Origin of the sequence: Streptomyces sp. NPDC050121, assembly GCF_044460385.1 — a bacterium.
GTDB lineage: Bacteria > Actinomycetota > Actinomycetes > Streptomycetales > Streptomycetaceae > Streptomyces > Streptomyces soliscabiei.
The window spans coordinates 57,672-171,260 of the sequence record NZ_JBITJV010000019.1; the positions used below are offsets into that span (position 1 = coordinate 57,672).

98 protein-coding genes, 4 pseudogenes and 1 riboswitch (2 of these 103 running past the window's edge) are annotated in these 113,589 nt (G+C 70.5%); of the genes and pseudogenes, 50 read left to right on the forward strand and 52 right to left on the reverse strand.

Annotated elements, in window-relative coordinates; genetic code table 11:
- Positions 1-692, reverse strand: partial view of an RNA-guided endonuclease InsQ/TnpB family protein gene (locus ACIBTS_RS26925; RefSeq protein WP_399322742.1) — the 5' portion only. It extends 541 nt beyond the left edge of the window; the window shows 692 of its 1,233 coding nt (coding positions 1-692); its start codon is at positions 690-692; its stop codon lies beyond the left edge, outside the window.
- Between the two features lie 322 nt (positions 693-1,014).
- Between ACIBTS_RS26925 and ACIBTS_RS26930 the strand changes: the two genes are divergently transcribed.
- Positions 1,015-1,596, forward strand: coding sequence for a Uma2 family endonuclease (locus ACIBTS_RS26930; RefSeq protein ID WP_399322744.1), 582 nt, complete (start codon positions 1,015-1,017; stop codon positions 1,594-1,596).
- A 25-nt stretch (positions 1,597-1,621) separates the two neighbouring features.
- On the opposite strand, the gene ACIBTS_RS26935 is transcribed toward ACIBTS_RS26930, so the two are convergent.
- The gene (locus ACIBTS_RS26935; RefSeq protein ID WP_399322746.1) at positions 1,622-2,578 is read right to left on the reverse strand and encodes a nuclear transport factor 2 family protein; all 957 of its coding nucleotides are present in this window, start codon (positions 2,576-2,578) and stop codon (positions 1,622-1,624) included.
- 131 nt (positions 2,579-2,709) lie between these two features.
- On the opposite strand from ACIBTS_RS26935, the gene ACIBTS_RS26940 reads away from it, so the two are divergent.
- Complete coding sequence (locus ACIBTS_RS26940) at positions 2,710-3,699, forward strand: aldo/keto reductase (RefSeq protein WP_319674738.1); 990 nt, start codon at positions 2,710-2,712, stop codon at positions 3,697-3,699.
- Between the two features lie 230 nt (positions 3,700-3,929).
- Here the strand turns inward: ACIBTS_RS26940 and thpR are convergent, their stop codons facing one another.
- The gene (thpR, locus tag ACIBTS_RS26945; RefSeq protein ID WP_399322748.1) at positions 3,930-4,502 is read right to left on the reverse strand and encodes an RNA 2',3'-cyclic phosphodiesterase; all 573 of its coding nucleotides are present in this window, start codon (positions 4,500-4,502) and stop codon (positions 3,930-3,932) included.
- Between the two features lie 99 nt (positions 4,503-4,601).
- Here thpR and ACIBTS_RS26950 point away from each other — a divergent pair, with 99 nt between their 5' ends.
- On the forward strand, positions 4,602-5,189 hold the full coding sequence (locus tag ACIBTS_RS26950; protein ID WP_399322749.1) for a Uma2 family endonuclease: 588 nt from the start codon (positions 4,602-4,604) through the stop codon (positions 5,187-5,189).
- Positions 5,190-5,203: 14 nt separating this feature from the next.
- On the opposite strand, the gene ACIBTS_RS26955 is transcribed toward ACIBTS_RS26950, so the two are convergent.
- Positions 5,204-6,475: an MFS transporter gene (locus tag ACIBTS_RS26955; protein ID WP_399322750.1), complete on the reverse strand. Its 1,272-nt coding sequence runs from the start codon at positions 6,473-6,475 to the stop codon at positions 5,204-5,206.
- Positions 6,476-6,656: 181 nt separating this feature from the next.
- Complete coding sequence (locus ACIBTS_RS26960; protein ID WP_399322752.1) at positions 6,657-7,094, reverse strand: MarR family winged helix-turn-helix transcriptional regulator; 438 nt, start codon at positions 7,092-7,094, stop codon at positions 6,657-6,659.
- Positions 7,095-7,246: 152 nt separating this feature from the next.
- Between ACIBTS_RS26960 and ACIBTS_RS26965 the strand changes: the two genes are divergently transcribed.
- The gene (locus ACIBTS_RS26965) at positions 7,247-7,429 is read left to right on the forward strand and encodes a ribbon-helix-helix protein, CopG family (RefSeq protein ID WP_079661526.1); all 183 of its coding nucleotides are present in this window, start codon (positions 7,247-7,249) and stop codon (positions 7,427-7,429) included.
- Between the two features lie 59 nt (positions 7,430-7,488).
- Here the strand turns inward: ACIBTS_RS26965 and ACIBTS_RS26970 are convergent, their stop codons facing one another.
- The gene (locus ACIBTS_RS26970) at positions 7,489-8,895 is read right to left on the reverse strand and encodes an NCS2 family permease (protein ID WP_399322754.1); all 1,407 of its coding nucleotides are present in this window, start codon (positions 8,893-8,895) and stop codon (positions 7,489-7,491) included.
- A 116-nt stretch (positions 8,896-9,011) separates the two neighbouring features.
- Between ACIBTS_RS26970 and ACIBTS_RS26975 the strand changes: the two genes are divergently transcribed.
- Positions 9,012-9,347: a DUF2530 domain-containing protein gene (locus ACIBTS_RS26975; protein ID WP_399322755.1), complete on the forward strand. Its 336-nt coding sequence runs from the start codon at positions 9,012-9,014 to the stop codon at positions 9,345-9,347.
- 107 nt (positions 9,348-9,454) lie between these two features.
- Complete coding sequence (locus ACIBTS_RS26980; protein WP_399322757.1) at positions 9,455-11,863, forward strand: HAD-IC family P-type ATPase; 2,409 nt, start codon at positions 9,455-9,457, stop codon at positions 11,861-11,863.
- On the opposite strand, the gene ACIBTS_RS26985 is transcribed toward ACIBTS_RS26980, so the two are convergent.
- From ACIBTS_RS26985 to ACIBTS_RS26995, 3 genes are all read right to left on the reverse strand, one after another.
- On the reverse strand, positions 11,829-12,641 hold the full coding sequence (locus ACIBTS_RS26985) for a hypothetical protein (protein WP_399322759.1): 813 nt from the start codon (positions 12,639-12,641) through the stop codon (positions 11,829-11,831). The two genes, ACIBTS_RS26980 and ACIBTS_RS26985, sit on opposite strands and share 35 nt — an antisense overlap.
- Positions 12,642-12,746: 105 nt before the next feature.
- The gene (locus ACIBTS_RS26990; protein ID WP_399322761.1) at positions 12,747-13,670 is read right to left on the reverse strand and encodes a hypothetical protein; all 924 of its coding nucleotides are present in this window, start codon (positions 13,668-13,670) and stop codon (positions 12,747-12,749) included.
- A gap of 175 nt (positions 13,671-13,845) precedes the next feature.
- Positions 13,846-17,028: a sacsin N-terminal ATP-binding-like domain-containing protein gene (locus ACIBTS_RS26995; RefSeq protein WP_399322763.1), complete on the reverse strand. Its 3,183-nt coding sequence runs from the start codon at positions 17,026-17,028 to the stop codon at positions 13,846-13,848.
- Between the two features lie 168 nt (positions 17,029-17,196).
- Between ACIBTS_RS26995 and ACIBTS_RS27000 the strand changes: the two are divergent.
- Together ACIBTS_RS27000 and ACIBTS_RS27005 are read left to right on the forward strand one after the other, a co-directional pair.
- Positions 17,197-17,751: pseudogene (locus ACIBTS_RS27000) on the forward strand (helix-turn-helix domain-containing protein); the annotation flags it as partial.
- A 159-nt stretch (positions 17,752-17,910) separates the two neighbouring features.
- Positions 17,911-18,162 (forward strand): hypothetical protein, encoded by a 252-nt coding sequence (locus ACIBTS_RS27005; protein ID WP_399322764.1) that lies wholly within the window; start codon positions 17,911-17,913, stop codon positions 18,160-18,162.
- 42 nt (positions 18,163-18,204) lie between these two features.
- On the opposite strand, the gene ACIBTS_RS27010 is transcribed toward ACIBTS_RS27005, so the two are convergent.
- Positions 18,205-19,131: a DUF3027 domain-containing protein gene (locus ACIBTS_RS27010; RefSeq protein ID WP_399322765.1), complete on the reverse strand. Its 927-nt coding sequence runs from the start codon at positions 19,129-19,131 to the stop codon at positions 18,205-18,207.
- A gap of 322 nt (positions 19,132-19,453) precedes the next feature.
- Between ACIBTS_RS27010 and ACIBTS_RS27015 the strand changes: the two genes are divergently transcribed.
- From ACIBTS_RS27015 to ACIBTS_RS27030, 4 genes are all read left to right on the forward strand, one after another.
- A complete protein-coding gene (locus tag ACIBTS_RS27015) occupies positions 19,454-20,887 on the forward strand; it encodes an MFS transporter (RefSeq protein ID WP_399322767.1) in 1,434 nt (477 codons plus the stop codon).
- 74 nt (positions 20,888-20,961) lie between these two features.
- Positions 20,962-21,474, forward strand: coding sequence for a DUF2771 domain-containing protein (locus ACIBTS_RS27020; RefSeq protein WP_319676584.1), 513 nt, complete (start codon positions 20,962-20,964; stop codon positions 21,472-21,474).
- A 17-nt stretch (positions 21,475-21,491) separates the two neighbouring features.
- On the forward strand, positions 21,492-22,208 hold the full coding sequence (locus ACIBTS_RS27025) for a futalosine hydrolase (RefSeq protein ID WP_399322886.1): 717 nt from the start codon (positions 21,492-21,494) through the stop codon (positions 22,206-22,208).
- A complete protein-coding gene (locus ACIBTS_RS27030; protein ID WP_319676586.1) occupies positions 22,198-23,073 on the forward strand; it encodes a 1,4-dihydroxy-6-naphthoate synthase in 876 nt (291 codons plus the stop codon). Before ACIBTS_RS27025 ends, ACIBTS_RS27030 begins: the two co-directional genes overlap by 11 nt.
- Positions 23,074-23,441: 368 nt before the next feature.
- Here the strand turns inward: ACIBTS_RS27030 and ACIBTS_RS27035 are convergent, their stop codons facing one another.
- The gene (locus ACIBTS_RS27035) at positions 23,442-23,825 is read right to left on the reverse strand and encodes a cold-shock protein (protein WP_057579095.1); all 384 of its coding nucleotides are present in this window, start codon (positions 23,823-23,825) and stop codon (positions 23,442-23,444) included.
- A 287-nt stretch (positions 23,826-24,112) separates the two neighbouring features.
- Between ACIBTS_RS27035 and ACIBTS_RS27040 the strand changes: the two genes are divergently transcribed.
- From ACIBTS_RS27040 to ACIBTS_RS27050, 3 genes are all read left to right on the forward strand, one after another.
- Positions 24,113-25,114: a hypothetical protein gene (locus ACIBTS_RS27040; protein WP_399322769.1), complete on the forward strand. Its 1,002-nt coding sequence runs from the start codon at positions 24,113-24,115 to the stop codon at positions 25,112-25,114.
- A 133-nt stretch (positions 25,115-25,247) separates the two neighbouring features.
- Positions 25,248-27,257, forward strand: a complete 2,010-nt coding sequence (locus ACIBTS_RS27045) for a zinc ribbon domain-containing protein (RefSeq protein WP_399322770.1) — start codon at positions 25,248-25,250, stop codon at positions 27,255-27,257.
- Positions 27,250-27,501 (forward strand): hypothetical protein, encoded by a 252-nt coding sequence (locus ACIBTS_RS27050; RefSeq protein ID WP_399322772.1) that lies wholly within the window; start codon positions 27,250-27,252, stop codon positions 27,499-27,501. The genes ACIBTS_RS27045 and ACIBTS_RS27050 overlap by 8 nt, the downstream gene beginning before the upstream one ends.
- On the opposite strand, the gene ACIBTS_RS27055 is transcribed toward ACIBTS_RS27050, so the two are convergent.
- A complete protein-coding gene (locus tag ACIBTS_RS27055; protein WP_399322774.1) occupies positions 27,498-28,115 on the reverse strand; it encodes an HAD family hydrolase in 618 nt (205 codons plus the stop codon). The genes ACIBTS_RS27050 and ACIBTS_RS27055 overlap by 4 nt on opposite strands.
- A gap of 63 nt (positions 28,116-28,178) precedes the next feature.
- Entirely contained in the window at positions 28,179-29,195 is a 1,017-nt protein-coding gene (locus ACIBTS_RS27060) for a hypothetical protein (protein ID WP_399322776.1), read from the reverse strand.
- A 96-nt stretch (positions 29,196-29,291) separates the two neighbouring features.
- Between ACIBTS_RS27060 and ACIBTS_RS27065 the strand changes: the two genes are divergently transcribed.
- Positions 29,292-32,009, forward strand: coding sequence for a helicase-associated domain-containing protein (locus ACIBTS_RS27065; RefSeq protein ID WP_399322777.1), 2,718 nt, complete (start codon positions 29,292-29,294; stop codon positions 32,007-32,009).
- Positions 32,010-32,036: 27 nt separating this feature from the next.
- On the opposite strand, the gene ACIBTS_RS27070 is transcribed toward ACIBTS_RS27065, so the two are convergent.
- From ACIBTS_RS27070 to ACIBTS_RS27100, 7 genes and pseudogenes are all read right to left on the reverse strand, one after another.
- Positions 32,037-32,615, reverse strand: a complete 579-nt coding sequence (locus tag ACIBTS_RS27070; RefSeq protein WP_399322778.1) for a hypothetical protein — start codon at positions 32,613-32,615, stop codon at positions 32,037-32,039.
- 281 nt (positions 32,616-32,896) lie between these two features.
- Positions 32,897-34,519, reverse strand: a complete 1,623-nt coding sequence (locus ACIBTS_RS27075) for a serine/threonine-protein kinase (protein ID WP_399322780.1) — start codon at positions 34,517-34,519, stop codon at positions 32,897-32,899.
- A gap of 289 nt (positions 34,520-34,808) precedes the next feature.
- On the reverse strand, positions 34,809-35,060 hold the full coding sequence (locus ACIBTS_RS27080; protein ID WP_399322783.1) for a hypothetical protein: 252 nt from the start codon (positions 35,058-35,060) through the stop codon (positions 34,809-34,811).
- Positions 35,057-35,407, reverse strand: coding sequence for a hypothetical protein (locus tag ACIBTS_RS27085; RefSeq protein ID WP_374985869.1), 351 nt, complete (start codon positions 35,405-35,407; stop codon positions 35,057-35,059). The genes ACIBTS_RS27080 and ACIBTS_RS27085 overlap by 4 nt, the downstream gene beginning before the upstream one ends.
- 37 nt (positions 35,408-35,444) lie before the next feature.
- Positions 35,445-35,651 (reverse strand): annotated as a pseudogene (locus ACIBTS_RS27090) (hypothetical protein); the annotation flags it as partial.
- 40 nt (positions 35,652-35,691) lie between these two features.
- Positions 35,692-35,955 carry a hypothetical protein gene (locus ACIBTS_RS27095; RefSeq protein WP_399322785.1) on the reverse strand — a complete coding sequence of 88 codons (264 nt, stop codon included), beginning with the start codon at positions 35,953-35,955 and terminating at the stop codon, positions 35,692-35,694.
- The gene (locus ACIBTS_RS27100) at positions 35,952-36,146 is read right to left on the reverse strand and encodes a hypothetical protein (RefSeq protein WP_399322787.1); all 195 of its coding nucleotides are present in this window, start codon (positions 36,144-36,146) and stop codon (positions 35,952-35,954) included. The genes ACIBTS_RS27095 and ACIBTS_RS27100 overlap by 4 nt, the downstream gene beginning before the upstream one ends.
- Before the next feature lie 277 nt (positions 36,147-36,423).
- On the opposite strand from ACIBTS_RS27100, the gene ACIBTS_RS27105 reads away from it, so the two are divergent.
- Positions 36,424-36,705 carry a GntR family transcriptional regulator gene (locus tag ACIBTS_RS27105; RefSeq protein WP_399322788.1) on the forward strand — a complete coding sequence of 94 codons (282 nt, stop codon included), beginning with the start codon at positions 36,424-36,426 and terminating at the stop codon, positions 36,703-36,705.
- A gap of 182 nt (positions 36,706-36,887) precedes the next feature.
- Here the strand turns inward: ACIBTS_RS27105 and ACIBTS_RS27110 are convergent, their stop codons facing one another.
- On the reverse strand, positions 36,888-38,198 hold the full coding sequence (locus tag ACIBTS_RS27110) for a helix-turn-helix transcriptional regulator (protein ID WP_399322789.1): 1,311 nt from the start codon (positions 38,196-38,198) through the stop codon (positions 36,888-36,890).
- A 107-nt stretch (positions 38,199-38,305) separates the two neighbouring features.
- On the opposite strand from ACIBTS_RS27110, the gene ACIBTS_RS27115 reads away from it, so the two are divergent.
- The 5 genes from ACIBTS_RS27115 (at position 38,306) to ACIBTS_RS27135 (ending at position 41,331) form a co-directional block, all read left to right on the forward strand.
- Positions 38,306-38,545: a hypothetical protein gene (locus ACIBTS_RS27115; RefSeq protein ID WP_399322791.1), complete on the forward strand. Its 240-nt coding sequence runs from the start codon at positions 38,306-38,308 to the stop codon at positions 38,543-38,545.
- Between the two features lie 154 nt (positions 38,546-38,699).
- Complete coding sequence (locus ACIBTS_RS27120) at positions 38,700-39,320, forward strand: GNAT family N-acetyltransferase (protein ID WP_399322888.1); 621 nt, start codon at positions 38,700-38,702, stop codon at positions 39,318-39,320.
- A 43-nt stretch (positions 39,321-39,363) separates the two neighbouring features.
- A complete protein-coding gene (locus ACIBTS_RS27125) occupies positions 39,364-39,492 on the forward strand; it encodes a hypothetical protein (protein WP_268893758.1) in 129 nt (42 codons plus the stop codon).
- A 63-nt stretch (positions 39,493-39,555) separates the two neighbouring features.
- Entirely contained in the window at positions 39,556-41,130 is a 1,575-nt protein-coding gene (locus ACIBTS_RS27130; protein WP_399322793.1) for a hypothetical protein, read from the forward strand.
- Between the two features lie 15 nt (positions 41,131-41,145).
- The gene (locus ACIBTS_RS27135) at positions 41,146-41,331 is read left to right on the forward strand and encodes a DUF397 domain-containing protein (RefSeq protein ID WP_399322794.1); all 186 of its coding nucleotides are present in this window, start codon (positions 41,146-41,148) and stop codon (positions 41,329-41,331) included.
- Between the two features lie 173 nt (positions 41,332-41,504).
- Here the strand turns inward: ACIBTS_RS27135 and ACIBTS_RS27140 are convergent, their stop codons facing one another.
- The 5 genes from ACIBTS_RS27140 to ACIBTS_RS27160 all read right to left on the reverse strand — a co-directional run bounded on the left by ACIBTS_RS27140 (position 41,505) and on the right by ACIBTS_RS27160 (position 51,898).
- Complete coding sequence (locus ACIBTS_RS27140; RefSeq protein WP_399322796.1) at positions 41,505-42,821, reverse strand: hypothetical protein; 1,317 nt, start codon at positions 42,819-42,821, stop codon at positions 41,505-41,507.
- A gap of 205 nt (positions 42,822-43,026) precedes the next feature.
- Entirely contained in the window at positions 43,027-46,224 is a 3,198-nt protein-coding gene (locus tag ACIBTS_RS27145; RefSeq protein WP_399322798.1) for a type I restriction endonuclease subunit R, read from the reverse strand.
- 2 nt (positions 46,225-46,226) lie between these two features.
- Positions 46,227-47,534, reverse strand: coding sequence for a restriction endonuclease subunit S (locus tag ACIBTS_RS27150; protein ID WP_399322799.1), 1,308 nt, complete (start codon positions 47,532-47,534; stop codon positions 46,227-46,229).
- Entirely contained in the window at positions 47,531-49,540 is a 2,010-nt protein-coding gene (locus tag ACIBTS_RS27155) for an N-6 DNA methylase (protein WP_399322801.1), read from the reverse strand. Before ACIBTS_RS27155 ends, ACIBTS_RS27150 begins: the two co-directional genes overlap by 4 nt.
- Positions 49,541-49,630: 90 nt before the next feature.
- Complete coding sequence (locus tag ACIBTS_RS27160; RefSeq protein ID WP_399322802.1) at positions 49,631-51,898, reverse strand: N-6 DNA methylase; 2,268 nt, start codon at positions 51,896-51,898, stop codon at positions 49,631-49,633.
- Positions 51,899-52,232: 334 nt separating this feature from the next.
- Between ACIBTS_RS27160 and ACIBTS_RS27165 the strand changes: the two genes are divergently transcribed.
- From ACIBTS_RS27165 to ACIBTS_RS27175, 3 genes are all read left to right on the forward strand, one after another.
- Complete coding sequence (locus tag ACIBTS_RS27165) at positions 52,233-52,802, forward strand: hypothetical protein (protein ID WP_399322804.1); 570 nt, start codon at positions 52,233-52,235, stop codon at positions 52,800-52,802.
- A 486-nt stretch (positions 52,803-53,288) separates the two neighbouring features.
- Positions 53,289-56,771, forward strand: a complete 3,483-nt coding sequence (locus tag ACIBTS_RS27170; RefSeq protein ID WP_399322805.1) for a HelD family protein — start codon at positions 53,289-53,291, stop codon at positions 56,769-56,771.
- 354 nt (positions 56,772-57,125) lie between these two features.
- Complete coding sequence (locus tag ACIBTS_RS27175; protein ID WP_079664977.1) at positions 57,126-58,769, forward strand: DNA repair helicase XPB; 1,644 nt, start codon at positions 57,126-57,128, stop codon at positions 58,767-58,769.
- Between the two features lie 24 nt (positions 58,770-58,793).
- On the opposite strand, the gene ACIBTS_RS27180 is transcribed toward ACIBTS_RS27175, so the two are convergent.
- Complete coding sequence (locus ACIBTS_RS27180; protein ID WP_399322807.1) at positions 58,794-58,979, reverse strand: hypothetical protein; 186 nt, start codon at positions 58,977-58,979, stop codon at positions 58,794-58,796.
- A gap of 298 nt (positions 58,980-59,277) precedes the next feature.
- On the opposite strand from ACIBTS_RS27180, the gene ACIBTS_RS27185 reads away from it, so the two are divergent.
- On the forward strand, positions 59,278-61,359 hold the full coding sequence (locus ACIBTS_RS27185) for a HelD family protein (protein ID WP_399322808.1): 2,082 nt from the start codon (positions 59,278-59,280) through the stop codon (positions 61,357-61,359).
- Positions 61,360-62,011: 652 nt separating this feature from the next.
- On the opposite strand, the pseudogene ACIBTS_RS27190 reads toward ACIBTS_RS27185, so the two are convergent.
- Positions 62,012-62,704 (reverse strand): annotated as a pseudogene (locus ACIBTS_RS27190) (copper homeostasis protein CutC); the annotation flags it as partial.
- 156 nt (positions 62,705-62,860) lie between these two features.
- On the opposite strand from ACIBTS_RS27190, the gene ACIBTS_RS27195 reads away from it, so the two are divergent.
- Complete coding sequence (locus tag ACIBTS_RS27195; RefSeq protein WP_399322809.1) at positions 62,861-63,511, forward strand: hypothetical protein; 651 nt, start codon at positions 62,861-62,863, stop codon at positions 63,509-63,511.
- Positions 63,512-63,531: 20 nt separating this feature from the next.
- A pseudogene (locus ACIBTS_RS27200) lies at positions 63,532-64,047 on the forward strand (GNAT family N-acetyltransferase); the annotation flags it as partial.
- On the opposite strand, the gene ACIBTS_RS27205 reads toward ACIBTS_RS27200, so the two are convergent.
- Both ACIBTS_RS27205 and ACIBTS_RS27210 read right to left on the reverse strand, forming a co-directional pair.
- Positions 64,037-64,315 carry a DUF4031 domain-containing protein gene (locus ACIBTS_RS27205; RefSeq protein ID WP_079661507.1) on the reverse strand — a complete coding sequence of 93 codons (279 nt, stop codon included), beginning with the start codon at positions 64,313-64,315 and terminating at the stop codon, positions 64,037-64,039. The pseudogene ACIBTS_RS27200 and the gene ACIBTS_RS27205 sit on opposite strands and share 11 nt — an antisense overlap.
- Before the next feature lie 7 nt (positions 64,316-64,322).
- Positions 64,323-64,718: a hypothetical protein gene (locus tag ACIBTS_RS27210; protein ID WP_399322811.1), complete on the reverse strand. Its 396-nt coding sequence runs from the start codon at positions 64,716-64,718 to the stop codon at positions 64,323-64,325.
- A gap of 111 nt (positions 64,719-64,829) precedes the next feature.
- Here ACIBTS_RS27210 and murQ point away from each other — a divergent pair, with 111 nt between their 5' ends.
- The 3 genes from murQ (at position 64,830) to ACIBTS_RS27225 (ending at position 67,905) form a co-directional block, all read left to right on the forward strand.
- On the forward strand, positions 64,830-65,753 hold the full coding sequence (gene murQ / locus ACIBTS_RS27215; RefSeq protein ID WP_399322813.1) for an N-acetylmuramic acid 6-phosphate etherase: 924 nt from the start codon (positions 64,830-64,832) through the stop codon (positions 65,751-65,753).
- A gap of 16 nt (positions 65,754-65,769) precedes the next feature.
- Positions 65,770-67,245, forward strand: a complete 1,476-nt coding sequence (locus ACIBTS_RS27220) for a PTS transporter subunit EIIC (protein WP_399322814.1) — start codon at positions 65,770-65,772, stop codon at positions 67,243-67,245.
- Between the two features lie 87 nt (positions 67,246-67,332).
- The gene (locus tag ACIBTS_RS27225; protein WP_399322816.1) at positions 67,333-67,905 is read left to right on the forward strand and encodes a hypothetical protein; all 573 of its coding nucleotides are present in this window, start codon (positions 67,333-67,335) and stop codon (positions 67,903-67,905) included.
- 116 nt (positions 67,906-68,021) lie between these two features.
- On the opposite strand, the gene ACIBTS_RS27230 is transcribed toward ACIBTS_RS27225, so the two are convergent.
- Positions 68,022-69,149 (reverse strand): NADH:flavin oxidoreductase, encoded by a 1,128-nt coding sequence (locus ACIBTS_RS27230; protein ID WP_399322818.1) that lies wholly within the window; start codon positions 69,147-69,149, stop codon positions 68,022-68,024.
- A gap of 173 nt (positions 69,150-69,322) precedes the next feature.
- Between ACIBTS_RS27230 and ACIBTS_RS27235 the strand changes: the two genes are divergently transcribed.
- The 5 genes from ACIBTS_RS27235 (at position 69,323) to ACIBTS_RS27255 (ending at position 73,269) form a co-directional block, all read left to right on the forward strand.
- On the forward strand, positions 69,323-69,976 hold the full coding sequence (locus ACIBTS_RS27235) for a class I SAM-dependent methyltransferase (RefSeq protein WP_399322820.1): 654 nt from the start codon (positions 69,323-69,325) through the stop codon (positions 69,974-69,976).
- 420 nt (positions 69,977-70,396) lie between these two features.
- Positions 70,397-71,236 carry a Scr1 family TA system antitoxin-like transcriptional regulator gene (locus tag ACIBTS_RS27240; RefSeq protein WP_399322821.1) on the forward strand — a complete coding sequence of 280 codons (840 nt, stop codon included), beginning with the start codon at positions 70,397-70,399 and terminating at the stop codon, positions 71,234-71,236.
- Positions 71,220-71,426: a DUF397 domain-containing protein gene (locus tag ACIBTS_RS27245; RefSeq protein WP_399322823.1), complete on the forward strand. Its 207-nt coding sequence runs from the start codon at positions 71,220-71,222 to the stop codon at positions 71,424-71,426. Before ACIBTS_RS27240 ends, ACIBTS_RS27245 begins: the two co-directional genes overlap by 17 nt.
- Before the next feature lie 278 nt (positions 71,427-71,704).
- Positions 71,705-72,538, forward strand: a complete 834-nt coding sequence (locus tag ACIBTS_RS27250) for a hypothetical protein (protein ID WP_399322890.1) — start codon at positions 71,705-71,707, stop codon at positions 72,536-72,538.
- Positions 72,539-72,597: 59 nt separating this feature from the next.
- Complete coding sequence (locus ACIBTS_RS27255; RefSeq protein WP_399322825.1) at positions 72,598-73,269, forward strand: Uma2 family endonuclease; 672 nt, start codon at positions 72,598-72,600, stop codon at positions 73,267-73,269.
- Between the two features lie 83 nt (positions 73,270-73,352).
- Here the strand turns inward: ACIBTS_RS27255 and groL are convergent, their stop codons facing one another.
- The 4 genes from groL to thrC form a co-directional block, all read right to left on the reverse strand.
- Positions 73,353-74,975, reverse strand: a complete 1,623-nt coding sequence (gene groL / locus ACIBTS_RS27260) for a chaperonin GroEL (RefSeq protein ID WP_079661499.1) — start codon at positions 74,973-74,975, stop codon at positions 73,353-73,355.
- A 300-nt stretch (positions 74,976-75,275) separates the two neighbouring features.
- Entirely contained in the window at positions 75,276-75,482 is a 207-nt protein-coding gene (locus ACIBTS_RS27265) for a cold-shock protein (RefSeq protein WP_007493268.1), read from the reverse strand.
- 464 nt (positions 75,483-75,946) lie between these two features.
- On the reverse strand, positions 75,947-76,222 hold the full coding sequence (locus ACIBTS_RS27270) for a MoaD/ThiS family protein (protein WP_079661498.1): 276 nt from the start codon (positions 76,220-76,222) through the stop codon (positions 75,947-75,949).
- Between the two features lie 69 nt (positions 76,223-76,291).
- A complete protein-coding gene (thrC, locus tag ACIBTS_RS27275) occupies positions 76,292-77,590 on the reverse strand; it encodes a threonine synthase (protein ID WP_399322827.1) in 1,299 nt (432 codons plus the stop codon).
- 18 nt (positions 77,591-77,608) lie between these two features.
- Positions 77,609-77,747, reverse strand: a riboswitch (SAM riboswitch).
- Positions 77,748-77,889: 142 nt separating this feature from the next.
- Between thrC and ACIBTS_RS27280 the strand changes: the two genes are divergently transcribed.
- Both ACIBTS_RS27280 and ACIBTS_RS27285 read left to right on the forward strand, forming a co-directional pair.
- Positions 77,890-78,834 (forward strand): glucosyl-3-phosphoglycerate synthase, encoded by a 945-nt coding sequence (locus ACIBTS_RS27280; protein ID WP_079661496.1) that lies wholly within the window; start codon positions 77,890-77,892, stop codon positions 78,832-78,834.
- Between the two features lie 121 nt (positions 78,835-78,955).
- The gene (locus ACIBTS_RS27285) at positions 78,956-80,368 is read left to right on the forward strand and encodes a trehalose-6-phosphate synthase (RefSeq protein WP_399322828.1); all 1,413 of its coding nucleotides are present in this window, start codon (positions 78,956-78,958) and stop codon (positions 80,366-80,368) included.
- Positions 80,369-80,401: 33 nt separating this feature from the next.
- On the opposite strand, the gene otsB is transcribed toward ACIBTS_RS27285, so the two are convergent.
- From otsB to ACIBTS_RS27300, 3 genes are read right to left on the reverse strand one after another with little or no spacing between them, the layout of a single operon-like run.
- Positions 80,402-81,316 (reverse strand): trehalose-phosphatase, encoded by a 915-nt coding sequence (gene otsB / locus ACIBTS_RS27290; protein WP_399322830.1) that lies wholly within the window; start codon positions 81,314-81,316, stop codon positions 80,402-80,404.
- Positions 81,317-81,325: 9 nt separating this feature from the next.
- Complete coding sequence (locus ACIBTS_RS27295) at positions 81,326-81,595, reverse strand: DUF3263 domain-containing protein (protein WP_399322831.1); 270 nt, start codon at positions 81,593-81,595, stop codon at positions 81,326-81,328.
- A gap of 52 nt (positions 81,596-81,647) precedes the next feature.
- Positions 81,648-82,871, reverse strand: a complete 1,224-nt coding sequence (locus tag ACIBTS_RS27300) for an ABC transporter substrate-binding protein (RefSeq protein ID WP_399322892.1) — start codon at positions 82,869-82,871, stop codon at positions 81,648-81,650.
- A 169-nt stretch (positions 82,872-83,040) separates the two neighbouring features.
- On the opposite strand from ACIBTS_RS27300, the gene ACIBTS_RS27305 reads away from it, so the two are divergent.
- The 3 genes from ACIBTS_RS27305 to ACIBTS_RS27315 all read left to right on the forward strand — a co-directional run bounded on the left by ACIBTS_RS27305 (position 83,041) and on the right by ACIBTS_RS27315 (position 86,219).
- On the forward strand, positions 83,041-83,982 hold the full coding sequence (locus ACIBTS_RS27305; protein ID WP_399322833.1) for an ROK family protein: 942 nt from the start codon (positions 83,041-83,043) through the stop codon (positions 83,980-83,982).
- A gap of 35 nt (positions 83,983-84,017) precedes the next feature.
- A complete protein-coding gene (gene nagA, locus ACIBTS_RS27310) occupies positions 84,018-85,187 on the forward strand; it encodes an N-acetylglucosamine-6-phosphate deacetylase (RefSeq protein ID WP_399322893.1) in 1,170 nt (389 codons plus the stop codon).
- 102 nt (positions 85,188-85,289) lie between these two features.
- Positions 85,290-86,219 (forward strand): 1-phosphofructokinase family hexose kinase, encoded by a 930-nt coding sequence (locus ACIBTS_RS27315; protein ID WP_399322834.1) that lies wholly within the window; start codon positions 85,290-85,292, stop codon positions 86,217-86,219.
- A 10-nt stretch (positions 86,220-86,229) separates the two neighbouring features.
- On the opposite strand, the gene ACIBTS_RS27320 is transcribed toward ACIBTS_RS27315, so the two are convergent.
- Both ACIBTS_RS27320 and cdgB read right to left on the reverse strand, forming a co-directional pair.
- Positions 86,230-87,204, reverse strand: coding sequence for a CBM35 domain-containing protein (locus tag ACIBTS_RS27320; RefSeq protein WP_399322836.1), 975 nt, complete (start codon positions 87,202-87,204; stop codon positions 86,230-86,232).
- A 118-nt stretch (positions 87,205-87,322) separates the two neighbouring features.
- A complete protein-coding gene (gene cdgB / locus ACIBTS_RS27325; RefSeq protein WP_319674160.1) occupies positions 87,323-88,990 on the reverse strand; it encodes a diguanylate cyclase CdgB in 1,668 nt (555 codons plus the stop codon).
- Positions 88,991-89,402: 412 nt separating this feature from the next.
- On the opposite strand from cdgB, the gene ACIBTS_RS27330 reads away from it, so the two are divergent.
- Positions 89,403-89,972, forward strand: a complete 570-nt coding sequence (locus ACIBTS_RS27330; protein ID WP_319674170.1) for a flavin reductase family protein — start codon at positions 89,403-89,405, stop codon at positions 89,970-89,972.
- 6 nt (positions 89,973-89,978) lie between these two features.
- On the opposite strand, the gene ACIBTS_RS27335 is transcribed toward ACIBTS_RS27330, so the two are convergent.
- The gene (locus tag ACIBTS_RS27335; RefSeq protein ID WP_399322838.1) at positions 89,979-90,908 is read right to left on the reverse strand and encodes a sigma-70 family RNA polymerase sigma factor; all 930 of its coding nucleotides are present in this window, start codon (positions 90,906-90,908) and stop codon (positions 89,979-89,981) included.
- 108 nt (positions 90,909-91,016) lie between these two features.
- Positions 91,017-91,454: an alternative ribosome rescue aminoacyl-tRNA hydrolase ArfB gene (gene arfB / locus ACIBTS_RS27340; protein ID WP_399322840.1), complete on the reverse strand. Its 438-nt coding sequence runs from the start codon at positions 91,452-91,454 to the stop codon at positions 91,017-91,019.
- 220 nt (positions 91,455-91,674) lie between these two features.
- Between arfB and ACIBTS_RS27345 the strand changes: the two genes are divergently transcribed.
- The gene (locus ACIBTS_RS27345; protein ID WP_256910999.1) at positions 91,675-92,250 is read left to right on the forward strand and encodes a TerD family protein; all 576 of its coding nucleotides are present in this window, start codon (positions 91,675-91,677) and stop codon (positions 92,248-92,250) included.
- 241 nt (positions 92,251-92,491) lie between these two features.
- The gene (locus tag ACIBTS_RS27350; RefSeq protein ID WP_399322841.1) at positions 92,492-94,174 is read left to right on the forward strand and encodes a N,N-dimethylformamidase beta subunit family domain-containing protein; all 1,683 of its coding nucleotides are present in this window, start codon (positions 92,492-92,494) and stop codon (positions 94,172-94,174) included.
- 192 nt (positions 94,175-94,366) lie between these two features.
- Here ACIBTS_RS27350 and ACIBTS_RS27355 read toward each other — a convergent pair whose 3' ends face one another.
- A complete protein-coding gene (locus ACIBTS_RS27355; protein WP_399322842.1) occupies positions 94,367-94,825 on the reverse strand; it encodes a MarR family winged helix-turn-helix transcriptional regulator in 459 nt (152 codons plus the stop codon).
- Between the two features lie 385 nt (positions 94,826-95,210).
- Entirely contained in the window at positions 95,211-95,555 is a 345-nt protein-coding gene (locus ACIBTS_RS27360; RefSeq protein WP_319340687.1) for a helix-turn-helix domain-containing protein, read from the reverse strand.
- A gap of 96 nt (positions 95,556-95,651) precedes the next feature.
- On the opposite strand from ACIBTS_RS27360, the gene ACIBTS_RS27365 reads away from it, so the two are divergent.
- Both ACIBTS_RS27365 and ACIBTS_RS27370 read left to right on the forward strand, forming a co-directional pair.
- Positions 95,652-96,551, forward strand: coding sequence for an NAD(P)-dependent oxidoreductase (locus ACIBTS_RS27365; protein WP_399322844.1), 900 nt, complete (start codon positions 95,652-95,654; stop codon positions 96,549-96,551).
- Between the two features lie 41 nt (positions 96,552-96,592).
- Positions 96,593-97,552, forward strand: coding sequence for a GNAT family N-acetyltransferase (locus ACIBTS_RS27370; protein WP_399322845.1), 960 nt, complete (start codon positions 96,593-96,595; stop codon positions 97,550-97,552).
- Positions 97,553-97,684: 132 nt separating this feature from the next.
- Here the strand turns inward: ACIBTS_RS27370 and ACIBTS_RS27375 are convergent, their stop codons facing one another.
- Positions 97,685-99,127, reverse strand: coding sequence for a M1 family metallopeptidase (locus ACIBTS_RS27375; RefSeq protein ID WP_399322846.1), 1,443 nt, complete (start codon positions 99,125-99,127; stop codon positions 97,685-97,687).
- Between the two features lie 184 nt (positions 99,128-99,311).
- On the opposite strand from ACIBTS_RS27375, the gene ACIBTS_RS27380 reads away from it, so the two are divergent.
- A complete protein-coding gene (locus ACIBTS_RS27380) occupies positions 99,312-99,812 on the forward strand; it encodes a hypothetical protein (protein WP_334581276.1) in 501 nt (166 codons plus the stop codon).
- Between the two features lie 224 nt (positions 99,813-100,036).
- Here ACIBTS_RS27380 and ACIBTS_RS27385 read toward each other — a convergent pair whose 3' ends face one another.
- On the reverse strand, positions 100,037-100,744 hold the full coding sequence (locus ACIBTS_RS27385) for a pentapeptide repeat-containing protein (RefSeq protein ID WP_399322848.1): 708 nt from the start codon (positions 100,742-100,744) through the stop codon (positions 100,037-100,039).
- A gap of 205 nt (positions 100,745-100,949) precedes the next feature.
- On the opposite strand from ACIBTS_RS27385, the gene ACIBTS_RS27390 reads away from it, so the two are divergent.
- Complete coding sequence (locus ACIBTS_RS27390) at positions 100,950-101,933, forward strand: zinc-binding dehydrogenase (protein ID WP_399322850.1); 984 nt, start codon at positions 100,950-100,952, stop codon at positions 101,931-101,933.
- 44 nt (positions 101,934-101,977) lie between these two features.
- Positions 101,978-103,513, forward strand: a complete 1,536-nt coding sequence (locus ACIBTS_RS27395) for an MFS transporter (RefSeq protein WP_399322852.1) — start codon at positions 101,978-101,980, stop codon at positions 103,511-103,513.
- Positions 103,514-103,605: 92 nt separating this feature from the next.
- Here ACIBTS_RS27395 and ACIBTS_RS27400 read toward each other — a convergent pair whose 3' ends face one another.
- The 3 genes from ACIBTS_RS27400 to ACIBTS_RS27410 all read right to left on the reverse strand — a co-directional run bounded on the left by ACIBTS_RS27400 (position 103,606) and on the right by ACIBTS_RS27410 (position 109,088).
- The gene (locus ACIBTS_RS27400) at positions 103,606-106,854 is read right to left on the reverse strand and encodes a Tat pathway signal protein (RefSeq protein WP_399322854.1); all 3,249 of its coding nucleotides are present in this window, start codon (positions 106,852-106,854) and stop codon (positions 103,606-103,608) included.
- Between the two features lie 116 nt (positions 106,855-106,970).
- Positions 106,971-108,380 carry an NAD(P)/FAD-dependent oxidoreductase gene (locus ACIBTS_RS27405; protein ID WP_399322855.1) on the reverse strand — a complete coding sequence of 470 codons (1,410 nt, stop codon included), beginning with the start codon at positions 108,378-108,380 and terminating at the stop codon, positions 106,971-106,973.
- Between the two features lie 9 nt (positions 108,381-108,389).
- Positions 108,390-109,088, reverse strand: a complete 699-nt coding sequence (locus tag ACIBTS_RS27410; protein ID WP_399322857.1) for a rhomboid-like protein — start codon at positions 109,086-109,088, stop codon at positions 108,390-108,392.
- Here ACIBTS_RS27410 and ACIBTS_RS27415 point away from each other — a divergent pair.
- Positions 109,078-110,007, forward strand: coding sequence for an aminoglycoside phosphotransferase family protein (locus ACIBTS_RS27415; protein WP_399322859.1), 930 nt, complete (start codon positions 109,078-109,080; stop codon positions 110,005-110,007). The two genes, ACIBTS_RS27410 and ACIBTS_RS27415, sit on opposite strands and share 11 nt — an antisense overlap.
- Before the next feature lie 41 nt (positions 110,008-110,048).
- On the opposite strand, the gene ACIBTS_RS27420 is transcribed toward ACIBTS_RS27415, so the two are convergent.
- The 3 genes in view from ACIBTS_RS27420 to ACIBTS_RS27430 are tightly spaced (each overlapping or abutting the next) and all read right to left on the reverse strand, a layout consistent with a single transcriptional unit that may run on beyond the window.
- Positions 110,049-110,408 carry an antibiotic biosynthesis monooxygenase family protein gene (locus ACIBTS_RS27420; protein WP_319673961.1) on the reverse strand — a complete coding sequence of 120 codons (360 nt, stop codon included), beginning with the start codon at positions 110,406-110,408 and terminating at the stop codon, positions 110,049-110,051.
- Positions 110,405-111,592: a ferritin-like protein gene (locus ACIBTS_RS27425; RefSeq protein ID WP_399322861.1), complete on the reverse strand. Its 1,188-nt coding sequence runs from the start codon at positions 111,590-111,592 to the stop codon at positions 110,405-110,407. Before ACIBTS_RS27425 ends, ACIBTS_RS27420 begins: the two co-directional genes overlap by 4 nt.
- Positions 111,589-113,589 carry the 3' portion of a GMC family oxidoreductase gene (locus ACIBTS_RS27430; protein WP_399322862.1) on the reverse strand. The gene runs 45 nt beyond the window's last position, so 2,001 of the gene's 2,046 nt are visible here — the last part of the coding sequence; its start codon lies beyond the right edge, outside the window; its stop codon occupies positions 111,589-111,591. The genes ACIBTS_RS27425 and ACIBTS_RS27430 overlap by 4 nt, the downstream gene beginning before the upstream one ends.

Below are 113,589 nucleotides of genomic sequence, written 5' to 3' on the forward strand. Positions count from 1 at the left end.
TTCTTCCCGTGCTGCGGATGCGGGAGATCGTGGGCGTCGGACGTGGTGGTCGCGATCTCGCGCACGCCCCAGTCGATGCCGAGCACCCGGCCGGTCTCCGGCAGCGGCCGCACCTCGGCGGGGACCACGAAGCTCGCATACCAGTGCCCCAGACTGTCCTGGTACACACGCACCGAGGAAGGCTCGGCAGGCAACTCACGGGACCACACCGGGGTCAGGACGATGCCCCCGGCCAGATGCAGACGGCCCTCCTTCAGCCGGAACCCGCGCCGGGTGTAGTTCAGGCTCGCCAGCGCCTCACGCTTCTTCTTCCAGCCCGGCATCCCGGCCCGCTGCCGCTGCGCAAGCCGCTCACGGACGTCCTTCAGCGCCTTCGCCCGGGACTTCCCGAAGTCGCGGATGATCTGCTGCTGCGGCACCGAACTGCCCGCCCGCAGCCACGCAGTGCGGGCGCGGGCCTCGGTCAGCATCCTGTCGAGCTGCGCCGGACCGCACGTCTCCTTGTCAGCGCTGTCGGACCGGGTCTGGTTTTGGGCGTGGACCTGCTTGGACTTGGCCACGCTCTCATTCCAGATCCACCGGCACCGGTTCCACTCGTCCGTCAGCGCGGCGAGCGCGGTGGACGACACCCGCAGCCGGAACGTCCACCGGGCATGCCCGGCCTCCTCCGCGACCGCCCCCACTCCGGCCACGCCCTCACCCCCTCCACCACGCCCGGACCAAACGTCCGCAGACTGCCGACACCTTGAGAGGAGACCGTACGTGCGACAGCCGCACACCCGTACCCCGATCGCGCGATCACCACCCCAACCGGTGATCACAGGTACGTGCGTTCGCAATCCCCCGGCTCCGCCGGCGGCCATACGGGCGCTCCGCGCCGCAACACCGGGATGCGATTCCACCCCGGCGTGAACGCCGGGGCATCCTCGCAAGAACGAGGTGACTTCGTCACCGTGCGTATCGTTTCACTGCGCGGCGACAGCGGTCCATGGGGTCGCCGGGGAGGAGCGCCAGATGACCGTCCTGGAAGACAGGATCACGATGGCCGACGCCAACACGCAGCGCTTGGACGAATGGTTCGAGCGACTTGCGCGGATGCCCGTCCCCGAAGGCTTCAGGGTCGAGATCGTCGGGGGCAACGTCTTCATGACACGGCAGCGGGACACCCACTGGGGAATCATTCGCCGGATCGCACGCGCCTTCGAGGACAGGTTCGGGATGGACGTCAAGGTCTTCTCTGACGTCCGCATCGACTTCCCGGGACACGAGAACGGCTTCTGCCCTGACATCGCCAAGCTCGGCGATTCGGCGAAGAAGGACGACGAAGGCCGCTGGCAGTACCAGGACGTCGAGTTCGTCGCCGAAGTCATCTCCGAGGGGACGGCCGCCAACGACTACGGCCCGAAGAAGACCGCCTACGCCGAGGTCCCTGTCTACGTCATCGCCGATCCCTACCAGGGGCGGTGCTACGTCTACACGGACCCCAAGGAGGGCGACTACTGCACCAGGAAGCCAGTGGACTTCGGCGTCGACATCGACCTCACCGGCACCGTCATCGACCTCACCCTCAAGACCGACGAGTTCCCCCGCGACTGACCGCCCGTCCGCCGTCGGCCGTCGGTCAGAACATCGTGTTGTCGTTCGCCGACGTGGCCGGGACGTCCTGGAGTACGTCCCAGTGTTCGACGATCTTGCCGTTGCGCACGCGGAAGAGGTCCACGACCGCCTGCCCCCGTTCGCCCGGGGCGTTCACGTAGTGGCTGTGGACGGCGACCAGATCCCCCTCGGCGACGATCCGCTTCGGTGAGACGGACAGCTGGGGGAACGCCTTGAAGTACGCGCCCAGTCCCGCCTTCGCGCCGGCGACGCCGTCCGCGATGTTCGGGTTGTGCTGGTGGTACTCGGGCCCCCAGTACGTGTCGAGCGCCGACAGGTCCTTGCGCACGAGCAGTCGCTCTACGGCCGCGGTCACCAGTTTCCTGTTGTACGCCGTCAGCCATCGCGGGCCCGGGGACTCCGTCCGCGGCCGACTCACCGTCGAGAACATGTCGTTGCCGTTGGCCGTGGTCTCGGGCACGTTCTGCCCGGCGTCCCAGTGCTCGGCGATCTTTCCGCCCTGGAAGCGGAAGATGTCGAAGACGGCCGAGCCCCGGGTGCCCGGCGCCAGGACGACGTTGGAGTGCACGAGGACGAGGTCACCCTCGGAGATGACCCGCCTGATGTCGTACTTGGCGTCCGGGAACTGCTGGTGCACCGAGACGGCCAGGTTCTTCAGCGTCTGCGCCCCGTCCGGCGCCAGCGGGTTGTGCTGGATGTAGTCCGGTCGTACGAAGCGGTCCACCACCTCGGTGTCGCCGCGCTCGAACACCCCCTTGAGGACACCGGCGGCAACGGCCTTCTGATAGCCCAGACGGGCGGAATCGCCGTACCCGGCGTATCCGGCGTGACTGTCGTGATTGCCGTGTCCGGTGGAGGCGGTGTGCGGTGCCGCGACGGCCGGGACGGCGGCGGCGCCCAGCACGGCGGCGGAGGCGACGAAGGCGACAAGCGCCCTGCGGACTGAGGCGGTGGGGGGCATGCGACGCTCCAGAAATGGATATTGAAAGTTCAAGCTTACGCTTCCCACAGGAAAGCACTAACCATCAGATAGCGTCAAGATCTCCGATCTCCCTTGCCTAGAGCGCACTCCACGACGTTGGCTTGATGCCCATGAAGTACACGCAGCTCGGACGCACCGGACTCAAGGTCGGCCGCCTCGTCCTCGGCACCATGAACTTCGGCCCGCAGACCGACGAAGCCGACAGTCACGCGATCATGGACGCGGCGCTGGACGCCGGCATCAACCTCTTCGACACCGCGAACGTGTACGGCTGGGGTGAGAACAAGGGCCGTACCGAGGAGATCATCGGGAACTGGTTCGCGAAGGGCGGCGAGCGGCGCGACAAGGTCGTCCTCGCCACCAAGGTGTACGGCAACATGGCCGCCGAGGGCGACGCCTGGCCGAACCACGACAAACTCTCCGCCGTCAACATCCGACGCGCCGTCGACGCCAGCCTCAAGCGGCTGCGGACGGACCACATCGATCTCTACCAGTTCCACCACATCGACCGCGCCACTCCCTTCGAGGAGATCTGGCAGGCCATCGACGTGCTGGTGCAGCAGGGGAAGATCCTCTACGCCGGGTCGTCCAACTTCCCGGGCTACAAGATCGCCCAGGCCAACGAGGTCGCGGCCAGGCGCGGGTCGTTCGGGCTCGTCAGCGAGCAGTGCCTCTACAACCTCTTCGAGCGCCGCGCCGAGATGGAGGTCATCCCGGCCGCGCGGGAGTACGGCCTCGGGGTCATCCCCTGGTCGCCGCTGCAGGGCGGTCTGCTCGGCGGCGTCATCAAGAAGGAGGTCGAGGGCGGGCGCCGGGCGAGCGGCCGGACCGCCGACACCCTCGCCGACCCCACCGTACGCACCCGGATCCAGGCGTACGAGGACCTTCTCGAGAAGCACGGCGTCGAGCCCGGCGAGGCCGCACTGGCCTGGCTGCTCACCCGGCCCGGCGTGACCGGCCCGATCGTCGGCCCGCGCACCGCCGAGCAGCTCGACTCCGCCGTGCGCGCGGTCGAGCTGGAGCTGAGCGAGGAGCTGCTGTCCGGCCTGAACGAGATCTTCCCGGGGCCGGGTCCGTCCCCGGAGGCCTTCGCCTGGTAGATCCCCTGGCAGATTCCCTGGCAGATCCCGTCGTAGGCCACCCGCCCCTCAGGGCATCGCGGGGCAGGGCGTCGTTGGGCAGGGCGGCATGCGGTCGGGGCGGGGCGGCGTGCGGTGGCGGTCGGCGGCGGTCATCTGCCGACCGCCGCCGCCACCGCCACCACCACGAACATCAGCACAAGCGCACCGGCCATGATCCGGTTCCGGGTCTTCGGGTCCACGCGTCGAGACTAACCGGCCCCGCCCAGAGCCCAGCGGCCGACCGGCTCGTAACGCGGCTGCTCCCCCGGGACCCCGGACTTCGGCAGGCTGCTGCGCACCAGCACCAGCTCCCCCACCGTCCAGGTCCGGCCCTCGAAGGCGCCCAGCGCCTCGACATAGGGCCGCGCGTCCACCGCGTCCCGGCTGCGGGCCAGCGTCAGGTGGGCCTTGTAGCGGCGGTGTTCGCCCATCTCCACGCCCGCCTTGCGCGCCGCCGCCTCCGCCCGGCCGGCGAGCAGACGAAGGGCCAGCACGTCTCCGGTCGCCCCCGTCCACAGCGCCCGCCCGTGCCCGAACTGTCCCCCGCCGCGCAGCGCCAACGGGAACGGCGCGCTGCGGTGCGCGGCCCGCTCCAGCCGCGCCGACAGCTCCGGTACGACGTCGTCGTCGACCTCGCCGTAGAAGGCGAGGGTGAAGTGCCAGCCGGGGCGGCCCGTCCAGCGCAGCCCCTCCGCGCCGGGCAGCCTGCGCAACTCGGCTACTTCGGCGGCGAGTTCATGGGCGACGTCCTCCGGGGGCAGCACGGCGGCGAAGAGTCTCATGGGCCCAGTCTGCCGGGCGTGTCCCGGACACCGTGCGTATCGTTGTACTGCGCGGCGGCACCCGTCCATCCGTGGGGGTCGCCGGGGAGGAGCGCCACCATGACCGTCCTGGAAGACAGGATTGCGATGGCCGAGAGCGACGAAGAGCTCACACTCGACACCCTGTTCGAGTGGCTGGAGAAGATGCCCGTCCCCGAGGGCTACAAAACGGAGATCGTCGGGGGGAGCATCTGCATGGCGCCGCAACGGGACACTCACTGGGAGATCATCGCCGGCATCTACGACCAACTGCGCGCCAAGTACCCGCGTCGGCGCCTGAAGTCCGATGTCCGCATCGACTACCCCGGGCACCTCAACGGTTTCGCGACCGACCTCACGCTGCTGGCCGAGGACGCGGAACCGGACGCCAAGCGCCGCTGGCGCTTTCAGGACGTCGAACTCGTCGCCGAAGTCATCTCCAAGGACACCGCTCACAACGACTACGGGCCGAAGAAGGACGCCTACGCCGCCGCCGAGGTGCCGGTGTACCTGATCGTCGACCCCTACAAGGGCAAGTGGCACCTGTACACCCTGCCGAAGGACGGCGAGTACCACGGCGAGGTGAGCCTCGGTTTCGGCGACGAGATCGACCTGACCGGGACCGTCGTCGGGCTCGTCCTCAAGACCGACGAGTTCCCCCGCGACTGACCCGGCTGGTCGCGTCACCCCACGGTGACCAGCTCCCCGCTCTCGCGCGGCACGAACCGGACCCGCGGGTGTCCGTGGTGCCAGCCCATCGACAGGCGCAGGTTGCCGACGCGGGCCAGGACCAGGCCGATGGTGACGGCTGCGGCGGCCGAGATCACGCCGCCGGCCGCGAGACCCGCCCGGACGCCGTACGCGTCCGTGACCCAGCCGGCGATCGGTGCGCCCACCGGCGAGCCGCCCAGGAACACCATCATGTAGAGGGCCATGACCCGGCCCCGCATGGCAGGGTCGGTGCCCATCTGGATGCTGGTGTTCGCGGTGACGTTGATCGTCATGCCGAACATCCCGATCGGGGCCATGAGCAGCGCGAACAGCCACAGCGAGGGCGCGAGCGAGGCCACGATCTCCATCGTGCCGAGGGCCACCGCGGCGGCGATCATCACCCGCATGCGGGCCGTGCCGCGCCGGGCCGCCAGCAGGGCGCCCGCCAGCGAGCCGACCGCCATCAGCGTGTTGAAGAGGCTGTAGCTGCCGGCGCCCGCGTGGAAGACGTCGTCGGCGAAGGCGGAGAGGTAGACGGGGAAGTTGAAGCCGAAGGTCCCTATGAAGCCGACGAGGACGATGGTCCAGATCAGGTCAGGCCGGCCGGCGACGTAGTGGAGTCCCTCCCGCAGCTGGCCCTTGGCGCGCGGCGCGCGCTCGACGACGTGCAGTTCGCGGGCCCGCATCAGCAGCAGGCCGGCGATGGGCGCGACGAAGGACAGGCCGTTGGCGAGGAACGCCCAGCCGGTGCCCACACTGGTGATCATCAGACCGGCGACGGCGGGGCCGACGAGGCGGGCGGACTGGAAGTTGGCGGAGTTGAGACTGACCGCGTTCTGCAGCTGGTCCGGGCCGACCATCTCGGAGACGAAGGACTGGCGGGCCGGGTTGTCGACGACGGTCGCGAGGCCGACGGCGAAGGCGACCACGTACACGTGCCAGACCTCGACCTGCCCGGAGAGGGTCAGGGCGGCCAGCGCGATGCCGGTGAGGGCCATCGCGGACTGGGTGAACAACAGGGCGCGGCGCTTGGGGAGGCGGTCGACGAGGACGCCGCCGTAGAGGCCGAAGAGGAGCATCGGCAGGAACTGCAGGGCCGTCGTTATGCCGACGGCGGTCGCGGAGCCGGTGAGGCTGAGGACCAGCCAGTCCTGGGCGATGCGCTGCATCCAGGTGCCGATGTTGGAGACGACCTGGCCGAGGAAGAACAACCGGTAGTTCCTGATGCTCAGGGAGCTGAACATCGAGGACGTGCGGGGGGACGTGCGGGGGGACTTGCAGGGGGACTTGCGGGTGCCCCCCGGGGTGCCGGGGGGAGAGTCGTGGGTGGTCGGTGCGGGGGCGGAATCTGCTCCGGATCCCGTACTCAAAAGGGTTCGCCTCCTCGAAGACTGCCTACTCGAAGACTGCTTACTCGAAGACTGCTTACAGGTGTGCGAGTTTCTCCAGCACGGGGGCGGCGGCGCGCAGTTTCGCCCACTCGTCCTCGTCGAGGCCGTCGACCAGGGTGGCCAGGAAGGCGTTCCGCTTGGCGCGGCTCTCCGCGAGCATGGTCTCGGCCTGCTCGGTCTTGGTGACGACCTTCTGGCGCCGGTCCTCGGGGTGCGGCTCCAGCCGGACCAGGCCCTTGGCCTCCAGCAACGCCACGATGCGGGTCATCGAGGGCGGCTGCACATGCTCCTTGCGGGCGAGCTCGCCCGGGGTGGCACTGCCGCAGAGGGAGAGGGTGCCGAGCACCGACATCTCGGTGGGGCTCAGCGACTCGTCGACCCGCTGGTGCTTGAGCCGACGGGACAGCCGCATCACGGCCGATCGCAGGGAGTTCACGGCGGCAGCATCGTCGCCATGGCTTAGGTCAGACATCTCTTTAGGATAACTCATTACTCTCGCTAAACAAGCTGGGGCGCGCCGGGATTCCCGTGACTCCGGCCACGGAGGACGCCACGCTCACTCGAACGAGTGAGTAGACAGCGGAAAGTGACCGGACTTCGGTGCGCGACCGCGACCCTGGTCTCATGGGGACCACTGTGCTCAGTCTGCGGATCGACGGGGAGCTGCTCGAACGACTCCGGCAGCATGCGGCGAAAAGGGGAATGAGCGTCCAGGACTATGTCGTCCAGACGCTCATTCGCGATGACTTCGACGAGCGGTTCCAGACCGCCGTCGAGGAGACGGAGAAGTTCTACGGGCTCACCTGAACCCGGCTTTCCGGCCGCCCGGCTTCCCGGCCGCCGGCGGTCCGGTCACGGGGTCCAGGTCAGGTCAGGTCCAGGGCCGGCATCAGGTAGTAGAAGGTGAAGACGGCGGAGACCACGTACATCGGCACCGGGACGTCCCTGCCTCGCCCGGCCGCCAGGCGCAGCACGACGAAGGTGATGAAGCCCATGCCGATGCCGTTGGTGATCGAGTAGGTGAACGGCATCATCACCATGGTGATGAAGGCCGGGATGGCGATGGTGTGATCGGCCCAGTCGATCTCCTTGACCGAGCCGGCCAGGATCAGGAAGCCCACCGCGAGCAGTGCCGGGGTGGCGGCCTGGGACGGGACCATCGTGGCGACGGGGGTCAGGAACAGCGCCACGGCGAACAGCCCGCCGGTGACGAGGTTCGCGAAGCCGGTGCGGGCGCCCTCGCCGACGCCGGCCGTGGACTCCACGAAGGCGGTGGTGGCGGAGGAGGAGCTGGCGCCGCCCGCGGCGACCGCGAGGCCGTCGACGAAGAGGACCTTGTTGATGCCGGGCATCTCGCCCTTGGCGTTGGTCAGCTTGGCCTCGTCGGAGACGCCCATGATGGTGCCCATCGCGTCGAAGAAGCACGACAGCAGCACGGTGAAGACGAAGAGGATGCCGGTCAGCACGCCGACCTTGTCGAACCCGCCGAAGAGGCTGACGTCGCCGATGAGACCGAAGTCGGGGCTGGCGACGGGGTTGCCGGGCCACTTGGGGGTGGTGAGACCCCAGGAGGGGATCGTGGCGACGGCGTCGATGACCAGCGCGAGGACGGTCATCGCGACGATAGAGATCAGGATCGCGCCGGGCACCTTGCGGGTGATCAGCGCCAGGGTGAGCAGGGCGCCCAGGATGAAGACGAGGACCGGCCAGCCGTTGAGGTGACCGTCGCCGCCGAGCTGGAGCGGGACGGTGGTGTGGGCGGCGTCCGGGATGCGGCTGACGAAGCCGGAGTCGACGAGCCCGATCAGCATGATGAACAGGCCGATACCGATCGAGATCGCCTTGCGCAGACCGAACGGCACGGCGTTCATCACGCGCTCGCGCAGACCGGTGGCGACCAGGAGCATCACCACGAAACCCGCGAGCACGACCATGCCCATGGCGTCCGGCCAGGACATCCGGGGTGCGAGCTGGAGGGCGACCACCGAGTTCACGCCGAGGCCGGCGGCCAGCGCGATGGGGACGTTGCCGACCACGCCCATGAGGAGCGTGGTGAAGGCGGCCGTCACGCAGGTGGCGGTGACCAGCTGACCGTTGTCGAGCTGATGCCCGTACATGTCCTTCGCGCTGCCGAGGATGATCGGGTTCAGCACGATGATGTACGCCATGGCGAAGAAGGTGGCGAAACCGCCCCGGATCTCACGCGGCAGCGTGCTGCCCCGCTCGGAGATGCGGAAGTAGCGGTCGAGGGCGCCGAGGGCGGGGCTGGACATGTTTTGGCGGTTCCTACGAAGAGAAGTGGTCAGACACAAACCGTTTCAGTATGAACGTATAACGTTCGAATCAGCCATCTCCGCGCGTAGATGTGACCTCCTCGTAAGCTGTGCCCATGGCCGCGTTTTTCTCGGGACCCACCAAGCACGAGGCGCCGGAGCCCCTGGAGGGCCCGGTCGTCGCCACCATCACCGGCGGCACGATCCTCTGGTTCGTCCTCTTCATCGTCCAGCTCCCCTTCTACGGCTGGTTCGACGACCACGGCCATCTGTGGTGGCTGTGGACCTGCCTGGCCGGGGCCGGACTGGGGCTGCTCGGCATCCGGATCGTGCGCAGCCGGGACGCGGCGATCAAGCGCGCGGCGGCGGCCGCGGACACCGCAGCGGCAGCGGCAGCCGAGGGCACGCCGGGCACCGGGACGTCGGGCACCGGGACGTCGGCCGCCGAGTAGAAACAGGTCCCGGCTGTACAACCGGCGTACTATCCGTCTCCTCCCCAGGTCGGATCTTCCGCCCCTCCGACGGGTGAACGCTCATATCCACACGTACCGTCGATTCCATGGCCCACACCGACGCACCCGCCTCCGTGCCGACGACGGCGACCGGTCTCACGGCCGCCGAGGTGGCGGACCGCGTCGCGCGCGGTCAGGTGAACGACGTACCCGTGCGCAGCAGCCGCACCGTCGGCGAGATCGTCCGGGCGAACGTCTTCACCCGGTTCAACGCGATCATCGGCGTCCTGTGGGTGATCACGCTCGCCGTCGCGCCCATCCAGGACGGCCTGTTCGGGTTCGTGATCCTCGCCAACACCGGCATCGGCATCATCCAGGAGCGGCGGGCCAAGCAGACCCTGGACTCCCTCGCGGTCGTCGGCGAGGCCCGCCCCACCGTCCGCCGCGACGGCACGGCGATGGAGGTCTCCACCTCCGAGCTCGTCCTGGACGACCTCATCGAGACCGGCCCCGGTGACAAGGTCGCCGTGGACGGGGTGTGCGTCGAGGCCGACGGGCTGGAGATCGACGAGTCGCTGCTCACCGGCGAGGCCGACCCCGTGGTGAAACGCCCCGGCGACCAGGTCATGTCGGGCAGCTTCGTGGTGGCCGGCGGCGGTGCCTTCCGCGCCACGAAGGTCGGCCGCGAGGCCTACGCCGCCCAGCTCGCCGAGGAGGCCTCCCGCTTCACGCTCGTCCACTCCGAGCTGCGCTCCGGCATCTCCACCATCCTCAAGTACGTGACGTGGATGATGATCCCGGCCGCGCTCGGCCTGGTCGTCACGCAGCTGTTCGTGAAGAACAACGACCTCAGGGACTCGATCGCCCGCACCGTCGGCGGCATCGTCCCGATGGTCCCGGAGGGGCTGGTACTGCTCACCTCCGTCGCCTTCGCGATCGGCGTCATCCGGCTCGGCCGGAAACAGTGCCTCGTGCAGGAACTCCCCGCCATCGAGGGCCTCGCCCGCGTCGACACCGTCTGCCTCGACAAGACCGGCACCCTCACCGAGGGCGGCATGGACGTCACCGAGCTCAGGACCCTCGACGGCTTCGACGAGCTGTACGTACGGCAGGTGCTCGGCGCCCTCGGGGAGTCCGACCCGCGGCCCAACGCCTCCCTGCAGGCCGTCATCGCCGCCTACCCGGACGCCGAGGACTGGCGCTGCACCGAGTCCCTGCCGTTTTCCTCCGCCCGCAAGTACAGCGGCGCCAGCTTCAGCGAGGGCAACGGGGAGAACAACACCTGGCTGCTGGGGGCGCCGGACGTGCTGCTGGCCGAGGACGCCCCCGCCCTCGCCGACACCGAGCGGCTCAACGAGCAGGGCCTGCGTGTGCTGCTGCTGGCCCGCGCCGCCCGCGACCTCGACGACCCCGACCCGGCCCACGGCGCCAAGCCCGCGGCCCTCGTCGTCCTCGAACAGCGGCTACGGCCCGACGCCGCCGACACCCTGCGCTACTTCGCCCAGCAGAACGTCCACGCCAAGGTCATCTCCGGCGACAACGCGGTGTCGGTGGGGGCGGTCGCCGCGAAGCTGGGGCTCGACGGCGGCACGGTGGACGCCCGCCGCCTGCCCGCCGACCGGGCCGGCATGGGGCAGGCCCTGGACGAGGGCACCGTGTTCGGGCGGGTCACCCCGCAGCAGAAGCGGGACATCGTCGGCGCGCTCCAGTCCCGCGGCCACACGGTCGCGATGACCGGGGACGGCGTCAACGACGTCCTCGCGCTGAAGGACGCCGACATCGGCGTGGCGATGGGGTCGGGCTCCGAGGCCACCCGGGCGGTCGCGCAGATCGTGCTGCTGAACAACAGCTTCGCGACCCTGCCGTCGGTGGTCGCGGAGGGCCGGCGGGTCATCGGCAACATCACCCGCGTGGCGACCCTGTTCCTGGTGAAGACGGTCTACTCGGTGCTGCTGGCACTGCTGGTGGTGTGCTGGCAGGTCGAATACCCGTTCCTGCCCCGCCATCTGACGCTGCTGTCCACCCTCACCATCGGCATCCCGGCGTTCTTCCTCGCCCTCGCCCCCAACACGGAACGGGCCCGCCCGCACTTCGTACGGCGGGTGATGCGGTACTCGATCCCGGGCGGGGTGATCGCGGGCGTCGCGACCTTCGTGACGTATCTGATCGCCCGTCACTACTACGTCGGCGAGGGCTCGTTGGACGCCGAGACCAGCGCGGCGACCCTCACGCTGTTCCTGATCTCGATGTGGGTGCTGGCGATCATCGCCCGCCCTTACACCTGGTGGCGGGTACTGCTGGTGGCCTCGATGGGCGTGGCGTTCCTGCTCGTCCTGGTGATCCCGTGGCTCCAGCACTTCTTCGCGCTGAAGCTGGTCGGGGTGACGATGCCGTGGATCGCGGTGGGTGTGGCGGCGGTGGCGGCGGTCGCCCTGGAGTTCTCCTGGAAATGGGTCGACCGCCGTTTCCCGGCCCAGTCGGCTACTGCACGTCGACGAAGTCGCCCGCCGCGCTGATCGCCGGGGTCGTCGTGGTGCCGGCGAAGGTGTAGCGGTAGTAGCCGTCCACGGAGGCGGTGACCGTGGTCTTCAGGACGCCGGTCGAGCTGGTCTTGACGGTCTTGAGGGTGGTGTAGACGGTGCTGCCCTTCTTCCGGAACTGCAGCTTCACCGGCTGGGCCGCGTAACCGGCGTACTTGTTGGTGTCCCAGTTGGCGCGGCTCAGCTTGCCCGTGACGGTGAGGGTCTTGCCCTTCTTCACCGGCTCCGGCGCGGCGTCTGTCGTCAGCTGCGCCTGGCGCTGGACGTTGACGGCGCCGAGGTTGCTCTGCCACTTGAAGTCGGCGGGGCCGGTGGCGTCCTTGGGGAGGGCGAGGGCGCCCACCTTCCAGGTGCCGGCCTGGCTGTTGGCCAGGTCGTCGAAGTCCGCGGACGCGGTCGGCCGGAACTGGATCTTCGCCGTGCACTTGAGGACCGTCGCGGAGGCCGCGGTGCAGGTGCCCGGGCCGTCGCCGCCGATGATCTGGGACTGCGCGTTGAGCGTGGTGCCGCGGTAGAGCAGCGGGCCGCTCTCGAAGGAGCTCGCGCTGAGGTTCGCGGGCTTCGTCACGGTGTACGTGGCGGTGACGGTGACCTTGGCCGAGGGGCCGACCACGACGGCCTTGCCCGCGTTGACCTTCACGTTGGAGAAGGTGACGCTCGGCGCGGCGGAAGGCGCGGCCTGCGCGGCCGGGGCGGCGAGGGCGGAGAGGGCGAGGGCGCCGGAGGAGGCGACCACGATGGCGCGTATGCGCATGTGCGTTCCTTGGGAGGGTGGTGCGGAGAGGGTGGTGCGGAGAGGGGAAAGCGGCCGGTCCCGGGAGACCCCGGCCGACCGCTCTCACGTCCTGCGTGTGACGAGTTACTGCACGTCGACGAAGTCACCCGCGGCGACGGCCGCCGGGGAGGTCGTGGTGCCGACGAAGGAGTAGCGGTAGTAGCCGTCCACGCCCGCCTTGACGGTGGTGGCCAGGCCGCCGGTCGAGGTGGTCTTGACGGACTTCACCGTGCTGTAGGTGGTGGCGCCCTTCTTGCGGAACTGCAGCTGGGCGTAGACGCCGGCGTAACCGGTGTACGTGCCGGTGTCCCAGTTGGCGCGGGTCAGGCGGCCCGTGACGGTGATGGTCCTGCCCTTCTTCACCGGCTCCGGCGCGGCGTTGACCGTCAGCTTCGACATGCGCTGCAGCTTGGTGGCGGCCAGGGAGTCGGCCTCGACGTAGCCGACCTTGGTCCAGTCGATGGGGCCGCTGGGGTCGACATCGTTCCAGTCGACGATGTAGCCGGTCGCCTTCCACGTGGTGGCGTCGGCGTTCTCCAGCTCCTCACCCGGGAGGATGTCGATGGTGCCCTTGCAGGTGGCGACCGTGGCCGAGGTGTTGGTGCAGGACGGCCACTCGTCGCCGATGAGGAAGTTGGCCGGCTCGTTGGACGTGCCGCGGTAGATGAACAGGTCCAGCTCGGTGTCGTCCGCGGTGACGTCGACGCCCGCGCCGTGCGTCACCGTGAAGGTGACGGGGGCGGTGACCTTGCCGCCGGTGCTCGCGACGATCGGCTTGCCGTTGTTGATGCGGACGTTGCCGAACTTGGCGTCCAGCGGGTACGGCTTGCCGGTGTCGGCGGCGGTCGAACCGGTGAAGGCGCTCTTGCCGGAGGCGGCCGCGTGGAGGGCCTTCAGGGTGTCGACGGGGTTGTGCGAGCCGCTGCCGGTGGCCTGCGCGGCCGGCACGGCGAGGGCGGACAGGGCCACGGCGCCGGTGACGGCGACCACGGTGGCGCGTATGCGCATTGCTTTTCCCCCTGAGGAGAGGGGCCCCGGACGGTGGCCGCTCACACGGCTCGTCGTCACATCCGGGGCCCAAAGTGATGGTGGAGTCTGTTGACTCACCTCATCAGATGGCCGACGGGGACGGATGGTTGTACGTCCCGTGAGGAATTGGTGAGGAAATTCTTCACCCGGGCCCTCAGTCGAACCAGCGGTCGCGGGCCAGTTCTGCCGTGCGTGACGGGTCCTCGAGGAGGGCCGCTACCTCGAAGCGGCGCGGCCACTGGCGGGCCGCCCAGGCGAGACCCGCGGCGACGCCCTCCAGGGTGGCGGCGTGCAGGACGCCGTCGTCCGTCAGCCGCCAGTCGATCTCCACGCCGTCGACGACGAGTTCCTCGTGCTCGACGTATGTGGCGGGGGTGCGCGGCCCGAGGAGCACCCGCACCGACTCCGGTACGTCGTGCTCGGCGCCCTCGGAGTCGACGGCCCCCGTGACGGACTCGCTCAGTCGTCGCACCTGGAACAGCTCGGCGAGTTCGGCCGCCCGGGACGGGCGTACGGGGAGCAGCGGGACGCCTTCCGTGAAGGGGAGCAGGTCGGGCGAGTCGACGACGACGGCGTCGGCGGCGTCCACGACCTCTACCCGTCCGTCGACGACGGCCCGCAGCTCGTCCGGCAGGGTCACCTGCTCGGGGTCCAGTTCGGCCAACGCGCCGTAGAGGCCGTGCAGTTGGGCGGAGGTGACGGGGCGTTCGGGGTCGGCGAGCCGGTCGAGGAGTTCGGCGGCGCCGCCGGGCTCGTCGAGGAGGGCCGCCACGGACGTCCGTACGCCCAGCGCCCGCAGGACCTGCTCGTCGTCGAACCCGGTGGCGTCGGCCTCGTCGTACAGGCCGTGCAGGAGCGGGTCGCCGCCGGCGGCCAGCAGGCCGGCCGGGCGGCGCCCGTCGAGCACCGGGTTTCCGCGCAGCCACCACGCGGTGTAGGGCCGTACGACCTCGTGGGTGCCGTCCGGGAGGAGGATGCGGACGGGCTGGGTGAGGGCGTCGCGCAGCGGCGGCCGGGCGAGCAGCGCGAGGGCCTGCGGCCAGCGGTCCTCGTCGACGAGGTCGAGGTCGCGGACGGCGACGAGTTCGGTGGCGACGGGCGGTACGGGCGAGTCGGGGAAGCGGTCGAGGATGTCCTCGCACCACACGTCGACGGCGTCCAGCAGCCCGGGGTCGTCGGGTTCGGCGAAGTCGCCGTCGCGGGGCTCCAGTTCGTCCGGGTCGAGGACGACGTCCGTGGCGCGGACGAGTGCGAAGTCGGCGAGGACGCCACAGGCCGCGAGCGGCTGTTCACCCCATTTGTCCGCCAACTCGGTGTCGACGGCGGCGAGTTCGTCCTCCCGGATGACGGAGGCGAAGGGGCTGCCGGGGAGGACGAGTTCACCGGCGGGGACGAGTTCGCCGTCCTCGTCGGGCAGGGCGAGGGCGCCCAGCCAGGGCTCGTCGCCGGGCTCCAGGCCGGCGTCCCGGACGAGGGCGAGGACCAGGTCGGCGAGTTCTTCGGCGTCCGGGGTGTCCTGGTCGTCCCAGGCGCCGCCGTCGTCGTCCAGGGAGGCTGCGACGGCGGCCCGCACCTGCGGGGTGGTCAGGACGGCCCGGGGCGTGGCGGGCAGGGCGCCGAGCTTCTCCAGGAGGGGGTGTGCGGCGTCCCGGTGGGCGACCTTGAGGCCGAGCCGGGCGAGGGAGGCCGAGGTGGCGGCCCAGGTGTCGTCGGGGGTGGGCCCGTCGGGGAGGGGCAGCAGCACCTGGCGCGGACCGATGGTGGTCCGCCGGTCGGCGAGCGGCACGGGCAGCCCCGAGAGCCGGTCGGGATCGACCCCGGCGAGGCTGTCGTAGAGCCGGTACCACCACTCCGGGTCCTTCTCCAGACCGGCCAGCCGGTCGATCGCGTCGGCGAGCGGGATCCGGGCCACGCCCAGCGTGCGCAGTTCCGCCCGCCGCTCCAGCCCGGCGGGCAGCAGGGTCGGCAGCACCTCCGCCAGCACCCGCACGGTCTCGGCGCCCGCGCCCTCGACGACCTCGGCGTCCCTGGGCCGGAGGGCTTCGGGAAGTCCGACGCCGTGCTCGTCGTGCTCGGCGTCCTCGTCGTGCCGGTTCCTGACGGGCTCGACGGCGGGCGGCAGGAAGGCGGTCCGCGGCAGCCGTTCGAGGACGGCCTGACGAAGGGCCCCGTCCAGCTCGCCCTTGCCCAGCGGGCCGGGCACCAGGTCGATGATCCCGGCGCCCACCGGCCGCCAGCCCGCGAGGAGTTCGGCGTACACGTCCGCCGCCCGCTGCACGAGGTGGTCGGTCAGCGGTCCGGGGGCGGCGTGCCGGCGGGTGGTGTCCAGCGGGAAGGAGGCGATGAGCAGGGCGGGCACGCCGAGGGACTCGTCGCTGGGGGTCGGCGCGTGGACGACGGGGGTGGTGCGGGGCCGCACGGGCGCCCCGTCCTCGTCGACGGGCACGGCCCAGGTGACCGACCAGTGGGGCCGCAGCCGCTCCTCCACCGGCCGGTCGGCCAGCAGCTCGGGGGCGAGGGACCCGTGCGCGGCGGCGACCCGCCACCGGGTGCTGCCGTCCCGGGTGTCCTCGACGACGGTGAGGGCGCCGTCGACGGAACGGCTCAGGGTGCGCGGAGCCTGGTCGTCGATCTCGATCACGACCTCCTCAAGGCCCGGGAGGGCGAGGAGCAGGGCGTCGTCGACGGCGGTGAGGAGCCGTTCGGCGAGATCGGCTGCGGCGGGGTCGCGCAGGGGCAGGATGACGGCGGTGTCGTACGGGTCGGGCGCGGTGCCCTGGGCGGCGAAGGGCAGCCGGAGCAGCGGCACGTGCCCGTCGCGCCGCCGGATCTCGTCACCGAGGCCGGGGCTGTGCCGGGCGGTGTCCCGGGCCAGCTCGCGCGCCTCGGCGAGGGACCAGCGAACACCCCCGTGCCGCCCCACCACGGCGGGCTCGTCGGTGACGGCGATGACGGCGGCGAAGCCGACGCCGAACCGTCCGACGGCCACGGCCGACTGCTGGGCCTCCCGCTTGGCGGAGGCACGGAGCGTGGCGAGGGACTCGACGCCGGCGGCGTCCAGGGGCGCGCCCGTGTTGGCGGCGACGAGGACGCCGTCCCGGAGCGTGAGCCGCAGCCGCCCCGGCACGCCCGCCCTGGCCGCGGCGTCGGCGGCGTTCTGAGCGAGCTCGACTACGAGCCGGTCCCGGTACCCCCCGAGGACGAGGTCCTCCTCGGCGTTGGCGTCCTCCCGGAAACGGGCGGGGCTCGTGGCCCAGGCGTCCAGCACTCCGCGACGCAGGCGGGCCGTGCCGAAGGGGTCCGCGCCCTCGGGTGCCGGCCGCACGAACTTGCTCACGTTTCCACTCTCCTCATCAGCGTGAGGACGAAGGTACCCGCCTCAGGGAAATCGCCCACCCACCTCGGCCTCTCACTGGCAGGGGATACGCACGCGCGGTGTGCACTGGTCACGGCAGGGACTGCCGCAGCAGGGACAGTTTGCGGGTGACGCTACGCCAGGAACCCCTACCTGCGCCGCAAACGCGAGCGCATCCCCGGCGGCCGCATCGTCACCCGCACGACCTCCTGCAACCAGCCCGGACGCCACGGCAGCGAGCCCGAGCCCCCCAAGCCGCCCACCCGACGCCCCGCCCCTGCCGACCGCCCACCCCGCAAGAAGCTCCCGGCGGTCCCGCAGCCCGCCTGCCCGTCCCCCACGCTCCTGCAGACCGCCGTCGACCTCCTCGCCGGCCTCCGCCGCCACGACCCCCGCCTCCTCCTCTCCGCCACCGACGCCGACCACCTCGCCCCCGGAGTCGCCGCCTGGCTGGAACGCGAGGTCACCCCCACCGCCGTCCGCCACGCCCTCACCGCCGACCTCCCCGAGGACCCCCTGCACCGCCCAGCAGCCCTCCTCGCCCACCGCCTCGCCGCCCAGCTACCGCCCCTCCCGCCGTACCGCGCCCCGGCGCCGCCTCCTGTCGTTCGGCACCGCCCCCAGACCTGCGAAGACTGCGACCAGGTCTTCCGCGCACCGGCCCCAGGCCTCTGCCCCGGCTGCCGACCGCCCGCACACCACTGAGACGCACCACTGAGACGCACCACTGAGAACCAAGGAACTGAATGGTCAGCTCGCCGCACGAAGCTGCACGACAAGCCCGAAGTCGTCGCCGACCCCATCGTCGAACTCGTCGCACAGGGCCTGGGCAACCGCCCGGCCAAAGAGCTCTGGAGGAACCTGGTGGCCGTGGATCTCTCCTTCTACAAGTCGTACATCGCGGAGGAGATCCGCGACGAAGGCCGCGAAGAAGGCCATGTCAACGCCTACGGGACGGCCATACTGACCGTCCTGGAACAGCGCGGCATCGATGTGCCCGCCGACGCACGTCAACGGATCACGGAGTGCGGAGACCTCGAGACCCTCCACACCTGGCTCGCCCGTGCCGCCACCGCCACATCCACCGCAGAGGTCTTCGGGGACGACGCAAAGTGAGACCTTCGTCACATTAGGTGGTAGCCCGGGCGGAAGCCCGGGCTACGAGTGCCCCAGCTCCGCCGCGTCCTCGTCCGTCATCACAGGCACCGAGCCCGAGTCCGGGGCCGGGCGCAGCGGGAAGGGGTCCACCCGGGTCTCGTCGATCACCGGCGCGGGGGGCCGCGGCGGCGCGGGCATGACCGCCGCCTCCGAGTGACCCCCGCAGCCGTACGCAAGGGAGACGACCCGGCCGTCCGCCGGGGAGAACTCGTTGGCGCAGACGCCGAAGGCCTGCCCGAGGGAGCCACCGATGGGAGTGAGGAAACCGCAGCTCACACACGTCGCGGGGGCCGCCTGAGCCATGGGTGTCTGGGGCCCGAAGCCCTCCTCCCAGCGGTCCGCGGCGACATGCAGGCCGTACCGGGACAGCACCCGCGCCCGGCGCATCCCCAGCTCCTCGGCCACCGCCGCGATCGTCCCCCGCACCGGCGCCGTGGGCAGCTGCGCAGGCGCGGCCGCGGTCACCTCGGCGTCCTCGGCCTCCACCAGCTCGGCCATCTCCTCGGAGACCGGCGAGTTCGGCAACGGCTCGTCCACGCCCGTGAAGCCCGGCTCCAGCCGGAGGTCCTCCGCGTCCGTGGGCAGCAGGTCGCCCGGACCCATGTCGCCGGGGCGCAGCCGCTCGCTCCACGGAACCCACTCGGGGGCCAGCACCGCGTCGGGGCCGGGAAGCAGAACCACCTCGTCCAGGGTGACGATCTTCGCGCGGGACGCCCGCGCCACCGTCGCCGCCCAGCGCCAGCCCCGGTACCCGAGCTCCTTGCACTCGAAGAAGTGGGTGACGACACGGTCGCCCTCGGAGAGCATCCCTACGTGCTCGCCGACCACGCCGGGGGCGGCTGCCTCCTCGGCTGCGGCACGGGCGAGATCGACCGCCTCGGCGCACAGGCGGTCGGGGGTGCGGCTTCGCGTGGTCGCTGCGCTCACAGGTATCGCTTCTCTCCTACGCCGTCTCTCGGTGCGCCTGCCTGAAGGCGGCGGGTGCGGACGGAGCGGACCAAAGGGCCGCGTCGACGTCCGCGCCCGATCGCGCTCGGGCGCACCTGCTGTCATCCATTCTGCGGGATGGCCGGGAGGCGCGCGGCCGAGAACGATCGCCACGGCGCGCTACGCACGCTACCTGCTCCCGGACGCTCGGCCTACACCGACGGGACGTTTCCCCCCACCGAACGCTCCCAGAATGCCCGATCACACGGCCATACGCGCGGTAACCCCACTACATATCGCGTTCTCGGGGCACTATGACGGGGTGGCAGCCGCGCAGACACCCCAGGGCGCCACCGGGATCGGTGCGACGAAGGGGAACAAGGGGAGGAGCCGGGTGAGCGGTTCGGGCCGGATGAGCGGGTCCGTCCGCGCAGTAGGCCGTGCCCTGCACTTCCCGTTCACCGGCACCGCCCGCGGCATCAGGAAGGCCACCCACGCGCACGGCGCCGGCGAGTCCGGCCTCGGCAAACTGATCGAACTGCACGCCGTGAACGGCGCCGGCGACGTCATGATCACCGTCGCGCTCGCCTCCACCGTCTTCTTCTCCGTGCCGACCGACGAGGCCCGAGGACGCGTCGCGCTCTACCTCGCCATCACCATGGCCCCCTTCACCGTCCTCGCCCCCGTGATCGGCCCGCTCCTCGACCGGCTCCCGCACGGTCGGCGCGCCGCCATGGCCGGGTCCATGGTCGCCCGGGCGATCCTCGCGCTCGTCCTGTCCGGCGCGGTCGCCACCGGCAGCATCGAGCTGTACCCGGCCGCCCTCGGCGTCCTCGTCTCCTCCAAGGCGTACGGAGTGGTCAGAAGCGCCGTCGTGCCCCGTCTGCTGCCACCCCGCTTCTCCCTCGTCAAGGCGAACTCACGCGTCACCCTCGGCGGCCTCCTGGCCACCGGCATCGCCGCGCCCATCGGCGCCGGACTGCAGGCCCTCGGGCCGCGCTACCCCCTCTACGGCGCCTTCGTGATCTTCGTGGCCGGCACGATCCTGTCGTTCTCGCTGCCCCCCAAGGTGGACTCCGCCAAGGGCGAGGACGTCGCGCTGCTCGCCGCCGACGAACAGCACCTGCACGGCCCGCACCTCAAGCCGGTCAAGCGGCCCGGCCTCAGGACTGTCGGCATCGCCGTCACCCACGCCCTGGGCGCCAACGCGGCCCTGCGCTGGCTGTCCGGGTTCCTCACCTTCTTCCTGGCGTTCCTGCTGCGCGAGCACCCGCTGACCGGTCAGAGCGCGGCGGTGTCGCTGGGCATGGTGGCCGTGTCGGCGGGCGTGGGCAACGCGCTCGGCACGGCGGTCGGGGCATGGCTGCGCTCCAAGGCTCCGGAGCTGATCATCGTGACGGTCGTCGCCGTCGTCCTGGGCGCGGTGCTCGTCGCCGCCGTCTTCTTCGGGGCGTTCCTGGTGGCCTGTCTCGCGGCGGTCGCCGGGTTCTCGCAGGCCCTCGCCAAGCTGTCCCTGGACGCCCTGATCCAGCGGGACGTGCCGGAGCTGGTGCGCACCTCGGCGTTCGCCCGCTCGGAGACCATGCTCCAGGTGTGCTGGGTGTTCGGCGGCGCGGTCGGCATCGTGATGCCGCTGAACGGCACGCTGGGCCTGTCGGTGGCCGCCGCGGTCGTCGCCGTGGGCTGGCTGACGACGGTCCGCGGCCTGCTGTCCTCGGTGCGGCACGGGGGCGGCTCGAAGCCCCGCGTGGCGTAACACCGTGGCGTAACACACAGCCACGCCGCACCCCGCGTAGGGAGGCGGCTGGACGTGCCCGATAGCCTTCCGCCATGACCATCCTGCCCCGCGGCGGAGCCGCTGATGTATTCGGCGCCGTGCGACGCCGACGCGCCGTCGCCGCCGTCGGCGCCGTTTCCGCCGGACTGCTCGTCCTGTCGGCCTGCGACAAGCCGACCCCCCTGTCCACGATCACCGTCGGCCGCGACTCGGTCAGCTCCGAGGCCACCTGCGGCGGCGAGGGCGACACCCTTCAGGCCGCCGAGCTGACCAAGTGCCTCGCCGACAAGGACATCAAGTCCATCAGCGTCGACCCGGACGAGACCGTCCGCTTCGGCGTCGACCCCGACGTCGCCGACAAGCGCTGGACGATCCTCATGAACGGCCAGCCGCTCACCGAGGACAGCGACAAGACGTACCGGACGATCCCGGGCAGCGTCTTCTTCAACGCCCAGTACGGCGCCCAGGGCGACTCCACGCTCGTCACCATCAAGGCGGGCGACGGCAAGAAGGCCAGCCAGGCGGCGACCGGCCTGTGGTCCTTCAAGCTCAAGAAGGGCGACTGACCACGCCCCGCGCACGCATCCTCGTGGCCACCGCGGTCCCCGCCGAACGGGACGCGGTGGCACGGGCGTTCACCGAGCCCACCCGGGAGGTGAGCCTGCCCGGCGTGACCCTCCACCGCCCCGGCGCGGACAGTCCCGGCGCGGCCTTCGACCTGCTCGCCGCCGGAGTCGGCCCGGCCCTGGCCGCCGCCTCCGTCTCCGCCGCCCTCACCGCGGCCTCCCTGCACGACGCCCCCTACACCGTCGTCGTCTCGACGGGCATCGCCGGCGGCTTCGCGCCCGCCGCGCCCGTCGGCTCCCTGGTCCTCGCCGACGAGATCACCGCCGCCGACCTGGGCGCCGAGACCGCCGACGGCTTCCTGCCGGTCACCGAGCTGGGCTTCGGCGCCGTCACCCACCGTCCGCCCGCGTCCCTCGTACGGGAGTCCGCGGCCGCCACCGGCGCCCTCACCGGCGAAGTCCTGACCGTGTCGACGGTCACCGGCACCGCCGTCCGGACCGCCGCCCTGCGCGAGCGCCATCCGCGGGCCCTGGCCGAGGCGATGGAGGGGTTCGGGGTCGCCGAGGCGGCCGCCGCGCACGGTGTGCCCGTGCTGGAGCTCCGCGCGGTCTCCAACCCCGTCGGGCCGCGCGACCGCGCCGCCTGGCGCATCGCCGAGGCACTGGCGGCCCTCACCGAGGGTTTCGGGAAGCTCGCACCCGTACTGGAGAGTTGGAACAGGCATGACCAGTGACCAGCCGCAGCCGCAGCCGCAGCCGCAGCCGCTGAAGATCGCGTACTCGCCCTGCCCGAACGACACCTTCGTCTTCGACGCCCTCGCCCACGGACGCGTGCCGGGCGCGCCCGCGCTCGACGTGACCTTCGCGGACATCGACATCACCAACGGCATGGCCGAACGCGGCGAGTTCGACGCGCTGAAGGTGTCGTACGCCGTGCTGCCGTACGTCCTCGACGAGTACGCGCTGCTGCCCTGCGGGGGCGCGCTGGGGCGGGGCTGCGGGCCGCTGGTGCTGACGCGGGAGGCGGGCGTCGACCTGAGGGGCCGGACCGTCGCCGTGCCGAGCGAGAAGTCGACGGCGTATCTGCTGTTCCGGCTGTGGGCGGCGGAGACGGTGCCGGGGGGCGTCGGCGAGATCGTCGTCATGCCGTTCCACGAGATCATGCCCGCCGTGCGGGACGGGAAGGTCGACGCGGGCCTCGTCATCCACGAGGCGCGCTTCACCTACCAGAACTACGGTCTGCACAAGCTCGCGGACATGGGCGAGCACTGGGAGGACACCACCGGCCTGCCGATCCCGCTGGGCGCGATCATCGCCAAGCGGTCGCTGGGGGCGAAGACCCTGACCGGGCTGGCCGATGCCATCCGCACCTCCGTGCGCGCCGCCTGGGACGACCCCGAGGCCTCCCGCCCGTACGTCATGGCACACGCCCAGGAGATGGACCCGACCGTCGCCGACCAGCACATCGGCCTGTACGTCAACGAGTTCACCGCGGACCTGGGAGAGGACGGCCATGCGGCGATCCGGGGGTTGTTGACACGGGCGGCGGCGGAAGGACTGGTTCCGGCCCTGGGGCCGGAGGCGCTGGCCTTTCCCTGAGGTGCCGGTTTCCTGGGGTTTCCGGTCGTCGCCCTCGGCCGGCGGCGTGCGGGGCGGCCAGTGGGCCAGGGACAGCATCCCCAGGACCTTGCGGATGAGGAACACGGCCAGGGGCAGTTCGACGCACACCGCGAGCACCGCCGACAGCCATACGTCGGGGGTGCCGAGGGCGAGCGACACGTCGAACCACGCGTCGCAGACCAGCAGGGCCGCCGTCGCGACGGCCGCCAGGGCGACAGCCCGGCGCCGGCCGAGCCTGCCGCCGCTGCCGCCGGATCCGCTCCAGCAGCTCAGGCGGCGGGGGCGGAGCGGCGGCCAGCGCCGCCGGGCTCGGTTCGTATGTCGCTCACGTCGACCGGTCCGGGGAGTTACACGTCCAACTGGTCGGCGACCGCGCGCAGCAGACCGGCGATCTTCTTGCCGGAAGTCTTCTCCGGGTAGCGGCCCTTCTCCAGCATCGGGGTGATGTTCTCCAGGAGGGTGGTCAGATCCTGGACGATGGAGGCCAGTTCGTCGGGCTTCTTGCGCTGCGCCGCGGCGACCGACGGGGTCGGGTCGAGAATGACGACGGAGAGTGCCTGGTCGCCGCGCTGTCCGGCGACGACGCCGAACTCCACTCGCTGACCCGGCTTCAGCGCCTCGACTCCGGCAGGCAGGACGGAGGAATGGACGAAGACGTCACCGCCGTCGTCACGGGAGAGAAAGCCGAAGCCCTTCTCACTGTTGAACCACTTGACCTTGCCAGTCGGCAAAGCACACACTCCCTCGATCGCTCCCGGACTGACCCCGGACGCCCTTGAACTGCCGTCATGACAGCCTACCGGGGGTCTCTCCAACCCAACACGCCTTAAAACGAGACTGAGCCCCTGCCTGTCCGCTACGGCGGCTCCCGAAGTCTGTACAGGATCCCGGGGCTCTCCACTCGGTCGCCAAGGGCCTATAACCCACCAGCGCCAGTAGTGCAAAGCCCACTCTCTCGACATCCGCTACGCCCCTATCCTCGTCTTCACTTTTGAGACGAGGGGGGTGCGTGAGGTCGATGTCCACCAGTCCGTTCGGCCCAGCGGCAGACAAGGCCCGCGATGAAAGAACCCGTGTCGACCTGGATCGCCTGTCGCAGGAAGCCGTCGAGACAAGCAAGAAGCTCGTCGAGCTGCACAAGCAGGAAGCAGCCAGATACAAGCGGCTTGCTGAGGCGGAACGAGAGCGCCGCCGCAAGGTCGAGGCCCAGTTGCGAGCCTGCTCCAAGCTGCTCAACGAACGGTCGGATCTCGAGTCGAAGCTCAACTCCGTGATCCCTGACGCAGTACGAGCAATGGCCAACCTTCCGTTGCCGCCTGAGACGTCCCTGCTTCGAAAGCAGCTTGAGGCAACGGAGAAGGACCGAGACTCATTCGTGGAGTTGCTGGACGCGGCGGTCAAGGAGCGGGACGCGGCGTTGCGGGCCCGCGACGCCGTTATTGCGCGACTGCAACCACGACGGAACGGTGAACGACCTTTGAAGGCAGAGGCGGCTTTGAAAGCGCAGCTGGACGCGACCTCTCTCCAAGGTGTTCTCAAGCAAGCGCAGCAGCACTGCTCGTCGCTGGTCATCACCGCAGATCTGGACGAGACCAAGAAGCTGGAGCATCACCAGAAGGCTCCGCACTGGCGACACCGCCTGGCCGCAACGCTGGCAACGATGCAGGCATATGCCGAGGCCAAGGACCTTGCGCGGGCGCACAACGGGAGATCCGGCCCAGAGTTGGCGAACCTCAAGGCGTACTGCGCGAACGAGCCATTCCCGCTGCTGGCTGAGGGGAAGGTGGTTCTCAGCGAGGGGCAGACGGCCAGCAGCAGCCCGCGAGGCAAGGCACAACGGACTTTCCGCGCCCCTGAGCACATCGCTCCTTCGGGGAAGGCCGTCATGGTCGAGCACATCCGCATCGGCGATGGTGCTCCTCCGGCACCGCGGCTGCACTATCTCGACGACACCGACAGAAGCGGGTTGCTCGTCATCGGGTTCTTCGGCGACCACCTGTACAACGCCGGAACCAATTGACTGTCTGCGGCATTCAGCGATACCTGGCTCATCAGCAGCAGCGCCATACACAGGTACGCAGATCGAATACGTGACCTTTTCCAGGGGGTGTCGTTGATCGGATGACAGCATCGCTGGCGGGAAGGGGGCATCGGTGAGCCGGAGGCTGCCGCTCGATGAGGGCGAGACGGCCCGCACCGCGTGTGCCCGTGGTCTGCTGCGTGCAGGCGTGGTGGAACGGACCGGTGAAATCCTGTCGGCCACTGGGCTGGCGGAACGGGTTGGCTGGTGTGTGGATCTGGTGTCCGGCATGGCCGATGCGCTGACCGGCGAGCACTGGAGCCCCGCTGATGTGGAGACGCTCGCGTCGGGGGAGGACGCCGGAGGCCGCAAGCTGCCGTCGAACGCGTGGATGGCGCTGCGGCGTCTGGGTTGGACTACCGAACCCCCGGGGGACGTCCGGGTCAATGACCGCATCGTGCGGATGGCTCAGGAGCAGGCCGGGCGCGTTCTGAGGTCGGTGAAGTGGCGTGCTGATCTGACTGCTGGGGTTCTGGCGACGTGGCCTGCCGATCCGGCGAGGCGTGATGCCAGTGAGTGGGACGCGGTGCGCGACGCCGTTCCCGGCGGCGCTGGTGTGCCCTCCAGCGTCATCAAGTCCCGTACCCGGCAGGCCGCTTCCTTCCTGCAAAGGCACGGGCGGCTGCCGGTCGATGTGTTCGAGCTGGAGACCGCGCCCCGTACCGCCCGGATGCTGCTGCTGTCGGCGTGCGACAGTCGGCAGGCCACGATGGACCGCCACGAGAGCGACCCGGGCAGGGCGCTGCTGCGGCTGCACCTGCCCACCCGCCCGGACCCGCGCTCCTACGGGGACTGGGCGTGGGTGTCCTGCCTGGTCCCGCTGCCGCCGACGATTCCGGCAGGTGCGGTGCTGCACCTGCCCACCCTACGCATCCATCAGGGCCGGGTACGGGCCGATCTCGCCTACACGCACGCCGTGCCGAAAACCCGGCGCACGGGACACACGGTCGCGCTGGGGGTGGACTGGGGCCTGAACACGATGTTGTCGGCCGGAGCGCTCCGGCTCCATGATGACGGCACGATCACGGCCCTTGGGGCCGGGGGCATGTTCCGTGCGGCGGGTGTGCTGGCGAAACAGCACCGCCTGCGCCGTCTGTCCGAGCACCTGCACGCCAAGGCCGACCAGTACCAGGGGCTTACCGGCAGCGACACCGGACACCCGCTGACCGTGAAGCGCCAGGTCCTCACCGATGAGATCGAGCACGTCTCCCGCCGCAGGTCGAACCTCAACGATGCCCTGGCCTGGGCTGCCGCCCGATGGGCCGTGGACCAGGCCGTCGCCGCCAGAGCGAGCGTGATCTACGTCGAAGACCTCCGCTCGATGGAGGCGCGGGGGATGGGCCGCACGATGAACACCCGCCTGTCCCAAGCCGTACGGGGGCAGGTCGTGGACCGCATGCGGCACGTTGCCGCCGAGGCCGGCATCCCCGTCGTAACGGTCCCCGCAAAGAACACCTCCAGGAACTGCCCCCAGTGCCTGGCTCCGCTGCGCCACCGCAAAGCCCCCAACCTCCCGACCGTCCGTGGTTGGAAGTGGGCCGTCTGCGGCTCCTGCCCCTGGCAGGGCGATCGCGACGTCGGCGCGTGGAAACGGATTGCCGCCCGCGGCCTCACCCACCAGAGCAAGACCGTGATCGACCGCGTGAGCGGTGCCATGGTTATCCGCTCAGTAGTTGAAAACCTCGAAGCCAATGCGGTGGTCGCCCTGACCACCGTCAAGGCTGGCTGGGACCGGACCAAGACGGGACCCACCCGGCCACGAACCACACGCCCCGCGCCCAGGCGACGCAGGGCACCCTCCCCCACCGGCCTCTTGAGACCGGCGGGCAAGCGTCCGGAGGGGCACGCACCAACGGACCGGCCCCGGCTGCCGCGCGCAGCCCACCGGCACCAGAGCGTGAAGGCGATCAGCACACCCACCAACCGGCCGCACCGGCCACAGGGAGCAGCACTGGGCGCGGGATTCCACCTGCACGCCCACGCCACCCCTCCACGGTGGGAAATCCCGTTGCCGGGCACTCCGTCCGCCTGGGATCGCTCAGCTGATCAGAGACGCTGGGAACTACCCTGGTCCGGTGCGTGACAAAACCCAAACGAATTCCGCCGTCCCGGGTGACCGACTGATCCGTGCCGGTGCCATCGTGTTCTTCGTCGGCGCCGTGGCCACACTCGTCACGGTCGCCCCGCTGTTCCTCGGCACGACGCCTTTTCCGACGTACATGTTCGGATTGAGCATGCTCATGGGCGTCGGCTTCCTGATCGCCGGCGCGGGAGTCCTGCAGTCGGTCGCGGCCGGCCGCCGTCAGGCGCGGGGCGCGGGGCGTTAGACGCCCAGGTGCGCGGAGAGCCAGGCGGGGAATCCGGTCAGGTCGGTGAGCACGACATCCGCACCGGCCGTCCGTAGTTCCTCCGCACCGATCGGCCCGGTCGGCACGGCCACCGAGAGCGCCCCGGCGGCGTGCGCGCCCCGGACGTCGCCCACGTGGTCGCCGACGTAGACGCTCGCGCCGTGCTCGCGCAGCGCCTCCGCCTTCCGCTCGGCCCACAGGTCGCCGATCACCGCGTCGGGGCCCAGGCGCAGATACTCCACCTGCAGCTTCGCGTTGGGCTGGTGCTTGGCGGTGACGACGATCGCCCGCCCGCCGACCGCCTGCACGGCCGCGATCGCCTCCCGGGCGCCGGGCAGCGCGGTCGCTCCGGTGACCCCGTGCTCGGGGTACAGCGAGCGGTAGACGTCGGCGACGGCCGCCACCTGCTCCGCCGGGTACCAGTGGGCGAGCTCCGTCTCCGGCGGCGGGCCGAGCCGGGTGACCACGAGGTCGGCGTCGATGTACGTGCCCGTGTGCTCGGCGAGCGCCAGGTAGGTGGCACGTATGCCGGGCCGGGAGTCGATCAGGGTCATGTCGAGGTCGAAGCCGACGGTGAGCACGGGTGAGGTCATGCGGCCATTCTGCCCGGGGGCCTCGACTTCGTTGTTTCGGCCATTCGCCCACAGTTTCTGCGGCTAGTTCTGTTTCTGCGATCTCCAGACCAGGAAAAGTGCCGACGCCACGGCCGCGCCCCGGATCACCCACGGCCAGGTCTGGGCGACGGCGTCGTTCATGTGCCCCTCGGCGATGGGCTCGCCCCAGCGCCCGTCGGATCGCCCCCACAGCCAGACCACACCGGCGGTGACCGAGAGCCCCGGCAGCCACATGACCGCCAGTTTCGTCTCCCGCTCGGTCAGTCGCCGCGAGGCGTAGGCGATGGCCCAGCCCACGATCAGCGCGAACCAGTTGCCGAGCACCGCGCCGGCGACGAGAGAGGCGGCGGCGAGGAGGAGCAGCGGGTTGCTCCAGCGACGTCCCTGCGCATCGGAGGAGGAGTCCCGGCGCAGCCGGATCCGACGGCGCCGTCGGGGGCCGGTGCCGTCGTCCTCCGCCGCCTCCGCTTCCTCACCTCCGACGAGGGTCTCGTCGTCGGCATCGTCCTCGTATTCGTCCTCGTATTCGTCCTCGGCCTCGTCGGCCTTGGCTCTCGGCGGTTTGAGCAGGTCGGGGATCTCCACGCCGCCGACGAAGCCCGGCACCTCGTCGCCGAGGCCGAACGGGGTGGGCTCGTCCAGCCACCAGTCGGGCGTCTCCCGGCTGTCCTTCGGTGGCGGGGACGGGACGTCGGCGGGTGCGGCGGGGGGCGGCGAGCCGGGCCGGGGGCGTGGCACGACGCGCCGGATCCCCTTCGACCGCCCGGGCCGCTCCTCGCGGTCCCGTTGGACGGGCACGGAGGGCGTCGGGGTCTGCGGAGCGCCGACGGCGCCGTCGGCCGCGGCGGCGACGAGGTCGTCGGGGCTGCCGAGGCGGTCGATGATGCGGCGGACGGCGGCGGGCGAGTCGACGGTGGCCTTCGCCCGGCGCCGGTCGATCTCGTTGCGCAGCTCGGAGACGAGCCGCATCCGGGTGGCCGACGACAACTGCCGCTGCTGTGCGACGTCCCCGACCCGGCTCAGATACTCGTAGACGACTTGGTCGCTCTCGATCCCCACGGGAAGAAGCTACCGCTTCTGTTCGCCGGTGCCGGGCCGGAGCGGGGGTCCGCGGTGCGCAGCCCCCGGGGGACGGCAACCGCTACCGTGGGCAAGATGAGCACCGAGGACCAGCCGGCCCCCCGCTCCCTGGCGGCAGCGCTCCGCGCCCGGGACGACGCTTCCCTGGCCGCGCTCCTGCGCGCCCGACCCGACCTCATCACCCCGGTCCCCACCGATCTCACCCAGCTCGCCACCCGGGCCGGCACCCGGGCCTCGGTCGTGCGCGCGCTGGAGCGGCTCGACCGGTTCGCGCTGCAGAGCGCGGAGGCGCTGGCCGTGGCCGACGATCCGGCGACGTACGAGGAGCTGCTGGGGCTGATGGCGGGGGACGCCCGCGACCCGGTCGTCGCCGACGCGCTTCCCGGCGCCCTGGCGGCGCTGCGCGAGCAGGCCCTGGTGTGGGGCGCCGACGATCGCCTCCACCTCGTGCGCACCGCCCGTGAGCTCCTCGCGCCGTCCCCGCAGCACCCGTCGCCGACAGGGCTCGGGCCGAATGTGCGGGAGGCCACGGCGGGCATGTCGCCGGGCCGGATCCAGGAGATCGTGGCGGCGGCCGGGCTGCCGTCCACGCATGACGCGGTGTCCGCGGTCGCCGCGCTCACCGCCCTCTTCGGGCATCGCAGGAAGATGGCGGCGCTGCTCGCCGAGGCGCCCGCCGGCTCCCTCGAGGTGCTGGAGCGGTTGGTGTGGGGGCCGCCGTACGGGCAGGTCACGCATGATCCGGCGGTACGGCTGCGCTGGCTGCTGGACCGGGGGCTGCTGCTGCCGACGGCGCCCGGGACGGTCGTCCTGCCTCGTGAGGTCGCGCTGCATCTGCGCGGCGGGCGGGCTCATCGCGTGCCGGAACCGGTGCCGCCTGCCGTGGTGGTGGGTGCGGTGCATCCTCCACAGGTGGTGGACGCGACGGCGGCCGGGCAGGCGTACACGGCGCTCGCGACGGTCGAGGAGCTGTTGAAGGACTGGGACGAGGGCGGTCCCGCGGTGCTGCGGGCCGGTGGGCTGAGCGTGCGCGACCTCAAGCGGACGGCGGTCGCGCTGGACGTGTCCGAGCCGGTGGCCGCGTTCTGGGTGGAGCTGGCGTATGCGGCCGGGCTGCTCGCCTCCGACGGTGAGGCGGACGAGCGGTATGCGGCGACGCCGGAGTACGACGAGTGGCTGGAGCGGCCGCCCGCCGAGCGGTGGGCGCAGCTGGCGCAGGCGTGGCTGGCGGCGACCAGGACCTCCGGGGTGGTCGGCGGCCGGGATCTCAAGGAGCGGGCGCTGTCGGCGCTGGGTCCGGGTCTGGACCGGTCGGCCGCGCCCGAGGTGCGTCACCGGGTGCTGGCGCTGCTTGCGGCACTGCCGGAGGGCGCCGCGCCCGACGCGGGGGCGCTGCTGGGCCGCCTGCGCTGGGAACGCCCCCTGCGCGGCCCGCAGGGTCATCAGGGTTCTCAGGGCCCGCAGGGTTCTCAGGGTTCTCAGGGCCCGCAGGGTTCTCAGGGTTCTCAGGGTTCTCAGGGTTCTCAGGGTTCTCGGGCCGGTGACGGGGACCTGCGCTCCCGGCTCGCCCGCTGGACCCTGGCGGAGGCCGAGATGCTGGGCGTGACCGGGCGGGGCGCGCTGTCGGCGCACGGTCGGGCCCTGCTGGGCGCGCCGGCCGCGACAGAGCCGTCCGCCACCGCTCATGGCCCCTCTCACGGCTCCTCTCACGACCACACCCATGACCACCCTCATGACGGTACTCACGAGGGTGCGGGCGTCGGTCCCGGGGACAAGCTGCCCGCCCACCATCGCCACCCGGCCGCCCGCGCCCAGGCCCCGCTCTCGCCGTCCGAGCAGGCCGTCGCGACCGCGTCCGCGGCCCGGCTGCTGGCCCCGCTGCTCCCCGAGCCCCTGGACCACGTCCTGCTCCAGGCGGATCTGACCGCGGTCGCGCCCGGCCCGCTGCGGCGGCCGCTCGCGGCCGTGCTGAACGTGCTGGCGGATGTCGAGTCCAAGGGCGGGGCGACCGTCTACCGCTTCACGCCCGGCTCCGTGCGCCGCGCCCTGGACGCCGGCCGCAGCGCCTCCGACCTGCATGCTTTCCTCGCCGAGCATTCGCGCACGCCGGTGCCGCAGCCGCTGGCGTATCTGATCGACGACGTGGCGCGTCGGCACGGGCATCTGCGGGTGGGCGCGGCTTCGGCGTATGTGCGCTGCGACGACGACGCCGTGCTGAACGAGATCCTCGCCGACAAGCGTGCCGCCGCCCTGCGGCTGCGCCGGCTGGCTCCCACGGTGCTCGCGGCGCAGGCCGACCCGGCGAGCCTCCTCGACGGGCTGCGCGCGATGGGCTTCGCGCCGGCCGCGGAGTCCGCCGAGGGCGACGTCCTGATCACCCGCGCGCACGCGCATCGCACTCCGCCCCGCACGGCTCCCGAGCCGGTGCCGGACGGGCCGCCGGTGCCCGACGCCACGCTCCTCACGGCGGCGATCCGCGCGATCCGGGCCGGCGACCTGGCGGCCACGGCTCCGCGCAAGCCGACGGAGACGCAGGACGCCGTCCCGCTCGCACCCGGCGAACTCCCCCGCACGGGTTCCGCCGAGACCCTCGCCACCATGCAGGCCGCCGTCCTCACCGGCGAGGCCCTGTGGATCGGCTACGTCAACGCCGAGGGCACCGCCAGCCAGCGCGTCATCGCGCCGGTCCGGGTGGAGGGCGGCTTCGTGACGGCGTACGACCACACGGCGGACGAGGTCCGCACCTATCCGCTGCACCGGATCACGGGCGTGGCGGAGCTGGCGGACGACTGAGGGCGCACGGGAAGGCAGAGGCCTGCGTCAGCACTGCCCTACGGAGGCGTCCGCGGGCAGGCCGAAGTGGGTGCGGGCCTCGGTCTCCAGGGCGGCGGAGGACATCGGTTCCCGGAGCGAGGGCCTGACGTAGACGCCGAAGTGGGAGTGCGTCCACCGCCCGTACCCCGCGCCGTCGGGCGGCTCCTCCTGTGAGACGACCCGGTAGCCGCCGTGGACCGAGCCGTCCCGCTGGAGCCGTACCACCTGCGGGTGCTGTCCGGCGCCGCACTCCACGAGGCTGCCGTCCTGGACGCCGTACTCGATGCACAGGGTGTTGACGCCCGCGCGGACGTCGCCCGCGTGCTGCTCCAGTTCGAGCGGCTCGGCCCGGCAGAACCAGCGGCCGTCGAGCGCGGGCACCGTCGCGCCGAAGCCGCTGCCTCCTGACGCGCCGAAGCCGCTGCGCCCTGGCTCCGCCGCGATCCGGGCCTCGATCACCGGCCGCACCTCGGCCCACAGCCCCTCGTCGACGTCCGCCGGCCGCAGCACCCAGCTGCCCGTGGCGGCCAGCACCGCCGCGGCGCCCGCGCCGACCGCCCCCCTGCGGAACGACAGGACCGACATCCCGTGAACTCCTCACCGCGTCGCGCCCACCGCGCTGCTCCCCTGGTCAGACACCCGACCGGGGTGCAGGGTTGCGCGGGGTGAGCGCGTGGTCCGCGCGGGTTTCGCCGGGAAGCCCGCGAGGCAGCGGCGCCAACCCGGTAGCTGACGGGGTGTCGTCCCACGGCCTCGCGCACCCTCGGTCTGCGACATGCTCACCCCTCTCATCACGGCGTGCTCAGAGCGACGGCATGGTGTCCCGTTCTGAGTGTGCGCTGCGTGCGTCCTGTGGCTGGGAGTGGCTACGAGTGCCTGCGAGCTGTACGAGTGGGTTGGCCGACGTCGCCGCCGCCGTCGAGGCCGAGGCGGATCAGGGCCAGCGCCTCGGCGATCTCGACCGTCATCTCGTCGTCGGGACCGAACACCATGCACATGTCCTGGTGGAGCGGTTCGAGGACCTGCCGGGCTTCGGCGGTCCGGCCCTGGGCGAGCAGCAGCATCCCGATGTTGTGCCGTAGCTCCACTGCTTCCTCGCTCGCATCGCTGTCGACGGCCCGTACGACGTTCAGCACGCCCTGGAGTGCGGCGAGCGCGTCGGTGACCTGGCCGAGTTCGGCGCGGCAGCGCGCCGCCTGGGCACGGCAGGCGCGGGCCTGCTCGGCGGTGGGTCCGGCGATGCGGGCGTACGCGTCGGCGAGAGCGTCGAACTCGGGCAGGGCGGCCCGGTAGTCGCCCCCGAGGAGGCGGATCGCCGCACGCTGGCGGCGCAGCGCCAGGACCTGCTTGCTCTCGGAGCCGAGCGCGAGGGCCGCGGGTTCGATGACCTCGCCGAGCACCTCGGCGGCCTGCGCGAACCGCTCCTCCTCCAGCAGGGCGTCGGAGTGGGCGTGCGCCTCCTTGATGTCCTCGCGCAGCCGGTCGGGGACGGGCACCGGCTGGGCCCCTGGGAGGACGGCTGTCGGCGTCGCACCTCCGGGTGCGGGGGCCTGGGCGCGGGCGCGGGGCGCGAAAGGGTGACGGAACACGCCCGTCGGGTCGGGTGCGCCGGCCGGCCCGGCATCGGCCGTGCCGGGTTCTCCGCCTGGCGGCGGGAGGAACGGCAGTAGCCGCGCGTACACCTCCTGCGTGTCGGCGGGCCGCGCCTCGGGCGCCTTGCGCAGCAGGTGCAGGACCAGTTCCTCCAGCGCCTCGGGGACGTCGGGCCGCAACTGTCGCAGCGGGGTGGGGGCGGCGTTGACGTGCTGGTACATCAGCAGGTACTCGTTCTCCGCCTCGAACACGAGGCGCCCGCTGAGGAGTTCGTGCAGCACGCAGCCCAGCGCGTACAGGTCGGTCCCCGGGGTGATGCGTCCGCCGCGGACCTGCTCGGGGGACATGTACTGGTGGGTGCCGACGGGGCTGCCGGTGGCGGTCAGCTTGGTGACGTCGGTGCGCAGAATCGCCGCGATGCCGAAGTCGAGGACCTTCACGGTGCCGTCGCGTGCGACGAGGATGTTGCCCGGTTTGAGGTCCCGGTGGATCACCGGCACGTCGTGCGCGTACGACAGCACGGTCGCGATCTGCGCGGCGACGGCGGCCGCCCAGCCGACCGGCAGCGGCCGGCCGGGGTCGAGGTAGGCGGACAGCGGGACGCCGTCGACGAGCTCCATCACCAGGAACAGCCGCTCGTACGAGGCGTCGAGCACCGCGTCGTACACCTGCGGCACGCCGGGGTGCTGGATGCGCGCGGTGATGCGGGCCTCGCGGCGGAAGCGCTTGGCGAACTCCTCGGCCAGCTGCGGGGAGGTGACCGACGCCTGCCGGATGAGCTTCACGGCGACGGGCCGGTCGAGGACGGCGTCGTAGCCGCGCCACACGTCGCCCATACCGCCGTGGCTGAGCTCCTCCAGGAGTTCGTAACGGTCGGAGATCGCCTCCTGCGGCACCTTGCCCCCGGTGTGCGTGATGAACGGTCACGGTCAGGGGTCAAGTGTGACCGCTACGTCAGGATGCCGTCCAGGGTTCGCGGTGCGACATGGACATGGGCCCGGCGGCGGACGACGTGCAGGAGGGTGCGGCGGCCGGTCGGCATCCCGCCGACCGGACCGTCTGAGCCGTACCTTCACCACCGCCGTTGGGCCCAGTCGCGCGGGCGGCTGGGCCCTCACGTCTTGCACGGTCAGCCGAGACAGCAAAACGCCCCCGCTCCGAAGAGCCGGGGGCCACCTGCTGGGGTCAGATCCAGGTGACCTGGAGGACGTAGCCGCACTCAAACCGGGGGACGATCAGGAAGACGAACATGCCTCCGGGGACATCCACGGTTTCGCTCTTCGGCCCCATGCCTTCGTACCTCGTGCCGTCGAGGTAGAGAGCTTCAGCGGCGCGGATCAGCTCGGCGGCTTTCTTCTCGACCTCGGCGATGAAGGCCGGCGGAGCTCCGCCGGCCACGTACTCCTCGCTAGGGTCGTACTCCCATCTCCAGGTCACTCGGACACCGCCTTGTACGCGGCGCGGATGATGTCGCCGGAGATCCTTACGTAGCGGCGGCTTTCTTCAAGAGTCTCGGCGGCGTTGGCCATGTACTCGGCGCGGCGCAGCTCACGCGCCGCCTCGGGAAACCGCTCGATTTCGATGTTGGCGGCCCACGCGATCATGAAGAGCTGGAGGGGCTTGATGCTGCTCTGCTCGATGGCGGCGGCGACGGCCCTGCGCTGATCGGCGTCCATTTCCGGCAGTCGCTCCGGCGCGATGGCGGCAAGGGCGGCCCGGAGGGCCTCGGGAGTCCGCGCGGGGCGCGGGATCAGCTCTGTGTCGTGGTCGGGCTGTGTGCTCACGATGTCCTCCAAGGGATGCCCCGGCCAGCATATCCAGCCGGGGCACACGCATCAGATGTCGTCGTCCAACCCCTCCTCGTGGCGGATCATCCGCCAGGCCGCCGTAAGGGACGATCTGCGCGAGGAAGCCGTACTTCCTGACGTAGTCGTCGAGGTCGGCGCGGAAGCCTTCCGCCGTCCCCTGGGCGTCCTCGTCCTCGCTGTCGAGCAGCGCGGTGGAGCGGGCGACGGCGGGGGAGAGCAGAAGGCATCACCGGCCCTGCGGCCGACCTGCCGCTACGCCGTCACTCCTTGTCGGCCGCCATGATGCCGACGCATTCTTCGAGCGCGGCATGCAACGGCGATACGAAGGCGGCGAGTTCGGCGTCCGACGCCTTCCCCACCTCCAGCACTGCGCCGACGACCGTCACCAGGACTGCGGCGGCCTTCAGGGCCTGCGCGTCGGCCAGCTCCTCAAGACGGCCGCCGGGGCGCGTGACCGCCAGGGCCTCCTTGCCGGTGGCCGGGTCGAGGCCGAGACTGCGCAGACGCGGCGTACTCGTGCTCATACGGCGACCTCCCACGGAACCGGAACGTAGTCCTGCCCCAGCGTCGCCAGGACCGCCGCCCTGCGCCGCTCGCGCTGAAGGCGGCGCCGGTCATGTTCGTCCCGCTCGCGTTCCCATTCGACGACGTACGGGCGGACCAGGGGCATGCCGTCGGCGGTGATGACGTCCGCCGGGTGCGGACACGTGATCATGGGTGGGAATTCCGGAGTGGGCGGACAGGGGATGAGGGGTAGTGGTGGGGGCGTTACGGAGCGGTGGGCTCCGCGGGCGGGCAGGAATAGGCTCAGAACCGCGGCCAGTAGGCTGCGCACAGGTCGACTCCTGTTCAGTCGGCTCAGCCCCGGCATGGAAGCTCTCACCCTTCCTGCCGGGGTGTTTCTTTGGGCTTCATAGTATCGCCTTGTATCGACTCGTCGCGAGACGTATCTCAAAGAGCGTGCATCAGTCCGCTTGTCTAGCGTCAAGTCCATGAACCCTGACGCTGAGATCGACCATGGCGCGCCGCTGACCCCGTACCGGCAACTGGCCGAGATCCTGCGTGGGCAGATCCAGCGCGGTGACTGGCAGCCCGGGCGGATGCTGCCGAGTGAGGCCCAGCTCGTGCAGCGGTACGGGATCGCGCGTACGACCGTACGGCGGGGGCTCGGCCTGCTGGCCGACGAAGGCTGGGTGTACGCCGTACCCCAGCGAGGGTGGTTCGTCACCGACCCCCTGCCGCCCTCCCCCGAAACCCCCGAGCCCCCCGCCTAGCCCAAGCCGCAGTCACCCACGCATCCGGGACTCCAAAGGTCCGGTCCGGTCCGGTTCTGACGGTCACCCCCCAGGCATGGGTCGGGTTCATCGGGCTGGCCGTCGACCAGCCCGTCTGAGCCGTACTCGCCCAACCCCCGTGGGGTCAGTCGCACAGGCGGCTGGGCCCATGCTTTCGGCTGTCAGGCGGTGAGTTGATCGGCCTTGTGCCGCAGTTCCTCGGCTGCGGCCGTGCCGTGGAAGCGGTTCAGCCGTAGCCGCATGTCTTCGACGGCGTTGTGGACCTTCACGGAGCGGATGCCGTCGGCGCAGTCGATGAACTCGTTCCATGTGGACAGGGCACCGTCCATGTCACCTTGGCGAAGGCGTACGCCGCCGAGGTCGGCGAGGACGATGGCTCGAGTGCGTCGCCGGTCCAGGCCGTGGATGTCAAGGGCGAGGTGCAGGTGTTCTTCGGCCGCGTCGAGGTCGCCGAGGCGGGAGAGGATCATGCCGGATTCGTGGGCCCATCGTCCGGGCGAGTAGTGGGCGGCCCAGGATTCGCCGGATTCGGCGGCAGAGCGGTTGATGGCGGTCTCGGAGAACGCGAGGTGTCGGGTGGCGGTACGCCGGTCGTCGTCCTGGGCTGCGGCGTTGGCGAGGGTGGCCTCGTAGTAGGCGACGGCCCGCGGGTTTTCCAGGTGCCGGCCGTAGTGGACGCATGCTTCGCCGAGTTGTACGGCTTCGGCCCGGTACCCGAGGTCGATGGCCTGGACGGCGAGGCCGCGCAGCGCGGTCGCGGACAGTTCGGGATCTGCTGCTTCGGCCGCGAGCCGGTAGGCGTGGGCGTAGTACTGCTGAGCCCGTCCCTGGTGCTCTGAGTCTCGGCCCTCGTCCTGCGCCATCCATCCGGCCAAGTGGACAAGTTGAGACGTGGCCGCGAACAGTTCGCGGCCGGTGGACTCGGTGAACCTGCCGTTCAGCCAGGGCGCCACATCCTGTGTCAGGTAGCGGACCGCGAGGTGGCGGGCGTGGCCGCCACCGAGTTCGGCGGCGGAGTCGCCGAGCGCCTTGACCATCTGCCGGACGGCGGCCACTTCACCTTTACCGACGCGGACAGCCCCGGCTGAAGCCGTCCGGGTGCGGCGCACGATGCCTTCCAGATCGGGCAGTGCGAGAGCGCTGAGGGCGTAACCGCTGGATGCGGCCAGGAAGTTCCGGCGATCCATGTCGTTCCTTCCAAGGACAAGGACTGACTTCACGGTATCCGGGGGCGTCGGGTCCTGCTCAGCGGTACCCGGCACGGGGACGGCGCGCATGTCCAGGTCGAGGACCTGCACGATGTACGGCAGCCAGTATTCGGGCTTCCGTTTCCCCGTCTCCCACCGGTAGACCGCCTGTCGTTCCAGCTGAGTCGGGCCCCGGCCTTCGGCGATGCCCAACTCGCGGGCGAGCTTGGCCGGCCCCCAGCCCTTCGCTTCGCGCGCTTGCCGGATCACGTCCCCGATGCTCATGTTCCCCGGCACCTGTGCCTCCCTGGACTACGCGGGCCTACGTCTGGCCCACAGCCTGGCCACTACTTCGATTGCTCGCCCGACAGTTGACTGAACATCACGCCCCTGTGTTCGACCAGAGAGAGGCGAGCCAACCGTTGATCACCCACGCGACACCGATCAAGCGCGATGTGACCTATGACGACCGCGCCCAGCAGGCCGCCCTGCCGATCGCCCTGCACCGGCCGGATGGCGGGACCGAGGAGACGATCCTGATCCTCACCCCCGGTGAGGTGGAGCTCTACGCGATTCAGCTGGAGCAGGCCATCGCCCGGCGAGAGTCCGCCCGCGAGCGGAGCCTTCGGTGACCCAGGCCGTCATTGCCGACTTGCTGGGGGCTGCCCAGGGCTGGAGGCGGGCTTGGGTGCTCTCGCCGGGTTCGGCCACCTGGTCCTCGTGACCAGCCACGGCCTTCGGAGGACCCATCGCGGGTCGCACTCACACAACCGTGGCGGCGCTACGGTGCCGAACACGCTGTGCCGACGGACCGTTGACCGGGGGAATTCACGAGCTACGAAAGCCAGGAGGATCGCCGTGTACGAGATGCGCCCGGCTGCCGCCGAGGATCAGGAAGCGATTGCCGCGATGGTGCGAGCGCGCATGGCTTGGATGCGGGAGCGAGATGTCCCCGACTGGCCACGGACGGATGACGACGTGAACATCATCGCCTCCCAGGCCGCCGACCCGAACTTCCCCGTCTGGGCACTCGTCGACGGCGGCCAGGTCGTCGGCTGCACCACCGTCTTCACCACGACGCCGGAATGGGGCTGGATGGCCGAGGAACTGGCCCAAAGCGCGTATTTCCTGGCGACGTCGTTCACCCACCCCGCCAGCCGACGGGACCAGCCCGGCCGCCTGATGGCGTGGTGGGCCCTGAACCGAGCTGCCCACGAGGGCGTCGAGTGGGTGCGCCGCGGCACCTTCGTGGAACGGCTCATGACCTACTACCGCGACGCACAGGGCTGGGAGTTGGTCCACACGCCCCGGCGCAAGAACCGCACCGCCTACCTGATGGCTCGCCGGGCAGAGGCCCTGCCCGAGCTGACGGCGGTGATCAAAGACTCCGGCACTCCGGCGGAGTGACGGTCGCACCACACGTCTTGTCCCGATGAGAAAGGTGATTGCCATGCAGCAGAAAACTCCGTTCGAGGAGCTGTTCGCCGACCAGGAGATCCGCGAGGTTCCGGGCCTGGACCTGCTCTACACCAAGAAGCAGGGCAGCTCGGACACGCAGACCGAGACCGACGACATCTGATCAGTCCTTGGCGGCGGGCCACGCAGAAAGCGCCCGGCCCGCCGCCGGGCCAGGAGGCGCGCGATGCTCAAGATGCAGTTGGCCGGAGCGACCGACGCGGGTGGTTGGCAGTGGGAGGGGCACCGGTGGATCTCCGGCCGGTCCTGGATCGAGCCCTTCACGCACCCCGCGATCGAACACTTCATGGTCACCACGCCCGAATCCGGCCAGTCGTGCCTGATCGTGCGTGAGGCCGCCAGCGGTCGACGGCCGGTGACGATGATCAGGCGAGTGACGGGTGATCCGGGTTACCGGCGGGAGGTCGAAGAGGCTGACGCCTGGCCCCTGCAGACGGTACGAGTGGAGATGGCCGCCGGGCAGGGGGTACGGATCACGTGCGGGGAACGCGGCGTCGCACCCCTCTACCTTCGCCCCGCCGACGGGCAGTTGAGTGTCTCGTGGGATCTACTCGACCTGGACCCAGCGACTGATGAGCTGAACGCCCGCGAGATAGCCGCGATGCTCGCCTACCGCACCCGCTACAGCACAGCGACAGTATTCCGCACTATCCGCCAGCTCACCGAACGCGCGACCGCTGTATGGGACCACACGACCGGCCTGAGCATCGGCTACCCGACCCCGGCCCTGCACTCCCGGCCTCGGATCCTGCACCCCGATGCCGATCCCGTGGCCGCGTTCGCCGACTTGTTGCGACGTGAGATCACAGCCCGTCCGCTGTCCGCCGACGGCTGCGCGGTGGAGCTGTCCGGCGGCATGGACAGCGCTATGACCGCACTCGCCCTCGCCGAGACCGTCGGCCCGGTCCGCACAGCGGCCCTCATGCTCGGCGGGGACGTCGGTGATCAGCAGCACCGGCGGCGGCGCGAAATCCGCGCTCGCGCCCCTCTCGGCCCCGACCTGACGGTACCCGTCGCGGAGTTCGGCCCCTTTCACCCCACCGGGCCCCGCGCAAGCGGCCGACCCTCAAGCCCCACGGACGGCACCTACGCCGAAGCCATGAACGAGTTGTACAGCCGTCTGAGCGCTGCAGGTGCTCGATGGGTGTTCACGGGAGTCGGTGGTGACGAGCTGTGCTTTCAGCGGCCGGAGGAACGCGCCCTCACCGGCGCCCCGTGGAACCTGCACCCCGTGCCTGAGCACCTTGGCCCCCACGCCCGGGACGCTCTGCTTCACATCGAGGACGACCTGGCGCCCGCATCCGTACTCCACGCCTCCACCCTCCTCGCCCTCGCTGTCCACAGCGCGACCGCCATGCGTCACGGCCTGTGGCCCATCAGCCCCCTGGCCACCCCGCTCGTGCTGCGATTCGGTGAATCCCTGCCGCTGGCATGGCGGCGGGAAAAGAGACTGATGCGTATCCGCCTGGAACAGGCTGGGTACTCCCGCGAGGTCGTCCACCCGCCGCTGCGGGAGAACTTCGCAGCCACATGCGAAGCGGCCATGCTTCAGGACGGCCTGCCACTCCTGTGCCATTGGCTGCCCGGATCGATCCTCGCCCTTCAGGGCCTACTGGATCCCGTCGTGCTGAGCACGGAATGCGCGACCGTAGCCACCGCTGGGCATGGGGCCAGCGAGTTGTACAGGCCTCTGGCTTTGGAGGCCGCCCTACGCTCTCTGGCTATACCGGCGGCGCCCTGAAGCACCGAGTTGACTGTGTCGGAGTCGACCTGCTTCAAGAGCAGTCACAGCAGCGGCGGGGGCGGCGAGTGTATAGAGGTCGCAGCCGCTGGGGTCGCCGTACACATCCGGGACTCGAAGGTCCGCCCCGGACCGGTTCTGACGGTGACCTCCGAGGCGTGGGCCGGGTTCGTCGGGCTGGCCGCCGACCAGACCGTCTGAGCCGTACATTCGCCCCCTCGTGGGCTCAGTCGCTCGGGCAGCTGGGCCCACGAGGGGGGCGTACGCCACCTCCACGTCACTCGGACACCGACTGCGTCGCCATGTCCTCGACGGTACGCAGCTCGTCCATGGCGGATCGGAACGCGGGGCCGTCCTTGTCGAGGCGAGCGCGCCTACGCTTGCATGGGCAGCGCAGGGAACACGACCACCGAGCCGTCCTTGTTGCGGGCGATCTCGATCGCCACGTCTGTCGTACGGCTGTTGACCATTGCGCCGTCGCCCAGCTGGTGAATCCGGTGTGCCGCGCGCATCAGGCGATCGACTTCACCGGCCGTGAAGACGGGCATCAAGCCGTCCGGGCGTGCCAGCTCCAGCGCCGAGAGGCGTACCAGGACACCGGCGATGCTCGACTCCAGTTCGTCGAGGCGCTGCTGGTCGCGCTTGAGTGCGCGGGTGAAGTTCTCGAACAAGTTGTCAGGGTTGCCCTGGGCATGCTCGACGGCCTGCAGGACGACGACCCGCCGCTTCAGCGCAATGGCCAAGGCTGCGAGTTCGAGGTGGGCGCGAAACGTGCCGCCATGCTCGTCGACGCCGGGGAACGACTTGGCCAGCGTGCTGATCTCGACGGGCTTGTCGTCGGGCAGCTTGTCGAGTGCGGTCTGCCACCGGGCAAGGCGGCGGTCAGCAGCGCCCAGCGCCGTGTTGATGGCATGTACCGCCGAGTCCAGTCCCAGTGATACACCGAGTTTCCCCTGGTCGAGCAGAATGGCGGTGGCTTTGTCGATGGCATCGCGGCAGCCGTCGAGTGCGCTGTGCTCCTCTTCGAGTTTCTGTTCGTGCAGTTGTTCCAGCAGTTCTGTGATGTGTTCGATGGCCTGCTGGCGCTTGTTGTCGGCATGCGCGCTCACCCCCACCGCTACGGCCATGAGCACGAGCGGCGCGGCCACGGTGAGCGCCGTGCTGCCGGCGGCCACGACGCCGGCTGTCGCACCGGCTCCGCCGACTGCGCCTGCTGCCGCCGCTTTACCGACTGGCACGAACGTCGCGCCGGCGACGATGCCGCCCGTTGAGTTCACGAGTGGGCCTCGGATGCCACCAGCCGTCCCCTTCGCCACCATCGAGCAAATGATGCCCTTATCGAACTGGGCGGCGAACTTCGCCGGAACCACCATGCGATACAGGTTTTCGCCGGTAGCGGTCGCTCTGGCCGCCGTAAGGGAACTTCGCGTGGATTGCGTGATGAACTGTGACAGGTGCTGCGCCAGGGGACTCGCGGCATCGAGCGGGATACCTCGGCTGCGGTCGACCTTGTCGGGCATCGGATGCGCCTCCAGCGTGGCAATCGGCGCGTCGGCCATGACGGCCAGCACACCGCGCAGTTCAGCGAGGCGCTCGGCCGTCATTGCCTCGCCTCCGGTCAATGCGGGTGCCTGGACGTCACCGGTCGCCAGCGTCCACACCGGAACGATTGCCTTGCGGTCTTCAGTCATCGTCTCCCCCTCTTTTCCCACAACAACCTATGACTTACATCGGACAAGAACGGCATGAACCTCGTGCACTCGTTTACGGGCGCTGTCTGCCGGCGAACCGACGATCATCCGGACAAAACCCGCCATATCACTCACAGACCTCAGGCCGCAGACGAATCGAGGCCAACGGGTGCCCCGGCCGCCATGTCCAGCCGGGGCGTACGCATCAGATGCCGTCGTCGAGGCCCTCCTCGCGGCGGATCATCCGCCAGGCGGCCTTGCGGGCGCTGCGGTCCAGGCTGGACTTGAAGCCCTTGTCGGGGCCGAAGTACTGGCGGCCCATGCCCGCGATGGTGTCGATGTGGTCGGCCATCTTGTCCGCGAAGACGTTGTCGAAGACGAGGCCGAAGTTGTCCTCGTCGTTGACGACGGCCGCCGCCCGCACCTTCGGGTCGGCCTTGGCCTCCTCGAAGGGCCGGATGACGTCCTGTTCGGTGAACTCGGTGCCGAAGCGTTCGTTGAACTTGTCGATCAGCTGGGAGAGCAGCGACTTCTCCGCTTCCTTCGCACCGCCCGAGCCGTCGCCGAAGCCCTGCATCATCGTCGGCCCCTCGGCGGTGAGGGAGACGTCGTACTCGCCGGTCTTCTCCACCCGCATGTGGCTGAGGTCGACCTCGCCTATGTCCACGCCGCCGTCGGCGCGGCGCGGCAGCCGGTTGAGGAGGTAGCGGCCGTAGAGGTGCAGGCGCTCCAGCTCGGCGTCCCGGTAGGGAACGATCTGCGCGAGGAAGCCGTACTTCCTGACGTAGTCGTTGAGGTCGGCGCGGAAGCCCTCCGCCGTCTCCTGGTCGTCCTCGTCCTCGCTGTCCTGCAGCGCGGTGAAGCGAGCGACGGCGGGGGAGAGCAGCCGGTACAGCTCGGCGTGCAGCTTCTCCCACTTGGACTGTGAGCCTGCCGCCTTCTCCTTGGCGGCGAAGTACGCGGCGGCGAACTCGTCCATCTCCTGCCCGGACAGGATCGCCGCCTGCATGACCCGGCTCTGCGCGGTGTAGAGCAGATTGGGGTCGGAGGGGAGGGTGTTCGCCTCCTCGAAGTACGGGCGGAAGGACTCCTGTATGTCTTCGGCGTCGTTGACGAAGTCCAGCACCGCCAGGTCCGCCTGGGTCTTGCGTTCGGCGGTCCGGTTCAGCCGGGACAGGGTCTGGACGGCGGAGATGCCGGTCAGCGTCTTGTTGACGTACATGGTCGTGAGGAGCGGCTGGTCGAAGCCGGTCTGGTACTTCTCCGCCACGACCAGGATCTTGTACTCGCGCTGGCCCGGACCGCCGGCTCGGGCGGCCTTGTCGTCGGCGCGCGTGTACGCGAACGCCTTCGGCAGCGCGCTCTCCGACAGCCCGCCGTTCTCCTTCGGCTCGGTGGTCTCCTTGCCGTCGACGGTGAGCGATCCGGAGAAGGCTACGAGGACACCCAGGTCAGGGTACTTGGTGTCGTAGTCCCGGTCCTTGATGTAGCTGTTGATCGCGCGCGCCATCTGCACGGCGGACTGCCGCGACGCGGTCACCACCATCGACTTGGCCCGCCCGCCGAGACGGCCCCGGCTGTGCGCCACGAAGTGCTCCACGATCACCTGGGCGTGCTGGGCGACCGTCGAGTCATGGGTCAGCGCGTACCGGGCGAGCAGGCCGTTCGCCTTCGACGGGTCGACCTCCCGCTCGTCGGGATTCTGGTTCACCAGCTTCCAGTACGTGTTGTACGTGACGTAGTTGCGCAGCGGGTCGAGGATGAAGCCCTCCTCGATCGCCTGCCGCATGGAGTACGTATGGAAGGGCCGGTAGGCCGCCTTGCCGTCGATGTCCTGGAGCGTGCCGAAGAGTTCGAGGGTCTTGGCCTTCGGAGTGGCGGTGAACGCGAAGTAGGAGAGGTTCGCGGCGCGGGAACGCTGCTCGGCCCGCTTCTTGAGCTGTTCGTCGAGGGTGGTGCCCTCGGCCTTGACCGTGGTCGCGCCCGCGTCGTCCGAGTCGGAGTCCAGGCCGAGGTCACGCAGGGCGGACCGTACGGCGGTGGCGGCGTCGCCGGACTGTGAGGAGTGCGCCTCGTCCACGATGATCGCGAAGTGGCTGCCCCGGATTTCGGTGGGGTTGCGCTCGATGTACGAGATCAGCGCGGGGAACGAGTGCAGGGTGACCGTGACGATCTTCCCGGTGTTGCGGGAGAGGGCCTTGGCGAGTTGCTCGCCCTTCGCCCCGTGCTTCTCGTCGATCTTCACGACGAGGCCAGCGGTCTGCTCGAAGTTGCCCACTGTTTCCCGGAGTTGGGCGTCCAGGTTGCGGCGGTCGGTGATGACGATGACCTTGTCGAAGACCGGCACGCCCGGCTTGAGGCCCTTGGCGATGGCCTCGGGGTCGAGTTCGCGCGGGTCGGTGGGGGTGTGCAGGTCGCTGAGGCGGTGCGCGAGCCAGCCGATGGTGTTCGACTTGCCCGAGCCGGCCGAGGCCATGACCAGGTAGTCATGGCCGGCGCCGTGGGTGGCGGCGTGCGCGGTGAGCTTCTTGACCACGTCCCACTGGTGGAACCTGGGGAAGATCAACGTCTTGGTGGTGCCGCCGCCGGGCGTCTTGCTCTTGTGCAGGTGCACGAACCGTTGGAGCAGGTCCAGCCAGTTGTCCGGCTGCCAGACCTGCTCCCAGAGGTACGAGGTGGCGTACGTGCCGTAGGCGGTCGGGGCCGGGTTGCCTGCGCCGCCCGGCTGACCGGGGCCGTTGGAGCCGGTGTTGAAGGGAAGGAAGCGGGTGTTCTTGCCCCTGAGCTGCGTGGCGACGAAGACCAGGTCCGGGTCGACGGCGAAGTTCGCGACGACGCGGCGCGTGAAGATCAGCTCGGTGGGGTCGCGGTCGGTTCGGTACTGCTCCTTGGCCTGCTCCACCCCTTGCCTGGTCAGCGGGTTCTTCAACTCGGCCGTGGCGACAGGGATTCCGTTGAGGAAGAGGGCGAGGTCGAGCCGGTTGCCCCAGTCGGCCTGCTTCGTTGCGTACTCGAGTTCGCGAACGACGGTGAGGCGGTTGGCCCGGTAGCCGTCCAGCACGGAGTCGTGAGCGACGAGATTCGGCTTGAAGTACGCGACGCGGAGGAGAACGCCCCGGTCCTTGACGCCGTTACGGAGGACATCGAGGAGCCCGTTGGTGGCGATGGCCTGGTCGAGGCGAGTCGCGAACCCGCGCTGCGCCTCGTTCGGGTCGCCGCCGTAGACGGTGAGCAGCTCGTTCCACTCGTCGGGCTGGGTCGCCCCGATGAAGGTGAAGAGTTCGTTGGTGTCCAGGCCGAGATCGGCCTGGTAGTCCTGCGGCCGGGCTTCGCGCCAGCCGCGCTCGACCATGGCAGCGACGATGGCTTCACCGAAGGCGGACTCCGTGTGGATGGGGCTCATGGCTACGCGGTCACTCCGTCCGTCACGTTGCGCCCGCTGGCGGTGGATACGTCGAACTGGCCGGTTACGGCGGCGGTGATGAGGGCTTGGCGGCGTTCGGACAAGAGAGCAACTTGCCGCGTGAGTCCCGCCTCCAGAGCAACTGTCTCAGCAGTGGCTGCTGAGAGTTCGGCCACTCTCTCGACCTGCTCGCTTATTGGGGGAAGGGCGATGGAGAAGGAAGACACTTGCCCTGCACTGATCACTTCCTGAGCTGCACCGTATTGAGAGAAGGAAACTTGCCCCTTTCCAGGGACAGCATTGAAGAAGGTTTCCAAGTATGCCGCATCCAGCGTTTCGCTTTTTCTGAGGATTAGTACCGAGGCACAGTTGGCCCCGTCGAACTCCTCACTAACCCTGGCAGCGCGTCCAGCGGTTGCTCCAGCGCGTACAACGAGGACGTCTCCGGTGAGCACTCTTGATCGCTTGTGCAGCTCATTACTCTCACTGCTCATGAACTTCATGTCGGCAGAGCTAATGAACCCCTCGCGCACATTAAATCCGTGAATGAACGGAACGCCGGATTCAGTAAAGTGATGTGACGGGTTAATGACGACGCCCACGTTAACGGCAGGAAGAACTCTGCGGAGAGGGCGAATCTGCCAGTCGGGGTGAGTATCTCCCAATAGAGGGTGATGCACCTTCCGGGGTCCGGAATACGTCACACATTTGGTTTTCAGCGCAGCGCGGCGCTCCACCAAGAGATGCTGCTGGACCCTCCGCCTGCGCGCGAGAGCGTCGATGCGGGCGGTCTCGGCGTCGAGGAAGTCGGCGATGCGGCGCTGCTCCTCTGAGAGCGCCGCCGGTACATTCAGGTTTCCCACTTGTTCAAAGTTAAGGCCCTCTCGATTCCCTCCTACCTGGAGCTCGGAGATCTGTTCTTGGACGGGCTGAGAGGAGAGCGCATACGCCAGGTATCTTGCGTTCGCTTCCACGTTGGGGCGAATGATGCAGACATGCTGGTTTACGTTGGCTTCACCAAGATCCTCTGGGACTCGAGAAACTCGACCTAGCGAAGCGCCCGTGATGTTCAGCAGGACATCGTTCGGCTTGACTCGCGTTCCTCTCATCTCGCGGTGAGTGACTTCGCTGATGTAGGCCACGTCATCCAAGCGCAGGCCATCGAAATGGACATTTTGACTCCGCAGGAAGGTCACCCCGGATGCGAGATAACTCTCCGAACCACCAGAGGGTGTTTTTCCGCTTCCGATCTTCGTTGTAAGCGTCTTCACGCGTCGAGTTCCCCAGCGGGATTCGTACGAGATCGTCATTCCGTCACCTCACTCAGGAGCGCCTGAATCTCCGCCTCCAGCGACTTCAACTCCGCGTCGATCTCCGCCAGCGGCCTCGGCGGCTTGTACACGTAGAAGTGTCGCGTGAACGGGATCTCGTACCCGATCTTCGTCTTCGTGTGGTCGATCCACGCGTCCGGCACATGCGGCAGCACCTCCCGCTTGAGGTAGGCCTCGACGTCCTCACCCAGCGGAATGTTCTCGTAGTCCCGCAGATCCGCATCCGGCTCAGCCGCACCCTTGACCTTCTGGACCTCGCCCTCCGGGTCCCGGACCCCCACCGCCTCCCGTACCGCCTTCGCGAACGGCGCCCCCGACGGCCACGTCAGCCCGGCCGCGACCACCGCGTCCTTGAGCGCGATGAACGCCTCGGACTTCGTCGTCCAGGACGAGCCGAGCAACGTACGCACCGCCGCGACGAACTCCCCGCTCCGCTCCAGCTTCGCCACTGGCTTGGCCTCCGCCAGCGCCGCCAACGTCTCCTCTGTGACCTCGAAGCGCAGCTTCAGCGGGCGTTCGACACAGATGCGCTGGTAGCCGAAGTCCTCGTTCCAGAAGACCTTCACCTTGCCGTGCAGCGGGTGCTCCGCGTCACCCGCGACCTGCAGCGCCTCCGCGTACAGCCGCGTGATGTCGCCGATGTGGTCGGGGCGGCCGTTCGTCCCGTCGCCGAGCTCCTTGCGCTTGTCGCCGAGGGACTTGCGCATCTTCTGCCACTGGTCGCGCGCGTCCAGCAGGACGACCTTGCCCTTGTGGTCCTTGTCCTTACGGTTCGTCAGGATCCAGAAGTACGTCGAGATGCCCGTGTTGTAGAACAGTTGGTCCGGGAGGGCGACGATCGCTTCCAGCCAGTCGTTCTCCAGGATCCAGCGGCGGATGTTGGACTCGCCGGACTCGGCCGCGCCCGTGAACAGCGGGGAGCCGTTGAAGACGATGGCGATGCGGGAGCCGCCCCCGCCGTGCACGTCCACCGGCTTCATCTTCGAGATCATGTGCTGGAGGAAGAGCAGCGAGCCGTCGTTGATGCGCGGCAGGCCCGCGCCGAAACGGCCGGCGTCGCCGAGCGACCTGTGCTCGTACTCGACCTCCTCCTTGACCTTCTTCCACTCCACGCCGAACGGCGGGTTGGCGAGGATGTAGTCGAACTTGCGGCGGGCGTGGCCGTCGTCGGAGAAGGAGTTGCCGAAGCGGATGTTCTCCGGGTCCTGGCCCTTGATCATGAGGTCGGAGCGGCAGATCGCCCAGGACTCGGGGTTGAGTTCCTGCCCGTACACCTCGACCGTCGCGTCCGGGTTGAGGGCCTTGATGCGGTCGTCGGCGGCGCTGAGCATGCCGCCCGTGCCGCAGGCCGGGTCCATGACCGTGCGGACGACACCCGGCACGGTGAGGGCGTCCGCGTCGGGCGCGACCAGCAGGTTGACCATCAGCTTGATGACCTCGCGCGGGGTGAAGTGCTCACCCGCGGTCTCGTTCGACTGCTCGGCGAAACGGCGGATCAACTCCTCGAAGATGTAGCCCATGTTGTGGTTGGGCACGACGTCGGGGTGCAGGTCGAGGTCGGTGAACCTGCCGATGACCTGGTAGAGCAGGTTCGCGCCGTCGAGCTTCCTGACCTGCTGGTTGAACTCGTACTTGTCGAGGACCTCGCGGGCGTTGTCGGAGAAGGCGCCGACGTAGATCTGCAGGTTCTTGGCCGCGTTCTGCGGGTCGGCCGCGATCTTCCGCAGCGTGAGGTCGCTCTTGTTGTAGAAGGAATTGCCCGAGGCCTTGCGCAGGAAGTGGCCGGTGTCGATGTCCTGGCCCGCGAACCTGGCGACGGTCTCGACGACCTTGTCGCGCGTCGGCTCCAGGACGCACTCCAGGCGGCGCAGCACGGTGAACGGCAGGATGACCTTGCCGTAGTCGGACTGCTTGTAGTCGCCGCGCAGGAGATCGGCGACGGACCAGGCGTGGTTCGCCAGCTCCGTGTGCTTGCTGCTGTTCAAGAGGTCCCGGCTTCCTTCCGAAGAGCACCGTCCGGGCGTGGGACGGCAGGGATCCAGTGTGGTCGTGTGCGGTGGGACGCGTGGGGCGTTTCAGACGGAACGGCTGTCCGGGGCGCCCGACGTGTCCGGGGCGCCAGGTGTGTCCGGTGGCAGGAGTACGCCGGCGGTGAGGCCGGTGGTGAGGGTGGCCGCGGTGTCGGCGGCGAGGGCGGCGGTTCGGCGGACGGCCGCGCGCAGCTCGTGCACGCGGCGGAAGGCATCCCCGTAGCGCCGCTGTTCCTCCAGCGGCAGCAGCGGTACGCGCAGGCGGCCCGGTGTGACGTGCACGAGGGTGGAGCCGGTGGACGCCGAGGCGATGTTGTCCTCGGCGCCGAGGAAACCGGCCAGGAACCACGGGTCGAGGCGGGCCGGGTCGGGGCGCAGGAGGTGGACGTTCGGACCGAGCAGGGCTCCGGCGTCCTGGTCGTCGGCGACCCGGGTCATCGCGGCCGCGTCGCCGCCGCCCGCGACTGCGCGTACGAGGACGTCTCCGGCGGCGACAGACTGCGTGGCGTCCGGGTAGACGTCACCGGCGCCGCCGGACGGCGGGTTGCCGGCCGAGATGTCCGGGGCGGTGAGGACCGGCCGGTCTACGGCAGGCGTGGCAGCGCCCTTGGAGCCTCGCGTCCCGGGCGTCGCCGCCCGCAGCACGGTCAGGGCCCCGCCGCGCGCAAGGTCGGAGACGGTCGCCGTACGCCACTCGCGGGCTGACGCCCCGGACGGCTGCCAGCCGCCGGGCTCGGAGGCGCCTGCCAGGGCAGCGACCTGCTCGGCCAGTTGCCCGTGCAACTCGGCGACGCGCCGGGCCAGGGCTGCTGGGTCGATGTCAGCTGCCGTCGCCCTCACATGGCGCGCCGGGGTGACGTCGACGACGTCGTCGAGGAGGTCGACGAGCGGCACCGCGCGAGCGACGCCGGGTTCGCCGCTGTAGGCGTCGGGGGCTGCGGTGAACGCGGCCCACTGGGTGAGGACCCTGCCGGTCAGCCCCGCCCAGTCGAAGGTGGAACCAGAGGAAGAGGATGCGGCGGAAGAGGAAGAGGCGGACCGGCCCAGGCGCAAGCCACCGCGTGTGCCGAAGCCGGCCGTGGCCGGGGCGGTCGCGCCAGGCGTTCCCGTGGTGGCGTCCCGCTGCTCGCCCTCGCCGTCGACGAACAGCACCGGCGTACGGTCCGCGCCGCCCGGCTCGGGGCGCTGGAGCACCCAGATCTGCAGACCGATGTGGAGCGGATACGCGGCACGAGCCGGGAGTGAAACGACTGCTCGCAGGGCCCCGCTGCGGATGAGCTCGGCGCGGATGCGGCGGCCGGAGGAGCGGAAGGCGGGCGCGGGCGGCAGCAGCATGACCGCGTGGCCGCCGGCCTCCAGATGCGCGAGGGCGTGCTGCACCCAGGCCAGCTCGGATTCGAAACGCGGCGGGACCCCGTACGCCCACCTCGGGTCGTACGCCAGCTCGTCGTGACCCCAATCGCGGTCGCCGAAAGGCGGGTTGGACAGGACGGCGTCGACCGTGACCTCGCGGAAGGCGTCGTCGCGCAGGCTGTCGCCGACGCGGATCGCCACGTCGGCCCCGGGTGCGGCGAGCAGGAGCCGAACCGCGCTGCGCTGGGCCTGGACCGGGAGCGTGTCCTGCCCGAACAGCTCCCGCGCGCCCTGCCGGGCGGCGGCGGCCAGGAGCGTGCCGCTGCCGCAGGCCGGATCGAGGACACGGGCCGTGCCGGCAGGCAGGAGCCGTGCCATGAGCAGGGCCAGGCCCTCCGGGGTCTGGTAAACGCCGCTGGCGGCACCCTCGTCCAGCTCGCGCTCCGCGAGGACATCGAGGGCGGCCTGCGCTCCGGCCTCACGGACGCAACCCAGCAGGGCGCGGACCGCGCCCGCATCGTCCGGGCCGTAGCGGACCGGCTCGGCCTCGGGCGCAACAGCGGGGAGCTGCGCTGCGGCCTTCTCCGCGCGGGCGATCAACTGGTCGTCGGACGCGGTGGCGAGTTCGGCCAGTTCCTCGGACGTGCGGCGGGACATGGCCGCCACCAGCGGGAACAGCCGCGCCGCCGCACCCGAGCCGGGCCCGAGCAGACGCAGCGCCGTACGCAGCTCCTCGGTCGGCGAGGCGGCGGAGGTGTGCCCGCGCCCCCGCAGCCATGCCTGGACCGCCGTCAGGTCGTAGAGCGGGCTGCTCTCCGTGCCCCCGCTGGGGGCGGGGAAGTCGTCGTGGCGACGGCGCCAGTTGCTGACGGTGGCACGCGTGACCCCTGCGACGCGGGAGATCTCGGCGGCGGTCACGTGCGCCGAGGTGGGCAGTTGGGCTGCTGGCTGCTGGGGCATGGCGTGGGGTCCTGCACCTCTCAGGCCGTCGGTAGTGAACAGTAAACACATTACAGCCTCCGTCAATCCCGTCAAGCTGTTTGACGACGCTTTCAGCGATGTGCTTACCTGTTTCTGCTTCCGAGTGGAAGCGTCGACTGTGCGACGCACTGTGCGACGCACTGTGCGACGCACTGTGCAGCGCCCTGTCGCCGTACTGCCGCCACGCATCCGATCTCTCCGGATCCCTTCTCATCGCAAACGCGACACGTCGCGGCCGCGACCACCCCGGCCGTGGCCGACGAATGCGTTCCGCACTGCAAGTCGCCACCCACCGCACACCGGAGGAACCCACATGAGCACCCCGGCCCAGCAGCCCCCGTTCGGTCCGCCCGCCCCTGGCGGCTGGGGACACCTGCCGCCCGTGGCACCGCCTGCCAGGAAGCCTTCGCGCCGCAAGACGTGGTTCACGCACAGCGCGGTCGCGCTCGTCGCACTGGGCCTGGGAGCCGGGATGGGCGGCGGCGCCGACGCGGGCGACGGCAAGGCGGCGACTCCCACCCCGACTGTGACGGTGACGGCCGCCGCCAAGGGTGCCGCCCCCGCCCCGACGAAGACCGCGGCCAAGCCGACGACGCCGACGCCGACGCCGACGACCAAGCCCGCCGACACCACGGCGGCGTCCGCCGCGAAGATCTCCGGCGACGGCGAGTACCTGGTCGGCGAGGACATGAAGCCCGGCACGTACAAGACCCAGGGCCCGGGTGACAGCTCCATCTGCTACTGGGAGAGGGCCAAGGACTCCAGCGGCGGCTTCGACTCGATCATCACCAACGGCACCCCGACCGGGACCGGCCGGGTGACGGTCAAGAAGGGCGAGGTCTTCAAGACCCAGGGCTGCCAGGACTGGACCAAGGTCGGCTGAGCGGCAGCGGGCGCCCCGACCTGCGGGCCGCGACGTGCACTCGGCGCCCCGGGACGACCCATCCTCCGAACAGCATCCGGCCCCCGGGAGACAGCACATGACCGTGACGGAACAGCCCCAGCAGACGCGAACCACCCCACCGACCCCGCTCAGCCGGCCCCCGCCGACCAGCCCGAAGCCGCGACGCCCGGTCTGTCCCGCGCCACGGGGCGCGCCAAGCCGCTCCCCCTGCACTCCGTCACGCCGGCGGAGACGGCCCGGCGGGCGAAGGCCCTCCGGTCCCGGCCGAGTCTGGGCTGCCACTACCGCCTGTACGAACTCGGGCCCACGCACGACCGGGTAAGGGCCTGGCGGACCGAGGCCGACGGCCTCGTCCGAGAACTGATCCACTGACTGTTCGTCACCGTCTGGTTTCTGATAGTTGTTTCAGCGGGGTACGGGCACATGCCCGTGGCGGTGTCCCCTGGCACCGCAGGGAGGACGCACATGAGCACCACCACTCGGGACGAGATCCTCGCCGGTGAGCAGCGGGCGGTGGACCACGCGTACGACTGCTACACCACGAAACTGGCTGAACTGAGCGGCGCTTCGGCCGCCACCGCCTCGGCGAGCGGCAAGGACGGGATCGCCAACCGGGCCGAGGCGGAGGCTCGCGCAGAGGCCTACGGAGGGCTCGGCGACGAAGCCCTGGTCTTCTCCCGCGTCGATGCGCCGGAGGACCCGGGAGGAGCCCCCCGTCCCTGGTACATCGGGCGCCGCGGTGTGCAGGACGCCTCGCACGAGCCGGTGGTCCTGCTGTGGACCAGCCCCCTGGCGAAGAAGTGGATCGAGACCCGGCCCGAGAACCCGGGCGAGGTGGTCCTGCGTCGACAGCTCCGCTGCGTACAGCGGATCGTCGAGAGTTACTTCGACGAGGTCTCCCTGCCGACGCCCGCTTCCGAGCCCTCGGCCGCACCTGAGGCCGCCGCCGTACCGGAGCGGGCCGCCGTACCGGAGCGGGCCGCCGTACCGGAGCGGGCCGCCGTACCGGAGCGGGCCGCCGTACCGGAGCCCCGTCAGGCCGCCGACGACAGCGCGGCGGAGCAGATGGACGCGTCCCTCGCCCCGGAGCATATGCCGGCCCCGACCCCCGGCGATGTTGTACAACGCCAGCGTCGAAAGGCGCTCCAACCGGACGACTTCCTGCTGCGGGAGCTCCAGCGGTCGCGCGGCGGTCGAATGCGGGACATCGTCGAGACCATCCGCCGCGACCAGATGGAGCTGGTCACCGGCTCGCCCTCGGACATCCTCGTCGTGCAGGGCGGCCCTGGCACCGGCAAGTCGGCGGTCGGCCTGCACCGGGTGACCTGGCTCGTCAACAACGAGCACTTCAGGGCCCAGGACATCCTCGTCATCGGCCCCCACCAGCGGTTCCTCGACTATGTCGGAAAGGTCCTCCCCACCCTCGGCACCCGGGACGTCAACGCCGTCCAACTGGACCGCCTGTGGGAGGGCGAGATCCTCGGCGCCGACTCCCCGAAGGCGCGCCTCGTGAAGTCGGACAAACGCATGGCGGACGTGCTGCGGCGGCGCGTCGAGAGCGACTACCGCCCCGAGGCTCTCGACGCCCTCACCGTTGACCCCTCCTTCGTGGGTGACGAGCCCGCGATCGTCGTCACCGCCGGCAGTACGACCCTCCGCGTGCCGAAGTCCGAGGTCCTCGCCCTCCTCGAACGGGCCCACACCGGCGACGGGCCCTTCCGGGAGCGGCGCGATCGTTTCCGCGGCCTCTTCGTCGACCGGCTCCTCCAGGAACTCGCCGACATCGCGCCGCGCCGTGGGCAGGCCGGCACGATCCGCCGCGACCTGGAACGCAACCGCCGGGTCGAGCGCCTCGTCGAACGCATCTGGCCGTCCCCCGGCCCCCGGGAGGCCCTGCGCAGCCTCTACGACTCGGCCGACCTCCTGCGGGACTGCGCCGACGGCATCCTCGACGAGGACGAGCAGGCGGCTTTGCTGCGGGCTCGCGCCGCCAGCGCCGACGCCGATCCATGGACCCTCGACGACCACGTCTGCCTCGAAGAGCTCCGAGTGCTGATCAGCGGCGACACCCCACCGCGATACGGCCACATCGTCGTCGACGAGGCCCAGGACCTCACGCCCATGCAGGCCCGCTCCCTGCGGCGGCGCTCCGCCGTCGGCGGCTCCATGACCGTCCTGGGCGACCTCGCGCAGGCGACGGGCGCCCACATCCCGACGAGCTGGGACCTGCTCGGCGCGCTCCTCTCCGACCATGGCGACTGGAGCGTGGCCCAGCTCACCACCAGCTACCGCGTCCCCGCCGAGATCATGGAGTTCGTCGCCCCTCTCGCACGGACGATCGCTCCGAGTCTGCCGTACCCGCAGGCTGTCCGGGAGGCGGGAGCGGACGCCGTACGGACCGTGGCGACCGAGCCGTGGAAACTGCTCGACGACACCGTCGCCCACGTGGCCAGGCTCGTGGACACCAGTGACGGGAGCACCCCCCGCTCTGTGGCCGTCATCGTTCCCGACGACTCGGACTGGCTGGACGCCATCAGCCGCAGGATCACCGAGGACGGCGACATCGGCGAGCGGAACAGCGAGACGGTCTCCGTGCTGGCCGCAGCTCAGGTCAAGGGCATGGAGTACGACCACGTCCTGGTAGTCGAGCCGGCCACGATCGCCGACCGCGGTCCCGCTGGGCTGCGCCAGTTGTACGTGGCCCTCACCCGCAGCACCCAGAGCCTGACCGTCCTGCATACCGCCCCGCTGCCGGAGGCGCTCACCGCTTCCGGGGACGCCCCGGCGCCGACAGTGCCCGCTGTCCAGCCGGAGGACGGCGAAGCCGGAAGGCTTCCCCGGATCGGTACCGATGTCCGGGTCGAGGTCGTGGGCCGGGCCCCGGGCGGTCGCTACAAGGTGAAGCCGTTGTCGCCTGTGATCGACCGACCGCTCGTCCTCACCGTCCGCCACGGATCGGTTCCCCCTCTGCGGGGCGCGAAGTTGGACTGCTGGGTGTTCGCCAACGAGACGACCCAGACGGTGCTCACCGCCGACCAGCGCGGTCGGTCGCCCATTTCGGAGCGGATGGCAGGACGCTACCGCGCGGCACTGGATGTTCTCAGAGAACTGACCGAGAGCGACGGCGATGTTCCCGACGCCCGCAGCCGTCTCTCCGAACTCCAGGGCATGGCCAACCGCATCCTCCGACGGGACCAGGCCGACTGGGTCAACGTGCTTCACCTGTTCGGCGATCCGGACAGAGAACGACTCGGAGTTCTTCGCGACCTCGCCGCGACGACCAACCGTGCGCTCAAGGAGGGCACTCTCGACGTGGGCCGGCTCGCAGAGGCGCTGGCAGTCTCCGGCTGGGCGGGGTCCCTCGCTGAAGCGCGGCGAGAGCTCCAGGAGCGCTTCGACACAGCGACGAAGCCGAACTCCGACGGCGCGGCCCCCGTCGCCCCGACGCAATCCGATCAGAAGGAAGAAGTGCAGATGACCACCGCGGACACCGCCGCAACGCCGGCTGCGACCACGAATGACGGCTTCCTTCGTGCGCTGGAGACGGCCGCCGGTACCGACCGCGCGTGCAAGAAGCACGAAGCGGTTCGTCACGCGCTGAAGGCATCACTCCTCTGGGCGGACCTCCAGCCGGTCGACTCACCGGTCGTCGACGTCAGCTGCGTCACCGAGCACGGCCTCTTCCTCTACGAGGCTCTGGGCGCAGGCTGCTCGGCCTATGCGGACCTGCGATCGGGTGCGACGCGCCTCCTCGAGATCAACCACACGCTGCCCGCGCCGGCCGACGGTCTCTACCTTGTTCTCCCCGAGCCGCCCGCCGAGGACTGGTCGGTAGACACGATTCGCGACATCTTCCGTGTCAATGTCATCTGGCGCAGCCCGGCCGGCTGGGGTGGCGAGAACGCAGACATCGCGCTTGGCCCCGCTGGGGTGAGTGATTGGCAATAGCTGTGGATCAGTTCGCTCCTGCGCCCTGCAGGATCACGCCGACGCCGACGGCCGCGCAGACAACGGCAGCGACGGTCGCATTCCCCCTGACGCAGCGGTGCCCCCACCTCATCCGTCCGGTTGGGGTGCCCCTGCGTGTGTCCAGTGGCGTCGGCGTCAGGCCTGGCTGTCGGCCGCCTCGGTCTGTCCGCTCTTCTTCACCGCTGCCGCCGGCCGCATGTGCAAGGGTTGCGCGGGGTGAGCGCGTGGTCCGCGCGGGTTTCGCCGGGAAGCCCGCGAGGCAGCGGCCGACCGTTTGGGCGCGCCGTGCGGCACACTGGACGTTTGGTCCGTGCGGAAGGGATGTGCGCGTACGTGAACGGTCCTCTCATCGTCCAATCCGACAAAACCCTGCTCCTGGAGGTCGACCACGAGCAGGCCGACGACTGCCGTCGGGCCATCGCGCCGTTCGCGGAGCTGGAGCGGGCGCCGGAGCACATCCACACCTACCGGGTGACCCCGCTGGGCCTGTGGAACGCGCGGGCGGCCGGGCATGACGCCGAGCAGGTCGTGGACGCGCTCGTGCAGTACAGCCGTTATCCGGTGCCGCACGCGCTGCTGGTGGACATCGCCGAGACGATGGACCGTTACGGCCGGCTGACGCTGAGCAAGCACCCGGCGCACGGTCTGGTGCTGACGACCACCGACCGGCCGGTGCTGGAGGAGATCCTGCGCTCCAAGCGGGTCACCCCGCTGATCGGCGCCCGGATCGACCCGGACACCGTGGTCGTGCACCCCTCCGAGCGCGGGCAGATCAAGCAGACGCTGCTGCGGCTGGGCTGGCCGGCCGAGGACCTCGCGGGGTACGTCGACGGCGAGGCGCACGCGATCGAGCTGGACGAGGACGGCTGGGCGCTGCGGCCCTACCAGAAGCAGGCGGTGGAGAACTTCTGGCACGGCGGGAGCGGCGTCGTCGTCCTGCCGTGCGGCGCGGGCAAGACCCTCGTCGGCGCGGGGGCGATGGCCCAGGCGAAGTCCACCACTCTCATCCTCGTCACGAACACGGTGTCGGCGCGGCAGTGGAAGCACGAGCTGGTGAAGCGGACGTCGCTCACGGAGGACGAGATCGGCGAGTACAGCGGGACGCGGAAGGAGATCCGGCCCGTCACCATCGCCACCTACCAGGTGCTGACGACCCGGCGGAAGGGCGTCTACCCGCATCTGGAGCTGTTCGACTCCCGGGACTGGGGTCTGATCCTCTACGACGAGGTGCATCTGCTGCCGGCGCCCGTGTTCAAGTTCACCGCGGACCTCCAGGCCCGCCGCCGTCTCGGTCTGACCGCGACGCTGGTCCGCGAGGACGGCCGTGAGTCGGACGTGTTCTCGCTGATCGGGCCGAAGCGGTTCGACGCGCCGTGGAAGGAGATCGAGGCGCAGGGCTACATCGCGCCCGCGGACTGTGTGGAGGTCCGGGTCAACCTGACCGACTCCGAGCGGCTGGCGTACGCGACGGCCGAGGCGGAGGAGAAGTACCGCTTCTGCGCGACGACCGCGACGAAGCGGAAGGTCACGGAGGCGATCGTGCGCCGGTTCGCCGGGCAGCAGATCCTGGTCATCGGCCAGTACATCGACCAGCTGGACGAGCTGGGCGAGCACCTGAACGCCCCGGTGATCAAGGGCGAGACCTCCAACGCCCAGCGCGAGAAGCTCTTCGACGCGTTCCGGGAGGGTGAGATCAGCGTGCTGGTCGTCTCGAAGGTCGCGAACTTCTCGATCGACCTGCCGGAGGCGACGGTGGCGATCCAGGTGTCGGGCACCTTCGGCTCCCGCCAGGAGGAGGCCCAGCGTCTGGGCCGCGTCCTGCGCCCGAAGGCGGACGGCCACCAGGCCCACTTCTACTCCGTCGTCGCCCGGGACACCATCGACCAGGACTTCGCGGCCCACCGCCAGCGCTTCCTCGCGGAACAGGGCTACGCCTACCGGATCATGGACGCGGACGAGCTGCTGGCGGAGAGCTGACCGCACATCACTTGACAGCGGGCGTCACTTGCGGCGGACGCCCGCTTCCGCTCCGTACTCACCGAGAACGATCACGTCGAAGGCGGCGCGGGCGAAGACCTTCACGGCGCGCAGGGCGTCGCCGGGACGGTGACGGTGTACGTCGACGTCGGACAGGGGGGTCGCGCCGGACGGGCGACCGGGGGCTGGGTTGAGGGTCGCTGCACTCATGTCTCCATGATGGGATCCGAGGCATAAAGGGGGCATCGGTCCCAGGTCCCCAGTTCTCGTACTACCTGAGTACAGCTGTGGGGGCGGAGCGTCCCCTGACAGGTGGAGGGCCGTCCCGTAGGGGTCGCGCCGGGGCGCTCGCGGGCGGCCGGAAAATACGTTGGCACGCGCCTCCTCCGTTCACCTAGAATCTCCGCTCTTGCCCGCCTCCCTCAACCGGAGTGCCGCCGTCCGGACGGAAACCGGACGGCATCCCGCAGCCCGCAACCCCACCTTCAGCCGGCCCGGAGGCACCCCCTTGTCCACGCCGTCCACGCCCGCCCACGACGACGACCCCCTCGCCCGCGAACGCGGCCACCTCGCCTCCTCCCGTGCCGCCCTGCGCGCCATGCGCGAGGACGTCGAGTCCCTCGACATCAGCGACGTCACCGCGAACTGGGTCAACGCCCAGATCCTGGAGCGGCAGATCGGGGAGCGCATCAAGGCGCTCGCCGACCTCAGCGACACCCCGCTGTTCTTCGGCCGCCTCGACTACCTGCACGCTCCGGGCGCGGAGCAGGCGGAGGGCGCGGAGGGGGAGAGCCCGCGGCCGGAGGACGCTGATCAGAAGCTGTACATCGGGCGGCGGCATGTGCACGACCATGACGGCGACCCGATGGTCATCGACTGGCGTGCGCCGGTCTCGCAGCCGTTCTACCGGGCCTCGAAGAAGGATCCGATGGACGTCGGGCTGCGCCGCCGCTTCGGTTACACCCGCGGGGACATCACGGCGTACGAGGACGAGCATCTCTCCGACCCGTCCGAGGCGGCGGCCACCAGCAAGCTGCTCCAGCAGGAGATCGAGCGGCCGCGTGTCGGCCCGATGCGGGACATCGTCGCCACCATCCAGCCCGAGCAGGACGAGATCGTCCGCAGCGGGCTGGGCGGCACGGTCTGTGTACAGGGAGGCCCCGGCACCGGGAAGACGGCCGTGGGTCTGCACCGGGTCGCCTACCTCCTCTACGCCCACCGTGAGCGGCTCGCCCGCACGGGCACGCTGGTCATCGGGCCGAACCGGTCCTTCCTGCACTACATCGAGCAGGTGCTGCCCGCCCTGGGCGAGTTGACGGTCCGCCAGGGCACGGTCGACGACCTGGTGGCCCATGTGGAGGTGCGCGGCACGGACGACGCGGCGGCCGCGGTCGTCAAGGGCGACGCGAGGATGGCGCAGGTGCTGCGCCAGGCGGTCTACTCGCACGTCGGCATGCCGGCCGAGCCGGTCGTCGTGGTGCGCGGCTCGCGGCGCTGGCGGGTTCCGGCGTACGAACTCCAGGAGATGGTCCGGGAGTTGCTGGACCGGGACATCCGCTACGGCGCGGCCCGCGAGGCCCTGCCGCAGCGCATCGCGCATGCGGTGCTGGTGCAGATGGAGCGTTCGGGCGAGGCCCCGGACGACCGGGTGCAGGACGCCGTGGCCCGCAACAGCGCGGTGAAGGCGGCGGTGAAGGCGGTCTGGCCGGCCGTCGACCCGGCGAAGCTCGTGCTGCGGCTGCTGTCCGACGCCGAGTTCCTCGCCGCGCACGCCGAGGGTGTGCTCAGCGAGGACGAGCAGAAGACGATCCTGTGGGCGAAGCCGGCGCGGTCGGTGAAGTCGGCGCAGTGGTCGGCGGCGGACGCGGTGCTGATCGACGAGACGACGGACCTCGTCGAACGCACGCACTCCCTCGGCCATGTCGTCCTGGACGAGGCGCAGGACCTGTCCCCCATGCAGTACCGGGCGGTCGGCCGCCGCTGCACGACGGGCTCGGCGACGGTGCTGGGCGACCTCGCGCAGGGCACCACCGCCTGGGCGACCCGCAGTTGGGAGGAGGCCCTCGGCCATCTCGGGAAGTCGGACGCGGTGATCGAGGAACTGACGGCCGGTTTCCGCGTGCCGACGGACGTCATCACCTACGCCTCCCGCCTCCTGCCGCACATCGCGCCGGGCCTCACCCCGGTCGCGTCGGTCCGCGAGAACCCCGGGTTCTTCGATCTCCGCCCGGTCTCCGGCACCGCCGAAGTCGTCGCGGCCTGCGAGGAGTTGCTGCGCAACGAGGGCTCTACGGGACTGATCGCGGCCGACGCCCGCATCCCGGCCCTCACCGAAGCCCTCACGGCGGCCGGCCTCGCCCATCTCTCCCCCGGCGAGGAGACGACGGCAAAAATCCGCCTCACGCTGGTCCCGGCCTCCCTGGCCAAGGGCCTGGAGTACGACTACGTGGTCCTGGACGAACCCCAGGCGGTGGTCGACGCCGAACCGGACGAACGCACCGGTCTGCGACGCCTGTACGTGGCCCTGACCCGAGCCGTCTCGGGCCTGATCGTCACCCACACGGCACCGCTGCCACCCCAGCTCAGCTGACGGGGTCCAGCCGACCCGACGCGTCGAGCCGGCCTGGCGGTCCCGACTCGACCTGACGGTCCCGACTCGACCTGACGAACCCGACTCGGCTTGGCGGACCCGTTCGGCCCGGCGCACCCGTTCGGCCCGGCGCACCCGCTCGGCTTGGCGCACCCGCTCGGCTTGGCGCACCCGCTCGGCTTGGCGGACCCGTTCGGCTTGGCGAACCCGGCTCGGGCTCACGGCCCCGCCAAGCCGATGGTCCCGTTCCGCCTGGCGGACCCGTTCGGCTTGGCCAACCCCGCTCGGCCCGGCGCACCCGCTCGGCTTGGCGAACCCGGCTCGGCTTGGCGAACCCGCCTCGGGCTCACGGCCCCGCCAAGCCGATGGTCCCGTTCCGCCTGGCGGACCCGTTCGGCTTGGCCAACCCCGCTCGGCCCGGCACACCCGCTCGGGCCCACAACCCCCGCCAGCCCCGCTAGGCCCGCCAGCCCCACCAAGCCCGCCAGCCCCGCTCGATCTACTCGCCGCGCTCGGCCTGCCCGGTCTGACCGGCCCGCTCGGCCTGCCCGTGTCGCTCGGCTTGCCCCGCCTGCCCGGCCCGCTCGGCTTGCCCCGCCTGCCCGGCCCGCTCGGCTTGCCCTGCCTGCTCGGTCTGTTCGGGTCGCTTTGCGTCCAGTGCCCGCCGCCACTGCGCGACGGTCCGCGCCGACACGGGTCCTGTCCAGCCGTCGGGGCGGGCCGCGCCGCCGATGTGGAAGGCGTCGACGCCGGCCGAGCGGAGGGTGGGGACGTGGTCGAGGCGGAGGCCTCCGCCGACGAGGAGGTGCTGCTCGTAGCCCTGTTCTCCGTGGCGGGACGCCTCGGCGAGGAGGGTGGGCAGGCCCGCGTCCACGCCCGCCGCCGCGCCGGCCGTGAGATAGGTGTCCAGGCCGGGCAGACCGTCCAGCTGCTTGCGCAGGGCGTCGCGGTCGGCGGCGTGGTCGAGGGCGCGGTGGAAGGTCCAGCGGCAGCCGTCCAGCTCGGCGACGACCCGCTCCACGGCCGGCAGGTCCACCCCGCCCTCCGGGTCCAGGAACCCGAGGACGAACTCGTCCGCGCCCGCCGCCCGCAGCTCGCGGGCGACCCGCACAAGGCGGTCGACGTCTTCGGCGGCACCCGCCGCGAAGCCCGCGGACAGGCGCAGCATCACGCGCAGGGAGAGGTCGACGGCGGCCCGGATCCCGGCGAAGGCCGCGACCGGCGGGGTGAGGCCGTCGGCGGCCATGTCGGTGACCAGCTCGAGGCGGTCCGCGCCTCCTGCCTGGGCGGCGAGCGCGTCCTCGACGTCGAGGGCGATCACCTCCAGAACTGCACGCTTGCTCATGGGACCCCATTCGTCGGCGTTCGTCGAGCGCCATCGGACGTGACGGCTACAGGTCTAGTCCAATTGAGGATACGCCGTCGCGGCCCCCGGCCCACCCGGACCGGCCCACCCCGAACCGGCCCACCCGGGACCGGCCTGCCGCGCGACAATGAGGTCATGGCCGATCTCGATCTCGACGTCCTGCGCAGCCGCTTCAGTCACGCCCTGGAGAGAGCCAGGTCCCCCGTCGGCGGTCCCGACCCCGTGCTCTACGCCGACGATCTCCTCGCCCGCTGGCAGGAGCCGCAGCGCCGCTATCACACGCTCACGCATCTCACGGCCGTCCTCGACCGCGTCGACGAGCTCCAGGCGCACGCCGACGACCCCGACGTCGTCCGGCTGGCCGCCTGGTTCCACGACGCCGTCTACCTGCCCGACCGCTCCGAGAACGAGGAGCGTTCCGCCCGGCTCGCCGAGCGCGCGCTGCCCGAGGCCGGGGTGTCGCGGGAGCGGACCGCCGAGGTCGCGCGGCTCGTCCGGCTCACCGTCACCCACGACCCGGCCGACGACGACCGCGACGGCCAGGTCCTGTGCGACGCCGACCTCGCGATCCTCGCCGCGCCGCCGTCCGCGTACGCCGCCTACACCGCCGCCGTCCGCGAGGAGTACCACTTCGTCCCCAGCGACGCCTTCCGCGCCGGACGGGCGGCCATCCTGCGTCAACTCCTCGACCTGCCGCGGCTGTTCAGGACGCCGTACGGGAGCGAGCGGTGGGAGGAGACGGCCCGCTACAACCTGCGGGGCGAGCTGGAGCTGCTCGCCTCATGACCGCGCCCGCGCCGCCGCGTATCCCCGCCGCACGGCTCACCCTCGAAGGCGTCACCCCGTCCGCCGCCGCCGGACTGCGGGCGGGCGGCGGCGGGGGTTTCGTCTGGCTCGGCGGCGGGCCGTTCGAGGGCACACGGGACGCCGCCGGAATGCTGGTGAAGGCGTATGTGAACGGCGTGCACCGGCCCGAGTTCGGCCTCTACGTCCTCGTACGGCGCGAGGACGGCCGGGCGGTCGGCAGCATGGGCTTCCACGCGGCCCCCGACGAGGACGGCCGCACCGAGATCGGCTACGACCTGGTCGAGGCCGCCCGAGGCCACGGCTACGCGACGGAGGCGCTGCGCGCGCTGGCCGCCTGGGCGCTGGCGCGGCACGACGTACGACGCCTGTTCGCGGTCGTCGAGCACGCCAACACCGCCTCCCGGGCCGTGCTCGAACGGGTCGGCTTCGCCCGGGTCGGCGGCGACGACGGCGACGGCGTGGGCGAGGAGGGCGACGGCCGGTACGCGTACGAGCTCACGCGACTCAGGGCGTGACGGCGGGGCCGCCGCCCTTGCGTCTGCGCAGACCGGACGTCGTCAGCAGCCGGATCACCTCACGGCTGCTCACCTCCACCGCGCCGGCCGCCACCACCTCGGCGTAACGATGGGAGGGGATGTCGTAGTGGTCGCGTTCGAAGGCGCGCCGGGGGACGCCCAGCCCGTCGGCGAACGCCTGCAGTTCGGCGTACGAGACATCACTGACGAGGTGGGACCACATACGGCCGTGGCCCGGCCAGTTCGGCGGGTCGATGTAGACGGTCACGAGAGCTTCACGAGGACGACATGCCTCCCATGGCCGGCCCCAGCGAACCCACCGACGCGACCTTCACGCCCGCCTTGTGGCACACCCAGTGCGGGTCCGGGCCGAGTTCGGGCTCGATGTCGAGGGCGTGCGGGTCGCCGGAGCCGCAGACCGGGCACAGCGGCCAGCGGCCGTGGCGTTCGAGCAGCGCGTCCTGCACGTCCTGCGCGACCAGCCCGGCCACGTACTGCGCGCCCTCCGGCCACTGCTCGACCCACCACCGTCGCTGCACGACGGACTCCTCGACCATCGACACGACGTCCGCCGCGGCGACCTCGCCCGCGGCGAGATCGGCGAGCACGAGGGCACGTGCGGCGTGCAACGTCTGTTCCAGGGGGCTGACGGGGTGGTCGATGGGATCCATGCCCCTATTGTGCGCACTCTTGACCACGCACCCCAAGGTCGACCCCATCCTGTCGGCCCCACGCTGTCGGTCCCATGCTGTCGTCCCCAAGCTTCGGAAAGAGTCAGCTCGATGAACTCACGTGATCTGCGCGCCGAACTCGACGTACTGACCACCGAAGGCTTCCGTCCCGAGCTCGCCGAGATCGATCTGCTGCCCACGCTCGATCTCGCCCGGCTCATGAACGGGGAGGACGCCGGCGTGCCCGGGGCCGTCGCCGCGCAGCTTCCGCGGATCGCCGCCGTCGTCGACGCCGTCGCCGAGCGGATGGGGCGTGGGGGGCGGCTGGTGTACGCCGGGGCGGGTACCGCCGGGCGGCTCGGGGTGCTGGACGCGTCGGAGTGTCCGCCGACGTTCAACACCGGGTCCGGGCAGGTCGTAGGGCTGATCGCGGGCGGGCCTGCGGCGATGGCGACATCCGTCGAGGGGGCCGAGGACTCCCGGGAGCTCGCCGAGGCGGACCTGGCCGCGCTCTCCCTCACCCCGGACGACACCGTGGTCGGCGTCTCCGCCTCCGGCCGCACCCCGTACGCCGTCGGCGCGCTCGCGTACGCCCGGGCCCGGGGTGCGCTGACCGTCGCCCTGGCCTGCAACGCGGGCAGTGCGCTGGCCGCCGCCGCCGAGCACCGGATCGAGGTGGTGGTGGGGCCCGAGCTGCTCACCGGCTCCACCCGGCTGAAGGCGGGCACGGCGCAGAAACTGGTCCTCAACATGATCTCGACGATCACGATGATCCGGCTGGGCAAGACGTACGGGAACCTGATGGTCGACGTGCGTGCCTCGAACGAGAAGCTGCGCGCCCGTTCGCGGCGGATCGTGGCGCTGGCGACCGGCGCGGACGAAAGCGACGTCGAGGCGGCCCTCGCGGCCGGCGACGGGCAGGTGAAGAACGCGATCCTGGTGCTGCTGGCCGGGGTGGACGGGCCGACGGCCGCCCGCCTTCTGGAGGAGTCCGGGGGACATCTGCGCGCGGCGCTCGCCGCCGCGAACGGCTGAGCCGCACGCTCGGAGAGTGCGCACCGACTCCTCCTCCCCCGCCGCCTCCGCAGCCGCCGCGATCCTGCCGCTGGTCGGCGGCCCCGCGAACATCGTCTCCGTCGCCCACTGCATGACCCGGCTGCGGCTGGGCCTCGCCGATCCGTCGCGGGCCGACGAGGAGGCGCTGCGGGCGGTGCCCGGGGTGCTGGGGGTCGTCGTGGACGACGCCTCGTACCAGGTGGTCCTCGGACCGGGCGCGGTGACGACGGTGACGGCCGCGTTCGAGAAACTGCTCGGCCCCCGCCCGGCCGACCCCTCGACCGCCCCCTCGACCGCCCCCTCGTCCGCCCCCTCGACCGCCGATGAACTGATCGCGCGGGGAGAGGAGTTGAGGGCGGCCCAGCGGCGGCACAACGCGACCCCGCTGAAGACCGCCCTGCGCCGGCTGGCCGCCGTCTTCGTGCCGCTCATTCCCGCCCTCATCGGCTGCGGGATCCTCGCCGGCGTCAACGGGCTACTCCTCAACGCCGGCTGGCTGCCGGGCCTCACGCCCGCGCTGACCGCGATCGCCTCCGGCTTCATGGCGCTGATCGCCGTCTTCGTCGGCCACCACACGGCGAAGGAGTTCGGCGGCACACCGATCCTGGGCGGCGCGGTCGCCGCGATCGTCGTCCACCCGGGGGTCGCGAAGGTGACGGCGTTCGGGGTGACGCTCGCCCCCGGCCAGGGCGGCGTCCTCGGCGCGCTGGCCGCCGCGCTGCTGGCGACACGCGTGGAGAAGTGGTGCCGCGGCCGCGTCCCGCAGACCCTCGACGTACTCCTCACCCCCACCGTGACGGTCCTCGTCGCCGGCCTCGGCACGCTGTACGGCCTGATGTACGCGGCCGGCGCGGTCTCCTCGGCCATCGGCACGGCCGCGAACTGGCTGCTCGCCACGACGGGCCCCTTCGCCGGCCTCGTCCTCGGCGGCCTCTTCCTGCCGCTGGTGATGCTCGGCCTCCACCAGGCCCTCATCCCCCTTCACACCACCCTCATCGCCCAGCAGGGCTACACCGTCCTCCTGCCCGTCCTGGCGATGGCGGGCGCGGGCCAGGTCGGCGCGGCGATGGCGGTGTACGTCCGGCTGCGCCACGACACGTCCATCCGGACGACGATCAGATCGGCGCTCCCGGCCGGACTGCTGGGCATCGGCGAACCCCTCGTCTACGGCGTCTCCCTCCCCCTCGGCCGCCCCTTCCTCACCGCCTGCGCGGGCGGCGCGGCCGGCGGAGCGTTCGTCGGCTTCTTCGCACTGCTCGGCGACAAGGTCGGCGCGACGGCGATCGGCCCGTCCGGCTGGGCCCTGTTCCCACTCCTCGCGGGCAACCGAGGGCTGGGCATCACAGCGGCGATCTACGCGGGCGGCCTGCTGACGGGCTACGCGGTCGGCTTCGCGGCGACCTACGTCTTCGGCATCCCCGACCGCGCGCCCGCGCCCACCGCCGCTCCTTCTCCGACTGACAATGGGTAGCGGGTCCGGCTCGGTCCCCGGGCCCCCGCCCCTCCCGGAACCGCTCGCCCGTCGGGGAACCGTGGCCACCCCCCTACCCTTGGGGGCATGAACCACGCCCAGCTCACCGCTCTCGGTCGCGCCCTCCGGCTGCTCGGGGAGCACGGCGAGGCCCTGAGCGCCGACACGCCCGATGCCCGGCTGCACGAGGTCAAGGCCGATCTGCGGCGCGCCCTGGAGCTGCTGGACGAGAGCGTCGTCGGCGCCACGCCCACCACCCGCTGCGCCGAGCATCCGAACGGCCCGGTCGACGAGACCGCCCCCGACCTGTGCCTGCTGTGCGAGACCCGCCGCCGGGCGGCCCGGCGCGCCGAGTACAACGGCCCCGCCCCGCAGGCCCCGTACACCCCGACCCCCTCCATCTCCCGTTATGGCACCCGCGCCGACCGCCCGCAGCCCCAGCAGCGCTGGCTGCCGGAACTGTGGAACGGCCAGGAGTGGCACCTGTGCGGGACGCCGAGGCGGGACCGTCGCGAGGCCGAGCTGTACATCGCCGCCCTGCGCCGCGGCTCGCGGCCCGCGATGGCCTACCGGCTCGTGCACGAGTTCACCGATTACGAGGTCCTGCGCATCTGGGGCACCCCGGTGAAGGTCGACATCGAGCCGCTGGGCAACCTCTGAGATTGAGTTGAGCAAGCTAAGTTGCCCCCGTAGAGGCACGCGGACGCACGCGGGCCCCGAGCAGCAGCTCAGGGCCCGACTGGGCAAGGGCCGGACAGGCCCCAGGACGGCTGGGCTCAGCTGAGAGTCTTCAGCGCCGCCGCGTCGTAGGGCTTCAGCTCGTCGAGACGACCGTCGAGGACCTTGGCGGCCCACTCCGGGTCCTGCAGCAGCGCCCGCCCGACGGCCACCATGTCGAACTCGTCGCGCTCCAGCCGGTCGAGGAGGTCGTCGATGCTCTTGACCGGGGCGCCGTCGCCCGCGAACCCACGCAGGAAGTCCCCGTCGAGGCCGACTGAGCCGACGGTGATGACGGGCCTGCCGGTGAGCTTCTTCGTCCAGCCCGCGAGGTTGAGGTCCGAGCCGTCGAACTCCGGGAGCCAGTAGCGGCGGGTGGAGGCGTGGAAGGCGTCGACACCGGCGGCGGCCAGCGGCGCGAGGACGGCGTCCAGCTCCTCCGGGGTCTCGGCGAGCCGCGCGTCGTACGCCTCCGACTTCCACTGCGAGTAGCGGAAGATGATCGGGAACTCGGCGGAGACGGTCTCACGGACGGCCGCGACGACCTCGGCGGCGAACTTCGTACGGGCCACGAGGTCGCCGCCGTAGGCGTCGGTGCGACGGTTGGTGCCGGCCCACAGGAACTGGTCGAGCAGATAGCCGTGGGCGCCGTGCAGCTCGACGCCGTCGAAGCCGATGCGCTCCGCGGCCGCGGCCGCCTCGGCGAACGCGCCGATGACGTCGTCCAGGTCCCGCTGGGTCATCGCCTTGCCGGTGCCCTCGGTACCGTCCAGACGCAGTCCGGACGGACCGACGGCCGGAGCGTCCGCGTACGGCGGCTCGCCCTGGTTGCGCACCATCCCGATGTGCCACAGCTGCGGCACGATCTTCCCGCCGCCCGCGTGCACGGCCTCGGCGACCTTCGCCCACCCCGCCAGCTGCTCCGCGCCGTGGAACCGCGGCACCCGGTCGCTCTGCCCGGCGGACTCGTGCCCGACGGTCGTCCCCTCGGTGACGATGAGCCCGACACCGGCGGCGGCGCGGCGGGCGTAGTACGACGCGACGTCCTCACCCGGGATGCCGTCCGGCGAGAACATGCGCGTCATGGGCGCCATCGCGATGCGGTTCGAGACGGTCAGTCCGTTGATGGACACCGGCCGGGAGAGGATCTCGGCGGCGCGGGACGGGACGGGCTGGGTGACGCTCACGTTGAATGTCTCCTCGTGACGGTGGACCGGTAAACCGCTGACCAGCGGGTATGTGCACATGCATACAGTGCCCGCGTACAACAACTTCCCGGCCCCCGACACCATTCCATCCACACCCGGAATCCCCCTGTGATCCCGACCACGCACACCGAACCGCAGCCGAGAATGTACGCATGCCAAAACCCCGGCCGGTCCCGCTGGAAGAGTCCTCCGTCGTCGCGAACAACACGATGAACCGCGAACGCGGACTCACCGGCGTGAACAGCTACGCCCGAGAACTGGGCGTCGACCTCCTGTCCCACCTGGCGCACCGCCCCGCCCCCTCCTGGCTGGACCTCTGCAGCGGCGAGGGCCGCGCCCTGCGGGAGGCCGCCCCCGCCCTGCCCGCCGACACGGTCCTGACCGCCGTCGACCTGGTGGGCCCGCTCGTCCCGCGTCCGGCCCCGCCCGTCCTGGAGGAGGTCGTCGCCTCCGTCTCGGCCTGGAGCCCGAGCCGGACCTACGACCTGATCACCTGCGTCCACGGCCTGCACTACGTCGGCGACCAACTCGGCCTGCTCACCCGGGCCGCGTCCTGGCTGACCGAGGACGGCCTCCTCCTCGCCCACTTCGATCCGGACTCGATCCGACGCTCCGACGGCTCGCCAGCCGGACGGCCGGCCGTGACCGCCCTACGAGCAGCGGGATTCGCCTACGCCCCCCGGCGCCACCTGCTCACTCTCCGAGGCGGCCGAACCGTCGAACTCCCCTTCACCTACCTCGGCGCCGACCCCGACGCCGGCCCCAACTACACAGGCCAGCCCGCCGTCGCCTCGCACTACGCCTGAGAGCCGGGCACCCCGGTTCAGCGAGCGCACCCGCTCCCGCAGGGGGTCGGCGGCGGACACCTCGCCGGCATCCTCCGGCCCTCGGCGTCCCCACAGGGCGTCGGCGAGCTGCGAGGCCACGACGAAGTTGCAACGGCCCAGGTCGACCAGCGCGAACCGGTCGTCCTGCACGGCCGAGACCGGGTCGAGCCGCAAGGACGGCAGGCGGATTCCCACGTCCCGCAGCGCGGCTCGCAACCGCTCCAGAGCCTCGGGTGCACTGCGAGCGGGCCGCTGCTCCTCGGCCGCCGTCTCTGTCGTCTCCATGAGGCTTTTCCTCCACGCTGAGTGTCCGAGTTCTGCACACAGCGTGGCCGTCACACTCCTAACCTGGCCAGATACGGCGCTCCAACAACGCGTCTGTAGGACCAGGAGGCACCCATGCCAGGACCGAAGGACCTCGACCCGTCGTCGTCGCCGCGAGCCTTGCTGGGTGCCGAGTTACGCCATGTTCGCGAGCGGAAGGGACTGAGCCAGGAGCAGTTGGGCCAGCGACTGTTCGTGAGCGGGTCGTTCATCGGACAGTTGGAGGCGGGGACGCGGCGGTTGCAGCCGGAGTACGCGGCGATGCTGGACGAAGTCCTGGAGACGGGGGGCTTCTTCAAGCGGAACTGCAAGGCGGCGGCCAAGTCGAAGTACCTCGATGATTTCGCGGAGGCGGCTGAGGCCGAGGCTCAGTCCACGGCGATCAGGCAGTACGCGCCGCTCCTCATCCCCGGACTGCTCCAGACGCCCGCGTACGCCCGGGCCGTGAACCGCGCGTACGACCCGACGGCACCGGAAGAGGCCATCGAGGAGTGGACGGAGGGCCGGATGGCGCGGACCCGCCTACTCGACCATCCAACAAAGCCGTTGTTGTGGACAGTGCTTGACGAAGCCGCGTTGCGCCGGGAGGCAGGCGGCCAGGCGGTGATGGCGGAGGCCCTGCGCCATATCGCCAACCTGGTCCGCCGGAACCGGGTCATCGTGCAGGTGCTGCAGCTCAGCGCGGGAGCGCATGCAGCGATGGGTGGCGCCCTCAAGTTGATGGAGTTCGAGGACGCCCCTCCGCTGGTCTACTACGAGGGGGCGCGCACCGGGCGACTGGATGACGACCCAGCCACTGTCGCCCAAATGAGGTTCGTATTCGACCTCCTTGTGGCCTCCGCGCTCTCACAGGAGAGGTCCCTGGCCCTGATCGAGAGGTTGGCGCAGGATTACGCCCATGAGGAACATCCCTGAGTTCGACCTGAGCACGGTCGTATGGATCAAGTCCAGCTACAGCGCCGGGGGCGGCAACGACTGCCTGGAAGTCGCCCCCGGCCACCCCACCCTCGTCCCCGTCCGGGACTCCAAAGCCCCCCTCGGCCCGAAGCTCGTGTTCCGGGTCGAGGCATGGTCGGCGTTCGTCGAAAACCTCAAGGACAGCTGATCCGCACCCGCCCCGAAGCTCAAGCGTCCAGCGTCGAGCCCTCTTTGCAAGGAACGGGTGGAGGGTCTCAACCCACCCTCCCACCCGGCGAGTTGACGCGGAGCGACCGACTTGCCACGGAAGGTCACCACGCTCTAGCGTGCGGTTAACGAAACAGCCCCCGCCGGTGCGCCAACACCTACGGGGGCTTGACCTACAAGATCGAATGAGAGCTTCGATCCGTGGCTGAAGCCAAGCTTAGTGTTGCCTCCCTCCCCGCGCACGCGGACCCGCACCCGATGGCCAATCCGGGTTACGGAAAGCGCGCCGCCCCGGGACAACTCCCCCGCACCAACCACGACTTCACGCACCTCCCGCCCCGCGAGGCGGCCATCGCCGCATACATCGACCGGCTCCCGGACGGCGCGGACATCTCCGTGAAGACGCTGGCCAAGACGACGCCGTACGGACAGTGCGCCCTCCGCACAGCCCTCAACCGCATCCAGCAGGCCGGGCATCTGAGGCGGGGTCGGGAACGGATGGAGACCGCCTCGGGCGAGTCCCATTGGATCACCCGAACGTGGTTCACCCGTACCGCGCGCGACGACGGCTGGTGGGCGACGTTCACACGAGGCGACGTACCGGAAAACGCGCCGGACCCCGAACCAGCCCGGCCCGCCACCCGCTCCCGAGCCCACATCCTCCTCGCCGCCCTCGGCCGCACGACCCCCGTCCTGTCCCTCTCCGCCGCCGACTGCGCGCAGCTCGCCCCGCTGGTGGAGGAGTGGTTCGCGCACGGAGCCACGGAGGAGACGCTCCGCACCGCCCTGACCTCCGGGCTGCCCACCCCCGTCCACAGCCCCGCAGCCCTGCTCCACCGCCGCCTGACGGACAAAATCCCGCCGCCACCGCCGCCACCGGCCCCGTCTCCGCCCCAACGGCTCCTGGAGTGCGCGGAGTGCAGGGTGCCTGGGCGTCCCGAAGCGCTGTCGGGGGGCGTGTGCCGCGGCTGCCGAGGCGAACGTGCACCCGCGTATCCCCACACGCCCCTCCCGGCCGCCGACGTTCACGCCCGCGCGGCCGGGATCCGTGCGGCAATGGCCGTACCGACACGAGAAAGGACACCTGTATGACCGCTCCTACCGTCCGACATCACCACACCAAGGCACGATGGAGGGGAGGAGGCGACGCCATGACCCCCAGCACCGCCGAACGCCCGCAGATGCCCTTCGAGGACTTCGAGGACCTTGTTGCAGCGGCACCCGAGCACGTACGGCTCGAATACGTCGACGGGCGGGTTCACACCAAGGACCCGCTCAGCGTTGAGGACTTCGAAGAGCTGGAGCGCAGGGCGCCGGAGACGGTCTATCTGGAGTACATCAACGGAAAACTAGAGGTCAAAGCGATGCCGGACGGCAACCACCGTTCGATCTACTCGTGGCTGGTGCGTCAGTTCCTGCTCCATCGCCCCGATCTCGATCTCGCACCCGAATCAGGAGTCAAGGCCGAGGCTTACCGCAAGGGACGTGCCCGCACCGACGCCGTACTCGCCCCCGTCGATCACTTCGTCGGGCACGGCGAGTGGTCCGACACCGACGGCATGCTGATGGCCTTGGAGATCACTTCCCACGACTGGGACACCAACCGACGCGACCGCATCGACAAGCCCGTCGGCTATGCGGAAGCCAACATTCCCGTCTACCTCCTTGTCGATCGGGACAACTGCACGGTCGTCGTGTACAGCGATCCCAAGGACGGCCGCTACCAGCAGATCGACTCCTCCCCCTGGGGCGCCACCGTCGAGCTTCCACCGCCCGTGAGTGTCACCCTCGACACTGAGCCCCTCAAGAAGTACGCCCGCTGAAACGCCCGAGGGCGGTACCCCCAGCCGTAGCTGGGGGTACCGCCCTCGGTCCGTAGGACAGTCGATCAACCGGAACCGGTCGATCAGAAGTCCATGTCACCGCCCGGCATGCCGCCGCCGGCCGGCGCGGCGGCCTTCTCCGGCTTGTCGGCGATGACGGCCTCGGTGGTGAGGAACAGCGCGGCGATGGAGGCCGCGTTCTGCAGGGCAGAGCGCGTCACCTTCGCCGGGTCGATGATGCCCTCGGCGATCATGTCGACGTACTCACCGGTCGCGGCGTTCAGGCCGTGACCGACCTGGAGGTTGCGGACCTTCTCCACGACGACGCCACCCTCGAGACCACCGTTGACGGCGATCTGCTTGAGCGGGGCCTCGAGCGCGATGCGGACGGCGTTGGCGCCGGTCGCCTCGTCACCCTCGAGCTCCAGCTTCTCGAAGACGGCGGAGGCCTGGATGAGCGCCACGCCACCACCGGCGACGATGCCCTCCTCGACGGCGGCCTTCGCGTTGCGGACGGCGTCCTCGATGCGGTGCTTGCGCTCCTTGAGCTCCACCTCGGTGGCGGCGCCGGCCTTGATGACCGCGACACCGCCGGCGAGCTTCGCCAGGCGCTCCTGCAGCTTCTCGCGGTCGTAGTCCGAGTCGCTGTTCTCGATCTCGGCGCGGATCTGGTTGACCCGACCGGCGACCTGGTCCGAGGAGCCGGAGCCGTCGACGATGGTGGTCTCGTCCTTGGTGATGACGACCTTGCGGGCCTTGCCCAGGAGGTCCAGGGAGGTGTTCTCGAGCTTGAGACCGACCTCCTCGGAGATGACCTCGCCACCGGTGAGGATGGCGATGTCGTTCAGCATCGCCTTGCGGCGGTCGCCGAAGCCCGGGGCCTTGACCGCGACGGACTTGAAGGTGCCGCGGATCTTGTTGACGACCAGGGTCGACAGGGCCTCGCCCTCGACGTCCTCGGCGATGATCAGCAGCGGCTTGCCCGACTGCATGACCTTCTCCAGGAGCGGGAGCAGGTCCTTGACGTTCGCGATCTTGGAGTTCGCGATCAGGATGTACGGGTCGTCGAGGACGGCCTCCATACGCTCCATGTCGGTGGCGAAGTACGCCGAGATGTAGCCCTTGTCGAAGCGCATGCCCTCGGTGAGCTCAAGCTCCAGACCGAAGGTCTGGGACTCCTCGACGGTGATGACGCCTTCCTTGCCGACCTTGTCCATCGCCTCGGCGATGAGCTCGCCGATCTGGGTGTCGGCGGCGGAGATGGAGGCCGTGGAAGCGATCTGCTCCTTGGTCTCGACATCCTTCGCCTGCTCCAGCAGGGCGCCGGAGACGGCCTCGACGGCCTTCTCGATGCCACGCTTGAGGGCCATCGGGTTGGCGCCGGCGGCTACGTTGCGCAGGCCCTCCTTGACCAGGGCCTGGGCGAGAACGGTCGCCGTGGTCGTACCGTCACCGGCGACGTCGTCCGTCTTCTTGGCGACTTCCTTGACCAGCTCGGCGCCGATCTTCTCGTACGGGTCCTCGAGCTCGATCTCCTTGGCGATGGAGACACCATCGTTGGTGATCGTGGGGGCGCCCCACTTCTTCTCGAGGACGACGTTGCGGCCCTTGGGGCCGAGCGTCACCTTCACGGCGTCCGCGAGCTGGTTCATGCCGCGCTCGAGGCCGCGCCGTGCCTCCTCGTCGAACGCGATGATCTTGGCCATGTGAAGTGGTCCTCCCGGACTGGGGTGGATTGCTCCGGACCGCGCTGGCGCCCGCGACGGACGGCTCGCCGACCTCGTGGTTCCTTGCCCCACCTGGCCTGCGGGCCTCACCGACCCGGTCCTCGTTGTCACTCTCACCTTCAGAGTGCTAACGCCAATGATTAGCACTCGACCCATGAGAGTGCAAGCGCCTCCCCGAGACTGGGACCCCTCCGGACACGACCGAAGGGCTCGTACCCCCAGGAGGTACGAGCCCTTCGATGACGTACAGAAGAACGACGCTGTCAGTCGGCGCGTGCTTCAGCCGGTCGCGAGACGGACCATGTCCGCCTGCGGCCCCTTCTGGCCCTGCGAGATCTCGAAATCGACCCGCTGACCCTCTTCCAGGGTGCGGTAGCCGTCCATCTGAATCGCGCTGTAGTGGACGAAAACATCCGCACCACCGTCGACCGCGATGAAGCCGTACCCCTTCTCCGCGTTGAACCACTTGACGGTGCCCTGAGCCATGCCTAACTCCCCTATTACTGGCCCTTGCACAGATCCACACTTCGCGGATCCGGGTCAGACCTCACCCCCCATTGGTTGGGGGCGTGCGCCGGAACGCGTCGACCGCGGCCGAATGTATCTGTCCAACTGCTGTCTGCAACAGGTCACTTGGACGAGAATTCTGGACGCATCGGGATCCGGAATGTGGCGAGAATTCGCCAGAATTCAGGGCAAGTCGGGCCCTGCAAAAGCCGCAAAAGCCACGAATGAGACGCGCACTTTGGCTGCTTCTCATCGGGTACTGGGCAGAAATCAAGAGCTCCGGTTCCATTGATCGGGACCCGGTTCCCCAACTGTACCGCGCTCAACCACACTGAATTGCCCCCTCCGCTTCTATCGCGGAGAGGGCAATTCGATGAACTCTCGGTAATCGCTGTTACCGACGGTTACTACCGGCGGGTACTGAACAGCGGTCAGCCGACCGATCAGCCACCGGCGACGGCCGGGATGATCGAGACGCCGGCGCCGTCCGGGGTCGCCGTCTCCAGGCCCTGCTCGAAGCGGACGTCGTCATCGTTCACGTACACGTTGACGAACCGCCGCAGCTTGCCCTGGTCGTCCAGAACCCGCGCGGCGATCCCGGTGTGGTTCTTCTCCAGGTCCGCGATGACCTCACCGAGGGTCGAGCCCTCGGCCTTCACCTCGGCCGCGCCACCGGTGTAGGTGCGCAGGATGGTGGGGATGCGGACGTTGACGCTCATGACGGGTGACCTCCGGTCGGGTACGGGCTTTCAGGGGCGCGGGCGGCCCGCAGACGAGCAACAAGCTGCTTACGCGAGACCAGCTTCGCGGAACGACTCCAGGTTGGGACGGATGGTCGCCGTGAGGCCCGTCCCCGCCACCGCGTCCAGCGTCTTCAGACCATCACCCGTGTTCAGCACGACAGTGGTCAGCGTCGGGTCCAGCAGCCCGTTCTCGATCAGCTTCCGCGTCACCCCGACGGTCACCCCGCCGGCGGTCTCCGCGAAGATCCCCTCGGTCCGGGCGAGCAGCCCGATCGCGTCGACGATCTGCTCGTCGTCGACGTCCTCCACCGCCCCGCCCGTCCGCCGGGCGATGTCGAGGACGTACGGACCGTCCGCCGGGTTGCCGATCGCCAGCGACTTGGCGATGGTGTTCGGCTTCTGCGGCCGGACCACGTCGTGCCCCGCCTTGTAGGCGACGGACACCGGGCTGCACCCCTCCGCCTGCGCGCCGAAGATCTTGTACGGCCTGTCCTCGACGAGGCCGAGCTTGATCAGCTCCTGCAGACCCTTGTCGATCTTCGTGAGCTGCGAACCGGAGGCGATCGGCACGACCAGCTGGTCCGGCAGCCGCCACCCGAGCTGCTCGCAGATCTCGTACGCCAGCGTCTTGGAACCCTCGGCGTAGTACGGCCGCAGGTTGACGTTGACGAAGCCCCAGCCCTCGCCCGCCGGGTCGCCGATGAGCTCGGAGCAGAAGCGGTTGACGTCGTCGTAGTTGCCCTCGATGCCGACGAGCTCGCCGCCGTAGATCGCGGCCATGACGACCTTGCCCTGCTCCAGGTCGTGCGGGATGAACACGCAGGAGCGGAAGCCGGCGCGGGCGGCGGCCGCGCCGACGGCGCCGGCCAGGTTGCCCGTGGAGGAGCAGGACAGAGTCGTGAAGCCGAAGGCGCGGGCGGCCTCGATGGCCTGGGCGACGACGCGGTCCTTGAAGGAGTGCGTCGGGTTGCCGGAGTCGTCCTTGACGAACAGCTTGCCGGCGTCGACGCCCAGCTCACGGGCGAGGTTGTCGGCCTTGACGAGCTTGGTCCAGCCCGGGTTGATGTTCGGCTTGTCCGCCACGTCGGCCGGGACGGGCAGCAGCGGCGCGTAGCGCCAGATGTTCGCGGGTCCCGCCTCGATGCGCTTGCGGAGCTCCTCCGTGTCGTAGGAGGAGAAGTCGTACGCGATCTCGAGCGGGCCGAAACACTCCTCGCAGGCGAAGACCGGGCCGAGGGGCACGCGGTGACCGCACTCGCGGCAGCTCAGCGCGGTGGCGGGGCCGAGGTCTACGGTGGAGGCGCCGGAATCGATGGATCCGGTTTCAATAGTCTGCGCAGCCATGTGAGGCGAGGCCCTTTCTCCTCATCTTCCTCACGACGCATCTCGTCGTGAGACGGATTTGGCACCTTCCCAAGCCGGGAGCCTCGCGTGAACGAGACCGGCTGGAGGGTTGCCGGGGCTTCATCGGGCCGTATCCCTCTGCCCCTCTGGATGAGCGGTATGAAGTTGTGGAGGGCGGGCCACCGAGGACATGCGATGGTCACCCGCGTTGTCCAAGACTGTAACCGACAACCTGGACAGTTGAGATAGTCGTCCGAACCGCGAGACAACCGCGGGACAACCGTGAGGAGCCGCAGACTGTGCTGGAAGAAGTCGAGCGCTGGCTGAGCACCCGCTCCTGGTCCGTGGCCGATCGCCCGCTGCACCGGATCCTGGCCGCGAAGCGGACCACGAACCAGTCGGTGTCGGTGGTGCTGCCCGCGCTGAACGAGGAGGAGACGGTCGGGGACATCGTCGCCGTCATCCGCCACGATCTCATGCATCAGGTTCCGCTCGTCGACGAGATCGTCGTCGTCGACTCGGGATCGACCGACCGTACGGCCGAGGTCGCGGCGGCGGCGGGCGCGCGGGTCGTGCACCGCGACGCGATCCTGCCCCGCATCCCCGCCGTGCCCGGCAAGGGCGAGGTGCTGTGGCGCTCGCTGCTGGTCACCACCGGGGACATCGTCTGTTTCATCGACGCCGACCTCAGGGAGTTCTCCTCGGACTTCGTCTCGGGGATCGTCGGCCCGCTGCTCACCGACCCGGACGTGGATCTCGTCAAGGGCATGTACGACCGTCCGCTCCGCGGTGCGGCCGGTCAGGGCGGAAGGGTCACCGAGCTGATGGCCCGCCCGCTGCTCAACATGCACTGGCCGCAGCTGGCCGGGTTCGTGCAGCCGCTCGGCGGCGAGTACGCGGCCCGGCGCAGCCTGCTGGAGCAGCTGCCCTTCCCCGTCGGCTACGGCGTGGAGCTGGGCATGCTGGTCGACGCCCTGCACCTGGTGGGGCTCGACGCCCTCGCGCAGGTGGACGTCGGGGTGCGAAAGCACCGCCACCAGGACGGGCAGGCCCTGGGCCGGATGGCGGCGGCGATCTACCGCACCGCGCAGCTGCGGCTGGCCCGCGGGCACATGATCCGCCCGGCCCTCACCCAGTTCGAGCGGAGCGGGGACGGCTTCGAGCCGCGCACGTACTCCGTGGACACCGAGGAACGGCCGCCGATGGCGGAGATCGTCGAGTACGCGACCCGCAAGGTCGCGTGACCCTCGCGCGGCAGGCGGGGCGGACGGGACGGGCGGGGCGGACGGGACAGTCCGTATACGGTCCTCGCACTGTGCGCGACCATACGTTTGAGCGTTTCCCGACCGGGCTAGGTTGAGGCGTATGGCTTCCACGCACGATGCTGCTGCTCGGGGTGCTCAGGTGCTGGTCGCGTCCAACCGCGGTCCGGTCTCCTACGAGGTGCGCGAGGACGGCTCGCTGCACGCGAAACGCGGTGGCGGCGGGCTGGTCTCCGGTCTGTCGGCCATCGGCCCCGACGCGGGCGCCCTCTGGGTGTGCTCGGCGCTCTCCGACGGCGACCGGGAGGCGGTCTCGCGCGGGGTCGGCGAGGAGGGCGTGCGGATGCTGCCCATCCCGGCCGACGTGCACGCCGACGCGTACAACGGCATCGCGAACTCGGTGCTCTGGTTCATCCACCACCTGCTCTACCAGACCCCGCTGGAGCCGGTCTTCGACGCGGAGTTCCGCCGCCAGTGGGCGTCGTACGAGGCCTACAACCGGGCGTTCGCCGAGGCGCTGGCGGAGGAGGCGGCGGACGGGGCGGCGGTCCTCGTCCAGGACTACCACCTGTGTCTGGTCCCCGGGATGCTCCGCGAGCTGCGCCCCGACCTGCGCATCGGTCACTTCTCGCACACCCCGTGGGCGCCGGTCGACTACTTCGGGATGCTGCCCGGGGACATCCGCGAGCAGTTGCTGCGGGGCATGCTCGGCGCGGACCGCCTGGGATTCCTCACCCGGCGCTGGGCGAACGCGTTCACCGCGTGCTGTACGGAGTTCGCCGGAGAGCTGGGGAGGACGCGGATCGGCGTGCACGGTCTCGGCGCGGACGCCGGCTTCCTGCGGGAGCGTTCGCACCGGCCGGACGTGGACGAACGCATGGCGGCCCTGCGCGAGGAGATCGGCGAGGGGCGCAGGACGATCGTGCGGGTCGACCGCACCGAGCTGTCCAAGAACATCGTGCGCGGGCTCCTCGCCTACCGGCAGCTGCTCGACGACCACCCCGAGTGGCGCGAGCGGGTCGTCCATGTCGCCTTCGCCTACCCCTCCCGGCAGGACCTCGCCGTCTACCGCGACTACATGGCGGAGGTACGGCGTCTGACGAAGGAGATCAACTCCGGCTACGGCACCGCCGGCTGGACCCCAGTGCTGCTGAACCTCGAGGACGACTTCGCCCGCTCCCTCGCCGCGTACCGGCTGGCCGACGTGGCCCTGGTGAACCCCATCCGGGACGGCATGAACCTGGTCGCCAAGGAGGTCCCGGTCGTCTCCGACCAGGGCTGCGCGCTGGTCCTGTCCCGGGAGGCGGGCGCGTACTGGGAGCTGGGCGAGGACGCGATCGTCGTCAACCCGTACGACATCCTGGAAACCGCCCGCGCCCTGCACGAGGGCCTGTCCATGAAGCCGGAGGAGCGGGCGGAACGCACCGAACGCCTCTCGGCGGCGGCAACCGCACTCCCTCCGGCCCAATGGTTCCTCGACCAGCTCACCGCCCTACGAGAACTCCAGCCGAGCTGACCCGGCCGGCCTCTCGCCGGGCCCGGGTGGGTGTCAGGTGAGCCGAGATGCCAGGTTTCGCAGCAGGGCTACGACGCCGGGAGGGCCGTCGACCACGAGGTCTGCGCGGGCTGCCAGTTCGGTGACTTCCGGGGTGCCGCTGCAGACCAGCAGGCCGGGGATGCCGTCGGAGCGGAGTTTCTCGATGGCGGCGAAGGCCGGGAGGTCGCCGAGGTCGTCGCCGGCGTAGAGGACCGACTGCGCGCCGATCTCTCGGACGTGCTCCAGCAGGGCCACGCCCTTGTCCATGCCGGGCGGGCGCAGTTCCAGGACCATGCGGCCGGGCTCGACGATCAGGCCGTGCCGGGTGGCGAGGTCGGTGAGGGGGGCGCGCAGGGCGTCGAACGCGGCCTGGGGGTCGTCGGCGCGGCGGGTGTGGACGGCGACGGCCCGGCCGCCCTTCTCCTCGACCCAGACGCCCGGCCGGTCGCCGGCCGCCGCCAGGACCTGCGGGAGTTCGGCGCGGACGGCGGCCACGCCGGGGTGCGGGGCGGGGGCGTTCAGGGCGCCGGTGCGGGCGTCCCAGCGTTCGGCGCCGTAGTGGCCGAGGACGGAGAGGTGCGCCAGCCCGTCGACCCCGGCGAAACCACCGTGGTGTACGGCGACCTCGGCGGGCCGGCCCGTGATCACGGCGACGGCGGCGACCTTCGGCGCGAGGTCCGCGAGCGCGGGGACGGCGTCGGGGTGCGCCCGGGCGTCCTCCGGGTTCTCGACGATCGGGGCGAGGGTCCCGTCGAAGTCGAGGGCGACGAGGGTGCGGGAGGGACGGGCGAGGATCGCGGCGAGCGCCTCGCGACCGGCGGGGGTCGTGGGGGTCGTGGGGGTCGTGGGTGCTGTGGGTGCTGTGGGTGCGGTGGGTGCGGTGGGTGCGGGTTCGGGTTCCGTGGAGTGCGTCTCTTGGGTGCCCATACGCTGACGTTAGCGTTCCCCGCGCCTCGTCTCCCTCACCCTTCTCAGTCTGTTCACCGTCACCGGGTCGTGGGTCAGGGCTCGTGGGTCGTCGAGGAGGGCGTTGAGGAGTTGGTAGTAGCGGACCGGGGCCAGGTCGAGTTCCTCGCGTATCGCCCGCTCCTTCGCGCCGGGGCCGGGGAACCCGCGCCGCTCCAGGGCCAGGATGCTCCGTTCCCTGGCCCCCAGTTCTCCCTCTCGCCGTTCTTCCTCTCCCCGTTCTTCCTCTCGCTGCTCCATTCCCGCACGGTAGCGCCCGCCGCCGACACTCGGCCTGCCCGGTCCACCCGGCTCATTCGCCGGTGGCCGCGTCCAGCTTCGTCGCCGTCGTCTGGAGTTCGCCCAGCACCTCGGCCGGGCTGCCGTTCGGGGTGACGGCCTGGCCTATCCGCTTCTTGATCTCCGCGCTGACCTTCGCCCAGGAGGTCCGTCCGACGGGGTAGCTCTCCGACAGCGGGAGTTCCTCCAGGAACGGCTGGAGGTCGGCGTCCTCCTTGGCCGCGCCCATCACCTGGGACGCGGAGCCGGTGACCGGCAGCAGGTCGTACTCGCGGGAGAAGGCGAGCACGTTCTTCTCGCTGTAGACGAAGTCGAGGAAGTCGCCGATCTGCTCGGCGTGCCCGTTCTGCTTGAAGGCGGTCATCCAGTCGGCGACGCCCATGGAGGCCTTGCTGGGACCGGCGACCCCGGGCATCGGCACCATGCCGAACTTCACGCCCTTGCTCTCGGCCGCCTTCATCAGCGACGGATGTCCGTTGAGCATGCCCACGTCGCCGGCGGCGAACGCGGCGAACGCGGCGGCCCGGTTCAGCTTGCCCGGCGGGACGGGCCCGGTCAGGTCCTTGCCGACGAGCTGGTTCTTCAGCCAGTTGAACGTGTCGACGTTCTCGGCGGAGTCGAGGCTGTAGCTGCTGACGGTCTGCGTGTAGCCGCCCCCGCCGCTGAGCAGCCACTGCAGGGTCTCGGCCTGGGCTTCCTCGGGGCCCAGCGGGAGCGCGTACGGGTACTTCACGCCCTCCTCCTTGAGCGCCTTCGCGTCCTTGGCGAGCTCGGCCCAGGTGGTCGGCGGAGTGAGGCCGGCCTTGGCGAAGAGGGTCTTGTTGTAGAACAGCAGCCGCGTGGAGGACGCGAACGGCATGCCGTACTGGACCCCGCGCACCTTGCCCGCGCCTGCGAGCTGGGCCACGAAGTCGGCCTCGACGGGGATGGAGAGCACGTCGCCGGCCCGGTAGAGGAGGTCCTCGGCGGCGTAGTCGGAGTAGGCGCCGATCTGGGCCATGTCGGGCGCCTTGCCCGCGTCGACCATGGCCTTGACCTTGGCGTCGACGTCGTTCCAGGAGTACACGGTCACCTCGACGGTGACGCCGGGGTGGTCCTTCTCGTACGCCTTGACGAGCTGGTCCCAGTACTTCTTGGAGCTGTTGGCGCTGCTGTCGCCGTAGTCGGCGGCGACGAGTCTCAGGGTGACTTCGTCGGAGCCTCCGCTCAGTCCGCAGCCGGCGAGGGCCGCCGCCATGCCGAGGGCGGACGCCGCCGCGATGGTCCCTGACTTCCGTGCCCGGCGCTGCACCGAATCTCCATCTCCTCAACTAATTGTTCATACCATTGGATCCGCTATCCGGAGTAAGGTCTACACCACGTAAGTGGACTAGACCTCTTGCGGGTCCTCGGTCCACACTGTCCGGGTGAGACATGTCATCGCCCTGGACGTGGGCGGAACCGGGATGAAAGCCGCATTGGTCGGCGCGGACGGCACGCTGCTGTACCGGGCGCGCCGGGCCACCGGCCGTGAGCGCGGCCCCGACGCGGTCGTCGCCGGCATCCTCGACTTCGCCGCCTCCTTGCGCGACCACGGCGTCGAGCGGTTCGGCGAGCCCGCCGCCGCGGCCGGCGTCGCCGTGCCCGGCATCGTCGACGAGGCGAACGGCATCGCCACCTACGCGGCCAACCTGGGCTGGCGGGACGTCCCCCTGCGCGAGCTGCTCGCCACCGCGCTCGGCGTTCCGGTCGCCCTCGGCCACGACGTCCGCACCGGCGGCCTCGCCGAGGGCCGGATCGGCGCGGCCCGGGACGCGGACCGATTCCTGTTCGTGGCCCTGGGCACCGGCATCGCGGGCGCGATCGGCGTCGACGGCCGGGTGGAGGCGGGCGCGCACGGCTTCGCCGGCGAGATCGGCCACATCGTCGTACGGCCCGGCGGGACCCCGTGTCCGTGCGGGCAGCGCGGCTGTCTGGAGCGGTTCGCGTCGGCGGGGGCGGTGAGCGAGGCGTGGGCGGCGGCCTGCGCAGACCCGGACGCGGACGCCGCCGACTGCGCCAAGGCCGTCGCGTCCGGCGACCCGAACGCCGTCCGGGTGTGGCAGCGGGCCGTGGACGCCCTCGCCGACGGCCTGGTCACCGCACTCACCCTGCTGGACCCGCGCATGCTCGTCATCGGTGGCGGCCTCGCGGAGGCGGGGGAAACCTTGTTCACACCGCTGCGCGAAGCAGTCCGGCAACGGGTGACCTTCCAGAAACTCCCGGAGATCGTCCCGGCGGCCCTGGGCGACAGCGCCGGCTGCCTGGGCGCGGGCCTCCTGGCCTGGGATCTCCTCAACACGAATGACGGTATGGAGGTAACACCCTGATGGCCACCCCCCTAGGGACGCGGGACAGCGCCGATATGCGGCTCCGCCGCGGGGCGCAAAAAACCACGACGCGCCCGCAGGTACTGACCGGCGCGAGCGTGGTCCTACCCACAGGCACAGTCCCCAACGGCCGCATCACCATAGACGGCACGAAAATCACGACCGAAGTCCCCCATGCCGACGTCATCGACGTGACCGGCCACTGGCTGGTACCCGGCTTCATCGACCTGCACAACCACGGCGGCGGCGGCGCCTCGTTCCACGGCAAGGCCGAGGACGTCCAGAAGGCTGTCCACGCCCACCGTCTGCACGGCACGACCACCCTCGTCGCCTCGACCGTCACCGACGACATGGACTTCCTGGTCCGGCAGGCCGGTCTGCTGAGCGAGCTGGCCGAGCAGGGCGACCTGGCCGGCATCCACTTCGAGGGCCCCTTCATCTCGCCGTGCCGCAAGGGCGCGCACTCCGAGGCGCTGCTGCGCGACCCGGACCCGGCCCAGGTGCGCAGGCTGATCGACGCGGCGCGCGGCCAGGCGAGGATGGTCACCCTCGCCACGGAGCTGCCGGGCGGCCTGGACTCCGTACGCCTCCTCCGCGAGCACGGCGTGATCGCCGCCGTCGGCCACACGGACGCGACGTACGAGCAGACGCTTCAGGCCATCGAGGCCGGAGCCACCGTCGCCACCCACCTCTTCAACGCGATGCCGCCCCTCGGCCACCGCTCCCCCGGCCCCATCGCCGCGCTCCTTCAGGACGAGCGGGTGACGGTCGAGCTCATCAACGACGGCGCCCATCTGCACCCCGCCGCCCTGGAGCTGGCGTTCCGTCACGCGGGCCCGGGACGCGTGGCGTTCATCACGGACGCGATGGACGCGGCCGGCATCGGCGACGGCCACTATCTGCTCGGTCCGCTGGAGGTCGAGGTCAGCGAGGGCGTGGCCCGGCTGGTGGAAGGCGGCTCGATCGCCGGCTCCACCCTCACCCTGGACCGCGCCTTCCAGCGGGCGGTGACGATCGACCGGCTCCCGGTCGAGGACGTGGTCGCGGCCCTGTCCGCCACCCCGGCCCGGCTGCTGGGCATGGACGACCGCATCGGCTCCCTGGAACCCGGCAAGGACGCCGACCTGGTCCTCCTCGACGAGAACTTCGAGCTCAAGGGCGTGATGCGCAAGGGCGATTGGGTGGTGGATCCCCAACTGGCATGAAACGTCCGCCCGTACAGGGACGGTGGCCGACCCGAGGTCTGGGCCGGTCGCCGTCCTTTTGGCATGATCGGGCCACCCAGAGTACGAGGGAGGTCGGCCCAGGTGATCCTCACCGTCACCCTGAACACCGCTCTCGACGTCACCTACCGCGTCCCGGCCCTCAGGCCGCACACCTCGCACCGGGTGACCGAGGTGCGGGAGCGGCCCGGCGGCAAGGGGCTGAACGTCGCCCGGGTGCTCGCCGCGCTCGGTCACGAGGTGACGGTCACCGGTTTCGTCGGCGGCGCCACCGGCCGCGTCGTGCAGGACCAACTCACCGGTACGGAAAGAGTGTCGGACGCACTGCTGCCGGTCACCGGGGCCACCCGCCGCACGATCGCCGTCGTCGACGCCCGCACCGGCGACACCACCCGGCTCAACGAACCCGGCCCGGTCATCACACCGGCCGAGTGGTCCGCCTTCCAGGAGGCCTACGAGGGGCTGCTCGCCGGCGCCGGCGCGGTGGCTCTGTGCGGCAGCCTGCCTCCGGGGGTGCCGGTGGGCGCGTACGCGGTCCTGGTCCGCACGGCGCGGGCCGCGGGCGTCCCCGTGTTGCTGGACACGAGCGGGGAGGCGCTGCGGCGCGGGGTCGCCGCCCGTCCGGACATCATCAAGCCGAACGCGGACGAACTGGCCGAACTCACCGGCTCCCACGAGCCGTTGCGGGCGACGCAGGACGCCCGCAGGCGTGGAGCCCGGTCGGTGGTGGCCTCTCTCGGCGCGAACGGGCTGACAGCGGCGACCCCGGAGGGCCGCTGGCGCGCGACCCCGTCGGCCCGCATATCCGGCAACCCGACGGGCGCCGGCGACTCGGCGTCCGCGGGCCTGCTGTCGGGCCTGGTCGAGCAGTTGCCCTGGCCGGCCCGCCTGGCCCGCGCGGTCGCCCTGTCAGCGGCGACCGTACTGTCCCCGACGGCCGGCGAGTTCGACCGGCCGGCCTACGAGCAACTGCTGAACCGGATCACAGTGACCGCAGAGGCCACCGCGGCCTGAACCGACCGCCCTATTTCCAGCCCGCTTCAAGCCAGAGCTGGTCGAGATTGGCGTCGCAGGCGTTGCCCTGCTCACAGGAGATCTTGATGGTGTTGGTGCCCTTGTTGAGGGTGATGTTCCCCCAGGTGTTCGTCCAGCCCTTCTCGTAATCGCCCTCTGGAGCGTGGGCGAAGTTCTTCATGCTGAGAGGGCGGTCCTGGGGCGTGCCATTGATCGTGAGCGTGGCGTTCCCGTCCTTGCCGGGCACCCCGTAGGTGACGTACAGGGTGTACTTGCCGTCTTCGGGGATCCCGCTGACGTTCCAGGTGACGGCCGCACCGACATGGTTGAAGTTGCCGACGTAGGTGCCGCCGGCCGCCTTCGCACCCTTGACGTTGGAGGCCAGCGCGGTGCCGCCCTCCAGACTCAGCGCCTTCGCGTCGATGGTCGGCAGGTGCGCCTTGCTCTCGTCCCCGGAGGCCGACGCGCTCGGTGACGGGCTCTGTGGGGCGGAGGACGAGGACGACGTCTGGCCGCCCGCCTTGTTGTCGTCTTTCTTGTCGGAATCGCCGTTGGTCATGACCACCACGATGCCGATGACGACCGCGGCGACCACCGCGACCGCGCCGATCAGCAGGCCCTTGGTGTTGGGGCCCCGGCTGCGCCCGCCGCCACCGCCCTGCGCGGGCTGCCGGCCGGTGGAGGGCCCGCCGCCGCCGAAGTTCTCAGGCGCGGCGTAGTGCGCGTTCGGCTGGCCGTAGCCGCCCTGCTGCTGGGGGACCGTCGGCGGCTGGCCGTACTGGCCGTACTGCGCGGTCTGCTGCTGGGGCTGCTGCGGCTGTCCGTACTGGCGCTCGCCGACCGCACGCACTCTGTTGACCGAGTTGGGGTAGCCGTAGCCACCGCCGGAGGGCGGCTGGGCGCCGTTGGCCTGGCCGTCGGCGTAGAGGTAGCCGAACGGGTCGTCGTCCTCGGGCGTACTCGCGCCGTTGTTGCCGGGCGTCATCGGCGTCGTACTCCTCAACAGGTGCGGGGCTGATGCGGGGTGTTCAGAAGAGCGAGCCTACCCGCTCCAGCTGCCCCAAACGGGTGACTCGGATCGCATCAGGCCGCTGACCTGGGGATCATCCCGCACGTCTGTGCTGTTTGGGACGAGATCGTTTCTCGACGTACATGCGTTCGTCGGCGGACTTCAGCACTTCGTCCGCGGTCATCCCGCAATGTGCCCAGCCGATGCCGAAGCTGGCGCCCACCCGTACGGCCCGGCCCTCGGCGCGGATCGGCTGGATGATCTCGTTGCGCAGGCGTACGGCGAGGTCGGCGGCGTCGGCGCGGCCGAGGCCGTCGGCGAGGATCACGAACTCGTCGCCGCCGAGCCGGGCCACCGTGTCGCCGTCCCGGACGGCGCGCGAGAGGCGTCGGGCGACCTCGATGAGCACCGCGTCACCCGCGTTGTGCCCGAACCGGTCGTTGATCGACTTGAAGCCGTCGAGGTCGCAGAACAGGACCGCGAGCCCCTTGGCGCCGTCGTCGTGGTGGCCGTCCTCGGGGGCGGCGGTGTGCACATGGTGGTCGTAGCCGTCGAAGGACTCGGCGCCGGCGGGCCGGTAGTCGAAGCCGTGGCCGTTGGCGTCGAAGGCGGCGTGGCCGTAGGCCGTGTCCATGGCGTCGACGGCGGCGGGGTGGGTCGACTGGGGGCGCTGACAGAGCCGGGCGGACAGGCGCGAACGCAGTTCGGCGGAGTTCGGCAGACCGGTGAGGGAGTCGTGCGAGGCGCGGTGGGCGAGCTGGAGCTCGCGGCGCTTGCGGTCCTCTATGTCCTCGACGTGGGTGAGGAGGAAGCGGGGCCCGTCGGCGGCGTCGGCGACGACGGAGTTGCGGAGGCTGACCCAGACGTAGGTGCCGTCGCGGCGGCCCAGCCGCAGTTCGGCGCGGCCGCCTTCCGCGGAGGTGCGCAGCAGGGTGCCTATGTCCTCGGGGTGGACGAGGTCGGAGAAGGAGTAGCGGCGCATCGCGGAGGCGGGGCGGCCCAGCAGGCGGCACAGGGCGTCGTTGGTGCGGAGTATCCGCCCGTGCTGTTCGCCGCCCATCTCGGCTATCGCCATGCCGGAGGGGGCGTACTCGAAGGCCTGGCGGAAGGATTCCTCACTGGCGCGCAGGGCCTGCTGCTCGCGTTCGAGCCGGACCAGTGCCCGCTGCATATTCGCACGTAGACGCGCGTTGGTTATCGCGATGGCGGCCTGGAAGGCGTACATCTGGAGCGCCTCGCGCCCCCATGCGCCGGGCCGGCGGCCGTTGCGCGGCCGGTCCACGGACAGGACGCCCACCAGCTCGCCGCAGGTGCCGCTGCCGGGGGTGGGGGGCGTGAACATGGGGGCGAAGAGACGGTCGGAGGGGTGCCACTCGTCCTCGAAGCGGGGCGCGGGCCCGTCGGTGTACCACTGCGGGACGTCGTCCTCGTCGAGGATCCAGCCCTCGGTGTGGGGGATGAACACCAGGTCGCCCCAGGTCTCGCCCATGCTCAGGCGCCGCTCCCAGGACTCGCGCGAGCCGACCCGGCCCGTGATGAGGGCCTCGGCTGCCGGGTTGCCCGCGAAGGCGGCGACCACGAGGTCGCCGTCGGGGCGTACGAGATTGACGCACGCCAGCTCGTACCCGAGTGCCGTGACCACGCCGTCGGCGACTGTCTGCAGTGTGTCGGCCAGGCTGCGGGCCGTGTTCATGTCGGCCATGACCTGGTGCAGCTGTCGCAGGGACGCAAGACGGACGTACGGCTCCGACTCGGTCTCCATGTGTTTCGCCCTCCCCCCGAGACTTCGCAGCGAATCAAGGGTTGTCTTCGGCGTAACGTTGCTTCTGGTGCAGTGTTGTCGGTGTGTGTCTCCTTGTGACGCTTCCGCCACTGAATCACAGCGCGCTGCCCACTCGGTACACAGGGTCAACAATTAATGCGTCTTGTGACTCAAGTCACAGGCGAACGTGAACAATTGAGTGGGGTTTCCGCTTTTTCCTGTGTGTTTCCTGAACACGGACAGCGACAAAGCAGCGACGCATGCAGCAACGCATGCAGCAGCGCATTCGGGTACAACGGCTGCGGGAATCGGTCCACGGTCCTACGACCCTACTCGGGCGGAGGTCCGATGCGCGGCGCATCGGCCGGACACTAGCGTTCCGAACGTGCCCCCAGAGACGCTCAAGACCGCAGTGAAGACCCTGAAGACCCTCCCGCAGGTTCCCTCCGGGCATGCTGAAGGGGTGAGCAACGACGCGTTCCGTGCCGCCATGTCCCGGCTCGCCGACGGCGTGGTCCTCGTGACCGCCCGGGAGCCGTCCCTGGACCCGGACGACCCCGGGGCACCGGACGGCGAGGACGTCGGCATGACGGCGACGGCCTTCCTCTCGGTCTCCCTGGACCCGCCGCTGGTCCTCGTCAGCCTGCGCACGGGCTCCCGCATGGACGACCTGCTCGACGAACAGCCCGTGTGGGCGGTGTCGGTGCTCTCCGAGAGCCAGCGGCACATCGCCGGCCGCTTCGCGATGAAGGGCCGCATCAGCGACCGGCTGCTCTTCGAGGACATCCCCTACACCCGGGGCGAGACCAGCGGCGCGCCCCTCGTCGGCGGCGCCCTGGCGACCCTGGAGTGCCGCACCGAGCAGCGGGTCGTGGCCGGCGATCACACCCTGGTCATCGGCCGCGTCCTGACCGCCGCGGTACCGAGCGCGGACGGCGGCCCCCTGGTCTACTTCCGGGGCCGCTACCGCCAGTTGGGGTGACCGTCGCTAGGACGCGCCCTGCTCTCCGCTGGACTGGAGCAGCGTCACCTCCATCCGGGACAGGCTCCCGGGGTCGGCCGTGACGTCGATCAGGGCGATCCGGCCGCCGCGTACGAAGGTGAAGGCCAGCGCCCGCTCAACACGGCCGTCGACCAGCACCGCCAGTCCGGTCGCGCCGTCCACCAGGGCGGGCCGGGCCACGTCGGCGAGGCGGGCGAAGCTCGACGCGCCGCGGGCGACGGCCGCCGCGCCCGTGGTCACCCCGGCGCCGGAGCGGGCCACGACGTCCGGGTCGAGAACGGCGAGCAGTCCGTCGAAGTCCCCCTCCCGGGCGGCGGCCAGGAAGGCGTCCACGACCTTGCGCTGCCGGACGCGGTCGATGTCCGGCTCCTCGGCGCCCCGCACCCGGCGCCGGGCCCGGCTGGCGAGCTGCCGCGCGGCCTCCGGGGTCCGGTCGACGATGCCCGCGACCTCCTCGTACTCCACCCCGAACAGGTCGTGGAGCACGAACGCCAGCCGCTCGGCGGGGGTGAGGGTGTCCAGGACGACGAGCAGGGCGACTCCGACGGAGTCGGCGAGCAGCGCGTCCTGCGCCGGGTCGGACACGGCCGACGAAGCGGTCACGGCAGCCGGGGCGACCGGGCCGGGCACGGCGGACGGGTCGGACCGGTCGGACGTCCAGTTCTCCAGCGGCTCCTCGCCGCGGGAGCGGCGCGAGCGCAGCATGTCCAGGCAGACCCGGCCGACGACGGTCGTCAGCCACCCCGCGAGATTGTCGATCTCCCTGCTCTCGCTCCGGCTGAGCCGCACCCACGCCTCCTGCACGGCGTCGTCGGCCTCGGCGGCCGAGCCGAGCATGCGGTGGGCGACGGCCCTCAGACGGCCTCGCTGCGCCTCGAAGGAGTCGGCGAGGAAGTCGTCGTCACCAGTGGCCATGGTTCGTCACATCCTTGTTCGCGGTCGGCTGTCATGGGGATGACGGACGGCACGCGGGAAATGTGACACACGCAGGTCAGAACCGGTCCCGGTCAGGACCGGTCCCGGTCAGGACCACTCCCGTCCGTTCCTGCCCCGCTTCGTCTCCGAGCGCTGCTTCTTCTCGCGCAGCCGGCGTTCGTTGATCCCGCGCGGGATGCGGGTGGGCCGGCGCGGCTTGGGCGGCGGGGCGGTGGCCTCGGCGAGGAGCGCGGCGAGGCGTACGGCGGCGGTCTCGCGGTTGCGCCACTGCGAGCGGTGCTCGGAGGCGCGGACGGTGACGACGCCGTCGACGAGCCGCCCGGCCAGCCGCTGGAGCGCCCGTGCCTTCCACACCTCGGGCAGCGCCTCGGTGCGCGCGAGGTCGAAGCGGAGCTCCACCTGCGAGTCACTGGTGTTGACGTGCTGCCCGCCCGGCCCCGAAGACCGCGAGAAACGCCACATGAGCTCGGCCTCGGGAAGCGAGACGGAGCCGCGGACGACATAGGGACCAGACATGCCCACCATGTTCCCGCCCCGGCCCGGCGCGAGTCACGCGATTATCCCTTCGGACTCCCTTCGGACTCCCTCCCGACTCCCTTCACGTCCCCGGGTAAAGAAAGTAAAGAAACCCGGTGTCGTGGGGAACCTTGAGCACCCTTCGCTGCGTTCATAGGGATAGCTGTAGCTTCGTGCCCGTACGAAGCCCCGTACGAAGCCGTACGCAACGAGGGAAGGACTCCCAACCATGGCTGTAAGCCTGTCCAAGGGTGGCAACGTCTCGCTCACCAAGGAGGCTCCGGGCCTGACCGCCGTCACCGTGGGCCTCGGCTGGGACGTCCGCACCACCACCGGCACGGACTTCGACCTCGACGCCTCCGCGATCGCGGTCAACCCCCAGGGCAAGGTCTACTCCGACGGTCACTTCGTCTTCTTCAACAACAAGCAGACGCCGGACCAGACCATCGTCCACACCGGCGACAACCGCACTGGCGAGGGCGCGGGCGACGACGAGGCGATCAACGTCAACCTGGCCGGCCTCCCGGCCGACATCGACAAGATCGTCTTCCCGGTCTCGATCTACGACGCGGAGAACCGCTCGCAGAACTTCGGCCAGGTCCGCAACGCCTACATCCGCATCGTCAACCAGGCCGGCGGCGCCGAGATCGCCCGCTACGACCTCTCGGAGGACGCGGCGACCGAGACCGCCATGGTCTTCGGCGAGCTCTACCGCAACGGCGCGGAGTGGAAGTTCCGCGCGGTCGGCCAGGGCTACGCCTCGGGCCTGGTCGGCATCGCCCAGGACTTCGGCGTCAACGTCTGAGCCACCCGGGCGTCACAGGACGTTCGAATATCTGAGGCATCCCAGGCAACCTCACCGGACCGCCCGCCCTCTCCCTAGAGGGCGGGCGGTTCGCGTTTGACCAGCGGTTTGACCAGCCGCTTGACGGTCACGGCCCCTGACTCGCAGTGCAGCAGAGGGTTTTGACAGTCCACACGACCGTGCGAACAAGTGAACAGCGCGTGTGCGGATCGTGTGCCGGTGCCAGGGGGGCCTGTTCCGCATGTCCGACGTCAGAAAGTCCGTCGTCAGCAAGGCCGGCAAGTCCGGCGTCAGTGAGTCCGGCAAGTCCGGCGTCAGCGAGTCCGGCAAGTCCGGCGTCAGCGAGTCCGGCGTCAGTCGTCGCAGGGCCATCGGCACGCTCGGGGCAGGGGCGGTGACCGTCACCGGGCTCGGGGCGGCGTACGCGTACCGCGAAGCGCCCGCGGGGTCCCCGCCCTCGTCCCCGCCGCCGGTCCGCAAGGCGACCGCCACGGGCGCCAACCCGGTGGCGAGCGAGAACGCGCACGCGGGAACAGCGGGCTGGAACGTTCCTCCGGAGGACCGCCTCAGCACCAAGGACCGCGTGGGACAGATCCAGGGCTACGCCTCGACGACGTCCGTCGCCCCCGGTGAGCCGATCACCTTCCACGTGTCCGTACGGACACCGCAGCCCTTCCGCATCGCCGTCTACCGCCTCGGCCACTACGACGGCGCCGGCGGCCGTCTGATGACCACCGGCCCGCGGCTCACCGGCTCCCGGCAGCCCACCCCCGTCCCGCACCCCGGCACCGGGGCCATCGTGTGCGACTGGCGCCCGTCCTGGACGCACCGCGTCCCCACGACCTGGGTGTCGGGCGTGTACATGGCTGTCTTCCAGGCCGAGGACGGCCACCGCAGCTGCACGCCGTTCGTCGTCCGCGAGCCGAACCGCGCGGCGGACCTCCTGGTGGTCCTCCCCTTCACCACCTACCAGGCCTACAACCAGTGGCCGCTGGACGGCCGCACCGGCAAGAACCTCTACAAGGGCTACGCCCGCCCCGGGGTCGTCGGGAACAACGCCCACCGCGCGTTCCACGTGTCGTTCGACCGCCCCTACTCCGACCACGGACTTCCCCGGTGGGCCGAGTTGGACCTCGCGTTCACGCGCTGGGTGGAGGCCGGCGGCCACGACGTGACGTACGCGACGAGCGTCGACCTGCACGAGGGCCGGATCGACCCGGAGCGCTACACGGCGATGATCTTCCCCGGCCATGACGAGTACTGGTCGAAGCCGATGCGGGACACCGTGGAGAAGGCGGTGGACGCCGGCACGCACCTCGCCTTCCTGGCGGCCAACAACATCTACTTCCACGTACGGCTCACCGACGCGCCCGACGGCACGCCGGCCCGCACCGTCGCCTGCTACAAGCAGACCGAGGACCCCGCACCCGACGCCAGCGGCCCCACTGAGCGCTGGCGCGACCTGAAGGACGAGCACGGCGAGAAGCGCGGGCGCGCGGAACAGGGCCTGCTGGGCGTCCAGTACAACGGCATCCTGTCCGAACCCGCGCCCCTGGTCGTCCGCGAGCCGGGCCACTGGTTCTGGGCGGGCACCGGGCTCAAGGACGGCGAGGAGATACCCGGCCTCGTGGGCGGCGAGGCCGACGGCTACGACGACAGGATGCCCTCCCCCGAGGGCGCCGAGCGCACCCTTCTCTCGGAGTCCCCCTACGGCGATTCCTTCGGCAAGGGCGGCGGCCGCGGGCGGCGCATCCAGAACACCAGCCTGTGCGAACACGAGGACGGCACCCTCGTCTTCACCGCCGGCACCTTCCTCTGGCCCCTCGCCCTCCACGACCCGGCCCACCACGACCCCCGCGTCGAACGCGCGACCCGCAACCTCATCGATCGGATGCTGAGCTCGCGCGTACAGGTCAGCGTCTGATCGGTCGCGGTCTGAACCGTCACCTCCTCCGCGTGTCGCCGTGACCGGCGGGGCACGGCGGTTCCGGCGCCGCACGGTTGGGGGAGCAGGTGACCAGGGCCAGGGAGAGGTACGCGGGCCGTTCGAGGTAGAACCCGAGCGAGACGTCACCACCCTGCCCCAGCTCACTCACCGTGAAACACCGGCGTAACACTAGTGGTGCCAAGCTCGCCCGCCCGTGTTGTGGATGAACCGCTGCAGCACCTTGAGGGTGATCAGGTACTCCTCGTCGGAGATGTCCGCGTGCCGTTCCGCCCAGAGCTCGCCCTGAAGGGCCGCGGCCTTGCCGTAGAACGCCCTGCCCTCAGCCGTGATGCCCAGGCGTCCCTCGGCATCCTCGGTGATCCAGCCCTGGGCGATGATCGTATCGATCTCCGACTCCATGGATTCCGGGCCGACGTCGAGGTAGTCCCGAAGGAGGCGGGACACTTCGTCACGGGTCTTGACGGTGTCGGCGCTTGCCACCTGCGCGAGGGCCCACCACTGCGGTTGAGTGGTGCCGATCCCGGCGAGGGCGGCCCGAGTGCGGTCGATGACGGCCTTATAGGCCGCCCAGCTCCAGTAGCCGATGGGCTGCTTGATCAGGTCTGTGTCGCTGTGCGAGTACTCCATGACCGGGATCCCTGCCGTTGTCTGAATCGGTTCGACGAGATCGACCATAAAAACTCAACTGGACTTGAGGTCAAGGGTGTACCGGTCGACTCGTCCGAGAGATCGCCTACTCGCCACTCACCGTGAAACCACCGGCTGTAGTACTGGCCGGACTCATTTTCGGATGGGAGGCGCCCCAGTGCACCGCTGAAGCACCGGCGCCCCTCGATGACGAAGCGCTCCAGTCCTACTTCCAGGCCATTCAGGACGGAGCACGACTACCTCAAGGGTCGGCGCGAGATTCTCGAAGGCCTCTTCCACCAGCACATGCCCCACATCGAGGTGCCGGAGTACGAGCCCTGGTATCCGCCCTTCGAGAGCGTACCCAGGTAGGACGGCAGGGCTTTCAAGGTTGAGGGGTCCGGCGCTCACGCCCCCAGGCCGCCAGTGGTTCGAGTGCGGTGTTGAGGCAGACGCCGTTCTCGGTCAGGGAGTACTCGACTCGGGGCGGCACCTCGTCGTAGGACGCGCGGTGGACGATGCCGTCGGCTTCCATCTCGCGCAGGTGGGAGGCGAGCACCTTCTCGGTGACGCCGGGGAGCAGTCGGCGCAGTTCGCCGAATCGGCGGTGGGGCTGCTCGTGAAGCGCCCAGAGGATCAGCACCTTCCATTTCCCGCCGATCACCTCCATCGCGGCGTCGATCCCGCAGACGTGTCCGTCCGGTGCACCCGGCCGGTTCAGCGTCGTCATGACCCATCCTCCTGACCTGTTCGCTTGCCCCGGGGTAACCGCCTACCGGGAAGTGCGTACTTGATCGCCTTCAGGCCTCCGGCCAGCCTAACCGGCATGCCACTCACCCCAGTTGAGAAGAACTCCCTCGTCGAGAAAACACCCGTCACGTTGCTGGGCCTCGGCGCGATGGGCGCCGCACTGGCCCGTGCCTGGCTCGCCGCCGGTCACCCGATCACGGTCTGGAACCGCACCTCTGCCCGCGCCGCAGCACTCGCCCCCGAGGGCGCGCGAGTCGCGCAGAGCGTCGCCGAGGCAGTCACCGCGAGCACCCTCGTCGTCGTCTGCCTGCTGGACGACGCCTCGGTCGACGAGGCTCTGACCGGCGCCGACCTGGCCGGCAAGGACTTGGTCAACCTCACCACGAGCACCCCCGCCCAGGCCCGCGCCCGCGCGCAGTGGGCCCGCACGTGCGGCGCCCGCTACCTGGACGGCGGGATCATGGCCGTACCGCCGATGATCGGTGTCCCCGAGGCCGGCGGATACGTCTTCTACAGCGGCTCCCGGGACGCGTTCGAGCAGCACCGGCAGACCCTGGACGTCCCGGCCCGCACCGCCTACGTCGGCGAGAACGCGGGCTTCGCGGCACTGCACGACGTGGCCCTGCTCAGCGCCATGTACGGGATGTTCGCCGGCGTCGCCCACGCCTTCGCCCTGATCCGCAAGGAGGACATCGACCCCGCGACGCTCGCCCCGCTGCTCGCCGACTGGCTCGTCGCGATGGCCCCGACGGTCCATCGGACCGCCGAGCAGTTGCGCAGCGGCGACTACACCAACGGCGTGGTGTCGGGTCTCGCCATGCAGGTGGCCGGAACGCCGACGTTCCTGAGAACCGCGGAACAACAGGGCGTCAGTCCCGAACTCCTCAGCCCCTACTTCGCCCTGATGCGCCGCCGCCTGGCCGAAAGCAGCGGCGAGGAGGATCTGACCGGCGTGATCGACCTGTTGGTGCGCTGAACGGCAGGATCCACGAGCAGGGCAGGGGCTAGCCTGCGGCCATGCGCCTCGACCCCCTCCCCCTCACCCCCGACCACGACATCCCCGGCCTCCTCCTCACCGAACTCGCCGCTCTCTACGCCTCCCAGCACGAGTTCCAGGCGCTCAGCGGTGACTTTCCCGACGCCGACGACATCCGTCCGGAGCAGGTGGCGGCGGCGCTCGCGGAGGAGTTGGCGAATCCGGACGTCGAGGTGCTGCTCGCACGGAGCCAAGGGCGACTGGTCGGGGTGGTGATCACGCTGGCCCGGCATCCCGACCCCGCCGATCCCGACCCCTGGATCGGGTTGCTGATCGTCGACGCGGGGGTGCAGGGGCAGGGGGTCGGGCGGCGGATCGTCGAACGGGTCGAGGAGCGGTTCCGGGCGCAGGGCCGCAGCGCCGTGCGGCTTGCCGTGCTCGACGTCAATATCAAGGGGCTCGCCTTCTGGACCGCCCTCGGATACGAGGTCATCGGGCATCGCGCCGATCTCCAACTCGGGCGGCCCTGCGCCGTGTTGCGCAAGCCGCTCAGCAAGGACCGCCTTGCCGGACGCGTCGCCGTCGTCGACCCCGGCGGGGCCGTTCTGCTCTTCCAGTACTACAACGTCGAGGACGGCTTCCACTGGGCGCTGCCCGGGGGCGGGTTGGAGGAAGGGGAGTCGCCGCGCGAGGGCGCCCTGCGTGAGCTGCGCGAGGAGACCGGGTGGACGGATCTGGAGCCCGGGCCCCTGCTGTGCACCTGGGCGCACGAGTTCACCCGCGTCGGCATCCTCGTCCGGCAGCACGATCACATCTTCGTCACCGCCGGTCCGCGCCGCGAACCCACCGGCTCCGACCTCGCGGCCGCCCACGCCACGGACGGCATCCTCGGCTGGCGCTGGTGGAGCCGGGAAGAGCTGCGCACGGCCGCCGAGCCGGTGTGGCCGCCCGATCTCGGGCGGCTGCTGGAGCAGTGGGAGACGGGTGCCCTCCGGGCGTGAGCCGGGCTTGAGTCGGGCGTGAGCCGGGCGTGAGCCGGGCGTGAGCCGGGCGTGAGCCGGGCGTGAGCCGGGCGTGAGCCGGGCGTGAGCCGGGCGTGAGCCGGGCGTCTCCTCTCCCCCCTTCGCCCTCCCTCACGGGCGGGCCGGCTTGCCCTTCCCGTGCAGCCAGTCCGTCCAGATCTCGTCGAAGTCCGTGTCCGGCGCCGCCTTTTCGACGTAGGCCGTGAACGCGTCCGTGTCCGCGTTGCCGTGGCGGTGGGCGGCCGCCCAGCCCTGGACGATGTCGTAGAAGACGTCGTCGTCGCCGACGGCCTGGCGGATGCGGTGGATCACCATCGCGCCGCGCTGGTACACGGTGTCCTCGTCGGAGATGTGGGCGGCGCTCGTGGGCTTCGCGGGCGGGACGGCCCACAGGTCCTCGTAGTCGTCCTCGCCGTGGTCGTACAGCTCCGTGAACGTCTCCTCGGCCGTGGCGCCGCCGTCTTCCTCCGTCCACAGCCACTCGGCGTAGGTCGCGAAACCCTCGTTGAGCCACATGTCCTGCCAGCTCTTCGGGGTTACGGAGTCGCCGAACCACTGGTGGGCGGTCTCGTGGACGAGCAACTCGATGGCGGGGGCGCCGTTGAAGACGGGGCGGTTCTGGGTCTCCAGGGCGTAGTCGGCGTCCTCGGGGCGGTCGACGATCGCGCCGGTGGAGGAGAAGGGGTACGGGCCGAAGCTGTCCTGCGCCCACTTCATGACCTCGGGGAGCCGGGCGAGCACCTTGCGGCTCGCGGCCGTCTGCGTCGGGTCGACCGCGACGTAAACCGGCAGCTCGTCCTCCTCCGGTGAGGAACCGGGGACGGTGGAGCGGGTGATGGTGTAGCGGCCGATCGCGAGGGTCGCCACGTAGCTCGCCATCGGCTCCGCGGTGTGCCAGGCGAAGGTTCGGCGGCCGTCCGCCGTCGTCCGCTCGCTCCTCAGCTCGCCGTTGGAGACGGCCGTCAGGTCCTTCGGAACGGTCACCGTGACGTCGTACGACGCCTTGTCCGCGGGGTGGTGGTTGCCGGGGAACCAGGCCATGGAGCCCGTCGGTTCGCCGAGGGCGAGGGCGCCGTCCGCGGTGCGCAGCCAGCCCTCCTTCGAACCGTCCGGGTCGGTGATCGTGCGCGGGCTGCCGGAGTAGCGGACCTGGACCTGGAAGGTCTCGCCCTCGGCGAGTGCGTCGGCCGGGCGGACGGTCAGCTCCTCGCCGTCCCGCTCGTACTCGGCCGTGCCGCCCTCGACGGTCACCTTCTCGACCTCCATGCCCGCCAGGTCCAGGTCGAAGGCGGCGAGGTCCTCCGTCGCGCGGGCCGTGATGGCGGCGGTGCCGGTGAGGCGGTTGCCGTCGGGGGTGTAGGCGAGGGTGAGGCCGTAGTGGAAGACGTCGTAGCCGCCGTTGCCCGCCTTCGGGAAGTACGGGTCGCTCAGGCCCGGCGCGCCTGACGGGCCCTCGGTGTCCGCGTCGTCGTCGCACGCGGTCAAGGCGAAGGTCAGGGTCAGGGCCACGGCCAGTAACGCAGCGGTCGGTACAAGGCGTACGGATCGGGACATGTCAGCGATCTTATGGGGACGGCCGGGCCGGGCGCGGGGAATGTCGGGCCGGGCACCGGAGCCGTCGGGCCACGCAGCGGGATCGTCGGGCCGCGTCCCGGAGCCGTCGGCCCCAGGCACCGCGATCGTCGGCCCAGGCACCGGAGCCGTCGGGTGGGTGCGGGGGCGTGACACCATCGCCTACGTGCTCGACATCGGCTACGCCCTCTCCAACCGTTTCCCGGACCCGCCGCAGACGGACTACCGCCGCGCGGACGTCCACGCCCTGCGCCACGACCTGTTCTGCGGCGACGTCTACCTCGCCGACACCAAGGCCGACCGCGAGGTGTCCACAGCCTGGGGATGGGTGCCGGTGCTGGACTTCGCGTGGGCGCTGTGCGACATCGTCGAGCGGATCGACCAGGACCCTGCCGGTTCCCGTGCCTCCCGCCCCCAGTACGCCGAACTGGACTTCACCGAGTCCACCGACCGCATGCTGTTCGAGCGCCGCTTCGGCTGGGTGGACATCGAGGCCGACTGGATGCCGGCGGAGGAGCCCCCGCTCACCTTCTCCCACGCCGAACTCCGCCGCGAGGCACGCGACTTCCTGCACGACCTCCTCGCCGACCTGATCGACCTGCACGAGGACCTGGGCGAGAACCCGGCGATCTGGACACTGCAGGCACGCTTCCCCCGCCTCAAGTAGCCCCCCGGCCCCGGGTGCCCGCCCCTCTCCCCGGCCTCCGGCTCCCGACCGCCAGCCCCCGGCCTCCGACTCCCGACCGCCGACCGTCAGCCCCCGGCCTCCGGCTCCCGACCGCCGACCGCCGACCGCCAGCCGCCGACTCCCATCTGCCGACCGCCAGCCCCCCGAGCGCCAACCGCCGGCCGCCCACCCCGAGCAGTCCCCGGTGCCTTACGCCAGCCCTCTCAGCCCTCCACTCTGATCCCCAGCTCCGCCGCCAACACCGGTGCCAGGTCCAGCAGTTGGGACGCGTTGATCACCGCGCCCCGCAGGCGGTCCACGCCGCCCGCGAGGCCCAGTTCCGCGGCGCCGCGCAGGTCCACGTCCGTCAAGGTCGCGGCGGTGAAGTCGGCCGCCTTCAGGGCGCAGTCGACGAACTCGACGCGCTCCAGGCGGGCGCCGCCGAAGTCCGGTTCGACCAGGACGCAGCCCTCGAAGACGACGTCCCGCAGCCGCGCCTGCCGCAGGTTCAGGTAGTCGATCTTGCCGCCGCGGATCACGACCCGTTCCAGGACGGCACCGTACAACTGGGTGCCGCCCAGGCGGGCGTCGACCAGCTCGACGTCGCGCAGGGTGGCCTCCGCCAGGTCCGTGCCGACGCCCCGTACGCCGGTGAGGACCGAGTCGAGGAACCGGCTGTGACGCAGCCGGGTCTCGTCCAGCGCGCAGCCTCTCAGGGCGCAGTCCATGAAGCGGGCGCCCGCGCCGTCCTGCCCGGCGAGGTCCAGCTCGCCGAACTCCACGCCGTCGTAGTCCCCCTCGGGCTCCAGCTCGCCGCCCCCGTACGGCTCCAGCGCCGGCAGCCGCAGCTCGGGACGCCGCGCGCCCTTCACCGCCCCGGCCCCGCTCGTCCCACTCGTCCCGCCGGTCCTGCCGGCCCGTGTCCTCGCCATGTCCCCCATGCTGCACCCCACCACTGACAATCCCCCACAGCCCCTCATCCCCTGCCCACTGCCCACCGCCCCCTTGACCTCAACCAACCTTGAGGTTGAAGGCTGGAGCCACTCCGACCACCACCCACCACCCACCACCCACCCACCACCCACCACCCACCACCCAACCCACACCCAGGCCCGCGACACCCACCGGGGGACCCGCATGTACGCCATCCGCCTCCACGCCTTCGGCCCCGCCGAGAACCTCCTCCTCGAGGAGGTCGACGACCCCGTGCCCGGCCCCGGCCAGGTCCGGGTCGCCGTCGAGGCCGCAGGCGTCCACCTCCTGGACACCGCCCTGCGCGAGGGCCTGCGGGGCGGCCCCGCCCCCGTGCCGACGACGCTGCCCACGATCCCCGGCCGCGAGGTCGCCGGCGTCGTCGAGGCGCTCGGCGAGGGAGCGCCCGGCACCTGGCTCGGCAAGCGCGTCGTCGCCCATCTCGGCTTCGCGCCCGGAGGGTACGCGGAGCTCGCCGTCACCGACGTCGACCGCCTCCACGAGATCCCGGCGAACCTGGACGCCGCCCAGGCCGTCGCGATGATCGGCACGGGCCGGACCGCGCTGGGGATCCTGCAGTTCGCCGAGCTCGGACCCGACTCCGTCGCCGTGGTGCCGGCGGCCGCCGGCGGCATCGGCACGCTCCTCGTGCGGTACGCGAAGAACGCGGGCGCGACCGTCGTCGGACTGGCCGGGGGACCCCGCAAGACAGCCCAGGTCGCGGCCAACGGCGCCGACCTCGCCGTCGACTACACGGACACCACCTGGCCCGCCAAGGTCCGAGCCCACCTGGGCGGCCGGGCCGCCACGGTCGTCTTCGACGGGGTGGGCGGGGAGGTCGCCCGCGAGGCCGTCGCCCTCCTCGGCCCCGACGCTCCCCTGGGCGCCCACCTCGTCTTCGGCTGGTCGGCGGAGGGCATCCGCCACGGAAAGGGCCACTTCGTCGAGGGCGTCTCCCAGTCGGTCCTCGGGCCCGTGATGATCGAGAAGGCCGGCGGTCTCCGCGCCCTCGAACTGCGCGCCCTCGCCGAAGCCGCCGCCGGCCGGCTCACCCCGGCCGTGCAGGCGTTCCCGCTCGCCGAGGCGGCCGCCGCACACCGCGCCCTGGAGTCGCGCGGAACCACCGGGAAGGTGGTGCTGATGCCGTGACCACGGGGGATGCATTACGCCACGATTCGTGGTCTTCTGGGCTGATGAGTGGCACCCATACAGGTGAACCCTCGACGGAACCGGACCCGGAACCGGAGTCGCAGCCGGAGCCGCAGCAGCCGGACCCCCACCGCTGGTGGGGTCTGGTGATCATCGCGCTCGCCCAGCTGATGGTCGTCCTGGACGTGACGATCGTGAACATCGCGCTCCCCTCCGCCCAGCGCGACCTGGGCATGTCCGACGGCACCCGCCAGTGGGTCATCACCGCCTACACCCTCGCCTTCGGCGGCCTGCTGCTGCTGGGCGGCCGCATCGCCGACCTGGTGGGCCGCAAACGCACCTTCGTCATCGGGCTGATCGGCTTCGCCGCCGCCTCGGCGCTCGGCGGCGCGGCCGTCAGCCCCGGGATGCTGTTCGGCGCCCGCGCCCTCCAGGGCGCCTTCGCCGCCGTACTCGCCCCGTCGGCGCTGTCGCTGCTGACGACGACGTTCACCGACCCCAAGGAACGCGGCAAGGCGTTCGGCATCTACGGCGCCCTGGCCGGCAGCGGCTCGGCGATCGGGTTCATCGTCGGCGGGCTGCTCACCGAGTACCTGAACTGGCGCTGGTGCCTGTACGTCAACGTGCCCATCGCGATCGTCGCCGTGTTCGGCGCGTCCGCCCTGCTGCACAGCCGTCCCGGCCACCCGGGCGCCCGCCTCGACGTACCCGGTGTGCTGCTGGGCTGCGGCGGCCTGGTCGCGATCGTCTACGGCTTCAGCGAGGCCGAGCCGCGCGGCTGGAGCGACCCGTTCGTGCTGTCCCTGTTCGCGGTCGGAGTGGTCCTGCTCACGGCCTTCGTGTGGTGGCAGACCAGGGCTCCCAGCCCCCTTCTCCCCCTGCACATCGTCAAGGACCGCAACCGCGCGGGCTGCTTCCTGACCATGGGGCTGGCCGTCATCGGCATGTTCGGCCTGTTCCTGTTCATGACCTACTACCTACAGGTCGTCCTCGGTTACTCCCCCGTGAGGACCGGCCTCGCCTTCCTCCCCCTCACCCTCGCGATCATCATCGGCTCCACCCAGATCTCGGCCCGGCTGATGAACCGCGTGCCGCCGCGCATGCTGATGGTCCCCGGCATGGTCCTCGCCTCGGGCGGCATGGTGATCCTCACCCGGATGACGGTGGACTCGGCCTACGCCACCGAGATCCTGCCCGCGCTGCTCCTGATGGGTCTCGGCATGGGCCTGACGTTCATGCCGGTCTTCTCCACGGCCACCGCCGGGGTCGCCCCGCACGACGCCGGCGTCACCTCCGCCACCGTCAACACCGCCCAGCAGGTCGGCGGCTCCATCGGCACGGCCCTGCTCAACACGATCGCCACCACCAGCAGCGCCGCCTACATCGCCGCCCATCTGACCGGCCCCGCCCGCAGGGCGCAGGTCGCGGCGGTGGGCACGGTGCACGGCTACACGGTCGCCATCTGGTGGGCCGCCGGCATCATGCTCCTGGCCGGCCTGGTCGCGGGCCTGATGGTGACGGCCAAGCCCCCGAAACACGACGTCCCGGCCCGCGAGGCCGTACCGGAGTCGGTGAACTGAACACCCGGACGCGGAAGGGGAGCAGAGAGAGGGCGGCACGACGGCCGCCCCTCTCTCTCCCTCACTCGTGACAGCAGATCACCGGCGACAGGTCACCCGGCGACCGCATGCGTCGCCGCGCTCACCGCCGCTCCGTCCTTGTGCCCCGTACGGCGCGCGGTCACCTTCACGGTGATCTTCTTGCTCTTCTGCGCCGCCTTCAGTACGAGCGACGACTTGGTCGCCCCGCTGATCGCCTTGCCGTTCGCGTACCACTGATACGTGTACGACGTCGCCGCCGGGCTCCAGGTCCCGTTGGCCGTCTTAAGCGTTCTGCCGACCTTGGCCGTGCCGCTGATCACCGGTGCCTTGGTCGCCCTGGGGGCGTCACCCGGGGCGACGGTCACCGCGACCGAGGTCGCGGACGCGCCCGTCCAGCCGCTCCTGACCGCGGTGACGGTCACGGTGAGCTTCTTGCCGAGCAGCGACGCGGGCAGGCTGTACGACGACGCGGTCGCCCCCGCGATCACCTTGCCGTCGGCCTTCCACTGGTAGGCGTACGACGTGGGCGCCGCCGACCAGTTGCCCGGCGAGGCAGTGACCTTGGCGGCCACCTTGGCCGTGCCGGTCACCTTGGGGGCTACGACGTTCGCCAGGGCGGGCGGGATCACGGTGAAGACGTCGTTCAGCAGGAACTCGACGCCGCGCCCGACCACGCTGACGCTCCAGGTGGTACCCGGGTTCACAGTGGTCAGATCGAGGGTCGCGGTCAGCGTGCGGTAGTCAGGGGACACCGACACCGTCGTGGCAATCAGCTTGGTGTTGCCGTCGCGCAGCTGGACGACGGAGTCCGGGGCGAGTGCCGTACCGGTCACCGTGAGCGTGACCTTGCGTCCGGCGGACCCGCTGTCGGGACTCACCCCGGTGGGCCTCATGTTGTCGGGGCCGCACGGCAGGGAGAAGGAGCAGGTCAGCTGAGCCCTGTAGGAGGTGCTGGACGCCTTGTCGGGAAGGCCGAGCACGAACACGGTCGGGCTGGGCCCGTAGTCGGAGTTCACGGCACACGCGTAGCCGTCGCTCCCCTGCTGGCAGCCGTTGGCCCACTTGGTGTTGTAGAGAGCGGGCACCGCCGTCGTCGTGGCGCCGGAGGTGTCCTTGATGTCGGCGGAGAACCGGTCGAAGCCGTCGGTCGGCAGTACCGCGCAGACCGCGCTGTGGGCCTCGTCGAGGGTGCCGGTGACCGGCCCGTAGCCGTACGCGACCGACGGGACCCGGGTGCACTCGGGTGCCGGACCGTCCGCGGTCGCGATGCGCAGGGCGTCCAGACGGTACTCGGGCGCGGCCTTCAGCGTGACCGGGGTCTGTACGAGCACCTGGTGGGTGGTGGAGCCGGTGACCGCACAGGAGACGTTGCGGAAGGCGCACTCCATGACGCCGTTGCCGCCCACGACGGCCGAGTTGGCCGTGCCCAGCGCGTCACGCACGTTCACGTGCAGCACGTCGGTGGCAGCGCCGGTGGTGACCTGATGGCAGGTGAGGGTGCCGGGGGCGCCGGCCACGCTCTTCAGCGACACCCCACCCACCTTGGTCGCCGCGGTCCTCGCACAGCCCGCGGAAGAGGCGGTTGCGGTGATGTCGCGCCTGGTCAAGGTGTAGGCGGCGGCCTGGTCCCGGCCGGTCACCAGCACCGTGTGGGCCTTGCCCGGGGTCAGCGAGCAGAGTGTCCAGCCGTTGGTGGTCGCCGGGCGCTCGCAGACCTTCTTGCCCGTGGAGTCCACCACCGAGAGATGGGCGGCCGCAGTCCCCGAGGTGGCGACCAACTGAAGGATCTCGGCGGCCGAGTGGGCATTCGCCGGGATGCTCAGACACTGCGAGAAGACGCCGTCGCCCGTGCCGAACGTGGCCTTCGCACCGTCGGGGGTGAAACTGCCGGAGGGCAGTACGGGGCAGTCGCCGGGGGTGTCGGTACGGTGGAAGGCGACGGCGTAGGCGCCCGTGGCGTCGTCGCCGTCGTCGTCGGTGTGCACCAGCGCCCGATAGGGCGCCGTGCCGGTGAGCGCGCAGTCGCCGCCGGCGAGCTGCTCCGCATCGCACTGCGGGGCGCCGTGGGCGTCGACGACCTCCACGTCGGCGTCAACGCCGGCCGAGGAGAGCGGGGTGAGCGCGGCGATCCGCGCGCCCTGCGGAACGGCCGGCGCGAGGCAGTCGTACTGCCCCACCGTGCTCAACTCCCCCTTGTGCAAGCCCGTCCCGGTCGCCACGCACCCGGCGTCGGACGCCCGGTCGAGGACGACCAGGCCCGCCGGAGACCCTGCGTAGGGGTAGTCGCCGTCGAGGACGGCGGTGTAGGTGCCCGCGGCCGGGATCCGGCACGGGTCGTCGGCGCCTGACCGGCACACGGTCAGCCCGGCGGCGTCGTACACCCGGACCGGTCCGGACGACCGCTCCTCGTTCACGTAGTGCACGGTGTACGGGCCCGCCGCACCGGCGGTGAACGTGTAGCAGGGGTTGGTGACGAAGTTCTGGCGCTCCAGCGGGCCATAGGGCCGGACGGGAGCGGTGATGCAGCCCTGCGGGTCGTTCAGCCGGCGCGCCTTCACCGCGAACTCGCGCGGGAAGGCCTGCTCCGGGCCCCAGACGCGGGAGATCACCCGGTAGGGGCCGTCGCCGGGCAGCACGCAGCTGTCCTCGCCGTCCTCCGGGAAGCGCTCGCAGATGCGGTCGCCGGTCGCGTCGGTGATCCAGGCGAGGGAGTCGCCGTACGTCTTCGACCCGTAGGTGAGCCGGACCCGCTCGCCACGCCGGCCCTCGAACGGCTGGCAGTCCACCTCCACGGGGCTCACGCTCGTACGGGAGACGTCCGGCTGGTCCCAGTTCGTACCGACGGGGTCCGCGCAACCCCTGGCCGAGCCGAGCGACACGAAGGCGACCGACGCGTCCTTGTTCTCCCAGTCGCTGTTGAAGACCCTCAGCGTGTACGGCCCCGCCGCGGGCACCGTGCAGACGCCGTTCGTGGCGTACGCGTCCTGACAGTCCACTTGGCTGCCGTCGGCGGCCAGCAGCTGCCTGGTCATCGCGTTGCCGTAGCCGTCCACCGCCGGCGCCAGATACGCGCCGGGCGTCTCGACGGTGACGGTGTAGCAGACGCTCGTGTCAGGTGCGACGGTCGCCTTGCCGACGGCGTCCCCCGGATCGCCGAAAGGCGCGGCGGCGAGCGGCGTGCACGCCGGGTCGACGGGATCGTCGGCCTGGGCGGGGCCCGCCGCGGTGAGGCCGAGCAGCGAGGCGAGCAGCGGGACGGCAGCTGACAGCGCGGCCGCTCGCCGCCGTCTCGCAGGCGGACAGGAATCCGTGTCGGTCATCTGAATCCCCCCTGGATCATTGGCCGTTGAGACGATGGTCGCACACAGGTACGACACAGCACTCGCGGGTTTCCAGGGGCCTGGGAGGGGAGGAACAGGCGGGTTCCACCGGTGCGTCAGCGGCGGCCCGCCACCCGGTCCGCGAGTCGGGCCAGCCGTGACGATTCGGTCGCGTGTCGCTCCGTCTCGCGGCGGTCCGCCGCCCGGTACGTGGCGTACATGCCCTGTACGCCCAGCCAGCGCAGCGGCTCCGGCTCCCATCTGCGGACCTGGTGACCGACCCAGGGGAGCGCGGTCAGCTCGGTGCCGCCCGCGTCTTTCGAGTCGAGCCGGACCAGATCGCGCAGGGTGCGGGCCGCCAGGTTCGCGGTGGCCACGCCCGAGCCGACGTAACCGCCCGCCCAGCCTAGGCCGGACGCCCGGTCCAAGCTCACCGTCGCGCACCAGTCGCGCGGCACGCCCAGCACCCCCGACCAGGCATGGTCGATGCGCACCCCGGCCAGCGCCGGGAAGCAGGCGACGAGGATCTCGCGCAGCGCCCGGACCGTCTCGGGCTGGGTCCGCCCGTCGTTGTCGGTGCGCGAGCCGAAGCGGTACGGCACCCCGCGCCCGCCGAGCGCGATGCGGCCGTCGGCCGTGCGCTGGGCGTACAGGTAGGCGTGCGCCATGTCGCCCAGCGCCTCGCGCCCCTGCCAGCCGACGGTCGCCCACTGCTCCGGCGTGAGCGGCTCGGTGGCGATCATCGAGGAGTTCATGGGCAGCCAGGTCCGCTTCTCGCCCTTCAACGCGGCCGTGAAGCCCTCCGTGCAGCGCAGCACATACCGCGCCCGCACGGTGCCGTACGGCGTCACGGCCCGCCCGGCGGCGATCTCCGTCACCGGCGTCGACTCGTGGATCGTCACCCCGAGCGCCTCGACGGCCGCCGCCAGCCCCTTCACCAGCTTCACCGGGTGCACGCGCGCGCCGTGCGGGGTCCAGCTCGACCCCACGGCCCCCGCCACCCGCACCCGCTCGGCGGTCTCCCGGGCGCCGTACAGCTCGCGGTCCCGCTCCCCGTACGACAGCTCGTGCGCGTGGAAGTCCTTCAGGCGGGCCAGCTGCGCGGGCGTCCGGGCCACCTCCAGCACCCCGCCCTGGTGGACGTCCGCGTCGATGCCCTCCTCCGCCACCGCCCGGACGACCTCGTCCACCGTCTCGTTCATCGCCCGCTGCAGCCGTACGGCCGCCTCGTGTCCGTGCAGGGCGGCGTACCGGTCGCGGCCCGCGATGCCGTTGTACAGCCAGCCGCCGTTGCGCCCCGAGGCGCCGTAGCCGCAGAACCGCTGCTCCAGGACGGTGACGTCGAGGAGCGGCGCCGCCTTCTTCAGGTAGTACGCCGTCCACAGCCCGGTGTACCCGCCGCCGACGATCACGACGTCGGCGGACCTGTCACCGGCGAGCGGCTCCCGCACCGCCGGAAGGCCGTTGTCCGCGAACCAGAAGGAGATGCCGCCATTGACCACGCCACGCACCGCACCACTGCTCATGTCCGGACGCTAACCCGGCGGCACGGCCGCCGTCTCCTTCGGATTCCGTAGCTTTCCGCGCCCTCTGGCCAGCGGATAACACGCGAGTCCGATGAGCACGGAGACGAAGTGCCCGAGGTCGGTGAAGGTCGGCCCGGCGGTCATCGGGACGGTGTAGACGAACAGGACGACCGCGAGATACCCGTACCGCCACGGCGCGGGGAGCCGGTGGAAGAGCACCGCCGCCACCCCCGCCAGCGCATAACTCACGCCGACGTCCAGGGTGTCGACCGAGGACCGCGGGGCGAGCCCTTCGCGGATCGCCCTGGCCAGCGCGCCCTCGCTGATCAGCGTCGCCAGCACATGCGCGGCCGCGCACACCGCCAGCCAGCGCGCGGTCCCCAGCCACCGCTCCACCTGGGCGTGGAAGACGGAGTACAGCACCACGTACGGCAGCCAGTGGCCGCCGTCGATCCACATCGCGCTGGCGACCAGCACCCGCACCGGATGCCGGGACAGCTCATGGATGTTCGTGGACCGCTGCCGCAGGAAGTCCTGTTCGAACTCCGGTGACATGTGGTGCAGGGCGACCGTGGTGAAGAACAGGATCGTCAGCCACACATACGTGCCGGGCGCGCTGCGGACATACGCCCACCCCGTCCGACGGACGCCGGAAACTCCGCTGAGCCGTTTCACGCAGCCCAGTATTGTCCGGGAGATGATCGACATTCCGGACGCACTGGCGACAGAACAGGTAAAGATCAACGGCGCGGCGGGGCGGGAGTTCATCGCCGCTCTGCCGGACCTGGCGCGCGAGTTCCTCGACCGCTGGGAGCTGCGCGTCGACGGTCCGTCCATGCACGGCGTGAGCGCGCTCGTCCTGCCGGTCGTCTCCGCCGCCGACGGCACGCGGGCCGCACTCAAACTCCAGATCCTCGACGAGGAAAGCGCCGGCGAACCGGTCGCCCTGCGCATCTGGAACGGCGACCGGGCCGTCCGGCTGCTACGACACGACGAGCCGACGGGCACGATGCTCCTCGAACGCCTCGACCCGGCCCGCATGCTGTCCCACGTCGACGACGTCCACGAGGCGGTGCTCGTCATAGCCGATCTGCTGGCCCATCTGACGGCCTTCCCGGCGCCGGCCGGCCTGCGCGGGCTGGGCGACATCGCCGGGGCCATGCTGGAACAGACCCCCTGGGCCCTCGAGCGGATCCCCGACCCGGACGGCGCCCGTCTGATCGCCGACTGCGCGGCCGCGGTACGCGAGGTCGTCGCCGAGCCCGGCGACCAGCTCCTGCACTGGGACCTGCACTACGAGAACGTCCTCGCCGCCGACCCCGGCGTCCCGGACCGCACGGCCCCGGACCGCACCGCCCCCGACCGCGCCCCCTGGCTCGCCATCGACCCCAAGCCACTGGCCGGCGACCCCGGCTTCGAACTGCTGCCCGCCCTCGGCGACCGCTACGACCCGGCCGACGTGCGATGGCGCTTCGACGCGATGACCGACGTCCTCGGACTCGACCGGGAGCGGGCACGGGCCTGGACCCTCGGGCGTGTCCTCCAGGACTGCCTGTGGGAGATCGAGGACGGACGGACGCCGGAGGCGGAGCGACTGGAGATCGCCCGCCTCCTGCGAATGTGCTGACTCCCTGACTCCCTGACTCCCTGACTCCCTGACTCGCTGCCTCACTTCTTGCCGACGGCCTGCTTCCGGACGAACCCCGTGAACCGGTCGGCGAACTCCGCGCTGACGTACAGCTTTCCGCCGTTCGTCACGAAGAGATGGAGGTTCTTGGCCAGCCAGTCCTGGAAGAGCTTGCCGTCGCGATGGTCCTCGAACGCCTTGCGGTCCTTCCAGGCGCCGAGGAAGATCACCTCGTTCTTGTTCGGCGGCGGCAGCGAGCCGTCCACGACGGCCGTGTGCAGGCAGTACATGTAGGTGTCGGGCTCACCCTGCTCCACCTGCTCCACCAGGTCCTTCAGCGCGGCGACGGCCTCGTCGCGCTTGCCCTCGACGTGCCACCACTTCGTGACGATGGAGATCACTGGACCGCTCCCTTCATCCGCTCGATCTCGTCCTTCAGCTTCCTGCGCTGCTCGGCGTCCGCGTAGAAGAAGCGCGGACACAGCGTGTGCCCGGGATCCCCCGGTTTCGGCATGCGCATCAGGGCGACGGCCTTGTTCTTCAGCGCGTACATGCCGTGCACGGCAAGCGGAAACGGATCCTTGAGATCGGTGACGACCTTGCCGGCCATCGTGTACGTGACCTTCTTCTTCCCGCCCGAGAAGGCGAGATAGAGGTCGTCGACGAGCTGCGAGTACGCCAGGTCGAACTCGTTCAGCGCGGCCCCCTCGTAGCCGCCCGTGGTGGAGCCGTTGCGCTGGACGTGCACCGCCGGGTGGACCGCGTCGTAGTCGACCAGCAGCAGCGAGCCCGCGGGGGTCTCCTTGGCCAGCTGGCCGGTGCGGAAGCGCCGACGGGTCTGGAGTTCACGGAAGCGTGCGTAGTGGGAGTACATCTTCCAGCCGGAGTTGAGCTCGTCCCCCGACTCGACAGGCAGCTGCTTGGCCTGCTCGTTCAGTTTCTTCGTCGGCAGGCCCTCGCCCTCCTCCACGATCTTGTCGATGGCGGCCAGCGCGCTCCCACGGTCCTTCACCACGATGACCCTGCCGGCGCCGCCGTAGTACTCGCCGTCCTTGACCTGCGGCGAGTCGGCCTTGAAGGCGGCCTTCGGGCAGATCTTCGTGCTGTTCAGCGCGCCCCTGATCGCCTCGTAGAACGCGCCGATGGTGGGGAAGGTGTCCTTCGTGCAGTCGATGTCGCTCAGCTTGGCCGCGCCGTGCAGCGGGTGCTCGATCGTGACGAAACTGTTCACCGCCTTCGGCGAGAGCGGCAGCAGATCGAGCTCCCCGATACCGGAGATCACCGGGCTGGTGTACCGGTACTCGGGGACCGGCTTCAGGCCCTTGTGGCTCAGGAAGTCGACGGGCTTGACGCTCGGATGCTCGCCGAGGGCGTTGAGGACGTTGGCCGCGAGCGTCATGTGGAGCATCTCCTCCATGACCACGCTGCGGATCGTCTGCGCCGCGTCCTCGTTGCTGCCCTCCTTGATGGAGTACAGGGCGGTCAGATAGACGGGGATGGTGCTGAGCTCCAGGCCGACGGCCAGCTGCAGAGCGGCCTTGAGGTCCTTGAGGGTTCCGATCGTCGGGCTTGGCGGGGTGGTCATGCGGTCAGCTCCTTGGCGATCTCGTCGCCTGTGCGCAGGGCCAGAGCGGTCATGGTGAGCGTCGGGTTGGAGGTGCCCAGCGTCGGCATGCTGCCGCAGCCCACCACGAAGAGGTTGGGCAGATCGTGGCTGCGCTGGTACTTGTCGACGACGGAGGTGTCCGGGTCGTCGCCCATCCGGTGCGTGCCCACCACATGGCCCGCGCCGGCCACCCAGTACGTCTGCTCGCCGTACGTGACAGCAGAGGAGTGGCGCTCGTCGTAGTGGGAGTAGTCGCCGGTCACGTAATTGGGGCGCACCGTGTCCTTCGTCTTCTTCATGCCGAGCTTCTCGAACAGCTGCCTGCTCGCCTCCGCCGCCCAGGGCAGCGCCGCCTTCACATAGTCCGACAGGTCGTAGTGGATGACGGGACGATGCTTGCCCAGCGGATCCCTGTACCGGTTGTCGATGGTGACGCGGTTGCTCGACTGGGGGTCCTGCTCCAGCTCCCACGCGATCCGGAACTGCCGGGGCACGATCTTGCCGATCTGCTTGCGCAACTCCTTGCCGTACAGCTTCGCGATGCCGTCCTGGCCGCCGCCGACCAGATCGAGGACGGTGTCGTACGGAGCGTTCTCCGGGAAGTTCCAGCCCCAGTTGCCGATCTCCACCCGGAACCCGGTGCGGTCCTTGCGGAAGTCGCCGTCACGGAACGCGGGAATGCCGGAGGTGGACCCCGGACCCCGGTACGCGCCGACGTTCTCCGGCAACAGGCCCCAGGTGAGCAGCAGCGGATGGTCCATCAGGTTCTTGCCGACCTGCGTGCTGCGGTTGGCGGCATTGTGGGAGGCGAGCAGCAGGGTCGCGTTCTCGATGGCGTTGGCTGCCAGGACGTAGGTGCGCGCGGTCACCTCGTGATCCGTCGTCTTGCCGCCGTCGTCGTAGTACGTCTTGTACCTGAGCTTGGTGACCTTCCCCTTCGCCGCGCCCTCCCCCTTGCTGTGCACCACCTCCATGACGACGGACTGGCTGCGGATGTCGACCCGGGCCCTGCTCCCGGGCAGCTCCTTGTCCCTCAACTTGTCGGGATACTTGACGATCAGCTCGTACAGGGTCTTCAGCGCGTTGTACTTGGCCTGCACGGGACAGATGGGGATACAGCTGGAGTTCCCCTCGCAGCGCTGCCCCCGCTCGGAGTTCCCGGCCGCCCCGACGATCTTGTACGTGTCGGTCGTCGGGACCGAGTTACGGGCGACCGGCGTGTTGCTGATCCTGATCGGGAACTCGTGGATGCGGTTGTTCTCGCCGGGCAGCTTGACCACCAGCCCGGCGCTGACCTTGTCGATGTACTGGTCGAGATAGCTGGACGGAATCTCCTCCATCGGGAAGAGATAAACCCCGTTCCGCTCCTTCTTCGGGTCCGTGGTCTTGAAGTACTTCTTCGGATCTCCCCCGATGCCCGGGTAGTACTGGTGCTCCGTGTTTCCCGCGACGCCGATGATGTCCCACTCGGCCCGCTCGTAATACGGCTTCAACTCCTCGTACGTCAACGGCCAGTCGACGCCCCGCCCGTACGTCGAACGCATCTTGAAGTCGTTGGGCAGCATCCGCAGACAGGTGCCGAGCCAGTGCAGGGTGGTACCGCCCAGCGAGCGGGCGTAGTCGCTGCCGAACGGCATCGGTCCCATCTGCACGAAGTACCCCTGGTCGCCGACCAGGGCGTTCCCCTGCGCGTCCTTGAGCGGCCTGATGTCCAGCACATCGGGCTGCGGCGCGTTGACGCTCGCTGGGTACGGCGCGTTGGGCACCTTGATCAGCGCATTGTGGTATGCCTCCACATAGCTGTCGTACTTGTCGGCGCTGAGGGCCGTGGCCCGGCCCGCCTCCAGAATCAGAATCCGGGGAAACCCCGACTTCCCTTTTTTCTCTTGTTTCTTCTCTTGTTTCTTCTCTTTCTCCTTCAGCTTGGCTACCTGCTCGATGATCGTCTTGGCTACGACGGCCCCGGAGATGCCGCC

Excerpts from the sequence above, each read along its gene's own strand:
- thpR (WP_399322748.1), bottom strand. The coding sequence starts at position 4,502 with ATGAGACTCTTCGCCGCCGTGCTGCCCCCGGAGGACGTCGCCCATGAA.
- ACIBTS_RS27350 (WP_399322841.1), top strand. The coding sequence starts at position 92,492 with ATGTCCGACGTCAGAAAGTCCGTCGTCAGCAAGGCCGGCAAGTCCGGC.
- ACIBTS_RS27065 (WP_399322777.1), top strand. The coding sequence starts at position 29,292 with ATGAGCACCGAGGACCAGCCGGCCCCCCGCTCCCTGGCGGCAGCGCTC.
- ACIBTS_RS26965 (WP_079661526.1), top strand. The coding sequence starts at position 7,247 with ATGGGGACCACTGTGCTCAGTCTGCGGATCGACGGGGAGCTGCTCGAA.
- ACIBTS_RS27100 (WP_399322787.1), bottom strand. The coding sequence starts at position 36,146 with ATGATCACGTGTCCGCACCCGGCGGACGTCATCACCGCCGACGGCATG.
- ACIBTS_RS26955 (WP_399322750.1), bottom strand. The coding sequence starts at position 6,475 with ATGTTCAGCTCCCTGAGCATCAGGAACTACCGGTTGTTCTTCCTCGGC.
- ACIBTS_RS27375 (WP_399322846.1), bottom strand. The coding sequence starts at position 99,127 with ATGTCCCGATCCGTACGCCTTGTACCGACCGCTGCGTTACTGGCCGTG.
- ACIBTS_RS26990 (WP_399322761.1), bottom strand. The coding sequence starts at position 13,670 with ATGCGCATACGCGCCACCGTGGTCGCCGTCACCGGCGCCGTGGCCCTG.
- ACIBTS_RS27425 (WP_399322861.1), bottom strand. The coding sequence starts at position 111,592 with ATGACCACCCCGCCAAGCCCGACGATCGGAACCCTCAAGGACCTCAAG.
- ACIBTS_RS27110 (WP_399322789.1), bottom strand. The coding sequence starts at position 38,198 with ATGAGCATCGGGGACGTGATCCGGCAAGCGCGCGAAGCGAAGGGCTGG.
- ACIBTS_RS27055 (WP_399322774.1), bottom strand. The coding sequence starts at position 28,115 with ATGACCTCACCCGTGCTCACCGTCGGCTTCGACCTCGACATGACCCTG.
- ACIBTS_RS27210 (WP_399322811.1), bottom strand. The coding sequence starts at position 64,718 with ATGGATCCCATCGACCACCCCGTCAGCCCCCTGGAACAGACGTTGCAC.
- ACIBTS_RS26930 (WP_399322744.1), top strand. The coding sequence starts at position 1,015 with ATGACCGTCCTGGAAGACAGGATCACGATGGCCGACGCCAACACGCAG.
- ACIBTS_RS26975 (WP_399322755.1), top strand. The coding sequence starts at position 9,012 with ATGGCCGCGTTTTTCTCGGGACCCACCAAGCACGAGGCGCCGGAGCCC.
- ACIBTS_RS27095 (WP_399322785.1), bottom strand. The coding sequence starts at position 35,955 with ATGAGCACGAGTACGCCGCGTCTGCGCAGTCTCGGCCTCGACCCGGCC.
- ACIBTS_RS27255 (WP_399322825.1), top strand. The coding sequence starts at position 72,598 with ATGACCCCCAGCACCGCCGAACGCCCGCAGATGCCCTTCGAGGACTTC.
- ACIBTS_RS27345 (WP_256910999.1), top strand. The coding sequence starts at position 91,675 with ATGGCTGTAAGCCTGTCCAAGGGTGGCAACGTCTCGCTCACCAAGGAG.
- ACIBTS_RS27320 (WP_399322836.1), bottom strand. The coding sequence starts at position 87,204 with ATGACGCCCGGCAACAACGGCGCGAGTACGCCCGAGGACGACGACCCG.
- thrC (WP_399322827.1), bottom strand. The coding sequence starts at position 77,590 with ATGGCTGCGCAGACTATTGAAACCGGATCCATCGATTCCGGCGCCTCC.
- ACIBTS_RS27160 (WP_399322802.1), bottom strand. The coding sequence starts at position 51,898 with ATGCCCCAGCAGCCAGCAGCCCAACTGCCCACCTCGGCGCACGTGACC.
- ACIBTS_RS27410 (WP_399322857.1), bottom strand. The coding sequence starts at position 109,088 with ATGTCGATCATCTCCCGGACAATACTGGGCTGCGTGAAACGGCTCAGC.
- ACIBTS_RS26985 (WP_399322759.1), bottom strand. The coding sequence starts at position 12,641 with ATGCGCATACGCGCCATCGTGGTCGCCTCCTCCGGCGCCCTCGCCCTC.
- ACIBTS_RS27140 (WP_399322796.1), bottom strand. The coding sequence starts at position 42,821 with ATGACTGAAGACCGCAAGGCAATCGTTCCGGTGTGGACGCTGGCGACC.
- ACIBTS_RS27250 (WP_399322890.1), top strand. The coding sequence starts at position 71,705 with ATGGCCAATCCGGGTTACGGAAAGCGCGCCGCCCCGGGACAACTCCCC.
- ACIBTS_RS27150 (WP_399322799.1), bottom strand. The coding sequence starts at position 47,534 with ATGACGATCTCGTACGAATCCCGCTGGGGAACTCGACGCGTGAAGACG.
- ACIBTS_RS26935 (WP_399322746.1), bottom strand. The coding sequence starts at position 2,578 with ATGCCCCCCACCGCCTCAGTCCGCAGGGCGCTTGTCGCCTTCGTCGCC.
- ACIBTS_RS27020 (WP_319676584.1), top strand. The coding sequence starts at position 20,962 with ATGACCATCCTGCCCCGCGGCGGAGCCGCTGATGTATTCGGCGCCGTG.
- ACIBTS_RS27070 (WP_399322778.1), bottom strand. The coding sequence starts at position 32,615 with ATGTCGGTCCTGTCGTTCCGCAGGGGGGCGGTCGGCGCGGGCGCCGCG.
- ACIBTS_RS26950 (WP_399322749.1), top strand. The coding sequence starts at position 4,602 with ATGACCGTCCTGGAAGACAGGATTGCGATGGCCGAGAGCGACGAAGAG.
- ACIBTS_RS27180 (WP_399322807.1), bottom strand. The coding sequence starts at position 58,979 with ATGAGTGCAGCGACCCTCAACCCAGCCCCCGGTCGCCCGTCCGGCGCG.
- ACIBTS_RS27235 (WP_399322820.1), top strand. The coding sequence starts at position 69,323 with ATGCCAAAACCCCGGCCGGTCCCGCTGGAAGAGTCCTCCGTCGTCGCG.
- ACIBTS_RS27145 (WP_399322798.1), bottom strand. The coding sequence starts at position 46,224 with ATGAGCCCCATCCACACGGAGTCCGCCTTCGGTGAAGCCATCGTCGCT.
- ACIBTS_RS26980 (WP_399322757.1), top strand. The coding sequence starts at position 9,455 with ATGGCCCACACCGACGCACCCGCCTCCGTGCCGACGACGGCGACCGGT.
- ACIBTS_RS27130 (WP_399322793.1), top strand. The coding sequence starts at position 39,556 with ATGCTCAAGATGCAGTTGGCCGGAGCGACCGACGCGGGTGGTTGGCAG.
- ACIBTS_RS27360 (WP_319340687.1), bottom strand. The coding sequence starts at position 95,555 with ATGACGACGCTGAACCGGCCGGGTGCACCGGACGGACACGTCTGCGGG.
- ACIBTS_RS27370 (WP_399322845.1), top strand. The coding sequence starts at position 96,593 with ATGCGCCTCGACCCCCTCCCCCTCACCCCCGACCACGACATCCCCGGC.
- ACIBTS_RS27385 (WP_399322848.1), bottom strand. The coding sequence starts at position 100,744 with ATGGCGAGGACACGGGCCGGCAGGACCGGCGGGACGAGTGGGACGAGC.
- ACIBTS_RS27300 (WP_399322892.1), bottom strand. The coding sequence starts at position 82,871 with ATGGCGGCGGCCCTCGCCGGCTGCGGACTGAGCGGAGGCTCCGACGAA.
- ACIBTS_RS27405 (WP_399322855.1), bottom strand. The coding sequence starts at position 108,380 with ATGAGCAGTGGTGCGGTGCGTGGCGTGGTCAATGGCGGCATCTCCTTC.
- ACIBTS_RS27040 (WP_399322769.1), top strand. The coding sequence starts at position 24,113 with ATGTCCACCAGTCCGTTCGGCCCAGCGGCAGACAAGGCCCGCGATGAA.
- ACIBTS_RS26960 (WP_399322752.1), bottom strand. The coding sequence starts at position 7,094 with ATGTCTGACCTAAGCCATGGCGACGATGCTGCCGCCGTGAACTCCCTG.
- ACIBTS_RS26940 (WP_319674738.1), top strand. The coding sequence starts at position 2,710 with ATGAAGTACACGCAGCTCGGACGCACCGGACTCAAGGTCGGCCGCCTC.
- ACIBTS_RS27390 (WP_399322850.1), top strand. The coding sequence starts at position 100,950 with ATGTACGCCATCCGCCTCCACGCCTTCGGCCCCGCCGAGAACCTCCTC.
- ACIBTS_RS27195 (WP_399322809.1), top strand. The coding sequence starts at position 62,861 with ATGGCCGATCTCGATCTCGACGTCCTGCGCAGCCGCTTCAGTCACGCC.
- ACIBTS_RS27365 (WP_399322844.1), top strand. The coding sequence starts at position 95,652 with ATGCCACTCACCCCAGTTGAGAAGAACTCCCTCGTCGAGAAAACACCC.
- ACIBTS_RS27030 (WP_319676586.1), top strand. The coding sequence starts at position 22,198 with ATGACCAGTGACCAGCCGCAGCCGCAGCCGCAGCCGCAGCCGCTGAAG.
- ACIBTS_RS27415 (WP_399322859.1), top strand. The coding sequence starts at position 109,078 with ATGATCGACATTCCGGACGCACTGGCGACAGAACAGGTAAAGATCAAC.
- ACIBTS_RS27285 (WP_399322828.1), top strand. The coding sequence starts at position 78,956 with ATGGCTTCCACGCACGATGCTGCTGCTCGGGGTGCTCAGGTGCTGGTC.
- cdgB (WP_319674160.1), bottom strand. The coding sequence starts at position 88,990 with ATGGAGACCGAGTCGGAGCCGTACGTCCGTCTTGCGTCCCTGCGACAG.
- arfB (WP_399322840.1), bottom strand. The coding sequence starts at position 91,454 with ATGGTGGGCATGTCTGGTCCCTATGTCGTCCGCGGCTCCGTCTCGCTT.
- ACIBTS_RS27395 (WP_399322852.1), top strand. The coding sequence starts at position 101,978 with ATGAGTGGCACCCATACAGGTGAACCCTCGACGGAACCGGACCCGGAA.
- ACIBTS_RS27170 (WP_399322805.1), top strand. The coding sequence starts at position 53,289 with ATGAGCACCACCACTCGGGACGAGATCCTCGCCGGTGAGCAGCGGGCG.
- ACIBTS_RS27165 (WP_399322804.1), top strand. The coding sequence starts at position 52,233 with ATGAGCACCCCGGCCCAGCAGCCCCCGTTCGGTCCGCCCGCCCCTGGC.
- otsB (WP_399322830.1), bottom strand. The coding sequence starts at position 81,316 with ATGGGCACCCAAGAGACGCACTCCACGGAACCCGAACCCGCACCCACC.
- ACIBTS_RS27265 (WP_007493268.1), bottom strand. The coding sequence starts at position 75,482 with ATGGCTCAGGGCACCGTCAAGTGGTTCAACGCGGAGAAGGGGTACGGC.
- ACIBTS_RS27225 (WP_399322816.1), top strand. The coding sequence starts at position 67,333 with ATGAACCACGCCCAGCTCACCGCTCTCGGTCGCGCCCTCCGGCTGCTC.
- ACIBTS_RS27245 (WP_399322823.1), top strand. The coding sequence starts at position 71,220 with ATGAGGAACATCCCTGAGTTCGACCTGAGCACGGTCGTATGGATCAAG.
- groL (WP_079661499.1), bottom strand. The coding sequence starts at position 74,975 with ATGGCCAAGATCATCGCGTTCGACGAGGAGGCACGGCGCGGCCTCGAG.
- nagA (WP_399322893.1), top strand. The coding sequence starts at position 84,018 with ATGCGGCTCCGCCGCGGGGCGCAAAAAACCACGACGCGCCCGCAGGTA.
- ACIBTS_RS26970 (WP_399322754.1), bottom strand. The coding sequence starts at position 8,895 with ATGTCCAGCCCCGCCCTCGGCGCCCTCGACCGCTACTTCCGCATCTCC.
- ACIBTS_RS27400 (WP_399322854.1), bottom strand. The coding sequence starts at position 106,854 with ATGACCGACACGGATTCCTGTCCGCCTGCGAGACGGCGGCGAGCGGCC.
- murQ (WP_399322813.1), top strand. The coding sequence starts at position 64,830 with ATGAACTCACGTGATCTGCGCGCCGAACTCGACGTACTGACCACCGAA.
- ACIBTS_RS27270 (WP_079661498.1), bottom strand. The coding sequence starts at position 76,222 with ATGAGCGTCAACGTCCGCATCCCCACCATCCTGCGCACCTACACCGGT.
- ACIBTS_RS27295 (WP_399322831.1), bottom strand. The coding sequence starts at position 81,595 with ATGGAGCAGCGAGAGGAAGAACGGGGAGAGGAAGAACGGCGAGAGGGA.
- ACIBTS_RS27125 (WP_268893758.1), top strand. The coding sequence starts at position 39,364 with ATGCAGCAGAAAACTCCGTTCGAGGAGCTGTTCGCCGACCAGGAGATC.
- ACIBTS_RS27105 (WP_399322788.1), top strand. The coding sequence starts at position 36,424 with ATGAACCCTGACGCTGAGATCGACCATGGCGCGCCGCTGACCCCGTAC.
- ACIBTS_RS27335 (WP_399322838.1), bottom strand. The coding sequence starts at position 90,908 with ATGGCCACTGGTGACGACGACTTCCTCGCCGACTCCTTCGAGGCGCAG.
- ACIBTS_RS27240 (WP_399322821.1), top strand. The coding sequence starts at position 70,397 with ATGCCAGGACCGAAGGACCTCGACCCGTCGTCGTCGCCGCGAGCCTTG.
- ACIBTS_RS27355 (WP_399322842.1), bottom strand. The coding sequence starts at position 94,825 with ATGGAGTACTCGCACAGCGACACAGACCTGATCAAGCAGCCCATCGGC.